This window comes from Mycobacterium sp. NGS63, from assembly GCF_059812295.1.
Genome location: NZ_JCALCJ010000004.1, coordinates 384,797 through 496,532, shown reverse-complemented (window position 1 = coordinate 496,532; position 111,736 = coordinate 384,797). Strand labels below are relative to the sequence as shown.

Annotated in this window: 106 protein-coding genes, 2 tRNA genes and 2 pseudogenes (2 of these 110 cut by a window edge); 44 read left to right on the top strand and 66 right to left on the bottom strand. The window is 71.1% G+C overall.

Annotated elements, in window-relative coordinates:
• From AC5Y4Z_RS12965 to AC5Y4Z_RS12935, 7 genes are all read right to left on the bottom strand, one after another.
• Positions 1-994, bottom strand: the 5' end (the start) of a protein-coding gene (locus tag AC5Y4Z_RS12965) for a [protein-PII] uridylyltransferase (protein ID WP_499964267.1). 1,430 nt of this gene lie to the left of the window's left edge; only the first 994 of its 2,424 coding nucleotides appear in the window; the start codon lies at positions 992-994; its stop codon lies off the left edge, out of view.
• 45 nt (positions 995-1,039) lie between these two features.
• A complete protein-coding gene (locus AC5Y4Z_RS12960; RefSeq protein WP_499964265.1) occupies positions 1,040-1,378 on the bottom strand; it encodes a P-II family nitrogen regulator in 339 nt (112 codons plus the stop codon).
• Positions 1,375-2,760, bottom strand: coding sequence for an ammonium transporter (locus tag AC5Y4Z_RS12955; protein WP_499964819.1), 1,386 nt, complete (start codon positions 2,758-2,760; stop codon positions 1,375-1,377). The genes AC5Y4Z_RS12960 and AC5Y4Z_RS12955 overlap by 4 nt, the downstream gene beginning before the upstream one ends.
• A gap of 191 nt (positions 2,761-2,951) precedes the next feature.
• The gene (ftsY, locus tag AC5Y4Z_RS12950) at positions 2,952-4,217 is read right to left on the bottom strand and encodes a signal recognition particle-docking protein FtsY (RefSeq protein WP_499964262.1); all 1,266 of its coding nucleotides are present in this window, start codon (positions 4,215-4,217) and stop codon (positions 2,952-2,954) included.
• A gap of 85 nt (positions 4,218-4,302) precedes the next feature.
• Entirely contained in the window at positions 4,303-7,896 is a 3,594-nt protein-coding gene (gene smc, locus AC5Y4Z_RS12945; protein ID WP_499964260.1) for a chromosome segregation protein SMC, read from the bottom strand.
• 123 nt (positions 7,897-8,019) lie between these two features.
• Entirely contained in the window at positions 8,020-8,298 is a 279-nt protein-coding gene (locus tag AC5Y4Z_RS12940; protein WP_499964258.1) for an acylphosphatase, read from the bottom strand.
• Positions 8,288-8,698 carry an OsmC family protein gene (locus AC5Y4Z_RS12935; RefSeq protein ID WP_499964256.1) on the bottom strand — a complete coding sequence of 137 codons (411 nt, stop codon included), beginning with the start codon at positions 8,696-8,698 and terminating at the stop codon, positions 8,288-8,290. Before AC5Y4Z_RS12935 ends, AC5Y4Z_RS12940 begins: the two co-directional genes overlap by 11 nt.
• A 53-nt stretch (positions 8,699-8,751) precedes the next feature.
• Here AC5Y4Z_RS12935 and AC5Y4Z_RS12930 point away from each other — a divergent pair, with 53 nt between their 5' ends.
• Positions 8,752-9,531, top strand: coding sequence for a PIG-L deacetylase family protein (locus AC5Y4Z_RS12930; protein WP_499964254.1), 780 nt, complete (start codon positions 8,752-8,754; stop codon positions 9,529-9,531).
• Between the two features lie 16 nt (positions 9,532-9,547).
• Here the strand turns inward: AC5Y4Z_RS12930 and mutM are convergent, their stop codons facing one another.
• The 4 genes from mutM to sepIVA are packed head-to-tail and all read right to left on the bottom strand — an operon-like array spanning position 9,548 to position 12,546.
• Positions 9,548-10,444, bottom strand: coding sequence for a DNA-formamidopyrimidine glycosylase (gene mutM / locus AC5Y4Z_RS12925; RefSeq protein WP_499964252.1), 897 nt, complete (start codon positions 10,442-10,444; stop codon positions 9,548-9,550).
• Complete coding sequence (rnc, locus tag AC5Y4Z_RS12920; RefSeq protein ID WP_499964249.1) at positions 10,445-11,158, bottom strand: ribonuclease III; 714 nt, start codon at positions 11,156-11,158, stop codon at positions 10,445-10,447.
• Complete coding sequence (locus AC5Y4Z_RS12915; RefSeq protein ID WP_499964247.1) at positions 11,155-11,748, bottom strand: YceD family protein; 594 nt, start codon at positions 11,746-11,748, stop codon at positions 11,155-11,157. Before AC5Y4Z_RS12915 ends, rnc begins: the two co-directional genes overlap by 4 nt.
• 60 nt (positions 11,749-11,808) lie before the next feature.
• Positions 11,809-12,546: a cell division protein SepIVA gene (gene sepIVA / locus AC5Y4Z_RS12910; protein ID WP_499964245.1), complete on the bottom strand. Its 738-nt coding sequence runs from the start codon at positions 12,544-12,546 to the stop codon at positions 11,809-11,811.
• A 273-nt stretch (positions 12,547-12,819) separates the two neighbouring features.
• Between sepIVA and AC5Y4Z_RS12905 the strand changes: the two genes are divergently transcribed.
• On the top strand, positions 12,820-14,001 hold the full coding sequence (locus AC5Y4Z_RS12905) for a permease (RefSeq protein ID WP_499964817.1): 1,182 nt from the start codon (positions 12,820-12,822) through the stop codon (positions 13,999-14,001).
• Here AC5Y4Z_RS12905 and coaD read toward each other — a convergent pair.
• The 5 genes from coaD to AC5Y4Z_RS12880 form a co-directional block, all read right to left on the bottom strand.
• The gene (gene coaD, locus AC5Y4Z_RS12900; RefSeq protein WP_499964243.1) at positions 13,998-14,474 is read right to left on the bottom strand and encodes a pantetheine-phosphate adenylyltransferase; all 477 of its coding nucleotides are present in this window, start codon (positions 14,472-14,474) and stop codon (positions 13,998-14,000) included. The genes AC5Y4Z_RS12905 and coaD overlap by 4 nt on opposite strands.
• Positions 14,475-14,496: 22 nt before the next feature.
• Complete coding sequence (rsmD, locus tag AC5Y4Z_RS12895; protein WP_499964241.1) at positions 14,497-15,051, bottom strand: 16S rRNA (guanine(966)-N(2))-methyltransferase RsmD; 555 nt, start codon at positions 15,049-15,051, stop codon at positions 14,497-14,499.
• Between the two features lie 4 nt (positions 15,052-15,055).
• Complete coding sequence (locus tag AC5Y4Z_RS12890; protein WP_499964239.1) at positions 15,056-15,688, bottom strand: vitamin K epoxide reductase family protein; 633 nt, start codon at positions 15,686-15,688, stop codon at positions 15,056-15,058.
• Positions 15,688-16,449, bottom strand: coding sequence for a DsbA family protein (locus AC5Y4Z_RS12885; RefSeq protein ID WP_499964237.1), 762 nt, complete (start codon positions 16,447-16,449; stop codon positions 15,688-15,690). Before AC5Y4Z_RS12885 ends, AC5Y4Z_RS12890 begins: the two co-directional genes overlap by 1 nt.
• Positions 16,450-16,519: 70 nt before the next feature.
• Positions 16,520-17,641, bottom strand: coding sequence for an alpha/beta hydrolase (locus AC5Y4Z_RS12880; RefSeq protein ID WP_499964235.1), 1,122 nt, complete (start codon positions 17,639-17,641; stop codon positions 16,520-16,522).
• A 265-nt stretch (positions 17,642-17,906) separates the two neighbouring features.
• Here AC5Y4Z_RS12880 and AC5Y4Z_RS12875 point away from each other — a divergent pair, with 265 nt between their 5' ends.
• The 3 genes from AC5Y4Z_RS12875 to AC5Y4Z_RS12865 all read left to right on the top strand — a co-directional run bounded on the left by AC5Y4Z_RS12875 (position 17,907) and on the right by AC5Y4Z_RS12865 (position 19,520).
• Positions 17,907-18,752: an aldo/keto reductase gene (locus AC5Y4Z_RS12875; protein ID WP_499964815.1), complete on the top strand. Its 846-nt coding sequence runs from the start codon at positions 17,907-17,909 to the stop codon at positions 18,750-18,752.
• 136 nt (positions 18,753-18,888) lie between these two features.
• Positions 18,889-19,146, top strand: coding sequence for a ribbon-helix-helix domain-containing protein (locus AC5Y4Z_RS12870; RefSeq protein WP_499964233.1), 258 nt, complete (start codon positions 18,889-18,891; stop codon positions 19,144-19,146).
• Entirely contained in the window at positions 19,143-19,520 is a 378-nt protein-coding gene (locus AC5Y4Z_RS12865; protein ID WP_499964231.1) for a type II toxin-antitoxin system VapC family toxin, read from the top strand. Before AC5Y4Z_RS12870 ends, AC5Y4Z_RS12865 begins: the two co-directional genes overlap by 4 nt.
• 8 nt (positions 19,521-19,528) lie before the next feature.
• Here AC5Y4Z_RS12865 and AC5Y4Z_RS12860 read toward each other — a convergent pair whose 3' ends face one another.
• Genes AC5Y4Z_RS12860 through AC5Y4Z_RS12850 form a run of 3 tightly spaced genes read right to left on the bottom strand, consistent with a single transcriptional unit; the run spans position 19,529 to position 24,083 of the window.
• Complete coding sequence (locus tag AC5Y4Z_RS12860) at positions 19,529-20,239, bottom strand: HNH endonuclease family protein (protein ID WP_499964229.1); 711 nt, start codon at positions 20,237-20,239, stop codon at positions 19,529-19,531.
• On the bottom strand, positions 20,236-22,452 hold the full coding sequence (recG, locus tag AC5Y4Z_RS12855; RefSeq protein WP_499964227.1) for an ATP-dependent DNA helicase RecG: 2,217 nt from the start codon (positions 22,450-22,452) through the stop codon (positions 20,236-20,238). Before recG ends, AC5Y4Z_RS12860 begins: the two co-directional genes overlap by 4 nt.
• A 2-nt stretch (positions 22,453-22,454) precedes the next feature.
• The gene (locus AC5Y4Z_RS12850) at positions 22,455-24,083 is read right to left on the bottom strand and encodes a DAK2 domain-containing protein (RefSeq protein ID WP_499964814.1); all 1,629 of its coding nucleotides are present in this window, start codon (positions 24,081-24,083) and stop codon (positions 22,455-22,457) included.
• Positions 24,084-24,358: 275 nt separating this feature from the next.
• Here AC5Y4Z_RS12850 and rpmB point away from each other — a divergent pair, with 275 nt between their 5' ends.
• The gene (gene rpmB, locus AC5Y4Z_RS12845) at positions 24,359-24,553 is read left to right on the top strand and encodes a 50S ribosomal protein L28 (RefSeq protein ID WP_499964225.1); all 195 of its coding nucleotides are present in this window, start codon (positions 24,359-24,361) and stop codon (positions 24,551-24,553) included.
• A 9-nt stretch (positions 24,554-24,562) separates the two neighbouring features.
• On the opposite strand, the gene AC5Y4Z_RS12840 is transcribed toward rpmB, so the two are convergent.
• Entirely contained in the window at positions 24,563-25,384 is an 822-nt protein-coding gene (locus AC5Y4Z_RS12840) for a mycofactocin-coupled SDR family oxidoreductase (RefSeq protein WP_499964223.1), read from the bottom strand.
• A 2-nt stretch (positions 25,385-25,386) separates the two neighbouring features.
• The gene (locus AC5Y4Z_RS12835) at positions 25,387-26,289 is read right to left on the bottom strand and encodes an SDR family NAD(P)-dependent oxidoreductase (RefSeq protein ID WP_499964221.1); all 903 of its coding nucleotides are present in this window, start codon (positions 26,287-26,289) and stop codon (positions 25,387-25,389) included.
• A gap of 61 nt (positions 26,290-26,350) precedes the next feature.
• Between AC5Y4Z_RS12835 and AC5Y4Z_RS12830 the strand changes: the two genes are divergently transcribed.
• The 4 genes from AC5Y4Z_RS12830 to AC5Y4Z_RS12815 are packed head-to-tail and all read left to right on the top strand — an operon-like array spanning position 26,351 to position 30,043.
• On the top strand, positions 26,351-26,794 hold the full coding sequence (locus tag AC5Y4Z_RS12830) for a nuclear transport factor 2 family protein (protein ID WP_499964218.1): 444 nt from the start codon (positions 26,351-26,353) through the stop codon (positions 26,792-26,794).
• Between the two features lie 28 nt (positions 26,795-26,822).
• Positions 26,823-27,974: a sulfotransferase family protein gene (locus tag AC5Y4Z_RS12825; RefSeq protein WP_499964812.1), complete on the top strand. Its 1,152-nt coding sequence runs from the start codon at positions 26,823-26,825 to the stop codon at positions 27,972-27,974.
• Positions 27,967-29,211, top strand: a complete 1,245-nt coding sequence (locus tag AC5Y4Z_RS12820; RefSeq protein ID WP_499964215.1) for a hypothetical protein — start codon at positions 27,967-27,969, stop codon at positions 29,209-29,211. Before AC5Y4Z_RS12825 ends, AC5Y4Z_RS12820 begins: the two co-directional genes overlap by 8 nt.
• Position 29,212: 1 nt before the next feature.
• Positions 29,213-30,043 (top strand): oxidoreductase, encoded by an 831-nt coding sequence (locus AC5Y4Z_RS12815; protein WP_499964212.1) that lies wholly within the window; start codon positions 29,213-29,215, stop codon positions 30,041-30,043.
• Positions 30,044-30,141: 98 nt separating this feature from the next.
• Here the strand turns inward: AC5Y4Z_RS12815 and AC5Y4Z_RS12810 are convergent, their stop codons facing one another.
• Genes AC5Y4Z_RS12810 through AC5Y4Z_RS12800 form a run of 3 tightly spaced genes read right to left on the bottom strand, consistent with a single transcriptional unit; the run spans position 30,142 to position 32,090 of the window.
• Positions 30,142-30,825, bottom strand: coding sequence for a uracil-DNA glycosylase (locus AC5Y4Z_RS12810; RefSeq protein WP_499964210.1), 684 nt, complete (start codon positions 30,823-30,825; stop codon positions 30,142-30,144).
• Complete coding sequence (locus tag AC5Y4Z_RS12805) at positions 30,822-31,112, bottom strand: DUF1330 domain-containing protein (protein ID WP_499964207.1); 291 nt, start codon at positions 31,110-31,112, stop codon at positions 30,822-30,824. Before AC5Y4Z_RS12805 ends, AC5Y4Z_RS12810 begins: the two co-directional genes overlap by 4 nt.
• A 9-nt stretch (positions 31,113-31,121) precedes the next feature.
• Positions 31,122-32,090, bottom strand: coding sequence for a thiamine-phosphate kinase (locus AC5Y4Z_RS12800; protein WP_499964205.1), 969 nt, complete (start codon positions 32,088-32,090; stop codon positions 31,122-31,124).
• Positions 32,091-32,162: 72 nt separating this feature from the next.
• On the opposite strand from AC5Y4Z_RS12800, the gene AC5Y4Z_RS12795 reads away from it, so the two are divergent.
• Positions 32,163-32,729, top strand: coding sequence for a DUF3515 domain-containing protein (locus AC5Y4Z_RS12795; protein ID WP_499964203.1), 567 nt, complete (start codon positions 32,163-32,165; stop codon positions 32,727-32,729).
• Here the strand turns inward: AC5Y4Z_RS12795 and AC5Y4Z_RS12790 are convergent.
• On the bottom strand, positions 32,726-33,835 hold the full coding sequence (locus tag AC5Y4Z_RS12790; protein ID WP_499964201.1) for a D-alanine--D-alanine ligase family protein: 1,110 nt from the start codon (positions 33,833-33,835) through the stop codon (positions 32,726-32,728). The genes AC5Y4Z_RS12795 and AC5Y4Z_RS12790 overlap by 4 nt on opposite strands.
• A 46-nt stretch (positions 33,836-33,881) precedes the next feature.
• Positions 33,882-34,895: an NAD(P)H-dependent glycerol-3-phosphate dehydrogenase gene (locus AC5Y4Z_RS12785; RefSeq protein ID WP_499964199.1), complete on the bottom strand. Its 1,014-nt coding sequence runs from the start codon at positions 34,893-34,895 to the stop codon at positions 33,882-33,884.
• Between the two features lie 84 nt (positions 34,896-34,979).
• Between AC5Y4Z_RS12785 and cofC the strand changes: the two genes are divergently transcribed.
• From cofC to mutT1, 3 genes are all read left to right on the top strand, one after another.
• A complete protein-coding gene (gene cofC, locus AC5Y4Z_RS12780) occupies positions 34,980-35,639 on the top strand; it encodes a 2-phospho-L-lactate guanylyltransferase (RefSeq protein WP_499964197.1) in 660 nt (219 codons plus the stop codon).
• Positions 35,640-35,806: 167 nt separating this feature from the next.
• Complete coding sequence (locus AC5Y4Z_RS12775) at positions 35,807-37,981, top strand: RNA degradosome polyphosphate kinase (RefSeq protein WP_499964195.1); 2,175 nt, start codon at positions 35,807-35,809, stop codon at positions 37,979-37,981.
• Positions 37,982-38,066: 85 nt separating this feature from the next.
• A complete protein-coding gene (gene mutT1 / locus AC5Y4Z_RS12770) occupies positions 38,067-39,008 on the top strand; it encodes an 8-oxo-(d)GTP phosphatase MutT1 (protein WP_499964194.1) in 942 nt (313 codons plus the stop codon).
• A 61-nt stretch (positions 39,009-39,069) separates the two neighbouring features.
• Here mutT1 and AC5Y4Z_RS12765 read toward each other — a convergent pair whose 3' ends face one another.
• The 3 genes from AC5Y4Z_RS12765 to leuC all read right to left on the bottom strand — a co-directional run bounded on the left by AC5Y4Z_RS12765 (position 39,070) and on the right by leuC (position 41,983).
• Positions 39,070-39,738 (bottom strand): HU family DNA-binding protein, encoded by a 669-nt coding sequence (locus AC5Y4Z_RS12765; RefSeq protein ID WP_499964192.1) that lies wholly within the window; start codon positions 39,736-39,738, stop codon positions 39,070-39,072.
• A 214-nt stretch (positions 39,739-39,952) separates the two neighbouring features.
• A complete protein-coding gene (gene leuD / locus AC5Y4Z_RS12760; RefSeq protein WP_499964190.1) occupies positions 39,953-40,549 on the bottom strand; it encodes a 3-isopropylmalate dehydratase small subunit in 597 nt (198 codons plus the stop codon).
• An 18-nt stretch (positions 40,550-40,567) separates the two neighbouring features.
• Positions 40,568-41,983: a 3-isopropylmalate dehydratase large subunit gene (gene leuC / locus AC5Y4Z_RS12755; protein WP_499964188.1), complete on the bottom strand. Its 1,416-nt coding sequence runs from the start codon at positions 41,981-41,983 to the stop codon at positions 40,568-40,570.
• Positions 41,984-42,035: 52 nt separating this feature from the next.
• On the opposite strand from leuC, the gene AC5Y4Z_RS12750 reads away from it, so the two are divergent.
• Positions 42,036-42,737, top strand: a complete 702-nt coding sequence (locus AC5Y4Z_RS12750; protein ID WP_499964186.1) for an IclR family transcriptional regulator — start codon at positions 42,036-42,038, stop codon at positions 42,735-42,737.
• Positions 42,738-42,852: 115 nt separating this feature from the next.
• Entirely contained in the window at positions 42,853-43,365 is a 513-nt protein-coding gene (locus tag AC5Y4Z_RS12745) for a pyridoxamine 5'-phosphate oxidase family protein (RefSeq protein WP_499964184.1), read from the top strand.
• 6 nt (positions 43,366-43,371) lie between these two features.
• Here AC5Y4Z_RS12745 and AC5Y4Z_RS12740 read toward each other — a convergent pair.
• The 4 genes from AC5Y4Z_RS12740 to AC5Y4Z_RS12725 form a co-directional block, all read right to left on the bottom strand.
• Positions 43,372-43,444, bottom strand: a tRNA-Glu gene (locus AC5Y4Z_RS12740).
• Between the two features lie 72 nt (positions 43,445-43,516).
• Positions 43,517-43,588: transfer RNA gene (locus AC5Y4Z_RS12735), tRNA-Gln, on the bottom strand.
• A gap of 109 nt (positions 43,589-43,697) precedes the next feature.
• Entirely contained in the window at positions 43,698-45,161 is a 1,464-nt protein-coding gene (gltX, locus tag AC5Y4Z_RS12730; RefSeq protein ID WP_499964182.1) for a glutamate--tRNA ligase, read from the bottom strand.
• Complete coding sequence (locus AC5Y4Z_RS12725; protein WP_499964180.1) at positions 45,158-45,955, bottom strand: fumarylacetoacetate hydrolase family protein; 798 nt, start codon at positions 45,953-45,955, stop codon at positions 45,158-45,160. Before AC5Y4Z_RS12725 ends, gltX begins: the two co-directional genes overlap by 4 nt.
• Here AC5Y4Z_RS12725 and AC5Y4Z_RS12720 point away from each other — a divergent pair.
• A pseudogene (locus tag AC5Y4Z_RS12720) lies at positions 45,906-47,099 on the top strand (MFS transporter); the annotation flags it as partial. The gene AC5Y4Z_RS12725 and the pseudogene AC5Y4Z_RS12720 overlap by 50 nt on opposite strands.
• Positions 47,100-47,232: 133 nt before the next feature.
• On the opposite strand, the gene AC5Y4Z_RS12715 reads toward AC5Y4Z_RS12720, so the two are convergent.
• Positions 47,233-48,243, bottom strand: coding sequence for a 3-isopropylmalate dehydrogenase (locus AC5Y4Z_RS12715; protein WP_499964178.1), 1,011 nt, complete (start codon positions 48,241-48,243; stop codon positions 47,233-47,235).
• Positions 48,240-49,826: a phosphoglycerate dehydrogenase gene (gene serA, locus AC5Y4Z_RS12710; protein WP_499964176.1), complete on the bottom strand. Its 1,587-nt coding sequence runs from the start codon at positions 49,824-49,826 to the stop codon at positions 48,240-48,242. The genes AC5Y4Z_RS12715 and serA overlap by 4 nt, the downstream gene beginning before the upstream one ends.
• A gap of 29 nt (positions 49,827-49,855) precedes the next feature.
• On the opposite strand from serA, the gene AC5Y4Z_RS12705 reads away from it, so the two are divergent.
• Together AC5Y4Z_RS12705 and wrbA are read left to right on the top strand one after the other, a co-directional pair.
• Positions 49,856-51,286, top strand: coding sequence for a phytoene desaturase family protein (locus AC5Y4Z_RS12705; RefSeq protein WP_499964174.1), 1,431 nt, complete (start codon positions 49,856-49,858; stop codon positions 51,284-51,286).
• Positions 51,283-51,882, top strand: coding sequence for an NAD(P)H:quinone oxidoreductase (gene wrbA / locus AC5Y4Z_RS12700; protein ID WP_499964172.1), 600 nt, complete (start codon positions 51,283-51,285; stop codon positions 51,880-51,882). Before AC5Y4Z_RS12705 ends, wrbA begins: the two co-directional genes overlap by 4 nt.
• 74 nt (positions 51,883-51,956) lie before the next feature.
• On the opposite strand, the gene ilvC is transcribed toward wrbA, so the two are convergent.
• Genes ilvC through AC5Y4Z_RS12685 form a run of 3 tightly spaced genes read right to left on the bottom strand, consistent with a single transcriptional unit; the run spans position 51,957 to position 55,353 of the window.
• Positions 51,957-52,958, bottom strand: coding sequence for a ketol-acid reductoisomerase (ilvC, locus tag AC5Y4Z_RS12695; RefSeq protein ID WP_499964810.1), 1,002 nt, complete (start codon positions 52,956-52,958; stop codon positions 51,957-51,959).
• Between the two features lie 29 nt (positions 52,959-52,987).
• A complete protein-coding gene (gene ilvN, locus AC5Y4Z_RS12690; protein ID WP_499964170.1) occupies positions 52,988-53,494 on the bottom strand; it encodes an acetolactate synthase small subunit in 507 nt (168 codons plus the stop codon).
• Positions 53,494-55,353 (bottom strand): acetolactate synthase large subunit, encoded by a 1,860-nt coding sequence (locus AC5Y4Z_RS12685; protein ID WP_499964167.1) that lies wholly within the window; start codon positions 55,351-55,353, stop codon positions 53,494-53,496. The genes ilvN and AC5Y4Z_RS12685 overlap by 1 nt, the downstream gene beginning before the upstream one ends.
• A 301-nt stretch (positions 55,354-55,654) precedes the next feature.
• On the opposite strand from AC5Y4Z_RS12685, the gene AC5Y4Z_RS12680 reads away from it, so the two are divergent.
• Entirely contained in the window at positions 55,655-55,993 is a 339-nt protein-coding gene (locus AC5Y4Z_RS12680; RefSeq protein ID WP_499964808.1) for a PH domain-containing protein, read from the top strand.
• Here AC5Y4Z_RS12680 and AC5Y4Z_RS12675 read toward each other — a convergent pair whose 3' ends face one another.
• Positions 55,994-56,845 carry a DoxX family protein gene (locus AC5Y4Z_RS12675; protein WP_499964165.1) on the bottom strand — a complete coding sequence of 284 codons (852 nt, stop codon included), beginning with the start codon at positions 56,843-56,845 and terminating at the stop codon, positions 55,994-55,996.
• 304 nt (positions 56,846-57,149) lie between these two features.
• Between AC5Y4Z_RS12675 and AC5Y4Z_RS12670 the strand changes: the two genes are divergently transcribed.
• Entirely contained in the window at positions 57,150-58,271 is a 1,122-nt protein-coding gene (locus tag AC5Y4Z_RS12670) for a PQQ-dependent sugar dehydrogenase (protein WP_499964163.1), read from the top strand.
• 3 nt (positions 58,272-58,274) lie between these two features.
• Here AC5Y4Z_RS12670 and AC5Y4Z_RS12665 read toward each other — a convergent pair whose 3' ends face one another.
• The 4 genes from AC5Y4Z_RS12665 to AC5Y4Z_RS12650 form a co-directional block, all read right to left on the bottom strand.
• On the bottom strand, positions 58,275-58,799 hold the full coding sequence (locus AC5Y4Z_RS12665; protein WP_499964806.1) for a flavin reductase family protein: 525 nt from the start codon (positions 58,797-58,799) through the stop codon (positions 58,275-58,277).
• A gap of 98 nt (positions 58,800-58,897) precedes the next feature.
• Positions 58,898-60,409 carry an Asp-tRNA(Asn)/Glu-tRNA(Gln) amidotransferase subunit GatB gene (gatB, locus tag AC5Y4Z_RS12660; RefSeq protein ID WP_499964161.1) on the bottom strand — a complete coding sequence of 504 codons (1,512 nt, stop codon included), beginning with the start codon at positions 60,407-60,409 and terminating at the stop codon, positions 58,898-58,900.
• Positions 60,410-60,419: 10 nt separating this feature from the next.
• A complete protein-coding gene (locus tag AC5Y4Z_RS12655; protein ID WP_499964803.1) occupies positions 60,420-61,352 on the bottom strand; it encodes a MinD/ParA family ATP-binding protein in 933 nt (310 codons plus the stop codon).
• A 290-nt stretch (positions 61,353-61,642) separates the two neighbouring features.
• Entirely contained in the window at positions 61,643-62,674 is a 1,032-nt protein-coding gene (locus AC5Y4Z_RS12650) for an ATP-dependent 6-phosphofructokinase (protein WP_499964159.1), read from the bottom strand.
• A gap of 140 nt (positions 62,675-62,814) precedes the next feature.
• Here AC5Y4Z_RS12650 and AC5Y4Z_RS12645 point away from each other — a divergent pair, with 140 nt between their 5' ends.
• Positions 62,815-66,951 carry a PE domain-containing protein gene (locus AC5Y4Z_RS12645; RefSeq protein ID WP_499964157.1) on the top strand — a complete coding sequence of 1,379 codons (4,137 nt, stop codon included), beginning with the start codon at positions 62,815-62,817 and terminating at the stop codon, positions 66,949-66,951.
• A gap of 1 nt (position 66,952) precedes the next feature.
• Here AC5Y4Z_RS12645 and gatA read toward each other — a convergent pair whose 3' ends face one another.
• On the bottom strand, positions 66,953-68,434 hold the full coding sequence (gene gatA / locus AC5Y4Z_RS12640; protein WP_499964155.1) for an Asp-tRNA(Asn)/Glu-tRNA(Gln) amidotransferase subunit GatA: 1,482 nt from the start codon (positions 68,432-68,434) through the stop codon (positions 66,953-66,955).
• Positions 68,431-68,730, bottom strand: coding sequence for an Asp-tRNA(Asn)/Glu-tRNA(Gln) amidotransferase subunit GatC (gene gatC / locus AC5Y4Z_RS12635; RefSeq protein WP_499964150.1), 300 nt, complete (start codon positions 68,728-68,730; stop codon positions 68,431-68,433). Before gatC ends, gatA begins: the two co-directional genes overlap by 4 nt.
• 186 nt (positions 68,731-68,916) lie before the next feature.
• Here gatC and AC5Y4Z_RS12630 point away from each other — a divergent pair, with 186 nt between their 5' ends.
• Positions 68,917-69,564, top strand: coding sequence for an ACT domain-containing protein (locus AC5Y4Z_RS12630; RefSeq protein WP_499964149.1), 648 nt, complete (start codon positions 68,917-68,919; stop codon positions 69,562-69,564).
• Positions 69,565-69,574: 10 nt separating this feature from the next.
• Here the strand turns inward: AC5Y4Z_RS12630 and ligA are convergent, their stop codons facing one another.
• From ligA to AC5Y4Z_RS12610, 4 genes are all read right to left on the bottom strand, one after another.
• Complete coding sequence (gene ligA / locus AC5Y4Z_RS12625) at positions 69,575-71,653, bottom strand: NAD-dependent DNA ligase LigA (RefSeq protein WP_499964148.1); 2,079 nt, start codon at positions 71,651-71,653, stop codon at positions 69,575-69,577.
• A 68-nt stretch (positions 71,654-71,721) separates the two neighbouring features.
• Positions 71,722-72,039 (bottom strand): ArsR/SmtB family transcription factor, encoded by a 318-nt coding sequence (locus AC5Y4Z_RS12620; protein WP_499964146.1) that lies wholly within the window; start codon positions 72,037-72,039, stop codon positions 71,722-71,724.
• Positions 72,036-72,527 carry an SRPBCC family protein gene (locus AC5Y4Z_RS12615; RefSeq protein WP_499964144.1) on the bottom strand — a complete coding sequence of 164 codons (492 nt, stop codon included), beginning with the start codon at positions 72,525-72,527 and terminating at the stop codon, positions 72,036-72,038. The genes AC5Y4Z_RS12620 and AC5Y4Z_RS12615 overlap by 4 nt, the downstream gene beginning before the upstream one ends.
• A 73-nt stretch (positions 72,528-72,600) precedes the next feature.
• A complete protein-coding gene (locus tag AC5Y4Z_RS12610) occupies positions 72,601-73,614 on the bottom strand; it encodes a uroporphyrinogen decarboxylase/cobalamine-independent methonine synthase family protein (RefSeq protein ID WP_499964142.1) in 1,014 nt (337 codons plus the stop codon).
• A gap of 95 nt (positions 73,615-73,709) precedes the next feature.
• Between AC5Y4Z_RS12610 and AC5Y4Z_RS12605 the strand changes: the two genes are divergently transcribed.
• Positions 73,710-74,345, top strand: coding sequence for a sensor domain-containing protein (locus AC5Y4Z_RS12605; protein WP_499964140.1), 636 nt, complete (start codon positions 73,710-73,712; stop codon positions 74,343-74,345).
• Positions 74,346-74,349: 4 nt separating this feature from the next.
• Here AC5Y4Z_RS12605 and AC5Y4Z_RS12600 read toward each other — a convergent pair whose 3' ends face one another.
• The 6 genes from AC5Y4Z_RS12600 to AC5Y4Z_RS12575 all read right to left on the bottom strand — a co-directional run bounded on the left by AC5Y4Z_RS12600 (position 74,350) and on the right by AC5Y4Z_RS12575 (position 79,745).
• Complete coding sequence (locus tag AC5Y4Z_RS12600) at positions 74,350-74,634, bottom strand: DUF4190 domain-containing protein (protein WP_499964138.1); 285 nt, start codon at positions 74,632-74,634, stop codon at positions 74,350-74,352.
• 55 nt (positions 74,635-74,689) lie between these two features.
• The gene (gene mnmA, locus AC5Y4Z_RS12595) at positions 74,690-75,766 is read right to left on the bottom strand and encodes a tRNA 2-thiouridine(34) synthase MnmA (protein WP_499964137.1); all 1,077 of its coding nucleotides are present in this window, start codon (positions 75,764-75,766) and stop codon (positions 74,690-74,692) included.
• A complete protein-coding gene (locus AC5Y4Z_RS12590) occupies positions 75,767-76,969 on the bottom strand; it encodes a cysteine desulfurase family protein (protein ID WP_499964135.1) in 1,203 nt (400 codons plus the stop codon).
• Between the two features lie 33 nt (positions 76,970-77,002).
• Positions 77,003-77,818, bottom strand: a complete 816-nt coding sequence (locus AC5Y4Z_RS12585) for a lysophospholipid acyltransferase family protein (protein ID WP_499964133.1) — start codon at positions 77,816-77,818, stop codon at positions 77,003-77,005.
• Positions 77,815-78,624, bottom strand: a complete 810-nt coding sequence (locus tag AC5Y4Z_RS12580; RefSeq protein ID WP_499964131.1) for a GNAT family N-acetyltransferase — start codon at positions 78,622-78,624, stop codon at positions 77,815-77,817. The genes AC5Y4Z_RS12585 and AC5Y4Z_RS12580 overlap by 4 nt, the downstream gene beginning before the upstream one ends.
• Positions 78,625-78,710: 86 nt before the next feature.
• Positions 78,711-79,745 carry a helix-turn-helix transcriptional regulator gene (locus AC5Y4Z_RS12575; RefSeq protein ID WP_499964129.1) on the bottom strand — a complete coding sequence of 345 codons (1,035 nt, stop codon included), beginning with the start codon at positions 79,743-79,745 and terminating at the stop codon, positions 78,711-78,713.
• 112 nt (positions 79,746-79,857) lie between these two features.
• Here AC5Y4Z_RS12575 and AC5Y4Z_RS12570 point away from each other — a divergent pair, with 112 nt between their 5' ends.
• The 3 genes from AC5Y4Z_RS12570 (at position 79,858) to AC5Y4Z_RS12560 (ending at position 83,752) form a co-directional block, all read left to right on the top strand.
• Entirely contained in the window at positions 79,858-80,115 is a 258-nt protein-coding gene (locus tag AC5Y4Z_RS12570; protein ID WP_499964127.1) for a hypothetical protein, read from the top strand.
• 80 nt (positions 80,116-80,195) lie between these two features.
• Entirely contained in the window at positions 80,196-81,368 is a 1,173-nt protein-coding gene (locus AC5Y4Z_RS12565) for a PPE family protein (protein ID WP_499964125.1), read from the top strand.
• Positions 81,369-81,553: 185 nt separating this feature from the next.
• Positions 81,554-83,752, top strand: a complete 2,199-nt coding sequence (locus AC5Y4Z_RS12560) for a PE family protein (RefSeq protein ID WP_499964123.1) — start codon at positions 81,554-81,556, stop codon at positions 83,750-83,752.
• On the opposite strand, the gene AC5Y4Z_RS12555 is transcribed toward AC5Y4Z_RS12560, so the two are convergent.
• The 3 genes from AC5Y4Z_RS12555 to AC5Y4Z_RS12545 form a co-directional block, all read right to left on the bottom strand.
• The gene (locus AC5Y4Z_RS12555; protein ID WP_499964121.1) at positions 83,749-84,783 is read right to left on the bottom strand and encodes an AraC family transcriptional regulator; all 1,035 of its coding nucleotides are present in this window, start codon (positions 84,781-84,783) and stop codon (positions 83,749-83,751) included. The two genes, AC5Y4Z_RS12560 and AC5Y4Z_RS12555, sit on opposite strands and share 4 nt — an antisense overlap.
• A 118-nt stretch (positions 84,784-84,901) precedes the next feature.
• Positions 84,902-85,858 (bottom strand): electron transfer flavoprotein subunit alpha/FixB family protein, encoded by a 957-nt coding sequence (locus tag AC5Y4Z_RS12550; RefSeq protein WP_499964119.1) that lies wholly within the window; start codon positions 85,856-85,858, stop codon positions 84,902-84,904.
• A 38-nt stretch (positions 85,859-85,896) separates the two neighbouring features.
• Positions 85,897-86,697, bottom strand: a complete 801-nt coding sequence (locus AC5Y4Z_RS12545) for an electron transfer flavoprotein subunit beta/FixA family protein (RefSeq protein WP_499964118.1) — start codon at positions 86,695-86,697, stop codon at positions 85,897-85,899.
• A 225-nt stretch (positions 86,698-86,922) separates the two neighbouring features.
• Here AC5Y4Z_RS12545 and AC5Y4Z_RS12540 point away from each other — a divergent pair, with 225 nt between their 5' ends.
• The 3 genes from AC5Y4Z_RS12540 (at position 86,923) to AC5Y4Z_RS12530 (ending at position 90,615) form a co-directional block, all read left to right on the top strand.
• A complete protein-coding gene (locus AC5Y4Z_RS12540) occupies positions 86,923-87,711 on the top strand; it encodes a class I SAM-dependent methyltransferase (protein WP_499964117.1) in 789 nt (262 codons plus the stop codon).
• A complete protein-coding gene (locus AC5Y4Z_RS12535) occupies positions 87,708-89,288 on the top strand; it encodes a 1,4-alpha-glucan branching protein domain-containing protein (protein WP_499964115.1) in 1,581 nt (526 codons plus the stop codon). The genes AC5Y4Z_RS12540 and AC5Y4Z_RS12535 overlap by 4 nt, the downstream gene beginning before the upstream one ends.
• A gap of 103 nt (positions 89,289-89,391) precedes the next feature.
• A complete protein-coding gene (locus AC5Y4Z_RS12530) occupies positions 89,392-90,615 on the top strand; it encodes a glycosyltransferase family 4 protein (protein ID WP_499964113.1) in 1,224 nt (407 codons plus the stop codon).
• A gap of 1 nt (position 90,616) precedes the next feature.
• Here AC5Y4Z_RS12530 and AC5Y4Z_RS12525 read toward each other — a convergent pair whose 3' ends face one another.
• Positions 90,617-91,882 (bottom strand): PE family protein, encoded by a 1,266-nt coding sequence (locus AC5Y4Z_RS12525; RefSeq protein ID WP_499964111.1) that lies wholly within the window; start codon positions 91,880-91,882, stop codon positions 90,617-90,619.
• A 51-nt stretch (positions 91,883-91,933) separates the two neighbouring features.
• On the opposite strand from AC5Y4Z_RS12525, the gene AC5Y4Z_RS12520 reads away from it, so the two are divergent.
• On the top strand, positions 91,934-93,289 hold the full coding sequence (locus AC5Y4Z_RS12520; protein WP_499964109.1) for a TIGR01777 family oxidoreductase: 1,356 nt from the start codon (positions 91,934-91,936) through the stop codon (positions 93,287-93,289).
• Position 93,290: 1 nt separating this feature from the next.
• On the opposite strand, the gene AC5Y4Z_RS12515 is transcribed toward AC5Y4Z_RS12520, so the two are convergent.
• The 3 genes from AC5Y4Z_RS12515 to AC5Y4Z_RS12505 form a co-directional block, all read right to left on the bottom strand.
• Positions 93,291-94,373, bottom strand: coding sequence for an NAD-dependent epimerase/dehydratase family protein (locus AC5Y4Z_RS12515; RefSeq protein ID WP_499964107.1), 1,083 nt, complete (start codon positions 94,371-94,373; stop codon positions 93,291-93,293).
• Between the two features lie 6 nt (positions 94,374-94,379).
• A complete protein-coding gene (locus AC5Y4Z_RS12510; RefSeq protein WP_499964105.1) occupies positions 94,380-95,063 on the bottom strand; it encodes a phosphodiesterase in 684 nt (227 codons plus the stop codon).
• A gap of 67 nt (positions 95,064-95,130) precedes the next feature.
• The gene (locus AC5Y4Z_RS12505) at positions 95,131-95,844 is read right to left on the bottom strand and encodes an Rv1815 family serine proteinase (protein ID WP_499964103.1); all 714 of its coding nucleotides are present in this window, start codon (positions 95,842-95,844) and stop codon (positions 95,131-95,133) included.
• Positions 95,845-96,043: 199 nt separating this feature from the next.
• Here AC5Y4Z_RS12505 and AC5Y4Z_RS12500 point away from each other — a divergent pair, with 199 nt between their 5' ends.
• From AC5Y4Z_RS12500 to AC5Y4Z_RS12450, 11 genes and pseudogenes are all read left to right on the top strand, one after another.
• A complete protein-coding gene (locus AC5Y4Z_RS12500) occupies positions 96,044-96,595 on the top strand; it encodes an STAS domain-containing protein (RefSeq protein ID WP_499964101.1) in 552 nt (183 codons plus the stop codon).
• Positions 96,596-96,799: 204 nt separating this feature from the next.
• Complete coding sequence (locus tag AC5Y4Z_RS12495) at positions 96,800-97,936, top strand: polyprenyl synthetase family protein (RefSeq protein WP_499964099.1); 1,137 nt, start codon at positions 96,800-96,802, stop codon at positions 97,934-97,936.
• A gap of 19 nt (positions 97,937-97,955) precedes the next feature.
• A complete protein-coding gene (gene crtI / locus AC5Y4Z_RS12490; protein WP_499964097.1) occupies positions 97,956-99,473 on the top strand; it encodes a phytoene desaturase family protein in 1,518 nt (505 codons plus the stop codon).
• A complete protein-coding gene (locus AC5Y4Z_RS12485; protein ID WP_499964095.1) occupies positions 99,470-100,417 on the top strand; it encodes a phytoene/squalene synthase family protein in 948 nt (315 codons plus the stop codon). The genes crtI and AC5Y4Z_RS12485 overlap by 4 nt, the downstream gene beginning before the upstream one ends.
• Positions 100,414-100,737, top strand: coding sequence for a lycopene cyclase domain-containing protein (locus tag AC5Y4Z_RS12480; protein ID WP_499964093.1), 324 nt, complete (start codon positions 100,414-100,416; stop codon positions 100,735-100,737). The genes AC5Y4Z_RS12485 and AC5Y4Z_RS12480 overlap by 4 nt, the downstream gene beginning before the upstream one ends.
• Positions 100,734-101,045, top strand: a complete 312-nt coding sequence (locus AC5Y4Z_RS12475) for a lycopene cyclase domain-containing protein (RefSeq protein WP_499964091.1) — start codon at positions 100,734-100,736, stop codon at positions 101,043-101,045. Before AC5Y4Z_RS12480 ends, AC5Y4Z_RS12475 begins: the two co-directional genes overlap by 4 nt.
• Positions 101,032-101,757: a class I SAM-dependent methyltransferase gene (locus AC5Y4Z_RS12470; protein ID WP_499964087.1), complete on the top strand. Its 726-nt coding sequence runs from the start codon at positions 101,032-101,034 to the stop codon at positions 101,755-101,757. The genes AC5Y4Z_RS12475 and AC5Y4Z_RS12470 overlap by 14 nt, the downstream gene beginning before the upstream one ends.
• A complete protein-coding gene (locus AC5Y4Z_RS12465; protein WP_499964085.1) occupies positions 101,754-103,274 on the top strand; it encodes an FAD-dependent oxidoreductase in 1,521 nt (506 codons plus the stop codon). The genes AC5Y4Z_RS12470 and AC5Y4Z_RS12465 overlap by 4 nt, the downstream gene beginning before the upstream one ends.
• Positions 103,271-104,266 (top strand): Rieske (2Fe-2S) protein, encoded by a 996-nt coding sequence (locus tag AC5Y4Z_RS12460; RefSeq protein WP_499964083.1) that lies wholly within the window; start codon positions 103,271-103,273, stop codon positions 104,264-104,266. The genes AC5Y4Z_RS12465 and AC5Y4Z_RS12460 overlap by 4 nt, the downstream gene beginning before the upstream one ends.
• A gap of 39 nt (positions 104,267-104,305) precedes the next feature.
• Positions 104,306-104,614: pseudogene (locus tag AC5Y4Z_RS12455) on the top strand (DUF2784 domain-containing protein); the annotation flags it as partial.
• 103 nt (positions 104,615-104,717) lie between these two features.
• Complete coding sequence (locus AC5Y4Z_RS12450) at positions 104,718-105,233, top strand: MarR family winged helix-turn-helix transcriptional regulator (RefSeq protein ID WP_499964080.1); 516 nt, start codon at positions 104,718-104,720, stop codon at positions 105,231-105,233.
• Between the two features lie 100 nt (positions 105,234-105,333).
• Here the strand turns inward: AC5Y4Z_RS12450 and fni are convergent, their stop codons facing one another.
• Genes fni through AC5Y4Z_RS12435 form a run of 3 tightly spaced genes read right to left on the bottom strand, consistent with a single transcriptional unit; the run spans position 105,334 to position 107,400 of the window.
• Entirely contained in the window at positions 105,334-106,377 is a 1,044-nt protein-coding gene (fni, locus tag AC5Y4Z_RS12445; protein ID WP_499964078.1) for a type 2 isopentenyl-diphosphate Delta-isomerase, read from the bottom strand.
• Complete coding sequence (locus AC5Y4Z_RS12440) at positions 106,374-106,877, bottom strand: TspO/MBR family protein (protein ID WP_499964076.1); 504 nt, start codon at positions 106,875-106,877, stop codon at positions 106,374-106,376. The genes fni and AC5Y4Z_RS12440 overlap by 4 nt, the downstream gene beginning before the upstream one ends.
• A 22-nt stretch (positions 106,878-106,899) precedes the next feature.
• The gene (locus AC5Y4Z_RS12435) at positions 106,900-107,400 is read right to left on the bottom strand and encodes a MarR family winged helix-turn-helix transcriptional regulator (RefSeq protein ID WP_499964074.1); all 501 of its coding nucleotides are present in this window, start codon (positions 107,398-107,400) and stop codon (positions 106,900-106,902) included.
• Positions 107,401-107,466: 66 nt separating this feature from the next.
• Here AC5Y4Z_RS12435 and AC5Y4Z_RS12430 point away from each other — a divergent pair, with 66 nt between their 5' ends.
• On the top strand, positions 107,467-109,620 hold the full coding sequence (locus AC5Y4Z_RS12430; RefSeq protein ID WP_499964072.1) for an MMPL family transporter: 2,154 nt from the start codon (positions 107,467-107,469) through the stop codon (positions 109,618-109,620).
• 24 nt (positions 109,621-109,644) lie between these two features.
• Positions 109,645-110,973 carry a cryptochrome/photolyase family protein gene (locus AC5Y4Z_RS12425; protein ID WP_499964070.1) on the top strand — a complete coding sequence of 443 codons (1,329 nt, stop codon included), beginning with the start codon at positions 109,645-109,647 and terminating at the stop codon, positions 110,971-110,973.
• Here AC5Y4Z_RS12425 and lipY read toward each other — a convergent pair.
• Positions 110,970-111,736, bottom strand: partial view of a triacylglycerol lipase LipY gene (gene lipY / locus AC5Y4Z_RS12420; RefSeq protein ID WP_499964068.1) — the end only. Its footprint extends 871 nt past the window's final position; only the last 767 of its 1,638 coding nucleotides appear in the window; its start codon lies beyond the right edge, outside the window; it ends in the stop codon at positions 110,970-110,972. The genes AC5Y4Z_RS12425 and lipY overlap by 4 nt on opposite strands.

Below are 111,736 nucleotides of genomic sequence, written 5' to 3'. Positions count from 1 at the left end.
TCTCCCCGGCGTACTCGACGACGCCCTCGTCGAGCGGTCGGCGCTTCGGCCGGCGCACCAGCGCCGTCACGCCCCGGCGCGGCAGCGCGTTCTCCGCGGTCCGCAGCCCCGTTTCGGCGTGGTAGGCGATGGTGCGGCCGGCGTCGGAAAGCTTGCGCGCCAAGTCGAATCGATCACCGATGTGCAGGGCTGCGCTGATCTCGTCGGCGTACTGGGCCAGCAGCTGATCACGTCCCCGCCCGGACACCCGGTGCAGCTCGGTGCGCACGTCGAGCAGCGTCAGGTAGGCGTCGTCCAGGGAGCCGCCCGGGGCCTCCGGCCGGGCCATGCCGTGGCGGTCGATGAGCTGGGCGACCCCGAGCGCGTCGAGCAGTTGCACGTCGCGCAGGCCGCCGCGGCCCGACTTCAGGTCCGGCTCGGCCCGCTGCGCGATCCGGCCGCAACGCTCCCAGCGGGCATCGGTGATGTCGACGAGCTCACCCATCCGTGAGCGAATCGCGCTGCGCCACTGGCGTCTTGCGCCCGCGATCAACTCCTCGGACAGCCCCGCGTCGCCGGCGATGTGGCGGGCATCAAGCATCCCGAGGGCCGCGATCATGTCGGTGTTGGCGACGCCGAGCGCACCGGAGACGGTGCGCACGCTGTGGTCCAGCCGGACGTTGGCGTCCCACAACGGATACCACAGCCCGTCGGCCACCCGCTGCAGCACCTCGGCGGAGGCGTTGGCGTGCAACAACATCAGGTCCAGGTCGGAATGCGGCAGCAGCTCGTGGCGGCCCAGGCCGCCGATCCCGACGATCGCGAACCCGCTGGCGTCGGTGATCCCGACCTCGTCGGCCTTGGCGCTCAGCCACGACGCGTGCAGATCCAGCCACGCGTGGCGAAGCTCGGCCGCGTGCAGCCCGGCGCCCTCCGAGAGCAGTCGACGCCGAGCGGCCGCCAAATCGCCTGCGCCGCTGGCATTTCCCGCTGCGCTCCCGGACTCCGGACTCATGCCCTCCCGGCCCGTTCGGGTTGGATCAGCAATGCGCGGCTGCTGTCACAGCGCATCGGTCCCGCGTTCACCGGTACGCACCCGCACGATGGTTTCCACGGGGGTGACCCACACCTTGCCGTCGCCGATCTTGCCGGTGCGCGCCGCGCGAACGACGCTGTCCACCACCTTGTCGACGATGGAGTCGTCGACGACGACCTCGATGCGGACCTTCGGCACGAAGTCGACGGAGTACTCGGCGCCGCGGTAGACCTCGGTGTGGCCCTTCTGGCGGCCGTAGCCCTGAACTTCGCTGACGGTCATCCCCAGGACTCCCGTCTCCTCGAGGCTGGTCTTGACGTCGTCGAGGGTGAACGGTTTGACGATCGCGGTGATCAGCTTCATGACTGCTCTGCCTCCACTCTGTGACCCACTCGCTCCTCCTCAAGGCCGTTCCGGGTGTCCTGTACGGCGACGCGGGGAGGCAGTACCGAACCGGTGACGACTGCGAAATCGTAACCGCTTTCAGCGTGCTCGGCCTCATCGATGCCCGAGGCCTCGGCCTCCGGATCCAGGCGCAGCCCGATGGTGTACTTCAGGATCAACGCCAGGATAAGCGTGACGACGCCGGAGTAGATGAGAACGCTGAACGCGCCGATCGCCTGGCGTTCCAGCTGCGCCCACCCGCCGCCGTAGAACAACCCCTTGGACACCCCGGCCACCCCGTTGATGGCCGGGCTTTCCGGGGCGGCCAGCAGCCCCACCAGCAGCGTGCCCGCCAGGCCGCCGACCAGGTGCACCCCGACCACGTCGAGCGAGTCGTCGAAGCCGAACCGGAATTTCAGGCCGACCGCCAGCGCGCACACCACGCCGGCCACCAGGCCGACCACCAGGGCGCCCAGCACGTTGACCGACGAGCACGACGGGGTGATGGCCACCAGCCCGGCGACGATGCCCGACGCCGCGCCCAGGGTGGTGGCCTTGCCGTCGCGGATGCGTTCGGTGAGCATCCAGCCGAGCATGGCGGTGGCCGTCGCGATCGTGGTGGTCATGAACGTCGTCCCGGCGGCGCCGTTGGAGCTCGTCGCCGACCCGGCGTTGAAGCCGTACCAGCCGAACCACAGCAGCCCCGCCCCCAGCATCACGAACGGCAGGTTGTGCGGGCGGAACAGCGTGGTGGGCCAGCCGCGGCGCTTGCCGAGCACGATCGCCAGCATCAGGCCCGCCACACCGGAATTGATGTGCACCGCGGTGCCGCCGGCGAAGTCGATCGCGTGCAGCTTGTTGGCGATCCAGCCGCCGTGCTCGGACGCGAACCCGTCGAACGCGAACACCCAGTGCGCGACCGGGAAGTACACGAACGTCGCCCACAGGCCGGCGAATAGCAGCCACGCGCCGAACTTCAGCCGGTCGGACACCGCGCCCGAGATCAGCGCGACGGTGATGATCGCGAACATCAGCTGGAACGCCACGAACACCGTGGCGGGCAGGGTGCCGGCCAGCGGGATGTCCGTCGCCGCGGTGCCCTTGCTCGGGTCGGCGGCCACGGCGTTGACGCCGATCAGTCCCTTCAGGCCCCAGAACGACGTCGGCTTGCCGATGACGTTGCCGGCGTCGTCGCCGAAGGCGAGCGAATAGCCGTACAGGACCCACAGCACGGACACCACGCCCATCGCGCTGATGCTCATCATCAGCATGTTCAGGACGCTTCGGGCGCGCACCATGCCGCCGTAGAAGAACGCCAGGCCCGGCGTCATCAACAGCACCAACGCGGAACTCGCCAGCATCCAGGCGGTATCGCCGGTATTGGGCTGGCCCAGTATCGGGTATGTCACTCGCGGTCTCCTCCGGTCGGACCCTGACTGGCCGTCAGACACATGCCTGATGACCTGATCCAGAACCATGCGCAATGGTTGTTTCGGCAATGGGACCGCCGTGTTTCGGCGTCATTAACGTCCCGCTCGGCGGGCGTGCGGGGTCAGCCGAGCAGCGCGTCGACGAAGGCCGCCGGTTCGAAGGGCGCCAAGTCGTCGGGGCCCTCGCCGAGCCCGACGAGCTTCACCGGTACGCCGAGTTCCTGCTGGACGCGGAAAACGATGCCGCCCTTGGCCGTTCCGTCCAGCTTGGTCAGCACCGCGCCGGTGATGTCGACGACGTCGGCGAACACCCGGGCCTGGGCCAGCCCGTTCTGCCCGATGGTGGCGTCGAGCACCAGCAGCACCTCGTCGACCGCGGCGCGGCGGGTGACCACGCGCTTGACCTTGTCGAGCTCGTCCATCAGCCCGACCTTGGTGTGCAGGCGGCCGGCGGTGTCGATGGCCACGACGTCGGCGCCGGCGGCGATGCCCTTGTCGACGGCGTCGAACGCCACCGACGCCGGGTCGGCGCCCTCGGGGCCGCGCACCACCTCCGCGCCGACGCGGGCGGCCCACGTCTCCAGCTGATCGGCGGCCGCGGCCCGGAAGGTGTCGGCCGCGCCGAGGACGACGCGCCGGCCGTCGGCCACCAGCACCCGCGCCAGCTTGCCGACGGTGGTGGTCTTGCCGGTGCCGTTCACGCCGACGATCAGCAGGACGGACGGGTGGTCGGCGTGCGGCAGCGCCCGGATCGAGCGGTCCATGTCGGGGCGCAGCTCGGTGATCAGGACGTCGCGCAGCACGGCCTTGGCGTCGGCCTCGGTGCGCACGTTGCCGCTGGCCAGCCGGCTGCGCAGCTGGGTGATCACCGACTCGGTGACGACGGGGCCCAGGTCGGCGACCAGCAGGGTGTCCTCGACGTCCTGCCAGGAGTCCTCGTCCAGGTCGCCGCCGCCGAGCAGGCCCAGCACGCTGCGACCGAGCGCGTTCTGGGAGCGGGCCAGCCGCCCGCGCAGGCGCTCCAGCCGGCGCTCGGGCGGGGCGATGGCCTCGATCTCGGCCGCCAGCGGGGACTCGGGGGCTTCCGGCTCTCCGGGCGCCTCGAGCGTCTCGGGTTCGGGCAGTTGGACGTCGGAAATGGTGCGCTTAGGCGCGTCGCGGGGAACTGTCGCGTCGTCGCCGACCGCGGGCAGCCCGGTGGTGTCGACGCCCTGGCTGAACGTGATGCCCGACGACGCGGTGTAGCCGCCGGAGCGATCGAGCGCCCCGGGCTCGGGGCGCTCCAGGCGGATCCGTCGGCGGCGGGACAGCACCAGGCCGGCGACGAGCGCCGCGATGACGACCAGAACAGCGACGACGGCGATGGCGATCCAAAGTCCTTGCGACACGCCGACATTCTTTCAGGCATTGACTCTGCGCTGACGGCGGCCCGCACTCGCACTTCGTCGCACTGGACGCAGAGTCAATACCCAGCTAAGTGGAGACCAGCTGTTCGACCTGCTGACCGCGCATCCGCTGCGAGATCACCGCGGTGATGCCGTCGCCCTGCATGGTCACGCCGTACAGCGCGTCGGCGACCTCCATCGTGGGCTTCTGGTGGGTGATGATGATCAGCTGCGAGCGCGCCCGCAACAGCTCGAACAGGCCGATCAGGCGGCGCAGGTTGGTGTCGTCGAGCGCGGCCTCGACCTCGTCCATGATGTAGAACGGCGACGGGCGGGCCCGGAAGATCGCCACCAGCATCGCCACCGCCGTCAGCGCCTTCTCGCCGCCGGACAGCAACGACAGCCGGGTGATCTTCTTGCCCGGCGGGCGGGCCTCCACCTCGATGCCCGTGGTGAGCATGTCGTTGGGGTCGGTCAGCCGCAGCCGGCCCTCCCCGCCGGGGAACAGCACCGCGAAGACTTCGGTGAATTCGCGTTCGACGTCGGTGAACGCGTCGCTGAACACCTGCAGGATGCGGGCGTCGACGTCGGCGATGACGTCCAGCAGGTCCTTGCGGGCGGCCTTGACGTCCTCGAGCTGAGTGGACAGGAAGTTGTAGCGCTCCTCCAGCGCGGCAAACTCCTCCAGCGCCAGCGGGTTGACGCGGCCCAGTTCGGCCAGCTCGCGCTCGGCGCGTTTGGCGCGGCGCTCCTGGGTGGGCCGGTCATACGGCATCGGGGCGGGCGCGACCACCTGTTCGCCGCGCTCGCGGGCCTGCTCGAACTCGGCCATCTCCAGCTCGGTCGGCGGCAGCGCGATGTCGGGGCCGTACTCGGCGACCAGGTCGGCGGGGGCCATCCCGAACTGCTCGAGCACCATCTGCTCGAGCTGCTCGATCCGCATCGCGGCCTGCGCGTTGGCCACCTCGTCGCGGTGCAGCGAATCGGTCAGCGCGGCCACCCGGGCGCCCAGCGCGTGCACCTCGTCGCGCACCGCGGCCATCGCCGCAGCCCGCTCCTGGCGCTCGGCGGCCAGCGCGTCGCGGATCTTGGCGGTCGCGTTGACGACCCGGTCCAGCCGGGACGCCAGCGCCCGCCCGGAGTCGGCCACCGCCGCGGCCACCGCCGCGGCCCGCAGCCGCGCCGCCCGCGCCTGCTGCGCCCGCAGCCGGGCCTCGCGTTCGGCGGCGGCCGCGCGGCGCAGCGAATCGGCCCGCCCGCGCACCGCGTTGGCGCGCTCCTCGGCGGTCCGCACCGCCAGCCGGGCCTCGACCTCCACGCCGCGCGCGCTCTCCGCGGCCGCCGCGATCTGCTGGCGGTTCACCGGTTCGGCCGTCTGCACCTGCTGGGTCTCCTGGGCGTTGCGCAGCCGGGTCTCCAGCTCGGTGACCTCCTCGACGGTCTGCGCGCGCCCTGCCTCCAGCTCCTCGCGCTGGCGCAGCAACCCGCTCCACTCCTCGTCGGCGGCGCGGGCCTCCTGGCCGAGCCGGCCCAGCTGCTCGTACATCGCCGAGATCGCGGTGTCGGACTCGTTGAGGGCGGCCAGCGCCTGCTCGGCGGAATCCTGGCGGGCGGTCTGCTCGGTCAGCGCGCCGGACAGCGCCGCGGTCAGCTGCTCCACCTGCGCTTCCGCCGCGGCGAGCTCGCCCTGGGCCTTGTCGATTTCCGACGTGAGCTCCAGCGTGGACAGCTTGCGGTCGGATCCGCCGCTGACCCAGCCGGCGCCCACCAGGTCGCCGTCGAGGGTGACGGCGCGCAAGTGGGGTCGCGCCGCCACCAGGTCCAGCGCGGCCCCCAGGTCGCCGACCACCGCGACGCCCGAGAGCATGGCGGTCATCGCGCCGCGCAGCCGCTCGGGCGCTTCGACGAGGTCGAGCGCCCACAGCGCGCCGCCGGGCAGCGCGGCGGCGGGCGGGGGCTGCGGGGCCGGCCAGTCGCCCAACACCAGCGCGGCGCGGCCGCCGTCGGCCTGCTTGAGCGCGGCGACCGCGGAACGCGCCGCGCCGAAGCCGTCGGCGGCCAGCGCGTCGGCGGCCGAACCGAGCACCGCGGCCAGCGCCGCCTCGTAGCCCGAGCGCACCTTGACCAGCTTGGCGATCGGACCGAAAAGCCCTGTGCCAGGGTGATTTTGGGTGAGCCAGGCCGCGCCGTCCTTGCGTTCCAGCCCCACCGACAGCGCGTCGATGCGGGCACGCAGCGAGGCCACCTCCCGTTCGGCGGCCCGCTCGGCGGCCTGCAGTTCGGCGACGCGGGCGTCGGCGCTGCGCAACGCGGCGACGGTGCGCTCGTGGTGCTCGTCGAGGCCGACCTCGCCCTGATCCAGCTCGCCGACGCGCGCCTGCACGGTTTCGAACTCCGCGCGGGTCTGCTGGGCGCGCGCGGCGGCCTGCTCGATGCGCTCGGACAGCCGCGCGACGCCGTCGTCGATCGACTCGACGCGCGCCCGCATGGTCTCCACCTGGCCGGCCAGCCGCGCCAGGCCCTCGCGGCGGTCGGCCTCGGCGCGCACCGCCGCCAGATGGGCCCGGTCGGCCTCGGCGGCCTCGCGCTCGCGCTCGGCCAACTCGGCCCGGGCCGCGTCCAGGCGGGTGCGCGCGGCGGCCAGCTCGGCCAGCAGCCGCTGCTCGGCCACCTCCACCTGCTGGGCCTCGGCCTCCAGCGCGTCGGGGTCGGTGTCGCTGGTTGTCGCGGGCTCGACGTCGAGGTGGTGCGCGCGTTCGGTGGCGATGCGCACCGTGGCGGCGACCCGTTCGGCCAGCGCGGACAGCCCGAACCAGGTGTGCTGGACCGACTCGGCGCGCACCGACAGCTCGCCGAGCGCGGTCTCGTGCGCGGTCAGCTCGTCGGAGGCCACCGCGAGGCGGGCGGCGGCCTCGTCGTGGTCGCGGCGCATGATCGCCTCGGCCTCGAAGATCGCGTCGCGCTCGGTCTGCCGGCTGACCAGGTCGTCGGCGGCCAGCCGCAGCCGGGCGTCGCGCAGGTCGGCCTGGATTCGCGCGGCCCGCTGCGCCATTTCGGCTTGACGCCCAAGCGGTTTGAGCTGGCGGCGCAGCTCGGTGGTCAGGTCGGACAGCCGGGCCAGGTTGGCCTGCATCGCGTCGAGTTTGCGCAGCGCCTTCTCCTTGCGCTTGCGATGCTTGAGCACCCCGGCGGCCTCTTCGATGAACGCGCGGCGGTCCTCCGGGCGCGACTGCAGGATCTCGTCGAGCTTGCCCTGCCCGACGATGACGTGCATCTCGCGGCCGATCCCGGAGTCGCTCAGCAGCTCCTGCACATCCATCAAACGGCAACTGGTGCCGTTGATTTCGTATTCGCTGGCCCCGTCGCGGAACATCCGCCGCGTGATCGACACCTCGGAGTACTCGATGGGCAGCGCGTTGTCGGAGTTGTCGATCGTGACGGTGACCTCGGCGCGGCCCAGCGGGGCGCGCGAGGAGGTGCCGGCGAAGATGACGTCCTCCATCTTCCCGCCGCGCAGCGTCTTTGCCCCCTGCTCCCCCATCACCCAGGCCAGGGCGTCGACGACGTTGGACTTGCCTGACCCGTTGGGCCCGACCACCGCGGTGATGCCCGGCTCGAAGCGCAGAGTCGTCGGCGAGGCGAAGGACTTGAAGCCCTTCAGCGTCAGACTCTTGAGGTACACGGCGTGCCAGACTACCGCTCAAATCGGCCCGGTCGCCGTCACCGAGGGGTGTCGCCAGGCCCGAAATATGCCCGACGGACCACTGGCCACAGTGGCCACATCAGTCACCGAAACGGGAGGTCTTCAGCGCTCGACGAAGCCGGTGAACTGTTCCTGGGGCTGCGACCAGTCGGCGACGACCTGGTCGACGCGGCCCGGGGTGTCGCCGCCGTCGAGCAGCCGCAGCAGTTTCTCGCCCGCCTCCCGCGGCCCCTGGGCGACGACCAGCACGCGGCCGTCGGCCTGGTTGGCCGCGTACCCGGTCAGGCCGAGCTCGAGCGCGCGGCAGCGGGTCCACCAGCGGAAACCGACCCCTTGGACGCGGCCGTGCACCCAGGCGGTCAGCCGGACGTCAGGACCCATCGGCGATCTCGAAGTTGACGGTGGTGCCGGAGGCGAGCGTGCGCCCGACGGTGCAGACCAGGTCGACGGCCCGGTTGGCCACCACCAGCAGGCGCTCCCGCTCCTGCTCGGACAGCCCGGACAGGTCCAGCTCGAGGGTCTCCTCGAGCAGCGGATAGCGCTCCTGGTCGCGGTCGGCGGCGCCGGAGACGCGGACCACCGCCTTGTAGTCGTCGCCGAGGCGGCGCGCCAGCGGCTCGTCGGTCGACATGCCGCTGCAGGCGGCCAGGGCGATCTTGAGCAGCTCGCCCGGCGTGAACACCCCCTCGACGTCCTCGGAGCCGAGGAGCACCTGCGCGCCGCGCGAGCTGTAGCCGGTGTAGCGGCGGGTCCCGGTGCGTTCCACCCACAGTTGCGTCATGGCCTCATTTCTACCGGGCGGGCCACCGCGGCCGGGCGGGCATACTGCATGGAATGGCCACCGTCGTGGCGTTCCACGCCCACCCGGACGACGAGGTGATCCTCACCGGCGGCACGCTCGCGCGGGCGGCGGCGGCCGGGCACCGCGTGGTTCTGGTCACGGCCACCGACGGGCGCATGCATGACCAGGACGACCACCTCCGGCTGGACGAATTGCGGTGCAGCGCAGACATTCTCGGGGTGCACCGGCTGGAGTGCCTCGGCTACGCCGACAGCGGCTACGGCCCGGTGTTCTACCAGGACCCGCCCGGCAGGGTCCGGTTCGGGCGGGCCGACGTCGACGAGGCGGCACGGCGGCTCGCCGACATACTGCGCGACGAGGGCGCCGATTTGCTGCTCGGCTACGAGGCCAACGGCGGCTACGGCCATCGCGATCACGTGCGGGTGCATCACGTCGGCAAGCGGGCCGCCGAGCTGGCGGGCACCCCGCGGGTGCTCGAGGCGACCATGCCGCGCGAATGGCTGGTGCGGATCGGCCGTCTCGCCGGCGCGTTGCGCCTGCCCGCTCCCTACGAGCCGGAGATCGTCCGCACCGCGTACGCGCCGCGTGCCACGATCACCCACCGCGTCAACGTCTTTCGCTTCGCGCGGCAAAAGCGCGACGCCGTCGCCGCGCACCGCTCGCAGGTCGGCGACTCCGGCGCGGGTGCGCGCGCCTTAGCGGTGCTGCAGCGGCTGCCGCCCCAGGTGTCCGGCCTGTTGTTCCCGTTCGAGTGGTTCGTCGATCCGGCCGCGTCGCCCGGGCCGGTGCGCCGCGACATCTTCGCTTACTAGCGCCGCGAGAGTGCGGTTAGCGAGGCGTTTGACGAGAAGACGCCTCGGTAGTTGCACTTTCGCGGAGGATTCTGGGCCGCGGCTGGCAGCGCGGGCAGTAGAACGACGAGCGGTTCATGAACTTCTCCCGCCGCATCACCGCGCCGCAGCGCCGGCAGGGTTCACCCTCGCGGCCGTAGGCGTCCAGCGACCGGTCGAAGTACCCCGATTCGCCGTTGACGTTGACGTACAGCGAATCGAAGGACGTCCCGCCCTGGGCCAGCGCCTCGCGCATCACCTCGGTCGCGGCGTCGAGGACGTCGGTCAGCTTTCGGCGGCTGAGCGTGGCGGCGATGCGGGCGCCGTTCACCCTGGCCCGCCACAAGGCCTCGTCGGCGTAGATGTTGCCGATCCCCGACACCACCTGCTGGTCGAGCAGCTGACGCTTGAGCTCGGAGTGCTTGCCGCGCAACACTTTCACCACCGCGTCGGCGTCGAACCGGGGATCCATTGGGTCGCGCGCGAGGTGGGCGACGGGTGCCGGCACCACGCTGCCGTCGACCTCGACGAGATCCGCGAGCATCCACCCGCCGAAGGTGCGCTGGTCGGCGAAGCTCAGCACGGTCCCGTCGTCGAGCAGCGCGGAGATGCGCACATGGTCGGCGCGCGGCACCTCACCCAGCAGCATCTGCCCGCTCATGCCGAGGTGAACGACCAGCGCCTCGCCGGAATCCAGCGTCAGCCACAAATACTTGCCGCGGCGGTCGGTCCCGGTGATCCGCGTGTCGAGCAGCCGGGCGGTGAGGTCGGCCGGCCCGGCCTCGTGGCGGCGCACCGCGCGGGGGTGGTGCACCCGGACCGCGGTGATCGTCTTGCCCACCACGTGGGCAGCCAAGCCGCGGCGCACCACCTCGACTTCGGGCAGCTCGGGCATCTAGACGGAAGTTTTCCCCGCGGTGTCGAGCACTTCGAGCGCTTTCCAGGTGGCGGCCGCGGCCTTCTGCTCGGCTTCCTTCTTGGAGCGGCCCACACCCGACCCGTATTCGGTGTCCATCACGACGACGACGGCGGTGAATTCCTTGTCATGGTCCGGCCCGGTCGAGGTGACCACGTAGGACGGCGCGCCCATGCCGCGCGCCGCGGTCAGCTCCTGCAGGCTGGTCTTCCAGTCCAGGCCGGCCCCGAGCGTGGGTGCGGCGTCCAGCAGCGCGCCGAACAACCGCAGGATCACCTCACGCGCCGTGTCGATGCCGTGCTGCAGGTAGATGGCGCCGAGCAGCGACTCCATCCCGTCGGCCAGGATGCTCGACTTGTCCGCCCCGCCGGTGTTGGCCTCGCCGCGGCCCAGGAACAGGTGCACGCCCAGCCCCTGGTCGGAAAGGTTGCGCGCGACATCGGCCAGCGCCTGGGTGTTGACCACGCTGGCCCGCAGCTTGGCCAGGTCGCCCTCGGACCGGTCGGGGTGGCGGTGGTAGAGCTCATCGGTGACGGTCAGGCCCAGCACGGCGTCGCCGAGGAACTCCAGGCGCTCGTTGGTGGGCAGCCCGCCGTGCTCGTAGGCGTAGCTGCGGTGCGTCAACGCCAGCGACAGCAACTCGTCGGGCAGGTCGACCCCGAGCGCGTCGAGCAGGTCTTGTCTGGACGTCACGGCTCGTCCCGCGCCGCATCGGCGTCATCGGAGTCGGGCAGCATCCCCGCCAGCTTGGCCCACCGCGGGTCGATGCGGTCGTGGTGATGGCCGGGCTCGGCCGCCAGCGCGACGCCGCATTCGGGGCACAATCCGGGGCAATCTGGGCTGCACACCGGCGAGAACGGCAGCTCCAGCACGACGGCGTCGATGACGGGCTGCTCTAGGTCGACGGTGTCGTCGACGATGCGGCCGACCTCATCCTCCTCGGTGGTCGCCTCGGTCGTGCTGTCCGGGTAGGCGAACAGCTCGGTCAACCCCACCTGCACGCTCCCGGTGACCGGGGTCAGGCAGCGGGAACATTCGCCGGCGGTGGGCGCGGTGACGGTCCCGGTCACCAACACTCCCTCGGACACCGACTCGACCCGCAGGTCCAGTTCCAGCGGGGCGCCCGCGTCGATCGCGATCATGTCCAGCCCGATGCGCGACGGGCTGGGCACCGTGTCGCGCAGGGTGACCATCGCGCCGGGACGCCGCCCCAGCCGGGTGATGTCGAGCCTCATCGGCGAGGCGGAATGGCGCTGCGCCGTGCTGCTGTGCTGCCGCGTCATAGAAGGAATCCTACGGCGCACGCCGCATAATGCCAGGGCGCTGACCGGCCGCCTTGAGAGCTAGCGCGTCGCGTAGTCGTGCGTGCCGGCGGCGGTGCGCAGCTGGTGGCGGCCGCGCCCCACCGACCGCAGCGTGCCGTTGAGGAACTCCTCGAACTCGGCGAGCTTGTTGTCGACGTAGATGTCGCACTCGCCGCGCAGCCGGTCGGCCTCGGCGTGTGCGGTGTCGATGAGCCGGGTGGCCTCGGAGTTGGCGGCCTCCACCACACTGTTCTGCGACACCAGGCGCTGCTGCTCCTTGATGCCCTCCTGCACGGCCTTCTCGTAGGACAGGTTGCCGTTCTCGATCAGCCGGTCGGCTTCGGCCTGGGCGCGGCCGACGCTGGCCTCGTACTCGCGCTTGGCCGCGGTGGCGATGCGGACGGCCTCCTCGCGGGCCTCGCCGACCATCCGCTCGCTGTGCTGGCGCGCCTCGCTGACCATCCGGTCGGCCTGCGATTTCGCGTCGGACAGCAGCCGGTCGGCCTCCGCGCGGGCGTGGTTGAGCATCGACTCCGACTCCGTGGTCGCCGAGGAGACCATGGATTCGGCGTGCGTCTTGGCGTCGGACAGCATCGAATCGCGCGCGTCGAGCACGTCCTGGGCGTCGTCGAGCTCGCCGGGGATCGCGTCCTTGATGTCGTCGATCAGTTCCAGCACGTCACCGCGGGGCACGACGCAGCCGGCGGTCATCGGGACGCCACGCGCCTCTTCGACGATGGCGCCCAATTCGTCGAGCGCTTCAAAAACTCGGTACACGGCCATACCCTCCTGGCGTCCTGCAAGAAAACCCTGTTGTTACCAGTGTGCCTGCTGTTACCTCTGTGACAGCGGTGGCGACGCCGGTGTGTCGGGCATTTGCCCGGCGAATCCGCATGTCGCGAGTGAAATTCATCGATTTGCCCGTTCACGCTTCCGGCGCGGGCCCGACCGCCGCGCGGGATCATTCCGTCCATATTTGCCGGTCCCCGCACCGCTTGTGCCGCCATTGTAGGGACCTCGGTGGCTCAGGCCGCCAATTCGGCCCGACGGATGGGCGATAATCGCCCGGTGAGCGTGCTGGCGGCGATCGGCCACGCCTTGGGACTGGCGGGGTCGATGACGTGGGAGATCCTGTGGGCGCTGATCCTGGGCTTCGCGCTGTCGGCGGTGGTACAGGCCGTGGTGCGCCGCTCGACGATCGTGTCCCTGATGGGCGACGACCGGCCGCGCACCCTGGCGGTGTCGGCCGGGCTGGGCGCGGCGTCGTCGTCGTGCTCGTACGCCGCCGTGGCGTTGGCCCGATCGCTCTTCCGCAAGGGCGCGAACTTCACCGCGGCGATGGCGTTCGAGATCGGCTCCACCAACCTCGTCGTGGAGCTGGGCATCATCCTGGCCCTGCTGATGGGCTGGCAGTTCACGGCCGCGGAGTTCGTCGGCGGCCCATTGATGATCGTGGCCCTGGCCGTGTTGTTCCGGCTGTTCGTGCGGCCCCGGCTCGTCGACGCCGCCCGCGAACAGGCCGAGCGCGGGATCGCCGGCTCGATGGAGGGCCACGCCGCGATGGACATGTCCATCAAAGGCGAGGGCTCGTTCTGGCGGCGGCTGTTTTCCCCGCAGGGCCTGACGTCGGTTTCGCACGTGTTCGTCATGGAGTGGCTGGCGATCCTGCGGGACCTGATCCTGGGGCTGCTGATCGCCGGCGCGATCGCGGCGTGGGTGCCCGAAAGGTTCTGGCAGAGCTTCTTTTTGGCCGATCACCCCGGCTGGTCGGCGCTGTGGGGCCCGATCGTGGCGCCGGTCGTGGCGATCGTGTCCTTCGTGTGCTCGATCGGCAACGTGCCGCTGGCGGCGGTGCTGTGGAACGGCGGCATCAGCTTCGGCGGTGTCATCGCGTTCATCTACGCCGACCTGGTGATCCTGCCGATCCTGAACATCTACCGCAAGTACTACGGCACCCGGATGATGCTCACGCTGCTGGGCACCTTCTACGCCGCCATGGCCGCCGCCGGCTATCTGGTCGAATTGCTGTTCGGCACAACGGGACTCATCCCGAAGCAGCGCAACGCCACGGTCATGCAGGCCGCGATCTCATGGAACTACACGACCTGGCTCAACATCGCCTTCCTGGTCCTCGCGGCGATACTGATCGCCCGGTTCGTCACCACCGGCGGAATCCCCATGGCGCGCATGATGGGCGGCTCGCCCGCCGCGACCGAAGGCCACCAGCACTAGCCGCCCAGCTTTTCGCGCAGCCGGCGGTTCACCGGTTCGGGCAGCAACTCCGACACGTCGCCGCCGAACATCGCGACCTCTTTCGCCAACGACGACGACACGAACGAATACCGCGGCGCGGTCGCCACGAAAAAGGTGTCGACGCCGGCGATGTGCTTGTTCATCTGCGCCATCTGCAGCTCGTATTCGAAGTCGGTGCCGGTGCGCAGGCCCTTGACGATGGCGGTCATCCCGCGTGACCTGACGAAGTCGACCACCAAACCCTGGCCGGTCTCCACCCGCAGGTTGGGCAGGTGCGTCGTCGACTCCTCGATCATCGCGATGCGCTCGTCGAGGTCGAACATCCCCTTCTTGGCGGGGTTGGTCAGGATCGCCACCACCACCTCATCGAACTGGGCCGAGGCGCGTTCGAAGACGTCGATGTGGCCCAACGTCACCGGGTCGAACGACCCCGGACATACCGCGCCAGCCATAAGCCACGACGGTACACGGCGTTCAGAGCCGTTCGGCGAGCTCCAAACGGGTGTCGCCGTAAACCCGCTCGGGCCATGGGGACCAGCCCGCCGGCCAGGCCAGCGGGGCGCCACCGGCCGGTCGCTCCACGGCCACCACGGTCCCCTTGTGCGCCCAGCCGTGGGCGCCCAGGGCGGCCACCACGGCGGTGACGTCGGCGGCGTCGACGCCATAGGGCGGGTCGGCCAGCACCAGGTCCACCGGCGAGGCGGTCCCGGCAGCCAGCACCGCCGCCACCGCGCCGCGGCGCAGGGTCGCGCCGGGCAGGCCCAGGGTTTCGATGTTGCGGGCGATGACGGCCGCGGCGCGCGGGTCGGACTCCACGAACAGCGCCGACGCGGCGCCGCGCGACAGCGCCTCCAGGCCGAGCGCGCCCGACCCGGCGTACAGGTCGAGCACCGCCAGGCCGGTCAGGTCCCGTCGCGCGGTCAGGATGTTGAACAGCGACTCGCGCACGCGGTCGGTGGTCGGCCTGGTGCCCTTCGGGGGGACGGCGATGCGCCGGCCCCCGGCGACGCCCCCGATGATCCGGGTCACGCGTTCACAACAGCGTCGACCAGTAGTCCCAGAACCGCACCATGATCAGCAGGAACACCGCCGTGAACCACAGCGCGGCGATCGACCACCGCCATTGGTACAGCACCCACGCCACACCGGACCCGCTTCGGGCCGCGGGACGAAACGCGATCGACGCGACCACCACCAGCAGCGAGATGGTGGCCACCCAGACCACCATGCAATAGGGGCACAGCGCCCCGATGCGGTACAGGCTCTGAAAGATCAGCCAGTGCACGAACACCGAACCGATCAGCACCCCGACCGTCAGCCCGACCCAATACCATTGGGGCAGAGCAACTTTCGCCAACGCGAGCACGCCGGTCACGATCACCACGGTGAAGGCGACCAGGCCGAGCAGCGGGTTGGGGAAGCCCAGCACCCCCGCCTGCGGGGTGACCATCACCGACCCGCACGACACGATCGGGTTGATGTTGCACGACGGCACGTACGCCGGGTTGAGCAGGATCTCGATCTTCTCCACCGTCAGCGTCATCGAGGCGACCAGCCCGACCACGCCGGCGATCAGCACCCACCACGCGCTGAGCGTGGGCACCCCCGCCGGGGGCGGCGAGTCCGGTGTCAGGTCGCCGGCCGGCGCGCTCACCGGCGTCGTCATCAGGCCGCGGGAGCGACGACGGCGTTGTCGATGCCGGGCACCTCGCCCACGATGGACTTGATCTTGTCGACGAAGGCCTGCGGGGTCGACTGGTCGTACTCCTCGCCGTTGATCCGGATCGTCGGGGTCCCGGTGATCTTGGCCGCCGCCGCCTCGCCGGTGACCTTGGACAGGTACTTGCCGCTGTTGATGCAGTCGGGCACCTTGCCCACGACGCCGGCCTGGCGGGCCAGCTCGATCAACCGCGCGTTGTCGGGAAAGCTGGTGCCGCGCTCATCGGGCTGGACGCCGTTGTCGTACAGATGATTGTGCAAACGGCGGAACGCGTCGATGGATTCGTCGGCCACGCACAACGCCGCCGCGGCCGCCCGCGACGAATAGTTCTGGGTTCGCTGGCTGTCGAGGATCGACACCATGGAGTAGTCGGCCGCGATCGCGCCGATGTCGATGAGCTTGGACACCGTCGGGCCGAAGGTGCGCTCGAAATTGCCGCACGCCGGGCACAGGAAGTCCTCGTAGAACGTCACCACGGCCTTGGGGTTGTTCGTCCCCGGCTGGGTGACCACCTTGCTCGAGGCAACCCGCACCGTGTCACCCTCGCCGGTGGCGCCGCCCTTCTTGTGATGCGACGTCACGATGTAAAAGACGAGCGCAACCGCGAAGATCACGATGAAGGCGGTGCCGCCGATCTGCACGAGTCGCCCGGATTTGCCGGTGGCGGACTTCACGTCGAATCGCGGGGGTTTGGGTTTGTCGGCCACGGGTTCGCTGATCCTTCGGGTGCTGGCTGGGCTGGGACGCCGCTGAGGGCGCCTCTAGAGTACCGGCGAATCAGGCGCGACTCAGGTGTGCGCGCAGGGCCGAGATCAATTCGCTGGTGGCGACGGCGCTGTCGCCGCCCAGCGGAAACAGGTTGATGAACCCGTGCGTCAGCGAGCCCAGGTAGCGCAGGTCCACCGCGGTCCCGGCGGCCCGCAGCGCGGCCGCGTAGGCCTCGCCCTCGTCGCGCAGCGGGTCGAAGCCGCCGACCGCGATCAGCGCGGGCGCCAGTCCCGCCAGCGACTCGGCGAGCAGCGGCGACACCCGCGGGTCCGTCGGATCGATCCCGGAACCCCTCAGGTACTGAGCGTGGAACCAGTCCATGTCGCGCTTGGTCAGCAAGAAGCCGCGAGCGAACAGGCTCAGCGACCGGGTCCGCGCGGTGAAGTCGGTCCGCGGGTAGATCAGCCACTGCAGCACCGGGGCGGGACCGCCCGCATCGCGCGCCAGCTGGGAGACGACGGCGGCGAGGTTGCCGCCCGCGCTGTCGCCGCCGACCGCGACCCGCCCGGGCGCCGCGCCCAGGTCGGCGGCGTGCTCGTGGGCCCACATGAAGGCGGCATAGGCGTCCTCGATGGCGGCCGGCGCCGGATGCTCGGGGGCCAGCCGGTAGTCGATCGACAACACGTGGATCCCGGCGTCGCGGCACGTCAACCGGCACACCGCGTCGTAGGTGTCCAGGTCGCCGATCGTCCAGCCACCGCCGTGATAGAAGACCAGCAGCGGCGCGGGCGCGCCGTCGTTGGCGGGGCGGTAGTGCCGCGCCGGGATCGCGCCGGCCGGACCCGGCAGCGAGAGCTCCTCGACGTCGACGTGGATCTGCGGGCCGGGCATGCTCACGACCGACTCGCGCATCTGGGCGCGGGAGGCGGCCGCGTCGTCGTCGACGACCAGCCCGTCGATGCCGACGGCGTGCAGGCCCGACAGCATCAGCTGCAGCGTGGGGTCGAGCGTGTTGCCGTCGATGATCACGGAACGACCGCGGAACAGCACCCGCTTCGCCGCCGTCGGGATCCACGGAATGACCTTCGCCCCCACGGCGGTGACCGCGCCCTGCACGCGACTGATCCAGCGCATCGGTGCGCGTTTCGTCACCAGGTCGAGGTCCGCTACGCCCGGCAGACTTCTGGTCATCACTGCTCCCCTGCTCCCCTGAAAAACGCGGCCACGGTGAACGACGGAAACTGGATACCCGCATTCGGGCGCGCCGACCGACCAACTCTACGTGGTCGGGCAACCGGCATCCGGTCGGCCGCCGGGGTGCGATGCGCGGCGCCACGCGCACACAGGTGTTGACTATCAGGCATATCCCGCTGGGTAATATCGTTTCCCCGAGTCGGTGCACCGGCCGGCCGGTCCGGATCCACGAACCTTCGATTTCACAGGCAGGTGAATGACGTTGACTGGCGAGTCGGGCGCCGCGATACCCTCACTAGCTCTCAATGACGAAAACACCATGCCGGTGCTCGGCCTGGGCGTCGCCGACCTGTCGGAGGACGAGGCCGAACGCGCGGTCTCGGCCGCGCTGGAACTCGGCTGCCGGCTCATCGACACCGCCGCCGCCTACGGCAACGAGGCCGCCGTCGGCCGTGCGATCGCGGCGTCGGGGATTCCCCGCGCGGAGCTGTTCGTCACCACCAAGCTGGCCACCCAGGACCACGGCTTCAGCAGGGCGCCGGCGGCCTGCAGCCAGAGCCTGGAGCGGCTCGGCCTCGACTACGTCGACCTCTACCTCATTCATTGGCCGGCCCCCGCGCAGGGCAAGTACGTCGACGCCTTCGGCGGCATGATCCAGTCCCGCGGCGAGGGCCACGCCCGCTCGATCGGGGTCTCCAACTTCACCGACGATCACCTGTCGACGGTCATCGACCTGACCTTCGTCACGCCCGCGGTCAACCAGATCGAGCTGCACCCGCTGCTCAACCAGGACGATCTGCGCAAGGTCAACGCCGAGCACAACGTCGTCACGCAGTCCTACACACCGCTGGTCCTGGGCAAGCTCATGGACAACCCGACGGTGACCTCGGTGGCCGCCGAATACGGCAAGACGCCCGCGCAGGTGCTGCTGCGGTGGAACGTGCAGCTGGGGAACTCGGTCATTTTCCGGTCGAGCAGGCCCGAGCACATCGCCGGCAACCTGGACATCTTCGATTTCGAATTGGCCGCCGAACACATGGAGGCCATCAACGGCCTCAACGACGGCACCCGGCTGCGCCCGGACCCGAACACCTACGAAGGTTCGTGACGGCCTCGGGCCCCGCCCGCCGAATGTGAATTCCACGACGCACCGCCCGCGTGTCGCGTCGCCAGATTCACACTCGGCATCCCATTTCAGCGTCTCGTCCGGCGCTCAATTACATCACTAGATGTAAGGTGATGACATGCGGACGCAGATCACGCTCGGGGACGACGAAATAGCGTTGCTGGATCGCGCCGCCAAGGAGAGCGGCGCTTCCCGATCGGAGCTGATCCGCCGGGCGATTCGGCTTGCCTATGGAAGCAGGACAAAGCAGCAGCGACTGGCGGCGCTGCGACGAAGCGCCGGTTCCTGGGGAGAACGTGACTTCACCGGCTCCGAGTATGTCGACGCGATACGAGGCGACCTCAACCTGCGCCTCGCCCGACTCGGCCTGGAATGAAGCTGATCGATACCACGGTTGCCGTCGATCACCTTCGCGGCCTGCCCGCCGCCGTCGAACTGCTGGCCGGACTGGTTGATTCTGGCGACGACATGGTGGCGAGTGAACTGGTTCGGTTCGAGTTGCTGGCGGGCGTTCGCGATAGCGAGCTGAAATCACTCGAGGATTTCTGCTCGGCCCTCACCTGGGTGGACGTGACGGAGTCGGTCGTCCGCACGGCCGGACAGCTCGCACGCCGGTTCCGGCGAAGCCACAGCGGCATCGACGACGTCGACTACCTGATCGCCGCGACGGCGATCGTTTTGGAAGCGGACCTCTTGACGACCAACGTCCGCCACTTTCCGATGTTCGGCGAACTGCGGCCCCCGTACTAACCGCCCGTTCAGCCCTTGGGACAGGTGTCCGCCGCCTGGCGCAGCACGCCCGCCGAGGCGGCGTCGACCGGTAGCTGGTAGCCGCGCAGCACGGTGATGAACTGCATGGCGTACTGGCAGGCGAACGCCGTATTCGGCGGCATCCACCGCCCCGGCGGCGAGTCCCCCTTGTCCTGGTTGGCCTGCCCCTGCACGGCCAGCAGGTTGGCCGGGTCGTTGGCGAAACGCAGCCGCTCGGGGAACGGCCAGTCGTAGGCGCCCATGTCCCACGCGTAGGCCAGCGGGACGATGTGGTCGATCTGCACCGCCTCGCCGACCTTGGCGCCGCGCTGAAACGCGATGGTTTCGTTGGTGTACGGGTCGTGCAAGGTGCCGGTGGCCACCGCGTCCGGGCACCGCTTGGTCGACACGTACGTCTTGTCGACGAGGTCGCGGTTGAGGATGTCGTCGCGGGTGTCGCACCCGTTGTGTCCCAGCGGGGCGTCGTTGTCGTCGTCCCAGGCGTCGCCGAACGCCGGGCGGCGGTAGTCGTAGCGGTGCAGGCGCTCCGGCACCACCGCGACGCCGCCGAGGACGTCGGCGCCGGGCTGCACCGTGGGCACGTCGGCGCGGGCGGCGACCTCGGCGTGCCGGGCCGCCGTCGATCCCAGCGTCTGGTAGGCGACGACCACCGCGAGCAGCGCGGCCGCCGCCAACCACAGCAGATGTTTCCGGTTCAAGCTTTGTCCAGGTATTCGATGCGGTCGGTGTCGGTGAAACGCGCTGCCAGCATCGCCAATCCGGCGTTCGACGGGTCCCGTCCGTAGGCCTCGACACAGAAGTCGCGGGCGGCCTCGATGTAGGGCCCGTGCTCGGCCAGCGACAGCAGCCGCAGGGTGACGGCCCGGCCGGATTGGTTGCGGCCCAGCACGTCTCCCTCGCGACGCTCCTTGAGGTCCAGGTCGGCGAGGGCGAAGCCGTCCATGGTCGCCGCCACGGCTTTCAGCCGCCGGCCGGCCTGCGAGTCCGGGGGGACCCAGCTGGCCAGCAGGCACAGGCTCGGATGCTCGCCGCGGCCGATGCGCCCGCGCAACTGGTGCAGCTGGCTGATCCCGAACCGGTCGGCGTCCATCACCAGCATGATGGTGGCGTTGGGGACGTCGACGCCGACCTCGATCACGGTGGTGCACACCAGCACGTCGACGGACCCCGCGCGAAAGGCGGCCATCGCCTCGTCCTTCTCGTCGGCCGACAACCTGCCGTGCATCAGCGCCAGGCGCAGGTCGGCCAGCTCCCCGGAGCGCAACCGGTCGAAGAGTCCCACCGCGGTCGTGGAAGGCCTGCGGCCCTCCTCGTTTTTCTCGGTGTCGTCGGTCTCGTCGATGCGGGGCGCCACCACATAGACCTGGCGGCCCGCGGAGACCTCCTCGATGATGCGATGCCAGGCACGATCCAGCCATGTGGGTTTGTGGCCGACGAAGATGACGTTGGTGGCGATCGGCTGGCGCCCGCGCGGAAGTTCGCGCAGCGTCGAGGTTTCCAGGTCGCCGTACACCGTGAGCGCGACGGTGCGCGGTATCGGCGTCGCGGTCATCACCAGCAGGTGCGGGGTGATGCCGGCACGGGCCTTGGCGCGCAATTGGTCTCGCTGTTCGACACCGAACCGGTGCTGCTCGTCGACCACCACCATGCCGAGGTTGTGAAAGTCCACCGCGTCCTGAAGCAGCGCGTGGGTGCCGACGACGATGCCGGCCTGCCCGGCGGCGACCTCGTCGCGGATCTGCTTTTTCTGCGCGGCGCTCATCGAGCCGGTCAGCAGCGCCACCCGGGTCGCGTTTTCCGCCCCGCCCAGCTGCCCGGCCATCGCCAACTCGCCGAGCACGTCGCGGATCGAGCGGAGATGTTGCGCCGCAAGCACTTCCGTCGGGGCGAGCAACGCGCACTGGTAACCGGCGTCGACCATCTGCAGCATCGCCAGCACCGCGAGGATCGTCTTGCCGGAGCCGACCTCGCCCTGCAGCAGGCGGTTCATCGGGCGGGTCGCCGCCAACCCGTCGGAAAGTACCTCGAGCACCTCACGCTGTCCCCCCGTCAGCTCGAAGGGCAACCGCCGCAACAATTCCGCCTGCATGCCGTCCTGCCGCGGCGGCGCCGGGGGCCCCGACTCGGACAGCTCTCCGTGGCGGCGGGCGACCAGCGCCCACTGCAGCCCGACGGCCTCGTCGAACGTCAAACGCTCTAGGGCGCTTCGCCGTTCGCGCTCGTCCTCCGAGAGATGGATCGCGCGCAGCGCCTCGTCCTCGGAGATCAGGCCGAGGCGGGTGCGCAGTTCGGCGGGCAGCGGATCGGGCACGGGGTCGAGGACGTCGAGCACCTGGCGCACGCAGCCGAAGATGTCCCAGCTCTGCAGCTTCGCGCTGGCCGGATAGATCGGGAAGAAGCGGCCTTCGAACGCGTCCGCGATCTCGTCGCCGGTGGCGTGTGAGGCGTCGGCGATGGTGCTGAGCGACTTGGTGCCGTACTTCTTTCCGCCCGGCGACTCGAGGATGAGGAACGCCGGATGGGTCAGCTGCATCGCCTTACGGAAATAACCGATCTCCCCGGAGAGCATCACCTTCGCGTTCTCGACGAGGTCCTGCTTGAGGTAGTTGGCGTTGAAGAACGTCGCGGTCACCTTCCCGCGGCCAGAGCCGACGGTGATGCGGTGACACATCCGCCTCGGGTTCTTCTTCATCGGGAACGTCTCGGTCGCGGTGATCTTGTCGACGATCGTGATGTGCTGGCCCTCTTCGGGCCGCTCGTCACCGGCACCCCAGCGGGCCGCGCCCTCGGTGTAGCTGCGCGGGTAGTGGCGCAGCAGGTCGTCGACGGTGCGGATGCCGAACACCTCGTCGAGCAGGGGCACCGCCTTGCCGCCCACGACGTAGTCCAGCCGGTCCGACAGCGTCGCCACCGCTACTCGACCCCGATCAGCAGGACGTCGCCGCGGTGGCCGGTGCGGTAGGTCATCAGCTCGGTGCCCGGATGGTGGTCGTGCACGTGGCCCTGCAGGACGTCGCCGACGGCCGCGTCCTCGATCCCGGCGCCGATCAGCACGGTCACCAGGTCGCCGCCCGACGCCAGCAGCAGGTCGAGCAGGCCGATCGCCGCGCCGGCCGCGTCGGGCGCCACGATCAGCACCTCGTCGCCCGCGATGCCCAGGCCGTCGCCCGGCCGGCAGTGGCCCGCCCAGGTCAGCGCGCTCTCGGTCGCGATGCGCACCGACCCGTGCCGCGCCGCGCCGGCGGCGCGGGCCATGGTGTAGCCGTCGTCGACGGCTTGGCGGCCGGCCTCGTGCACGGCCAGCGCGGCCAGGCCCTGCACCATCGACCCGGTCGGTATCGGCACCACGTCGATCCCCCAGCCGATGGCCGCGGTGCAGCCGGCCACCAGCTCCTCGGCGGCCAGATAGCCGTTGGGCAGCACCATCACCTGGGCGGCGCCGGTGTCGACGACGGCGCGAACCAGCCGGTGGGCGCTGATGCCCCCAGCGGTATCGCTATCGGGCCGCAGCACGAAGGCGCCCTCGCCGGCGAACAGCTCCGCGGCGCCGTCGCCGTCGACGACGGCCAGCACCGCGCGTTCCCGCGTCCAGCCGCCCGCCGGCAGCCCGGCGGCGCCCGAGCTCAGCGCCGAGATGACGATCCGGCTCAGCCGCCCCGCCGCCAGGCCCGCCTCGACGGCGGCCCCGGCGTCGTCGGTGTGCACGTGCACGGAGTAGGTGCCCCCGGCCGTCGACGGCGCGATGCCCACCGAGTCGCCCAGCTCCTGGAGCCGGTCGCGCAGCGCGTCGGCGGCGTCGGGACCGCAGCCGTCCAGCCGGTACATCACCTCGAACTGCGGCGCGGGCGGCGCGGCGGCCGCCTCGGTCTGCGCCGCGCGCGGCGACAGCTCGTACACCGTGCGGGACGGCGCCTGCCCGGTGATGGTGTGGCGCAGCGCGTCCAGCAGGACCAGCAGGCCGCGCCCGCCGGCGTCCACCGCGCCGGCGTCGGCGAGCACGTCGAGCTGCTGGGGCGTCTTTTCCAGCGCGATCACCGCCGCGTCGCCGGCGGCGGTGACCGCCGCGGCCAGCCCCTCGTCGGCGCACCCGGCGACGGCGCCGGCGGCGGCCCGCAACACCGACACGATGGTCCCCGGGACCTCCTCGCCGCCCATCGACGCGATGACCAGTTCGACGGCGCGCTGCAACGCGGCCCCGAACAGCGCGGCGTCCAGGTGCGGCAGCTCGCCGCCGGAGTCGGCCGCGGCCGCCCCGGTGACGTCGGCGATCCCGCGCAGGATCTGCGAGAGGATGACGCCGGAATTGCCGCGGGCGCCGTTCAGCGCGCCGGCCGACAGGGCCGCCGCCACCCGGGCCACGCACCCATCGGCACCGGCACCGGCGTTGGCCTCCGCCAGCGCCGACCGCATGGTGAACAGCATGTTGGCGCCGGTGTCCGAGTCGGCGACGGGGAAGACGTTGAGCCGGTTGATCTCGTCGATGTGGGTGATCAGGTCGCTGACGGAGGTATGCGCCCAGTTGCGCAGGGTCACCGCGTCCAGCAGCACATCCTGCGTCGCTCCCACCTGAGCCACCTCCTCCGAGCCTCCCTGTGCCGGCCCCCGGTGGGCGCCAGCCTAGCCCGGTGACCACGCGCGCGGCAGACGTGAACCGGCGCATCGAGCCTAGCCAGCGGAGCCGACAGCCCCGGGTCTAAGCTGCCTCGCGGGTGTTGATCGTTTTGGTGGTTGCCCACGTCAGTCGGTATCCTGGGCTGGCCCGAGTCGCCAGGTCCATCCTGTGTGCCGGACCCCCGAACATTTGAGGAGCTACAACCATGGCCGCTGTGTGCGATATCTGCGGGAAAGGCCCCGGCTTCGGCAAGTCGGTGTCGCACTCCCACCGCCGCACCAGCCGCCGGTGGGACCCCAACATTCAGACCGTGCACGTCGTGGCCCGTCCCGGCGGCAACAAGCAGCGGTTGAACGTCTGCACGTCGTGCATCAAGGCCGGCAAGGTCGTCCGAGGCTAGAACCGCCCCCTACATGACGACGTGGCCGGCGTCGACGGGTATCGACACGCCGGTCACGTAGCGCGACCGCGGGCCGGCCAGCCACAGCACCGCCTCGGTGACGTCCTGCGCCTCGACCAGCGGCACCCCGGGCAGCAGCATCTGCGAGATGGCCGGGTTGGGGTTCTCGATCATCCGGTTCACCACGAAGTCGTTGAGGATCATCGGCGTGGCCACCCCGCTGGGGTGCACCGAGTTGACCCGAATCTGATGGGGCGCATAGGCATTGGCCGCCGAGCGCATCAACCCCACCACCCCGTGCTTGGACGCGGCGTAGGCGAACATCGCGGCGCTGCCGTCCCCGCCGCGCCCGGTCAGCCCCTGCGACGAACTGACCAGGACCATCGACCCGCCGCGGCCCTTGCGGACGATGGAATCCACCGTGGCCAGCATCGTGTGCCAGACGCCCTTGAGGTTGGTGTCGACGATCGTGGTGAAGACCGGTTCGGAGGCGACCTCCGGGTCGCCGATGGCCACCACCCCGGCGTTGGCGACGACGACGTCGATGTCGCCGAGTTCGTCGATGCCGGTCCGCACCCCGGCCCGCAGCTGCGCCAGGTCGCGCACGTCGGCGACGACGGGCACCGCCTTACGGCCCGTGGCTCGGACCAGCTGCACGGTCTCGTCGAGGTCGGCCTTGGTGCCCAGCGCGTACGGGATCGCGTCGATGTCGGCGCAGATGTCGACCGCGATGACGTCGGCGCCCTGTTCGGCGAGCGCGACGGCGTGGCTGCGGCCCTGCCCGCGCGCCGCGCCGGTGATGACGGCGACCTTGTCGTCGAATTCGCCCATGGCTAGACCTCCAGCCTGGTGCCGGTCTCGCGCTCGGCGAAGGCCACGAGCGTGGACGCGGCCGCGTAGTCGCACGCGAGCGGCGTCCGGCCGATGAGCACGGGGCCGCCGCGCAGGCCGAAGCGGCCGCTGACCCCGACGTAGCTGCCCGGCGGTATCGGTTCGCTGATGCAGTACAGGGTGGGCGCGGCGCCCTCGTCGATGTCGTTGGCCAACCGTTCGGCCACCGCCAGGACCCCCTTGTGGGCCAGCGCCATCAGCCGGGACTCGCCGATCTGCGACAGGTTCGAGGCCACCCAGCCCGGGTGCGTGAGCTGGGTGACGACCGCGGATCCGGCCGCCCGCAGCCGGCGATCCAGCTCCAGGCCCCACAGCATGACCGCGAGCTTGGACTGCGCGTAGGCGCCCAGCCTGGTCCACTTGTGGTGGCGCAGGTGCAGGTCGTCGAGGTGCAGCGTGGCCGACCGGTGCGCGTCGGAGCCGACGTTGATGACCTGCGAGCGCACCCGCGGCAGCAGCAGGTTGGTCAGCGCGAACGGTCCGAGCAGGTTGGTGCCCAGCGTCGCCTCGAAGCCGTCGACGGTGTCGGTGCGGCGGTCGGTGAGGGTGCCGGCGTTGTTGATCAGGATGTCGATTTGCCCGTCACCCAAGCCGTCGATCAGGCCCGGGAACGCGCGCACCGACGACTGGTCGGCCAGGTCGAGCCTGACCACCGAGGTGCGACCCCCCATCTCGGCAGCGCGCTGCTTGCCGAGCTCGGTGTTGCGCACGGCCAGGATCACATCGGCGCCGGCCTTGGCGAGCGCCCGGGCGGTGCCCAGCCCGACGCCGTTGGTCGCGCCGGTCACGACGACTCGTTTGCCGGTCAGGTTGCCGAGCCGGTCCGGCGTCCACGGTTGTGTCACGGCGACCAAGAATAGTGGGGGGTTCTATGTAAACGGTCGCCGGTCTGCCAACATGATCGGCGTGGGCGACAGCGCAACGGAAATCACCAACCTGATCTACCGCTACGCGGAGCTGCTAGACGGCGGTGACCTGGACGCGGTGGCCCGGCTCTTCGAGCACGGCCGCATCTGCGGGGTGGAGAACGGCCCGCCCGAGACCGTGTTCGAGGGCGCCGCCCGGGTGCGGGAGATGTACGAGATGGCCACCCGCATCTACGACGACGGCACCCCCAAGACCAAGCACAACACGTCCAACGTGCAGCTGCACATCGACGAGGCCGCGGGCACCGCGCGCAGCACGTCGTACTACTGCGTCACCCAGGCCACCGACGAGCTGCCGCTGCAGGTGATCGTCACCGGGCACTACAAGGACACCTTCCACCGGCTCGACGGCGTTTGGCGCTTCGACAGCCGCACCATGTTCGTCGACCAGGTCGGCGACGTCAGCCGGCACCTGAAGTTCTAAACGCGTGGGCCCCTTCGACCCGGCCGGGATGCTGGCCGACGCGCAGCGCAAGGAGGCGCTTTCCGACTGGGGCCCTGGCGAATTCGAGGGTCCGCTGCGCGTGCTGCTGGACGACTACGCGCGCGCCGAGCTCAACGCCATCGGCACGCACGTCTTGCGGTCGGGCCTCGTGCACAGCCTGCGCATGCGGCTGCGCGCGCAGGAGTGGATCCGCCGCCACCCCGAGATCCTCGACGAGCGGGTGGCCGCGCCGATCGTCGTCGTCGGGATGATGCGCAGCGGGACCACGCTGTTGCAGCGGCTGCTGGCCGCCGATCCCCGGTTCGTCTGCGCCTACGGCTGGGAGGTCGTCGAGGTCGCGCCGCGGCTGGATCATCGGTTCGAGGGTGTCGATCCGCGCATCGCGATCAGCGAAGCGCGGGAGGCGAAGTCGCGCGAGCTGGCGCCGGAGCTGTTCGCCATCCATCCCATGTACGCGCGGGAGGCCGAGGAGGAGATCGTCTTTCTGGCCGACGCGTTCCTGTCGCATGTCCCCGAGTCGGGCGCGCACCTGCCGCACTACCGGTCCTGGCTCGACGAGCAAGACTTCACCCCCGCCTACGCGTATCTGTACCGGATGCTGCAATTCCTGCAGTGGCAAAAGCGGCGGCGGGGTCTGACCGGGCAGCGCTGGGTGCTCAAATCGCCCGCGCACCTGGGGTATTTGGATCTGCTGCGCGCCCGGTTCGCCGACCTGCACGTCGTGCACATGCATCGCGACCCGCGCACCACGATCGCCTCGGGGGCCAGCCTGAACGCGACCCTGCACGCGATGCACGCCGACGCAGTCGATACGCACCGGGTGGGCGCACAGTGGCTGGAGCGGATGGGCTGGACCAACGACCGGGCCATGGCCATCCGCGACAGCTGGTCCGACGACCGGGTCACCGACATCGGGTTCGACGACGCGGTGGCCGACCCGATCGGGCAGGTGGCCCGCGTCTACGACGCCATCGGGGTGCCGCTGACCGCCGACGCCGAGCGCGCCATGCGGGGCTGGCTGGCGCACCGTCCCCGCGAGGTGCCGCGCCCGCCCTACGGGCTGGAGAACTACGGCCTGCGCGGCGAGCAGGTCGACGAGCGATTCATGTTGTACAACAAGCGTTTTCGAGAACACATTGGAGGATCAGCGCATGCCTGACGACCCCGTCGCGACGCCGTCCCAGCACGAGCAGGAGCTGGCCGCGCTCGAATTGATCGAGCACCCGACCGTCAAGGCCGCGTACCGGACCGTGGCGGAGACCTGGGTGGGTCGCGCCAAGCCGTCCGAGGCGATGCGCGAACGCTTCGACGACGCGTTCGCCGAGGTGATGTTCTCCGCGGCGGTGTGGTCGTCCAACCAGGACAAGCTGCGGCCGAGGGTCTGCTGCATCACCCGCCTCGCGCACCCCGTGGAGGGGCGCCGGATCCCCGGATCGCGTTGGGGCATCGACAATCCCGACAGCGTGTACCGGGTGATCCCGATCTCCGGCGACGAACGCTACGAGATCCACGGCCGGGTCGGCGAGCACCGGATGACCGAGAACTACTTCACGCTGTGGGACGCGCACATGGGCACCGTCGACGTGCTCAACGGGCGCACCATGGAGGTCGACTCCGACGGCAGCTTCACCATCACCGTCGACGCCGAACCCGCGGGCGGGCGGCCCAACCACGTGCGGTCCACCCCCGAGGCGCACGAGTTCTACATCCGCGACGTGCTCTTGGACTGGGGTCGCGACGACCCCAATCACTTCGAAGTGCGACGGCTCGGCGGACCGCCGGCGACGGCGGCGCGCACGCTCGACGAGCAGGCCGAGGCCACCGCGGACATGATGGCGTACTTCGCCGACTTCTCCGGCAAGCTCGCCCATGGCGTCTACAAGATGCCGCCCAACCACTTCAACCTGGCGTGGTCGGCCGACAAGGTGGGCGCGATGCGCAACCAGGTGTATGTGATGGGCCGCTTCGACCTCGGCCCCGACGAGGCGTTCGTCGTCGACGTCAACGACGGTGGCGCCGAATACTTCACGGTGCCGCTGAGCAACCTCTGGGGCACCACGCTCGACATCGTCGACCGCACCGGCAGCCTCAACAAGGCGCAGTCGGTGCCCAACGAGGACGGCAGCTACACCTACGTGATCTCGCCGACCGATCCCGGCGTGGCCAACTGGATCGACTCCGACGGGCTGCGCGAGGGCATCCTGACGTTGCGGATGGCCGAGTTCGGCGAGGCGGGGCCGCGCGAAAACCTCGGCGCGCGTGGGCGCGTCGTCGGCCTCGACCGGCTCGACGCCGAGGTTCCCCACCTGCCGCGGGTGAGCCCGCAGCAGCGCGCCGCCCAACTCGCCGACCGCCGCGCGGCGTATCTGCGGCGCCTACCGGAGGGGACGGCCTGAGATGGGACGCTGGCTGATCACCGGATGCTCGACGGGCTTCGGCCGTGAGATCGCGCGCGCCGCTTTGGCGGCCGGGCACAGCGTGGTGGTGACCGCGCGGCGGGCCGAGTCCGTGCAGGACTTCGTCGAGGAGTTCGGCGACCGGGCCCTGGCGGTCGCGCTCGACGTGACCGACACCGGCCAGATCGCGGCGGCGCTGGCCGCGGCCGACGAGGCGTTCGGCGGGATCGACGTGCTGGTCAACAACGCCGGCCACGGCTACCTGTCCGCGGTCGAGGAGGGTGAGGACGCCGAGGTCCGAAAGCTGTTCGACGTCAACTACTTCGGCGCCGTCGACATGATCAAGGCGGTGCTGCCGGCGATGCGCGCGCGGCGCTCCGGCCACATCGTCAACATTTCCTCGATGACCGGCCTGGTGGCCAACCCGCCCAACGCCTACTACTCGTCGACCAAGTTCGCGCTGGAGGCGCTGACCGAGGCGCTGGCCACCGAGGTGCGGCCGCTGGGGATCAAGGTGACCGCCGTCGAGCCGGGCGCGTTCCGCACCGACTGGGCGACGCGGTCGATGAAGGAGTCGGCGGGCACGATCGCCGACTACGCCGATGTCGCGGCGCGCAAGGACCTGATCAAGCAGTTCGCCGATCACCTGCCGGGCGACCCGCGCAAGGTGGCCGAGGCGGTGCTGATGGTGACCGAGCTCGACGAGCCGCCGCTGCGGCTGCTGCTGGGCCGCGACGTGCTGAAGGCGATGCGGGACAAGATCGCGGCGATGTCGTCGTCGATCGACGAATGGGAGCGCGTGACGAAGGACGTCAACTTCCCGGGCTCGTAGCTCTTGCCGCACCGGCGAGTGTGAATTTCACGACGCTTCCGCCGCGTGTCGCGTCGTGAAATTCACACTTGCGGCCCCATGGCGGGCAGCGGTCACGCCTAAGGCAGCCGCCAATCGATCGGGTCGGCGCCCATGCCGGTCAGCAGCTCGTTGGCGCGGCTGAACGGGCGCGACCCGAAGAACCCGCGCGACGCCGACAGCGGGGACGGGTGCGGCGACTCGATCGCCACGCAATCACCCTCGGCCAGAATGGGTTTGAGCGTCGACGCGTCGCGGCCCCACAGGATGGCTACCAGCGGCCGCGACCGGGCGGCCAGCGCGCGAATCGCGCACTCCGTCACCGCCTCCCAGCCCTTGCCCCGGTGCGACGCCGGGTTGTTGGGCCGCACCGTGAGCACCCGGTTCAGCAGCAGCACGCCGCGCTGCGCCCAGGGAGTCAGGTCGCCGCACGTCGGCTGGGGGTGGCCCAGGTCTTTGGCGTACTCGTCGAAGATGTTGGCCAGGCTGCGGGGCAGCGGGCGCACGTCGGGCGCCACGGAGAAGCTCAGGCCGACGGCGTGCCCCGGCGTCGGGTAGGGGTCCTGCCCGACGATGAGCACCCGCACGTCGTCGAACGGATAGCTGAAGGCGCGCAACACGTTCGGCCCCGCGGGCAGGTACCTGCGTCCGGCCGCGATCTCGGCGCGCAGGAATTGCCCCATCTGGGCAACCTGGTCGGTGACCGGCCCCAGCGCGGCCGCCCAGCCCGGCTCGACGAGTTCGCTCAGCGGGCGCGCGGTCATTGCAGCCCTTGGACCAGCAACACCACCGTGTCGGCGCCCGCGTGCCGGTCCTTCGAGATCTCCTGGTACTCCGGTGATTGCGCCCAGCCGCGAAACGCGGCCTCGTCCGGAAACGACATCAGCACCACCTTGTCGCGGTCCCACTCCCCCTCGACGACCTCCGGCGACTCGTCGGCGGCCAGCAGCGTCCCGGGGTGGCGGCGAAAGACCTCCAGGAACCGGGCCTGGTACCGGTCGTAGGCCGCTCGGTCGGTGAACTTCAGCTGGGCTATCGCGTAGACGCTCACCGCGTCACCCTAGTACGACGTCCAGCCCGCGTAACCGCTCCACTCCGCGCCGTCGACCAGCACGCGGGGCGGCCCGTCGAGCACCGTGCCGATGACGCGCCACCCGGGCGGCGCCGCGCCGGCGAAGCACGCCACCAGGGCGTGGTCCTCACCGCCGGCCAGCACCCAGGCCCAGGGATCCTCGCCGGCGGCGCCGGCCGCGGCCGCCAGCGCGTCGCGCTCGGCGTCCAATGCGGAAGTGGACAGGTCGATCCCGACGCCCGATGCCTCGGCGACGTGCCGCAGGTCGGCGACCAGGCCGTCGGAGACGTCGATCATCGCCTGCGCACCGCCGGCCGCGGCGGCGCGTCCCTGGCCGTAGGGTGGCGCCGGCACCAGGTGCCGGCGCCGCAGCTCGTCGAAGCCGTCAATGCCGTTGCGCCACAACGCATACCCGGCGGCCGAGCGGCCCAATTCGCCGGCGACGGCAACGACGGAGCCGGCCTTCGCCCCGGACCGCAACACCGGTGCGCGGCCGCCGAGGTCGCCCAGCACCGTCACCGACACCACCCACTGCGGGCAGCTGACCAGATCGCCGCCGGCGATGCCGGCGCCGATGCGCGCCGCCTCGTCCCACATCCCGTCGACCAGCGCGTCGGCCTGTGCCGCCGGCGTGTCACCGGGCGCGCCGAACCCGACGACGAACGCGGTGGGCCGCGCGCCCATCGCCTCGACGTCGGCGGCGTTCTGCGCGATCGCCTTGCGGCCGACGTCGTGCGGCGACGACCAGTCCAGCCGAAAGTGCCGGTCCTGCACCAGCACATCGGTGGAGACCACGGTGCGGCCGTCGCCGGCGGACACCACCGCCGCGTCGTCGCCGGGGCCGAGCAGGACGGCGTCGGGCTGCGAGCGGCCCCGCACCAGCCGATCGATGACCGCGAACTCGCCCAGCCCCTGCAGCGTGGGGGGCTCCCCCGCCCCGAAATCCTCGTCGCGCACGCCACCTCCTCCGGCTCCGACCTGCGGTAAGTTCGGACCGCGCCAGTCTAGGAGAGAGGAGGTGCCCGGGCGGTGACGACCAGCCCCGACACCGAGACCGACACCGGGCCGCCGCGCGCCGTGCTGATCGCCGCGGTCGCGCTGGCCGTCGCCGCCATCGGCGTGATCCTGGCCTTCGCGGCCACCCGCCAGGCGCCGGCCCCGCCCGTCGCCCTGCCCGCCGCACCCGCCCCGCACGCCGGCGACCCCGCATGCCGGGCGCTGGCCGACGCGCTGCCGCAGCGCCTCGGCGACTATCAACGCGCGCCGCTGGTCCAGCCGGCGCCCGAGGGGGCGGCGGCCTGGCGCGCCGGCTCCGACGGCGAGCCGGTGGTGTTGCGCTGCGGCCTCGACCGCCCCGGCGAATTCGTGGTGGGCTCCCCGCTGCAGGTCGTCGACCGCGTGCAGTGGTTCCAGGTGACGGCCGACCGGCAATCCGCAGGTGATGCCGGCCGGTCCACGTGGTACGCGGTGGACCGGCCCGTGTACGTGGCGCTCACGCTGCCCGCGGGCTCGGGCCCGACGCCGATCCAGCAGCTCTCCGAGGTGATCGACCGCACCGTCGCCGCCGCGCCGATCAGCCCGGCACCCGCGCGTTAGCGCAGGCCCACGCCGCGGGCCAGGGCCGTCTCGACCATGGTCGCCAGCAGGGTGGGATAGTCGACCCCGCTGGCCGCCCACATCCTCGGGTACATCGAGATCGTGGTGAATCCCGGCATCGTGTTGATCTCGTTGATGATCGGGCCGTCGTCGGTGAGGAAGAAGTCGACCCGGGCCAGCCCCTGGCAGTCGATGGCCCGAAACGCCCGCACCGCCAACTGGCGCACCGCGTCGGCGATTTCGTCGTCCACCTTCGCGGGCACGTCCAATTCCGCGGCGTCGTCGAGGTATTTCGTCGCGAAGTCGTAGAACGAGTCCTCACGGCCGCGCACCCCGGCCACCCGGATCTCGCCCAGCGTGCTGGCTTGCACTGTGCCGTCGGGCATTTCGAGCACCCCGCACTCGAGCTCGCGCCCGCCGATCGCCGCCTCGACGATCACCTTCGGATCGTGCCGGCGGGCTTCGGCGACCGCGGCGGGCAGCTCGTCCCAGCTCGACACCCGGCTGACGCCGATCGAGGAGCCGCCGCGCGCCGGTTTGACGAACACCGGCAGCCCCAGCCGCTCGCACTCGTCGAGACCCAGCGCCGCGCGCGACGGGCGCAGCACCGCGTGCGGCCCGACCGGAAGCCCGTCGGCGACAAGGAGTTTCTTGGTGAACTCCTTGTCCATGCCCGCGGCGCTGGCCAGCAGGCCTGCGCCGACGTAGGGCACACCGGCGAGCTCGAGCAGCCCCTGGATCGTGCCGTCCTCGCCGTAGGGGCCGTGCAGCACCGGGAACACCACGTCGACCGACGCCAGAACGTCGCTCGCACCGTGCTGCAGCGACACCAACTCGCCGCCGCGGCGCGGATCGGCCGGCAGGGCCAGCGCGGTGCCCGATTCGGCGGTCACCTCGGGCAACCGCCGGTCGGTGATCGCCAGCGCGTCCGGGTTGGCGTCGGTGAGCACCCACGACCCCTCCGGCGTGATGCCGATCGCGACCACCTCGAAGCGTTGCGGGTCGAGGTTGCGCAGAATGCTGCCCGCCGACACGCACGAGATGGCGTGCTCGTTGCTGCGCCCGCCGAAGACGACGGCGACGCGCACGCGCTTGCTGGCACTCACAACCTTCAGAGGCTACCGGGTGCGAAGGCCTTCTCGGCCCGACGGCTCATTCGGGCTTGGTGCTGCGGCCCAGCAGCAGCGCCACCGCCTCGTCCACCGACAGACCCTTGTGGCAAACCCGGTGCACGGCGTCGGTCAGGGGCATTTCCACGTCGTAGCTGGACGCCAGCGCGAGCACCGCCTCGCACGACGTCACGCCCTCGACGACGTGCCCGCCGCTCGCCTGCATCGCCGACTCCAGGGTCCCGCCGCGGCCCAGCCGCTCGCCGAACGACCGGTTGCGCGAGTCCGGCGAGGTGCACGTCGCCACCAGGTCGCCCACTCCGGCCAGCCCGGCCAGCGTCGCGCCCTTGGCGCCCAGGGCTATCCCGAGCCGCATGATCTCCGCGAGCCCGCGGGTGATGATCGCCGCCGCCGTGTTCTCGCCCAGCCCGACGCCGGCCGCCATGCCGCACGCGAGCGCGATGACGTTCTTGCAGGCCCCGCCGATTTCGGTGCCCACCACGTCGCTGTTGGTGTAGGGCCGGAAGTAGCCGGTGTTGAGCATGCGCTGCACGGCGACTGCGCGGCCCGAGTCGTTGCAGGCGACGACCGTGGCCGCGGGCTGGCATTCGGCGATCTCGCTGGCCAGGTTCGGCCCGGAGATCACCGCGACCTGCGTCGGGTCCACGCCGGCCACCGCCACGATGACCTGACTCATCCGCATCAGGGTGCCCAGCTCGATGCCCTTGGCCAGGCTGACCAGGGTCGCGCCGTCGGCCACCAGCGGCGCCCACTTCTCGAGGTTGCCGCGCATCGTCTGCGCCGGCACCGCCAGCAGCACCGTCGTCACGCCGGCCAGGGCGTCACCGGCGTCGGTGGTGGCGCGGATGCCCGGCGGCAGCAACGTGCCCGGCAGATAGCCGGGGTTGTAGCGGGTGGCGTTGATCTCGTCGGCGACGTCGGATCGCCGCGCCCACAGCCGCACCTCGGTGTCGGGTCCCCCGGCCTCGGCGAGCACCTTGGCCAGCGCCGTGCCCCAGGCACCGGCGCCCATCACCGCAACGGCGTCCTCGGCCATTCACCACCCCCGTCCATGGCACTCGTGTCGTCGGCGCGCAATCCGCGGCGGCTACACAGTAGCGCCGCTGGCAGGATGGCAGCCATGAGCGGCACTCGGGGCGACGGCGGCGGCGACCCCGGGGACATAGCGTTGGTCATCGCCGTCAAGCGACTGGCCGCCGCCAAGACCAGGCTGGCCCCGGTGTTCTCGGCGCGCACCCGGGAGAAGGTGGTGCTGGCCATGCTGGTCGACACCCTGACCGCGGCCTCGGGTGTCGCCGCGCTGGGCTCGATCACCGTCGTCACGCCCGACGACGCCGCGGCCGCCGCCGCGTCCGAGCTGGGGGCCGGAGTGCTGGCCGATCCCACACCCGAGGGCAACAGCGACCCGCTCAACAACGCGATCCTCACCGCCGAACGCGCGGTGGCGGGGACCTTCTCCAATATCGTTGTGCTGCAAGGGGATCTGCCGGCGTTGCAGACTCAGGAGCTGGCCGAGGCGATCGCCGCCGCGCGCCCGCACCGGCGCAGCTTCGTCGCCGACCGGATGGCGACGGGCACCGCCGCGCTCTGCGCGTTCGGCGCCGCGCTCGACCCGCAGTTCGGGCCGGATTCGTGCGCGCGGCACCGTCGTTCGGGCGCGATCGAGCTGACGGGTGCCTGGCCCGGGCTGCGCTGCGACGTCGACACGCCCGCCGACCTGACCGCCGCCCGCCGGCTCGGGGTCGGCGCGGCGACCGCCCGGGCCGTCGCGCAGCACTAGCCGTTTCGGTGTGAGCCCAGGGCTTTGCCAGTGAACCCACGGCGGCCCTGACGCCGGATTTCCGCCCAGAATTCACACTCAGCGCCCAGGACTCACACTCGACGATGTGGATGCGGCCGCCGATTCCGCGGTGGCAGCACCGGCCGTTCATGAGCAATGATCGTTGAGTGACCGAAACCGAAGCCGAGGCCCGGCCCGACGAGACTGTGTGGAAGTCGGGTGGGTCCGGCGTGGCGGCACCACCGGCGGCCACCCCCGCCGCGATCGCCGACGAGCTGCCCGAGGACCGTTACCTCAACCGGGAACTGAGCTGGCTGGACTTCAACGCCCGCGTGCTGGCGCTGGCCGCCGACAACTCGCTGCCCCTGCTGGAGCGCGCCAAGTTCCTGGCCATCTTCGCCTCCAACCTCGACGAGTTCTACATGGTGCGGGTTGCCGGCCTCAAGCGCCGCGACGAGATGGGGCTGTCGGTGCGCTCCGCCGACGGCCTGACACCGCGCGAGCAACTCGCGCGCATCGGCGAGCAGACGCAGCTGATCGCCACCAGGCACGCGCGGGTGTTCCTCGATTCGGTGCGGCCCGCACTCGCCGAGGAGGGCATTCACATCGTCACGTGGGCCGATCTGGATCAGGCTGAGCGCGACCAACTGTCGACCTATTTCAACGAACAGGTCTTCCCGGTCCTCACACCGCTGGCGGTGGACCCCGCCCACCCGTTCCCGTTCGTCAGCAGCCTGAGCCTGAACCTGGCGGTCACCGTGCGCCAACCCGAGGACGGCGGGCAGCACTTCGCCCGCGTCAAGGTGCCCAACAACGTCGACCGCTTCGTCGAACTGGCCGAACGCGGCGGCGCCGAACCGGGCGAGGGCCAGAGCGTCATCCGCTACCTGCCGATGGAGGAACTGATCGCGGCGTTTTTGCCGGTGTTGTTCCCGGGAATGGAGATCGTCGAGCATCACGCGTTCCGGATCACCCGCAACGCCGACATGGAGGTCGAAGAAGACCGCGACGAGGACCTGCTGCAGGCGCTGGAAAGGGAATTGGCGCGCAGGAGGTTCGGGCCGCCGGTGCGCCTCGAGATCGCCGACGACATGACCGAGGGCATGCTGGAGTTGCTGCTGCGCGAGCTCGACGTGGATCCCGGTGACGTCATCGAGGTGCCGGGGCTGCTCGATCTCGCGTCGCTGTGGCAGATCTACGGGCTGGACCGCCCGGCGCTCAAAGACCCGGCGTTCGTTCCCGACACCCATCCCGCGTTCGCCGACCGCGAGACACCCAAGAGCATCTTCGCGACGCTGCGCGAAGGCGATGTGCTGGTGCACCATCCGTACGACTCGTTCTCCACCAGCGTGCAGCGATTCATCCAGCAGGCCGCCGCCGATCCCAACGTGCTGGCGATCAAACAGACGCTGTACCGCACCTCCGGTGACTCGCCGATCGTGCGCGCGCTGATCGAAGCCGCCGAGGCGGGAAAGCAAGCGGTGGCGCTCGTCGAGATCAAGGCCCGCTTCGACGAACAGGCCAACATCCAGTGGGCGCGCGCACTCGAGCAGGCGGGCGTGCACGTGGTGTACGGGCTCGTCGGGCTCAAGACACACTGCAAGACCTGCTTGGTGGTGCGCCGCGAAGGTTCGACGATCCGGCGGTACTGCCACATCGGGACCGGCAACTACAACAGCAAGACGGCGCGGCTATATGAGGACGTCGGGCTGCTCACCGCGGCCCCCGACATCGGCGCCGACCTGACCGATTTGTTCAATTCGCTTACCGGATACTCGCGCAAGGTCTCCTACCGCAACCTGTTGGTCGCCCCGCAGGGCATTCGCACCGGGATCATCGAACGCGTCGAGCGCGAGGTCGCCGCGCACCGCGAACGCGGGAACGGGCGCATCCGGCTCAAGATGAACGCTCTGGTCGACGAGCAGGTGATCGATGCGCTCTACGGAGCGTCGCAGGCCGGGGTACGAGTCGAGGTGGTGGTGCGCGGCATCTGCGCGCTGCGCCCCGGCGCGGAGGGCTTCTCCGAAAACATCTCGGTCCGCTCGATTCTGGGCCGGTTCCTGGAGCACTCGCGCATCATGCACTTCCGGTCCATCAACGAGTTCTGGATCGGCAGCGCGGACATGATGCACCGCAACCTCGACCGCCGCGTCGAGGTGCTGGTTCAGGTCAAGGACCCCAAGCTGACCGCGCAGCTCGACGAGTTGTTCGAGTCCGCGCTGGACCCGTCGACGCGGTGCTGGGAACTGGGTCCCGACGGGCAGTGGACGGCGTCGCCCCAGGAGGGTCACACCGTGCGTGACCATCAGGTGTCCCTGATGGAACGGCACCGAAGCCCGTAACCACCGTGTGGTAGCTTTCCAGGTCGCAACCGGGCCGGCAGCGACCCGGCGCGACCAAGCCCCGAATTGACCTGCAGGAGTTTAGGTGTCGAACGAGACGTCGTCGGCGGGTCAGGGCAGCCGGGTCGTGTACGCGGCCGGCGCGGTGCTGTGGCGGCCGGCCGGCGCGGATCCGGCGGCGACGGCGCTCGAGGTCGCGGTGATCCACCGCCCCCGCTACGACGACTGGTCGCTGCCGAAGGGCAAAGTGGATCCCGGCGAGACGGCGCCCGTGGCGGCCGTGCGGGAAATCTTCGAGGAGACCGGTCACCGCGCCGTCTTGGGCCGGCGGCTGAACGCGGTGAGCTACCCGATCGAGCAGGGCGTCAAGAAGGTCCAGTACTGGGCGGCGCGCAGCGACGGCGGTGAGTTCACGCCCAACGGCGAGGTCGACGAGCTCGTCTGGCTGCCGATTGCCGACGCGATGAAGAGGCTGAATTACACGCAGGACCGAAAGACGTTGCGCCGCTTCGGAAAGCGTCCGGCGGACACGCACACCGTGCTGGTGGTGCGGCACGCCACGGCGGGCCGCAAGTCGCGGTTCAAAGGCGACGACACCAAACGGCCGCTGGACAAGCGGGGCCGCGCGCAGGCGCAGGCGCTCGTCCCGCAGCTGATGGCCTTCGGCGCCTCCGAGGTGTACGCGGCGGACCGGGTCCGCTGTCACCAGACGGTCGAACCGCTGGCCTACGCGCTCGGTGTGGGCGTTCGCAACGAGCCCACCCTGACCGAGGAGTCCTACGCGAAGAACCCCAAACGCGCCCGCCACCGGATGCTGCGCATCGCCGAGGGCGATGGCACCCCGGTGATTTGCACGCAGGGCAAGGTGATTCCGGACCTCATCACCTGGTGGTGCGAACGCGACGGCGTGCGGCCCGACAAATCGCGCAACCACAAAGGGAGCACGTGGGTGCTGTCGTTGTCAGCCGGCCGGCTCGTGGGGGCCGACCACATCGGCGGCGCGCTCGCCGCCAACGTGAGAGCCTAACGGCGAATGCCCCCCGGGTGGCATCGCTGCCACCCCGAAGGGCATTCGCGCGTAGAACCTCTTACCGACGGCCGCGCCGCGAGGTGGCCTTCTTGGCAGGAGCCTTGCGGGCCGGGCTCTTTGATGCGGCCTTCTTGGCCGGCGCCCTCTTGGTCGCGGCCTTCTTGGCCGGCGACTTCTTGGCGGCGGTCTTCTTGGCCGGCGTCCGCTTGGTCGCGGCCTTCTTGGCCGGCGACTTCTTGGCCGCGGTCTTCTTGGCCGCTGTCCTCTTGGTCGCGGTCTTCTTGGCGGCGGTCTTCTTGGCCGGAGCCTTCTTCGCCGCCTTCTTGGCCGCTGAAGACGTCGTCTTCTTAGCCGCAGCCTTCTTGGCCGGTGCCTTCTTGGCCGCCTTCTTGGCCGCACCACCCGATACAACACCACGTTTCACTGCAGGTCCTTCCGACGGGAGGCGCTGTGCGCCAGACACAACCGCTTTGAATTGGGCACCGGGCCGGAACGCGGGGACCGATGTCGGCTTCACCTTCACCGTTTCGCCGGTACGCGGATTGCGGGCAACCCGCGCCGCGCGCCGGCGCTGTTCGAACACACCGAACCCGGTAATGGTGACACTGTCGCCCTTGTGCACCGCGCGCACAATGGTGTCGACGACATTCTCGACGGCAGCAGTCGCCTGCCGACGGTCCGAGCCCAATTTCTGTGTGAGCACGTCAATGAGCTCTGCTTTGTTCATCCAAACCCTCCGAAGCTAGTGGTCCTCGTTTTGGGAACCGACTAGTGGACACGGTAAACCCTCACCCGACAAATTTCCAAGAGCCACGCGCAATTTCAGGACCGAACGAACGAGGTTTTTCGCAATCCGGTTGCCGCCCTTGACCGGTGGCGGGAGTGGGAAATCGGCCGGGTTTACTTAGCTCAGCGAGAAGAATATCCGCCCGATCGGCCCGTCACGAGGTCGGCAGCGTGCGCGGCTTCCAGTCGGGACGCGTCGCTTCGAACGCCTCGAGCTTGTCGAGTTTCTGCAGCGTAAGGGCTATATCGTCGAGGCCCTCGAGCAGTCTGTAGGCGGTGTGGTCGTCAATCTTGAACGGCAGCACCGCCGTTCCGGCGGTGATATTTCGATCTTGAAGATTGGCAGTGATTTCCAAGCCCGGGCTGCCCTCGATCAGCTTCCAAAGAAGTTCGACGCCGTCTTGCGAAACTTCGGCCGCCAACAGGCCCGCCTTCCCGGCGTTGCCCCGGAAAATGTCACCGAATCGAGACGAGATGACCACCCGGAACCCGTAGTCCATGAGCGCCCACACGGCGTGCTCGCGCGACGACCCGGTGCCGAAATCGGGCCCTGCGACCAGAACCGAGCCGCGGTCAAAGGGGCTGAGATTGAGCACGAATGAGGGATCCGAGCGCCACGTGGCGAACAAGCCGTCCTCGAAACCGGTTCGGGTGACGCGCTTCAAAAACGACGCGGGAATGATCTGGTCGGTGTCGACATTGGATCGCCGCAGCGGCACACCGATGCCCGTGTGGATGCGAAAGGCTTGCATTTTCGTCCTCGATTCAACTCAGTTGGAGTTCAAGTCGGCCGGCGCGGACAGCGTGCCCCGCACCGCGGTGGCGGCGGCGACGGCCGGCGACACCAGATGGGTCCGGCCGCCTTTGCCCTGCCGCCCTTCGAAGTTCCGGTTGGACGTCGCGGCGCACCGCTCCCCCGGCGACAGCTGATCGGGGTTCATGCCCAAGCACATCGAGCATCCGGCCTGGCGCCATTCGGCGCCCGCGGCGGTGAAAACCTCGCCCAGTCCTTCGGCTTCGGCCTGCGCGCGTACCCGCATGGAGCCCGGCACGACGAGCATGCGCACCCCCTCGGCGACCTTGCGGCCGCGCAACACGTCGGCCACCGCCCGCAGGTCTTCGATGCGCCCGTTGGTGCAGGAGCCGACGAACACCGCGTCGACGCTGATGTCGCGCATCGGTGTGCCAGGCCGAAGGTCCATGTACGCCAAGGCTTTCTCGGCGGCCTGCCGCTCCCCGTCGTCTCCGATCAGCTCGGGGTCGGGAACGGCCGCGTCCAGCGGCACCCCCTGGCCGGGATTGGTCCCCCACGTGACGAACGGGCTCAACGACGCCGCATCGAGATACACCTCGGTGTCGAAGACGGCGCCCGCGTCGGTGCGCAGCCGCTGCCAGTAAGACACCGCGGCGTCCCAGTGCTCGCCCGTCGGCGCGTGCGGGCGGCCGCGCAGAAACTCGTACGTCGTCTCGTCGGGCGCCACCATGCCCGCCCGCGCGCCGGCCTCGATGCTCATGTTGCAGACCGTCATCCGGCCTTCCATCGACAGCGATTCGATGGCGCTGCCGCGGTATTCGATGACGTGGCCCTGCCCGCCGCCGGTGCCGATCTTCGCGATCAGCGCGAGGATGATGTCCTTGGCGGTCACGCCGGAAGGCAACGGCCCGTCCACGTTGACGGCCATCGTCTTGAACGGCCGCAGCGGCAACGTCTGGGTGGCCAGCACGTGTTCGACCTCCGACGTGCCGATCCCCATGGCCAGCGCGCCGAACGCGCCGTGCGTGGACGTGTGACTGTCACCACAGACGATCGTCATTCCCGGTTGGGTGAGGCCCAATTGGGGGCCGACGACGTGCACGATGCCCTGGTCGATGTTGCCCATCGGATAGAGCCGGACGCCGAATTCCTCGCAGTTGCGCCGCAACGTTTCGACCTGCGTGCGCGACACCGGGTCGGCGATCGGCTTGTCGATGTCGATGGTGGGCACGTTGTGGTCCTCGGTGGCCAGCGTCAGGTCGGGCCGCCGCACCGGCCGGCCGGCCAGGCGCAGCCCGTCGAACGCCTGCGGGCTGGTGACCTCGTGCACCAGGTGCAGATCGATGTAGATCAGGTCCGGTGCGTCACCGTCCCCGGATGCCACAACGTGGTCGTCCCAGACCTTTTCGGCCAGCGTGCGCGGGTTCGACATGGGCTTCTCTCGTTCGGGTTGATCTCACGATGTGAGACGTTAGTATCTTGATATGAGACAGCATAGCGGCATCGGGGTCCTCGACAAAGCGATGGTGGTGTTGCACACGATCGCGGAATCCCCGTGCGGGCTGGCCGAACTGTGCGAGCGGACCGCGTTGCCCAGGGCCACCGCGTACCGGCTGGCGGCCGCCCTGGAAGTCCATCGGCTGCTCGCCCGGGACGACGAGGGGCGCTGGCGGCTGGGGCCGGCGGTCACCGAACTGGCCGCGCGCGTCAACGATCCGCTGCTGACCGCGAGCGCGGCGGTGCTGCCCGCGTTGCGCGAGACCACCGGCGAGAGCGTGCAGTTGTATCGCCGCGAGGGCACGTCGCGGGTCTGCGTGGCCGCCCTGGAACCGGCTGCGGGTCTTCGCGATACGGTCCCGGTCGGCGCGCGGTTGCCGATGACGGCGGGCTCGGGCGCCAAGGTGCTCCTCGCGTATGCCGACGCCGCCATTCAAAAGGCCGTGCTGCCGACGGCGAAGTTCACCGACCGGGCGCTGGCCGACGTGCGCCGGCGCGGCTGGGCGCAGAGCGTGGCCGAGCGCGAGCCCGGGGTGGCCAGCGTCTCGGCCCCGGTGCGCGACGGCCGCGGCGCCGTCGTCGCGGCGATCTCGGTGTCCGGGCCCGTCGACCGGATCGGCCGGCGACCGGGCGTCCGCTGGGCCGCCGATCTGCTGTCGGCCGCCGACGCGCTCGCGCGCCGGCTCTAGATTCGCATCGAAACTGCGCTCAGCGCGCGACAGCCCGCGATTCTTACGCACTGGGCGCAGGTTCGAACACCACCGGTGCACACTCAACGAACGGGCGCCTGACACACTGACCGCCATGGGAACCAATCAACGCGCCGACATCGTCATGTCGGAAGCCGAAATCGCCGACTTCGTCACCACCAGCCGCACCGGCACGCTGGCAACCGTCGGGTCCGACGGCCAGCCGCACCTGACGGCGATGTGGTACGCCGTCGTCGACGGCGAGATCTGGCTGGAGACCAAGGCGAAGTCGCAGAAGGCGGTCAACCTCAAACGGGATCCGCGGGTGACCTTCCTGATCGAGGGCGGCCACACCTACGACACGCTGCGCGGGGTGTCCTTCGAGGGCGTCGCGGAGATCGTCGACGATCCCGACGTCAACCATCGCGTCGGGGTCAGCGTGTGGGAGCGCTACACCGGCCCCTACAGCGACGACATGAAGCCCTTCGTCGAGCAGATGATGAACAAGCGAGTCTGCGTGCGCATCGTGGCCCGGCGCACGCGTTCGTGGGATCACCGCAAGCTGGGGATGCCGCCCATGCCGGTCGGCGGATCGACCGCGCCGGCCGTGCTGGGGACCGGCCAATAAATTTTGTAGCCCCGATGGGATTCGAACCCACGCTACCGCCGTGAGAGGGCGGCGTCCTAGGCCGCTAGACGACGGGGCCAGAACCGATCCGAGCTGCCAGCATAGCTCACCGGCGATGACGCTCCTAATCGCAAGCGGTGCTGCGACTTTGCTGGGGTACCAGGACTCGAACCTAGAATGGCTGAACCAGAATCAGCTGTGTTGCCAATTACACCATACCCCATTGGCTGCCTGAAACCGCTGGTCAGCGCGTTCCGAGAAGGACGCCGCCGACGGTCGTGGGCCGTTGTGAAAACCGCAGTGCAGACTACCAAAGATTCTGCCGGCGCCGGTCAGGTGCCGTCGCGCGCGGCCCGCAACCGCCGCAGGCTGCGGTCGCGGCCCAGCAGCTCCAGCGACTCGAACAGCGGCGGGCTGACGGTCGTTCCGGTCGCGGCGACCCGGATCGGGCCGAACGCCTTACGCGGTTTGAGCGCGAGGCCTTCGATCAGCGCGGACTTGAGCGCGGCCTCGATGGGCTCGGCGGTCCAGTCCGCCACGGGGTCCAGCGCGGCCAGCGCGGCGTCCACGACGGCGATGCCGTCGGGTCCGAGCTCCTTGGCGGCGGCCTTGGGGTCGATCGCGTACTCGTCGTCGTTGAGGAACTTCAGCAGCTCCCACGCGTCGCCGAGCACGACGATGCGCGTCTGCACCAGCTCGGCGGCGACCGCGAAGGCCGCGTCGTCCAGTCCCACGTGATGCCCGTGCGCGCGGAAGTACTCACCCAGCCGCGCGGTGAAGTCGCCGGCGTCCAGCATCCGGATGTGCTCGGCGTTGAGCGCGTCGGCCTTCTTCTGGTCGAACCGGGCCGGGTTGGAATTGACGTCGACGACGTCGAACGCGGCCACCATCTCGTCGAGGCTGAACACGTCGCGGTCGTCGGCGATCGCCCAGCCCAGCAGCGCAAGGTAATTCAGCAGCCCCTCGGGGATGAAACCCCGGTCGCGGTGGGCGAACAGGTTCGACTGGGGATCGCGCTTGGACAGCTTCTTGGTCCCCTCGCCCAACACGGTTGGCAGGTGGGCGAATTGCGGGGTGCGGTCGGCGACGCCGATCCGGATCAGCGCCCCATACAGCGCGAGCTGGCGTGGCGTCGACGGCAGCAGGTCCTCGCCGCGCAGCACGTGGGTGATCTTCATCAGCGCGTCGTCGACCGGGTTGACCAAGGTGTACAACGGTTCTCCGCCGGCGCGGGTGAGCGCGAAGTCGGGCACGCTGCCCGCCGCGAACGTGGTCGTCCCGCGCACCAGATCGTCCCAGCCGAGGTCCTCGTCGGGCATGCGCAGCCGCACCACCGGCGTGCGGCCCTCGGCCACAAACGCCGCGCGCTGCGCATCGGTCAGCTGACGGTCGAAGTTGTCGTAGCCGAGCTTGGGATTGCGGCCGGCGGCGACGTGGCGCGCCTCGACCTCCTCGGGCGTCGAGAACGCGTAGTAGGCCTCGCCGGCGTCGAGCAGCTTGGCCACCACGTCGGCATAGACCTCCCGGCGCTGCGACTGCCGGTACGGCCCGTAGGGCCCGCCGACCTCGGGCCCCTCGTCCCAGTCGAGGCCGAGCCAGCGCAGCGCGTCGAGCAGCGCCAGGTAGCTTTCCTCGGTGTCGCGCGCGGCGTCGGTGTCCTCGATGCGAAACACGAAGGTGCCGCCGGTGTGTCGGGCGTAGGCCCAGTTGAACAGCGCCGTGCGGACCATCCCGACGTGCGGGGTGCCGGTGGGCGACGGGCAGAACCGGACCCGCACGGGAGCTGCTCCAGTCACGACTTTCCTTTGCGCACAACGGGATTGGTGAGGCTGCCGATGCCCTCGACGGTGACGGTGACGGTGTCCCCGTCCTCGATCGGGCCGACGCCGGCCGGCGTTCCGGTGAGAATGAGATCGCCGGGCAGCAGGGTCATCACCGCCGAGATCCACTCCACGATGGCGCCGACGTCGTGGATCATCTGCGAGGTGCGGCTGTGCTGCTTGACGTCGCCGTTGACGTCGGTGCGCAGTTCGAGATCCGCCGGGTCGATATCGGTGACGATCCAGGGGCCCACCGGGCAGAAGCTGTCGTGGCCTTTGGCGCGGGTCCACTGGCCGTCGGCCTGTTGCTGGTCGCGCGCCGAGACGTCGTTGCCGATGGTGTAGCCGAGGACGTTCTCGGCGGCGCGGGCGGCCGGAACGTCCTTGCAGGCGCGGCCGATGACGACCGCCAACTCGCCCTCGAAGTGCACCGGTGATGCGTTGGCCGGCAACCGGATCGGCACGTTCGGTCCGATGATCGCGGTGTTGGGCTTGAGGAAGATCACCGGGTCGGCGGGCGCGGGGCCCGTCGTGCCGCCCATCTCGGCGATGTGGTCGGCGTAGTTCTTGCCGACGCAGACCACCTTGCCGGCCAGCATCGGCGCCAGCAGCCGGACATCGGCCAGCGGCCACGAGCGGCCCGTGAAGCTCGGGGTGCCGAACGGGTGCTCGGCGATCTCCCGGGCCGTCAGTGTGGCCGGATCGTCGAGTTCGCCCTCGATGCTGACGAAGGCGACACCGTCCGGGCTGGCGATTCGACCGAGGCGCATTTGCTCGAGCCTAATAGCCCAGCCCGCGGTCCCCGCGACGGGCGGCGGCCTGTGGAAACATGGGTTGATGGCGCCGACGTCCGCGGACCGTACCGCCGAGCTCAGCACGGGCGCGCGCTGGGCGGTCATGGTCGTCTCGCTGTTCGTGACGGCGAGTTCATTCCTCTTCATCAACGGCATCGCCTTCCTGATCCCGTCGCTGGAGAATCAGCGCGGCGTGCGCCTGACCGAGGCCAGCCTGTTGTCGTCGATGCCCAGCTGGGGCATGGTGGCCACGCTGGTCCTGTGGGGCTACGTGCTCGACCGCGTCGGCGAGCGGATCGTGCTGACCGTGGGCTCGGCGCTCACCGCGGCCGCGGCCTACGCCGCGGCGTCCGCGCACGCGCTCCTGCTGATCGGGTTCTTCCTGTTCCTCGGGGGCATGGCCGCCGCGAGTTGCAACGCCGCCGGCGGACGGCTGGTGTCCGGCTGGTTCCCGCCGCAGCAGCGCGGCCTGGCGATGGGCATCCGCCAGACCGCCCAGCCGCTGGGGATCGCGGTGGGCGCGTTGGTGATACCCGAGCTGGCCGAGCACGGGCCGCACCGCGGGCTGATGTTTCTCGCGGTGGTGTGCACGGTGGCGACGGTGGCCAGCGTGATCGGTGTCGTCGACCCGGTGCGCAAATCCCGCAAGACGGCCACCATGGAGGAACTGGCCAGCCCGTATCACGGGTCGTCGGTGCTGTGGCGCATCCACGCGGTGGCGGGGCTACTCATGATGCCGCAGACGGTGACCGTGACGTTCATGCTGGTGTGGCTGATCAACCACCATCACTGGTCGATCGCCGCGGCGGGCGGCCTGGTCACCCTGTCGCAGTTGCTCGGCGCGGTGGGCCGCGTCGCGGTCGGCCGTTGGTCCGACCGGATCGGTTCGCGGATGCAGCCCGTCGCCGTCATCGCCGTCGCCGCCGCGCTGACCCTGTTCCTGCTCGCCGTCTCGGACAGCATCGACGGCTCGCCGTACGACGTGCCCCTCATGGTCGCCATCGCGGTGATCGCGGTGCTGGACAACGGATTGGAGGCGACCGCCATCACCGAATTCGCCGGACCGTTCTGGAGCGGGCGCGCCCTGGGCATCCAGAACACCACCCAGCGGTTGATGGCCGCCGGCGGCCCGCCGCTGTTCGGTGCGCTGATCTCGGCCGCCAGATACCCGACGGCGTGGGCGCTGTGCGGGCTGTTTCCGCTGCTGGCGATACCGTTCGTGCCGGTGCGGTTACTGCCGCCCGGCCTGGAGACTAGAGCGCGGCGGCAATCCGTGCGCCGACTTCGGTGGTGGCGAGCCGTTCGTTCGCACGGGTCGCCAGATGGCTCTCGACGGCCCGGTCCACCCGGGCCGCGGCGTCGTCCTCGCCGAGGTGGGCAAGCAGCAACGCCACCGACATGATCGCCGCGGTCGGATCCGCGATGCCCTGCCCGGCGATGTCGGGCGCGCTGCCGTGCACCGGTTCGAACATCGACGGATTCGATCCGGTCGCGTCGATGTTTCCACTGGCCGCCAAGCCGATTCCGCCGCACACGGCCGCGGCCAGGTCGGTGATGATGTCGCCGAACAGGTTGTCGGTGACGATCACGTCGAAGCGGCCCGGGTCGGTGACCATGTGGATGGTGGCCGCGTCGACGTGTTGGTAGGCGACCTCGACGTCGGGATAGTCGCGCGCGATCTCCTGCACGGTCCGCGACCACAACGACCCGGCGAACGCGAGCACGTTGTTCTTGTGCACCAGCGTCAGGTGCTTGCGGCGCAGCATGGCCCGCTCGAACGCGTACTGCACCACCCGGCGCACGCCGAACGCGGTGTTGACGCTGACCTCGGTGGCCACCTCGTGGGGCGTCCCCACCCGGATGGCGCCGCCGTTGCCGGTATACGGGCCCTCGGTGCCCTCGCGCACCACCACGAAGTCGATGCCCGGGTTGCCCGCCAGGGGGCTTTGCACCCCGGCGTACAGCCGGCCCGGGCGCAGGTTGACGTGGTGGTCCAGCTCGAATCGCAGCCGTAGCAACAGCCCTCGCTCCAGCACGCCGCTGGGCACCGACGGGTCACCGATCGCGCCGAGCAGGATCGCGTCGTGCTCGCGCAGCTCGGGCACCACGGAGTCGGGCAGCACCTCGCCGGTCGCGTGAAAGCGCCGGGCGCCGAGGTCGTAGTCGGTTTTGTCTACGCCCGGCAGCACCGCGTCGAGGACCTTGACCGCCTCGGCCACCACCTCCGGGCCGATCCCGTCGCCGGCAATCACCGCCAGTTTCACGAAAGATCAACCACCTCAAGCATATTGGCGCCGACGGCGGCCGCGATCGCCGAACGCACATCGTCGGGCACGTCCTGGTCCAGCCGCAGCAGGATCGTCGCGCTCGGGCCCTCGGCGTCCTCGGACAGCTGCGCGGCCTGGATGTTCACCCCGGCCCCACCCAACAGCGTGCCGATCTTGCCCAGCGCGCCCGGCTGGTCGGCGTAGTTGATCACCAGGTTCGTGCCGGTGGCGCGCAGGTCGAAGTTGCGGCCGTTGATCTGCACGATCTTTTCCACCAGTTGCGGCCCGGACAGCGTGCCCGCGACGTTGACGACCGAGCCGTCCGCGGCGACCGCGCGCACGTCGACCACGCTGCGGTGGTTGGGGCTTTCGGTGGCCTTGGTGATCTCGGCGGTGACGCCCCGCTCGGCGGCCAGCGCCGGCGCGTTGACGAACGTGACGGCGTCCTCGATGACAGCCGAGAACAGCCCGCGCAGCGCCGAAAGCTTCAGCACCTCAACCTCTTCGGCGGCCAGCTCGCCGCGCACCTGCACCGACAGCGACACCGGCAGCTCGCCCGACAACGCGGCGGCCAGCACCCCGAGCTTGCGCACCAGGTCGAGCCAGGGCGCCACCTCCTCGCTGACCACTCCCCCGCCGACGTTGACGGCGTCGGGCACGAATTCCCCGGCCAGCGCCAGCCGCACGCTCTCGGCGACGTCGGTGCCGGCCCGGTCCTGCGCCTCGCCGGTGGATGCGCCCAGGTGCGGCGTCACCACCACCTGCGGCAGCTCGAAAAGCGGGCTGTCGGTGCAGGGTTCGGTGGAGAACACGTCGAGGCCGGCGGCGCGAACCTGGCCGCTGTTCACCGCGTCGGCCAGCGCGGCCTCGTCGACCAGGCCGCCGCGCGCGGCGTTGACGATGATGACGCCGGGCTTGGTCTTGGCCAGCGCCTCCTTGTCGATCAGGCCCGCCGTCTCCGACGTCTTCGGCAGGTGCACCGAGATGAAGTCGGCGCGGGCCAGCAGGTCGTCCAGCGACAGCAGCTCGATGCCGAGCTGCGCGGCGCGGGCCGGCGACACGTACGGGTCGTAGGCGACGACGTGGGTGCCGAAGGCCGCGATCCGTTGCGCGAACAGCTGGCCGATCCGGCCCAGCCCGACGACACCGACGGTCTTGCCGAAGATTTCGGTGCCCGAGAACGACGACCGTTTCCAGGTGTGCTCGCGCAGGGTGGCGTCGGCCGCGGGGACCTGGCGCGCCGCGGCCAGCAGCAGCGCCAGCGCGTGTTCGGCGGCGCTGTGGATGTTCGACGTGGGGGCGTTGACCACCAGCACCCCGCGCGCGGTCGCGGCGTCCACGTCGACGTTGTCCAGGCCGACACCGGCGCGCGCGACGATCTTGAGCTTGGGGGCGGCCGCGAGCACCTCGGCGTCGACGGTGGTGGCCGAGCGCACCAGCAGCGCGTCGGCGTCCCCGACGGCGGCCAGCAGCTTCTCCCGGTCGGGCCCGTCCACCCAGCGCACCTCGACCTGGTCTCCCAGGGCGGCGACGGTCGATTCGGCGAGTTTGTCGGCGATAAGTACAACAGGCAGATTCACCCGGCCAGACTATCGGCTGTAATAAGGGCGTGGACGTCACCATCGTCGGCAGCGGGCCCAACGGGCTGACCGCGGCCGTCATCTGCGCCCGTGCCGGCCTGAAGGTGCAGGTCATCGAGGCCCAGCCGACCTTCGGCGGCGGCGCCCGCACCGCGCCCGACCCCGACTCCGCCGGCGTCTTCCACGACGTGTGTTCGGCGGTTCACCCGCTGGCGCTGGCGTCGCCGTTCTTCGCGGCGTTCGACCTGCCCGCGCGCGGCGTGCGCCTGGCGGTCCCCGAGATTTCCTACGCCAACCCGCTGCCGGGCCGCCCGGCGGTGATCGCCTATCGCGATCTCGAACGCACCTGCGCGGAATTGGAGCACGGCGCGTCGTGGCGGCGCCTGCTCGGCCCGTTGGTGCGGCGTTCCGATGAGGTGGTGGGGCTGCTGCTGGGCGACAAGCGCTCGGTGCCCGGGTCGTTGCCGTCCGCGCTGCAGCTGGGGCTGCGGATGCTGGCGCAGGGCACGCCCGCGTGGGGGTCGCTGGCCGGGGACGACGCCCGCGCGCTGTTCACCGGTGTTGCGGCGCACGTGATTTCGCGGATGCCGTCGCTGACGGCGGCCGGCGCCGGGCTGATGCTGGCCACGCTCGCGCATTCGGTGGGCTGGCCGATCCCGGTGGGCGGCAGCCAGGCGATCACCGACGCGCTGATCGCCGACCTGCGCGCGCAAGGCGGCGAGCTCACGGCCGGCGTCGAGGTCACTTCGCCGCCGACCGGCCTCGTCGCATACGACACCGCGCCGACTGCGCTGCTGCGCATCTACGGCGACGCCCTGCCTGATCGCTACGCGAAGGCGCTGCGCCGCTACACCTTTGGGCCCGGCGTCGCCAAGGTCGACTTCGTGCTCAGCGAGGACATCCCCTGGTCGGACCCGCGGCTGGCGCAGGCGCCCACGCTGCATCTGGGCGGCACCCGCGAGCAGATGGCGCGCGCCGAGGCCGACATCGCCGCCGGGCGCCACGCCCAGTGGCCGATGGTGCTGGCGGCCTCCCCGCACATCGCGGACCCCGGCCGCATCGACATCGTGGGGCGGCGCCCGTTCTGGACGTACGCCCACGTGCCGGCCGGTTCCACCGCCGACGCGACCGAGGCGATCACCGCGGTCGTCGAGCGGTTCGCCCCTGGCTTCCGCGACATCGTGGTGGCCGCCCGCGCCGTGCCCGCCGCCCGGCTGGCCGACCACAACGCCAACTACGTCGGCGGCGACATCGGGATGGGCGGCAACAACGCCTGGCGCGCCATCGCCGGGCCCATACCGCGCCTGAACCCTTGGAGCACACCGATTCCCGGGGCGTATCTGTGCTCGGCGGCCACCCCGCCCGGCGGCGGCGTGCACGGCATGTCCGGCTACTACGCCGCGCGCACTCTGTTGCGCCGCGAATTCGGCATCACCGACATGCCTAAGCTGGCTCCGTGACCAAACTCGCGATCATCTACTACTCGGCCACCGGCCACGGCACCGCGATGGCACAGCGCGTCGCCGCGGCCGCCGAGTCCGCCGGCGCCGAGGTGCGGCTGCGCCACGTCGCCGAAACCCACGACCCGGCATCCTTCGCCCACAACCCGGCGTGGACCGCGAACTACGAAGCCACCAAGGACCTGCCCGCGGCCACCGGCGACGACATCGTGTGGGCCGACGCGGTGATCTTCGGCTCGCCGACCCGCTTCGGTTCGCCCGCAGCGCAATTGCGGGAATTCCTCGACTCGCTGGGCGGGCTGTGGGCCGCGGGCAAGCTCGCCGACAAGGCGTATGCCGCCTTCACGTCGTCCAACACCCTGCACGGCGGCCAGGAGACCACGCTGCTGTCGCTGTACATCACGCTGATGCACTTCGGCGGCATCATCGTGCCGCCGGGCTATACCGATCCGGTCAAGTTCGTCGACGGCAACCCGTACGGCGTGAGCCTGGTGTCCACCCACGACAACATCCGCGAGTTCGACGAGCCCACCGCCAACGCGTTGGACCACCTGGCCCGCCGGGTGGTCGAGGTCGCCGGGCGCCTCACCTCTTAGCGCGAGCAGACGCAAAAGCCCCCGACACCAACGCCGAGGAAAACGGGACATTTGCGTCTGCTCGGCGAAAGAGGCTATGCCGTCTCGGTGATCGGGCGGTCCACCCAGCTCATCAGGTCGCGCAGCTTCTTGCCGGTGACCTCGATGGGGTGCTCGGCGTTCTCCTTGCGCAACGCCTCGAGCTGCTTGTTGCCGCCCTCGACGTTGGCCACCAGCTTCTTGGTGAAGCTGCCGTCCTGGATGTCGCGCAGGATGTCGCGCATCCGCTGCTTGGTGTCGGCGTCGATGACCCGCGGGCCCGACAGGTACCCGCCGAACTCCGCGGTGTCGGACACCGAGTAGTTCATCCGGGCGATGCCGCCCTCGTACATCAGATCGACGATCAGCTTGAGCTCGTGCAGCACCTCGAAGTACGCCATCTCCGGCGGGTAGCCCGCCTCGACCATCACGTCGAAGCCGGTCTTCACCAATTCCTCTGTGCCGCCGCACAACACGGCCTGCTCACCGAACAGGTCGGTTTCGGTCTCGTCCTTGAAGGTCGTCTTGATGACGCCGGCCCGGGTGCCGCCGATGGCCTTGGCGTACGACAGCGCCAGCGCCTCGCCCTGGCCGGTGGGGTCCTGGTCGACGGCGATCAGACACGGCACGCCCTTGCCGTCGACGAACTGGCGGCGCACCAGGTGGCCGGGCCCCTTCGGGGCGACCATCGCGACGGTGACGTCGGCGGGCGGCTTGATCAGGTCGAAGTGGATGTTGAGCCCGTGACCGAAAAACAATGCGTCACCGGCCTTCAGGTTGGGCTCGATGTCATTTTTGAAGATGTCGGCCTGGGCGGTGTCGGGCGCGAGCAGCATGATGACGTCGGCCCACTTGGCCACCTCGGCGGGCGTGTCGACGTCCAGGCCCTGCTCTTCGACCTTGGGCCGGGACTTCGAGCCCTCCTTCAGGCCGACGCGCACCTGCACTCCGGAGTCGCGCAGGCTCAGCGAGTGCGCGTGCCCCTGGCTCCCGTATCCGATCACACCGACCTTGCGGCCCTGAATGATCGTCAAGTCCGCGTCGTCGTCGTAGAACATTTCCAATGCCACTTCTGCGTTTCTCCTTGTTATTTGACGGCGCCGATAGCGCGCGGACCGCGCGACAGCGACACCATTCCGGATTGGGCGATTTCGCGGATGCCGAACGGCTCCAGCACGCGCAGCAGCGCCTCGATCTTGCCGCGGTCACCGGTCGCCTCGATGGTCAGCGATTCCGGAGACACGTCAATCACCTTGGCGCGGAACAGGTTTATCGCCTCGATCACCTGGCTGCGGCTGCCGGCGTCGGCCCGCACCTTGATCAGCGACAGCTCGCGCGACACCGACTCGTCGTCGTCCTGCTCAATGATCTTGATGACGTTGATCAGTTTGTTCAGCTGCTTGGTGATCTGCTCGAGCGGCGTCTCCTCGGCGGAGACCACGATCGTCATCCGCGACATGTCCTTCTGTTCGGTCGCTCCCACGGCCAGCGACTCGATGTTGAAGCCGCGCCGGGAGAACAGCGCCGCGACCCGGGCGAGCACGCCGGGCTTGTCCTCCACCAGCACCGAGAGCGTGTGCGTCTTGGTATGCATCAGGCGTGCCCCTCGGTTTCGTCGTCGAACAGCGGGCGGATGCCGCGCGCGGCCTGGATCTCGTCGTTGCTGGTGCCGGCGGCGACCATCGGCCACACCTGCGCGTCGGCGCCGACGATGAAGTCGATGACCACCGGGCGGTCGTTGATCGCGCGCGCCTGGTTGATGACGTCGACGACGTCTTCCGCACGCTCGCAACGTAATCCGACGCAGCCCAGCGCCTCGGCGAGCTTGACGAAGTCGGGGATGCGGTGCGAGTGCGTGGCCAGGTCGGTCTGCGAGTAGCGCTCCTCGTAGAACAGCGTCTGCCACTGGCGGACCATGCCCAGGTTGCCGTTGTTGATCAGCGCCACCTTGATCGGCGCGCCCTCGATCGCGCAGGTGGCCAGCTCCTGGTTGGTCATCTGGAAACAGCCGTCGCCGTCGATCGCCCACACCTCGGCGTCCGGGCGGGCCATCTTGGCCCCCATGGCCGCCGGAATCGCGAACCCCATCGTCCCCAGCCCACCGGAATTGAGCCAGGTGCGCGGGTTTTCGTATTTGATGAACTGCGCCGCCCACATCTGGTGCTGCCCGACGCCCGCGACGTATACCGCGTCCGGGCCGGCGATCTCGCCCAGCTTCTCGATCACGTACTCCGGGCTCAGGCTGCCGTCGCTCTGCGGGCCGTAGCTCAGCGGGTAGGTGGACTGGACACCGCGCAGATAGTCCCACCAGTCGCTCAGCTCGAGGCGGCCCGGAATGTCGTGGTGTTGCAGCATCGCGACGAGATCGGTGATGACGGCCTTGACGTCGCCGACGATCGGCACGTCGGCGTGGCGGTTCTTGCCGATCTCGGCCGGGTCGATGTCGGCGTGGATGACCTTGGCCTCGGGGGCGAAGGAGTCGAGCTTTCCGGTCACCCGGTCGTCGAAGCGAGTGCCCAGCGCGATCAGCAGGTCGCTGCGCTGCAGCCCGGCCACCGCGGCGACCGTGCCGTGCATGCCGGGCATGCCGAGGTTCTGCGGGTGGCTGTCCGGGAAGGCGCCACGCGCCATCAGCGTGGTGACCACCGGGATCCCGGTCGCGTCGGCCAGCTCGCGCAGCTGCTCGGTCGCCCCGCCGCGGATGACCCCGCCGCCCACGTAGAGCACCGGCTTGCGCGCGGCCTCGATCAGCTTGGCGGCCTCGCGGATCTGGCGGTTGTGCGGCTTGGTGTTCGGCTTGTAGCCGGGCAGGTGCATCCGCGGCGGCCAGCTGAACGTGCACTGGCCCTGCAGCACGTCCTTGGGGATGTCGACGAGCACCGCGCCCGGGCGTCCGGAGGCGGCGATGTGGAACGCCTCGGCCATCACCCGGGGGATGTCGTCGCCGGAGCGGACCAGGAAGTTGTGCTTGGTGATCGGCATCGTGATGCCCGAGATGTCGGCCTCCTGGAAGGCGTCGGTGCCGATCAGCCCCCGCCCGACCTGCCCGGTGATGGCGACGACGGGGATCGAGTCCATCTGCGCGTCGGCCAGCGGCGTGACCAGGTTGGTGGCGCCGGGACCCGACGTCGCCATGCAGACGCCGACCTTGCCGGTGGCATGCGCGTACCCGCTGGCGGCGTGGCCGGCGCCCTGCTCGTGGCGAACAAGCACGTGGCGCAGCTTTTTCGAGTCGAACAGCGGGTCGTAGACCGGCAGCACCGCGCCGCCGGGGATGCCGAAGATGACCTCGACGTCGAGCTCCTCCAGCGACCGGATCACCGATTGGGCGCCGGTGAGCTGCTCGGGACCGACTCGCTTCGGTTGGGCCGCAGGGGTTTTCGCGGCGGGCTTCACCGCGTCGGTGGCGACGGCGGCCGCGTCGGGCGGCTGTGGCTTTGTGGGTGCACTCACTGTCCTCGCCTCTTCATCCTCATTCGTCTGTGTAAGTCTCGTTGCCGCGCAAGAAAAAACCCCCGTCAGCTCAGCTGCTGAACGAGGGTTGCGCGTTGGTGCTGGATCGCTTCAAATGCCGAAGGACTAGTCAGCCACCAACGCGCTGACTAAGTACTACGAGCATTCCGGGCTTTCCGGTATCCATAGCGTCCGACGGTAGCCTTCGCACAGCTCAGGAGTCAAATCCGGGGCCCGCGCGCGGCGGTGAAATGATGCATGGGTGGTGACCGATTCCCCGGTGGTGATCAAGGTGTCGCCGATGGCGCATTTCGCCGTCGGATTCCTGGCGCTGGGCCTGCTGATCCCGGTGCTGGCCTGGTCGCCGTCCGTGCCGCTGCTGGTGATCCCGGTGGTGTTGTCGGCGATGATCGTCCGGCTGCGCACGGTCGCCGACGCCCAAGGCGTGACCGTCCGCAACCTCTTCGGGAGCCGGACGGTGCGTTGGGACGAGATCGACGGGCTGCGCTTTCACCGCGGTTCGTGGGCACGTGCCCGCCTCAAGAGCGGCGCCGAGCTGCGGTTGCCCGCGGTGACCTTCGCGACGCTGCCGCAGCTGACCGAGGCCAGCGCCGGGCGGGTGCCCAACCCCTATGGGTGATCAGGCGATCGGGTTGACCCCGTTGAGGAGCACCCACACCGCGACGCCGGCGGCGATGCCGGCCAGCAGGGCCACAAACGACCCGATGAAGGGGCGGTGGGCCCAGCCCCGGCCCGCGTCGAGGCCGTAGCGGCCTGGCCCGCACAGGATCACGGCGACCGCCAGGGCGATCAGGGTGATCTGGTATTCGTGCCCGTCGGGCAGGAAATAGGAGAACGTGTGCGTGTGCGGGCGCGCCGAGACGGTGGCCAGCAGGCCGTTGATCAGGAAGGCCAGGGCCCCCGCGGCGGCGATCGGGGTGAACAGCCCCAGCACCAGCAGCACGGCGGACACGATCTCGCCGCCGGCGCTGACGTAGGCCAGGATGTCGGCGTGCTGGTAGCCGACGTCGGACAGTGAATTCCGGAAACCGGTCACCCCCGAGCCGCCCCACCAGCCGAACAGTTTCTGCAGGCCATGGGCGCCGAGCACCACGCCCAACCCGATCCGCATCACCAGCAGACCCAGGTGCTGGGTGCCGCGCCGACCCACGGCGTGCTGCCGCTCGTGGTCGGGGTCCGCGTCGATCTGGGCCGGCTCCGTGGCGGAGATCGGCGCCGCCGCCACCGACTGCGGCTGCACGTAGGGCAGGGGTTCCTGCTGGTCGAGCAGGTGATATCCGCCCGACCCGGGGCTACCCGCGCCGGGGTCGCTGTAGGGGATGACGGTGGTGGTGCCGAAGTCGCCCGGGTACCCGACCGGGGTCAGGTCATCTTCGGGGTCGACCAGGCGCGCCGAGGCAGGGCGTCCCGGGGTTGGTTCCGCGGATTCGCCGGGCCGGCTCCAATGTGCGTCATTCGATTGACTGGTCACGGGTGTCAGGGTAAGGGCAAATCGGCCCGAATCGGGGATTTGAGCGGCGCTTTTGGCGGTTAGTCGGTCAAAACGGCCCGGATCGGGGCAAAATCACCCGTTTCGCCCGTCCGGGGGGCTTCCTCGCCGCCGTTGCGGCTGCACGCCGGCGTTTAGTGTGAAACCTGGGATTTGATAGTGAAACGTGGGCGGAATTGCGGCCCCGGAGGCCGCCCTGTGTTCACACCCGAAGCCATGAGCTCACACCCGATGTGGCAAACGCGGCCCAGCCGGGCCACCGGTACCTACAGGTAGCCTGTCGAGCATGCGGATACGGCGCTCGGTGCGGTGCGGGCTGGCCGCGTTGTCCGCGCTGGTGCTGGTCGCGAGCGGGTGCGCGCGGTTCAATGACGCCCAATCGCAGCCGTTCACCACCAACCCCGAGCTCAAGCCGCAACCCAGCTCGACGCCTCCCCCGCCGCCACCGCTGCCGCCCACGCCCTTCCCGAAGGCCTGCCCGGCGCCCGGGGTCATGCAGGGCTGCCTGGAGAGCACCAGCGGTCTGATCATGGGTCCCGACAGCAAAACCGCGCTGGTCGCCGAGCGCACCACCGGCGCCGTCAAGGACATCTCGGTCAGCGCCGAGCCCAAGGTCAAGATGGTCATCCCGGTCGACCCGTCCGGCGACGGCGGGTTGATGGACATCGTGCTGTCGCCCACCTATCAACAGGACCGCCTGATGTACGCCTACATCAGCACGCCCACCGACAACCGGGTCATCCGGGTGGCCGACGGCGACATCCCGAAGGACATCCTGACCGGGATCCCCAAGGGCGCCACCGGAAACACCGGGGCGCTGATCTTCACCAGCCCCACCACGCTGGTCGTGATGACCGGCGACGCGGGCAACCCGGCCATGGCCGCCGACCCTAAATCCCTGGCGGGCAAGGTGCTGCGCATCGAGCAGCCGACCACCATCGGCCAGGCGCCGCCGACGACCGCGCTGTCCGGCGTCGGCGCCGGCGGCGGCATGTGCATCGACCCGGTCGACGGCTCGCTCTATGTCGCCGACCGCACCCCTACGGCCGACCGCTTGCAGCGCATCACAAAGACCTCCGAGGTCTCCACGGTGTGGACGTGGCCGGACAAGCCCGGCGTGGCCGGGTGCGCGGCGATGGACGGGACCGTGCTGGTCAACCTGATCAACACGAAGCTGACGGTGGCGGTGCGGCTCGCGCCGGCGACGGGCGCGGTCACCGGCGAGCCCGACGTCGTCCGCAAGGACACCCACGCCCACGCGTGGGCGCTGCGCATGTCACCCGACGGAAACGTCTGGGGCGCAACGGTCAACAAGACGGCCGGGGACGCCGAGAAGCTCGACGACGTGGTGTTCCCGCTCTTCCCGCAGGGCGGCGGATTCCCGCGCAACAACGACGACAAGACGTAAGCGTCAGAACCCGTCGAGGGTGAACCGCAAGCCGTATCGGCGCGCGGCGTCTTTCGGCGCGCGCTCGAACAGCCGGTGCGGCGCCTCGTGGCCGGGCTCCACCTCGTCCAGATCGGACAGGTAGAGCAATTCTTCGTCGCTCTCGGGAGACCAGGTCGCGACGGGCTCGAGCACGAAGGCGACGTGATCGCCGATCTGGATCCAGTGCGCGATCCGGCCGACGAACCACGCGATCGCCTCGTCGAGGATCGGCATGCCCTGCGGGCCGGCGCGCCACGAGCAGCGGTCGAATTTGTCGGCGTCGCCATCGAAGAGCTCGGCGAGACCGACCTGGCGTTGCGCCAGGACATGCACGGCCAGGTGCCCGGATTGGCCCGCCGCCTCGTGGGTGTCGCCGTCGCGCGGCACGACAACCAGGAAACTCGGCGGCCGCACACTGGTCTGGGTGGCGAAGCTGACCAGGCAACCCGACGGTCGGCCGTCGGACTGGGTTGTCACCACGAAGACCGGGCCGTCGAGCATCGCCATGAAATCTTCGAACGACTCGTCGACCACCTGATCATCATGACCGGGCGGACCGCTCGGTGGAATCCTTGGCAGCGGTCAGTCAGCTGTGAATATGCTTCTCAGCCCTGACCGCAGGCGGCCAGCACCAGCTCACGCACCCGCGCCGCGTCGGCCTGCCCCCGCGTGGCCTTCATCACCGCACCGACGATCGCGCCGGCCGCGGCGACCTTGCCGCCGCGGATCTTTTCGGCGACATCGGGATTGGCGGCCAGGGCCTCGTCGACGGCGGCCTGCGTCACCGAGTCGTCGCGCACCAGCGCCAGGCCGCGGGCGGTCATCACCTGTTCGGGCTCGCCCTCCCCGGCCAGCACGCCCTCGACCACCTGGCGGGCCAGCTTGTTGGACAGCTTGCCCTCGTCGACCAGGGCGATCACCGCCGCGACCTGGGCCGGGGTGATGGCCAGCCGGTCCAGTTCGACGTTGGCCTCGTTGGCCTTTTGCACCAGGAAGTTTCCCCACCAGGCGCGGGCCTGCTCGCTCGGCGCGCCGTGCTTGACGGTCTCGAGGACCAGCTCGACGGCCCCGGCGTTGACCAGATCGCGCATCACCTCGTCGGAGACACCCCATTCGTCCTGAATTCGCTTGCGGCTCAACCACGGCAGCTCGGGGATGGTCTGCCGCAGTTGCTCCACCCAGCCGCGGTCGGGCGCGACGGGCTCGAGGTCGGGCTCGGGGAAATAGCGGTAGTCCTCGGCGGTCTCCTTGGTGCGGCCGGGGCTGGTGTACCCCGACTCGTGGAAGTGCCTGGTCTCCTGGGTGATCCGGCCGCCGGAGGTCAGGACGGCGGCCTGGCGCTGCATCTCGTAGCGCACGGCGACCTCGACGCTGCGCAGCGAGTTGACGTTCTTGGTCTCGGTCCGCGTGCCGAACTCGGCCGCCCCCGCGGGCTTCAACGACACGTTGGCGTCGCAGCGCATCGAACCCTGATCCATCCGGACGTCGGATACGCCCAAGGCGCGCAACAGGTCTCGCAGCGCGGTGACGTAGGCGCGGGCAATCTGCGGGGCCCGGGGGCCGGCCCCCACGATCGGTTTGGTGACGATCTCGATCAGGGGGACACCGGCCCGGTTGTAGTCGATCAGCGACGTCGTCGCGCCGTGGATGCGGCCGGTCTCGCTGCCCAGGTGGGTGAGCTTGCCGGTGTCCTCTTCCATGTGCGCCCGCTCGATCTCCACCCGCCAGGTCGAGCCGTCCTCCAGCGGCGCATCCAGGTAGCCGTTGACGGCGATGGGCTCGTCGTACTGCGAGATCTGGTAGTTCTTCGGCATGTCCGGGTAGAAGTAGTTCTTCCGGGCGAAGCGGCACCACGGCACGATCTCGCAATTCAGCGCCAGCCCGATCCGGATCGCCGACTCCACGGCGGCCTGGTTGAGCACCGGCAGCGAGCCGGGCAGGCCCAGGCACACCGGGCAGACCTGGGTGTTGGGCTCGGCGCCGAACGTGGTCGCGCAGCCGCAGAACATCTTGGTCACCGTGGACAGCTCGACGTGCACCTCGAGGCCCAGCACAGGATCGAACCGCTCGATGACCTCGTCGTAGTCCAGCAGCTCGGCCCCGGCAGCAACACTCATGGCCTCGATCCTAACGAGGCGCCGAACGCTCCCCGGCCCTGCCTCCGAACATCCCGGCCAGCACGGCGGCCATCTCCAGATAGCTGCGCCTGCTTTCCCGGCTCAGGTGATCCAGCCCAATCTCTTTGCCGTCATGCACATGACGGTCGAACGGCAGCACCACCGTGGCGGCGACGCGGGCCGACAACTGGTCGAGTTCCTTGGCGGCCACCACGCCCACCTTGCCCGGTTCGACGTGGTTGATGGCCAGCACCGTCGACTTCAACAACCGCTGATAACCATTGTGGCGCAACAACTCCAGCGTGGTGCGGGTTTTTCGGATGGCGTCGATCGAGGTGCTGGTAACCACCACCAGGGCCCGCGCCTCCGGCAGAACGGCGTCCATCACCGCCGAATTGACCGCCTTGACGCAGTCCACCAACACCACCGAATAGTGCTTGCGCAGAACCGAAAACGCCCTGACGATGTCGTGCCGCTCCAGCCTCCAGTCGGTGCGCGCGTAGTCGGGCAGCCCGAGCACCTCCAGCCCGAAGCTGTTCATGTGGGTGTGCGCCCGGACCTCCGAGTACTGGGTGACCGCGTTGTTGAGCAGCAGGTCGGCCATGTTCAGCGGGTTGCGGCGGCCGTGGCGTTCGGCCAGGTCGCCGGCGTCGATGTCGACGGCGATCACCCGGTCGTCGCGCGCGGCAGCGAAGGTCGAACCGAGCGCCTCGACCACCACGGTCTTGCCGACGCCGCCCTTGAGGTTGAGGACGGCGATGGGAAACGCGCCGCCCACCGGCGTGCGGATGCGTTCCCGCAATTCCTGCTCGTACGCCGAGCCCTTGCCGGGGCCGATGTCGATGCCGGTGAGGCGGCGGACCAGCCTGCGCCAGCTGAATGCGCCGGAGGCGGGTGTTTGCTCTTTCTCGTCGAGACCGTCCAGCGCCGTCCCGCCCAGCATCAGCTCGCGGTGGCCCGGCGGCGGGACCTGCCGCGCCGGCGCCGGCACCGTGGGCGAACGGTGCGGCTGCGGCACCGTGGCGGATTCCCAGTCGGCGTGCCGGTACGGCGGCTGCCGTCGCCCCGGCGGGCCCGGTGGGGCCGCCGATCCGGCGGGCTGGTGAACGATTCCGCGAGGCGAACCGCGGTGGCTCATACCTCCCTATATAACCGCTCCGAGCTGGCAGAAAACCACGAAAATGGCGCTGTTCAGCCAATCGTCAAGCCGGCGCCACCGGCCGTTCAGCCAATTCAGCCGAAGAACGCCGCGGCGTCGTCGTAGCGGCTTTCGGGCACCAGCTTGAGCTGGCGCGTCGCGTCCGCCAACGGCACCCGGCCGATGTCCTGGCCGCGCAGCGAGACCATCTGGCCGTACTCCCCCGCGTGCGCGGCGTCGGCCGCATTGACCCCGAACCGGGTGGCCAGCACCCGGTCGTAGGCCGTCGGGGTGCCGCCCCGCTGGACATGGCCCAGCACCGTCACCCGGACCTCCTTGTTGATCCGCTTCTCGACCTCGACGCCCAGCTGCGCGGCGACGCCGGTGAAGCGCTCGTGCCCGAACTCGTCAATGCCGCCCTCGCGCAACGTGATTGAGCCGGCGACCGGCTTGGCGCCCTCGGCGACCACGCAGATGAAGTGCGAATCCCCGCGCTGGAAGCGCCTTTTGACCAACCGGCACACCTCCTCGACGTCGAAGGGCTGCTCGGGGATCAGCGTCATGTGCGCGCCGGAGGCCAGCCCGGCGTTCAGCGCGATCCACCCGGCGTGGCGCCCCATCACCTCCACCAGCATCACCCGCTGGTGGGATTCGGCCGTGCTGTGCAACCGGTCGATGGCGTCGGTGGCGACAGTCAGCGCCGTGTCATGGCCGAAAGTGACGTCGGTGCAATCGATGTCGTTGTCGATGGTCTTCGGCACGCCGACCACGGGGACGTTCTCCTCCGACAGCCAGTGCGCGGCCGTCAGCGTGCCCTCGCCGCCGATCGGGATCAGCACGTCGATGCCGTTGTCGTCGAGCGTCTGCATGATCTGGCTCAGCCCGGCCCGCAGCTTGTCGGGGTGCACGCGCGCGGTGCCAAGCATCGTTCCGCCCTTGGCCAACAAGCGGTCGTTGCGGTCGTCGTTGTGCAACTGGATGCGCCGGTTCTCCAGCAGCCCGCGCCACCCGTCCTGGAACCCGACCACCGACGAGCCGTACCGCGCGTCGCAGGTGCGCACGACCGCGCGGATGACGGCGTTGAGCCCGGGGCAGTCGCCGCCCCCCGTGAGAACTCCGATCCGCATCTTTTTATCTTGCCCGTACGGCCGTCCGATGGCGCGACCCGACGCAAAAATTCCACGCTACGAGAGCAGTCCCCGTTCGGCGTCTTGTGAAATATGATTAGCGGTCCCGCGCGAACCTGCCCCGTTGATGGGAGCCGCAGATGTCGACTTTGCTAATCGCACCCCAGGCTCTGGCCGCGGCGTCGGCGGATTTGAGCGGAATCGGCGAGGCGGTCAGGGCGGCGACGGCGACGGCGGCCCCGGCGACCACCGGGATCGCGGCGGCCGCCGCCGACGAGGTGTCCGAGGCGATCGCGCGGTTGTTCGGCAGCCACGCGCAAGGTTTTCAGGTGCTGAGCACCCAGGCGGCGGCGTTTCAGCAAGAGTTCGTGCAGGCGTTGAGCGGGGGCGCGGGCACCTACGCGGCCGCCGAGGCCGCAAACGGATCGTTGCTGGTGAGCCTGCTGCAGACCCCGCAGTTGCAGACCCTGGAGCAGGGTCTGCTGGCCGCGGCGAACATGGAATCACTGGGTCTGACCGGGCGGCCGCTGGTCGGCAACGGCGCCAACGGGGCCCCCGGGACGGGGGCGCCCGGTGGGGCCGGGGGGTGGCTGGTCGGTGACGGCGGGTCAGGCGGGTCCGGCGCGGCGGGCGCGCCCGGCGGGCCGGGCGGCCCCGCGGGCCTGATCGGCACCGGGGGGGCCGGCGGGGCCGGCGGATCCGGTGCGGGCGGCGGCATGGGTGGCCACGGCGGATGGCTGCTGGGCACCGGCGGGGCCGGCGGCGCTGGCGGCGGCGTGACCTCCGGTACCGGAGGCACCGGCGGGACCGGCGGGGCCGGTGGGTTGTTCGGGGCCGGCGGACTCGGCGGGGCCGGCGGGGTTTCGACCACCGGCACCGGCGGCGCAGGCGGCGCCGGGGGGTCGGGCGGCGTGTTCAGCGGGCTGGTCGGCGCGGGCGGCGGCGCCGGCGGGGCCGGCGGCGCCGGAGACACCGGCGGCGCGGGCGGAACCGGCGGGGCGGGCGGCCCGCTGGCCGGTGCCGGCGGGCCCGGCGGAACCGGCGGGGCGGGCTACACCGGCGGCGGCGGTCACGGCGGGGTCGGCGGCGCCGCCGGCGCGCTGCTCGGCAACGGCGGCCCCGGCGGCACCGGCGGCAGCAGCTTTTCCGGGACCGGCGGGTCCGGCGGGGCGGGCGGCCACGCGGGCGTGCTGGGCTCCGGCGGCTCCGGCGGAGCCGGCGGCGACACCTTCGGCACCAACGCCGGCGGCCAGGGCGGCGCCGGCGGCGACGCGTTCCTGGTCGGTTTCGGCGGCATCGGCGGAGCCGGCGGGTTCGCGGCGGCCGGGGCCGGCGGGGCCGGCGCCGCCGGCGGCACCGGCGGCCTGCTGCTGGGTGACGGCGGGGCCGGCGGGGCGGGCGCGCAGGGGGCTCCCGGCGCGGCCGGTGGCGCCGGCGGCCCCGGCGGCCGGGCCGTGTCGTTCGGCATCGGCGGCAACGGCGGGGTCGGCGGCCTCGGCACGACGGCGGGCAGCACCGGCGCCAACGGCGTCAACGGCGGATTGTTGCCGTCGCCGCTGCTCAACGCCCTCAACGCGCCCAGCCTCGCGCTGACCGGCCGCCCCCTGATCGGCAATGGCGTCGCCGGCGCCGCGGGCAGCGGGGCCGGCGGGACGGCCGGCGGGTGGTTGCTCGGCGACGGCGGCGCCGGCGGGTCCGGCGCCAACGGTGTGCCCGGCGGGGCCGGGGGCGCCGCCGGGTTGCTGGGGGCCGGCGGCCCCGGCGGGGCCGGCGGGTTCGGGGCGACGGGTCCGGGCAGGTCCGGCGGCATGGGCGGTGGCGGCGGATGGGTGTTCGGCAACGGCGGCCCCGGCGGCGCCGGCGGGGTCGGCTTCGCCGGTCCCGACGGCGGCGGGGGTAGCGGCGGGGCAGGCGGCTCCGGCGGGCTGTTGGGCTCCGGCGGGGTCGGCGGGCCCGGCGGGTTGCCCGGTCAGTCGGTCACCGGCTTACGGCCCGGTGCCGGCGGGGCCGGCGGGGCCGCCGGGCCGCTCAGCGGGCTGGTCGGCGCCGGCGGCGGCACGGGCGGGGTCGGCGGGGCCGCATTCACCGGCGGAACCGGCGGTGCCGGCGGAGCCGGCGGCAGCGGTGGCCCGCTGTTCGGTGCGGCCGGGGCCGGCGGCGACGGCGGCACCGGCTACGCCGGGACCGGCGGCGCGGGCGGCCCCGGCGGGGTCGGCGGCGCGGTGGCGGGCACCGGCGGCGACGGCGGGGCCGGTGGAGCGGTGCTGGGCGCCTCCGGTAGCGCCGGCGGGGCCGGCGGCCCCGGCGGCGCCGCCGGGTGGCTGGGCTCCGGCGGGGCCGGCGGGCCCGGCGGAGCCGCGGCGACCACCGCCGGGACGGTCCTCGGCGGCCAGGGCGGGGCCGGCGGCAACGCGACCTTGTTCGGCTCGGGCGGCGCGGGCGGGCCCGGCGGATTCACCGCGACGGGTACCGGCGGGGCGGGCGGCCCCGGCGGGGGCGGCGGGGCGCTGTTGGGTGACGGCGGTCCCGGCGGGGCCGGCGCGGACGCCGCCGCCACCTTCACCGGCGGCGGCGGCGGCAGCGGCGGCAACGCCGGCATCCTGGTCGGCATCGGCGGAAACGGCGGCAACGGCGGAAACGGCGGAACCCTCGCGCTGATGGGCGGCCCCGGCACCGTCGGGGCGGGCGCGCTGCTGCTGGGCCGAAACGGCATCCCCGGGTTGCCGATGAGCCCGAACCTGTTGGTCAACGGCGACTTCGAAATCGCCGACCCGTCCGGGTCCGGCTACAGCGGCGTGACCATTCCGGGCTGGACGCTGTCCGGGACCCCGACCGTGATCGCCTACGGCACCCCACGCGGCTATCCCTCGCCCATCGCGACGCCGTCCCCGCGGTTCGGGGGACTCTTCGGCTTCCCGGGCACCGCGGGCGGCGGCAGCAACTTCGCCGGCGGCGGACCCGTGGGCACGTCCACCATCAGCCAGACCGTCAACCTGGCCACCGCGGCCGGCAGGATCGACACGGGCACGGTGCCGTACACCCTCAGCGGGATGCTCGGCGGCTACCTCGGGGACCCGTCCTCGACCTCGGTGACGGTCACGTTCCTCAACGCCAACGGGGTCGCGCTGGGAACCGGCTCGATCGGGCCGGTCTCGGCGGTGGATCGCTTGGGGCTCACCGGATTCCAGGCGCGAGACTTCTCCGGGACGATCCCGGTGGGCGCCACCAAAGCCGTGGTGACCGCGACCTTCGCCGACCACAACCCGATCCTGGGCAACTACAACGACGCCTTCGCCGACAACTTGTCGTTCACCGTCGGCGATCCCACCCTCCAAGCGGCGCCACTCACCATACCGACGTCCAAGGTCGGCCAACTGGATCACCTGTTCGTCATCTACATGGAGAACAAGGGTGTCGGCGACATCATCGGCAGCGTCAACGCGCCGTACATCAACTCGCTGATCAACACCTACGGATACGCGAGCAACTACTACGCGCTGGGCCACCCCAGCGACCCCAACTACTTCCGGGTGCTGGGCGGAACGGACTTCGGCATCGACTGGAACCCCGTCGCGAACTCGATCCCCACCAACGCACCCAACCTGATGTTCGAAATGGACAACAAACCGACTCCGGTGACGTGGGCCGGCTACGCGCAGGGCATGCCCAACGCGGGCGCCATCGTGTCGTCGGGCGACTACGCCGTCGATGCATTGCCGTTCGCCCAATTCGGCTACGTCTACAACAACCAAACGCCCGGCTACCTGGCGAACCACCTGCTCCCGTTGACGCAGATGAGCACCGACCTGCAGAACCCGAGCAAGTTCCCGAACTTCACCTGGATCGCCGCCGACGGCTCCTACAACATGGAAGGCCCGGTCAACTTCCCCACGGGCGCGGCCAACTGGCTGGGCAGTCAGCTCACGACGCACCAGTACAACGTCGCGGCCGGTGACCAGTTCGTCCAGCAGCAGGTGTCCACCATTCAAAGCTCGCCCACGTGGACCGCCCCGGGCCAGCGCGACGCGATCATCATCACCTTCGACGAGGACTACAACAACCTGTCACTGGGCATCGGCAACCAGGGCAACAACGTTCCGATGATCGTCATCCCGAACCAGGGCGCCGTGAACGCCGGGATGCAGTCCGGCCACTTCGTCACCAACACCTACTACAACCAGTACAGCCTGTCGGCCACCATCGAAGACGCCCTGGGCCTGGCCCCGCTCACCGCCAACGACATGTACGCCGAACCCATGAACGATTTCTGGACGTGACTCAGACGGCGCTCGGCAGCGGCCCGCGCGCGGCCTCATAGGCCGCGCCCACCCGGTAGAGCCGGTCGTCGGCCAGCGCCGGCGCCATGATCTGCAGGCCCACCGGCAGACCGTCGTCCGGGGACAGGCCCGACGGCACCGACATGCCGCAGTGGCCGGCCAGGTTCAGCGGCAGCGTGCACAGGTCGAACAGGTACATCGCGAGCGGGTCGTCGACCTTCTCGCCTAACCGGAACGCGGTCGTCGGGGTCGCCGGCGACACCAGCACGTCCACGGACTCATACGCCCGGTCCAGGTCGCGGGCGATCAGCGTGCGCACCTTCTGCGCCTGGTTGTAGTAGGCGTCGTAGTAGCCGGCCGACAGCGCGTAGGTGCCGATCATGATGCGCCGCTTGACTTCTGGCCCGAAGCCCGCAGCGCGGGTCAGCGCCATGACCTCCTCGGCGCTGTGGGTGCCGTCGTCGCCGACGCGCAGCCCGTAGCGCATCGCGTCGAAGCGGGCCAGGTTGCTCGACACCTCCGACGGCAGGATCAGGTAGTAGGCGGCCAGCGCGTGATCGAAGTGCGGGCAGTCGACTTCGCTGACCTCGGCGCCCAACGCCTTCAGTTGCTCGACGGCGGCCTCGAAGGACGCGAGCACCCCCGGCTGGTAGCCGTCGCCACGAAGTTGGCGCACCACCCCGACCCGCACGCCGCGCAAATCACCGGCCGCACCGGCGCGCGCGGCGCCGACGACGTCGGGCACCTCGGCGTCCACCGAGGTCGAGTCGCGGCCGTCGTGCCCGGCGATCACCTGATGCAGCAGGGCGGTGTCCAGCACCGTGCGCGCGCACGGGCCGCCCTGGTCCAGCGACGACGCGCAGGCCACCAGCCCGTAGCGGGACACCGTGCCGTAGGTGGGTTTGACGCCGACGGTCGCGGTCAGCGCGGCCGGCTGGCGGATGGAGCCACCGGTGTCGGTGCCGATGGCCAGCGGCGCCTGGAACGCGGCCAGCGCCGCCGCGCTGCCGCCGCCGGACCCGCCGGGCACCCGCTCGACGTCCCACGGGTTGCGCGTCGGGCCGTAGGCGGAGTTCTCCGTCGAGCTGCCCATCGCGAACTCGTCCATGTTGGTCTTGCCCAGGATCGGGATGCCGGCCGCGCGCAACCGCATCGTGACGGTCGCGTCGTACGGCGAACGCCAGCCCTGCAGGATCTTGGAACCGCACGTGGTGGGCATGTCGACGGTGGTGAACACGTCCTTGAGCGCCAGCGGCACCCCGGCCAGCGCGGACGGCAGCCGCTCGCCGGCGGCCACCGCGTTGTCGACGGCCGCCGCCGCGGCCAGGGCCTCGTCGGCCGCGACGTGCAAAAACGCGTGGTAGCGGTCGTCGGTCGCCTCGATCTGGTCCAGGCAGGCGCGGGTGATCTCCGTGGACGACAGCTCCCCCGCGGCAACCCGGGCGGCCAGCGTCGCGGCGTCGGATCGGACGATCTCGTTCACTCGCTGTCCCCCAGGATCTGGGGCACCGCGAAGCGGCCGTCGAGGGCTTCGGGGGCCTGCGCCAGCGCCTCGGCCTGCGTCAGGCAGGGCGTCATCTCGTCCGCGCGCGTGACGTTGACGTCCTTCAGCGGGTTGTCGGTGGGTTCGACGCCGGTGACGTCGACCGCCTGGATCTGGCCGACGTGGGTCAGGATGGCGTCGAGCTGCCCGGCGTAGCTGTCCAGCTCGGCGTCGGACAACGCCAGCCGGGCCAGCCGGGCGAGGTGCGCCACGTCGTCGCGGGAGATCTGAGACACGACTGGAAAGCCTAGACGGGGCATCGCCGCCGCCCCGAACGCAGGCTCGGCGAACCGCTAGTGTGCGGCTGGCCGCACGCTCGCCGCCGACTGTGAAGCTGGCCGCACACTCGGCCGCGGGTCGGTCTGGTCCGCGGGCTCGCAGCCGAAATGCCACGGATACCTGGTTGTGCAACAGTGTTGGCCGTGCCGTCCTATCTGTTGCGCATCGAGCTGGCTGACCGCCCGGGCAGCCTGGGCTCGCTGGCGGTGGCGCTCGGGTCGGTGGGCGCCGACATCCTGTCGCTCGACGTGGTGGAGCGCAGCGCGGGTTACGCGATCGACGACCTGGTCATCGAGCTGCCGCCGGGGGCGATGCCCGACCGGCTGATCACCGCCGCCGAGTCGCTGCCCAACGTGCGGGTGGACAGCGTCCGCCCGCACACCGGGCTGCTGGAGGCCCACCGCGAGCTGGAGCTGCTCGACCACGTCGCCGCGGCGGGCGACAAGTTGCAGGTGCTGGCCAACGAGGCGCCCAAGGTGCTGCGGGTCAGCTGGTGTGTGGTGGTGCGCGGCGGGCGCGGCGAGCTCGAGCGCCTGGCCGCCAGCCGCGGCGCTCCCGAGACCAAGGCGGACTCGGCCCCGTGGCTGCCGATCGAGCGGGCGGCGACGCTGGACAGCAGCGCCGAGTGGGTGCCGCGGGCGTGGCGCGAGATGGACACCACGATGGTCGCGGCGCCGCTGGGCGACGCGCACACGGCCGTCGTGCTGGGCCGCCCGGGTCCGGAATTCCGCCCGTCGGAGGTGGCCCGGCTGGGCTACCTGGCCGGCATCGTGGCCACCATGCTGCGCTGACCGCGCGCCGCTACTCCGCAGTTTCAGAAGGCCCGTCGGCCAACAACTTTCGGAACCCGTCCTCGTCGAGGATCGGCACCCCCAGCTCGACCGCCTTGTCGTATTTGGAGCCCGGTGCGTCGCCGGCGACGACGTAGTCGGTCTTCTTCGACACCGAGCCCGCGGCCTTGCCGCCGCGCGCCACGATGGCCTCCTTGGCGTCGTCGCGGGAAAAGCCGGTCAGCGAGCCGGTGACCACGATGGTCAGGCCCTCCAGCGTGCGCGGCACGCTGGCGTCGCGTTCGTCGGCCATGCGCACCCCGGCCGCGCGCCACTTGTCGACGATCGCGCGGTGCCAGTCCACGGTGAACCATTCGGTGACCGCGGCGGCGATGGTCGGCCCGACGCCCTCGACCGCGGCCAGCTGCTCGGTGGACGCCTCCTCGATAGCCTGCAGGTCGCCGAATTCGGTGGCCAGCGCGCGGGCGGCTGTCGGGCCGACGTGCCGGATCGACAGCGCCACCAGCACCCGCCACAGCGGCTTCGCCTTGGCCGCACCGAGGTTGGCCAGCAGCCGCTTGCCGTTGGCCGACACCGCCCCACTCTTGGTGGTGAACAGCTCGGTGCGCAACAGGTCGTCCTCGGTGAGGGAAAACAGGTCCCCCTCGTCGGCGATCACCCCGGCCGTCAGCAGCGCGGTGGCGGCCTCGTAACCCAGCGCCTCGATGTCCAGCGCGCCGCGTCCCGCGACGTGAAACACCCGCTCCCGCAACTGCGCCGGGCACGAGCGGGCGTTGGGGCAGCGGATGTCGGCGTCGCCCTCCTTGGCGGGGGCTAGTTTGGTGCCACATTCGGGACACGTTGTGGGCATGACGAATTCGCGTTCCGAGCCGTCGCGCAGGTCGACGATGGGGCCCAGCACCTCGGGAATCACGTCGCCGGCCTTGCGGATCACCACGGTGTCGCCGATCAGCACGCCCTTGCGCTTGACCTCGGCGGCGTTGTGCAGGGTGGCCAACCCCACCGTCGACCCGGCGACCTTGACCGGGGTCATGAACGCGAACGGTGTGACCCGCCCGGTGCGCCCGACGTTGACCCGGATATCGAGGAGCTTGGTCTGCACCTCCTGGGGCGGGTACTTGTAGGCGATCGCCCAGCGCGGCGCCCGCGAGGTGGACCCCAGCCGGCGCTGCAGCGCGACGTCGTCGACTTTGACCACCACGCCGTCGATTTCGTGGTCCACGTCGTGGCGGTGCTCGCCCCAGTAGGCGATGCGCTCGAGCGCGCCGGCCACGTTGTCCACCCGGGTGGTGTGTTCGGAGACGGGCAGGCCCCACGCGCCCAGCGCCAGGTACGCGTCGTGCAGGGCGGCCGGCCGAAAGCCTTCGGTGTGTCCGACCCCGTGGCAGATCATCCGCAGCTTGCGCCGCGCGGTGACGGCCGGATCCTTCTGCCGCAGCGATCCCGCGGCGCTGTTGCGCGGGTTGGCGAAGGGCGTCTTGCCGTCTTCGACCAGGGCGGCGTTGAGTGCTTCGAAGTCGGCGAGCCGGAAGAACACCTCGCCGCGGACCTCGAGGACGTCCGGGACGGGGTAATCGCCGCCGGCGGTCAGCCGCTCGGGGACGTCGTCGATGGTGCGGGCGTTGAGCGTGACGTCCTCGCCGGTGCGGCCGTCGCCCCGGGTCGCCGCGCGGACCAGCCGGCCGTTGCGATACACCAGCGACAGCGCGACGCCGTCGATCTTGAGCTCACACAGGTAGGGCACCTCGTCCCCGACCTCGGCGCGCACCCGCGCGGCCCACAGCTCGAATTCCTCGGCGCTGAACACGTTGTCGAGGGACAGCATCCGCTCCAGGTGCTCGGCCTCGGTGAAGTCGGTGGCAAAGCCGGCGCCCCCGACGAGTTGGGTGGGCGAATCGGGGGTGCGCAGCTCGGGATGCTCCGCCTCGAGCGCCTCGAGCCGGCGCAGCAGCTGGTCGAACTCGGCGTCGGAGATGATCGGCGCGTCGCGCACGTAGTAGCGGAACTGGTGTTCGCGGACCTCGTCGGCCAGCTCCCGCCACTGCCGGCGCACCTCGGGCGCAACTGGATCGGCTTCCGATGACGTCACCTTCGCAGGCTATCGAAGGGCGCCGACGGGCCGGGGCGTGGACGCGTGGCAGCTGTGGCCGCGGCCCCTCACTCCTCTTCCACGAAGGCCCGCAACCGCTCCAGCGCGGCGTCCCAGCGGCGCGACAACCCGGTGAGGTAGTCGCTCGCCTCGGCCAGCGGTTCGGTCCGCACGGTCCAGACCCGTTCGCGGCCGCGACGGCTGCTGGTCACCAGCCCGGCATTCTCCAGCAGGGCCAAGTGCTTGCTGGCGGCCTGCCGCGTCACCGGAATGGCGCTGGTGACTTGCGATGTCGAGCTCGGACCGACGTCGCACAGCCGGACGATGATGCGCAGCCGATTGGCATCGCCGAGCGCGTCGAAGATCGGCGCGCCGACACCGCTCATACCCGCGCATCTTCCAGGTACCGGCGCACGATTCCCGTCTGGATCGCCCAGCCCTCGGAGTTCGCCTCGAAGGATGCGTCCCGGCGCGCCTCGGGAAGCGCGTCGAAGCCCGATTCGACGACGGTCAACAGCACGCCTTCGTCGGTTTCGGCGAGGGTGAACTCGACCAGCGTGGTGGGTTCCCGGTCGTAGTCGACACCGGGGTCGATCGCGCCGGGATGCCAGCGGTACGCGAAGCGCCGCCGCGGTTCGATCGCGACGATGTGCCACGTCCGGCTCAGCCCGGCATGCGCCCGCTGCCGCTCGGCGACCGCCTCGTCGACGACGGTCGGGGTGATCGCCCCGGTGAGGGACGCCCCTTCGACGAACGGCCCGTCGAAGCGCACCCCGAACCAGCGGCCGAACTCCTCGGCGTCGCTGATGGCCCGCCACACCCGGTCCAGTGGCGCGCGCAGCACCACGCTCTTTTCGATCCGATCCGTACTCATATGCAACCTCCTGGTTGCCTATCAGTTCAGCACAGACCGTCACAAAGCGCAACCTTTTGGTTGCCTATCGGCGCTAGATCGCGTCCGGGTCCTCCGCGAACGCCTCGGCGGCCTTGCGGGCGAGCCCGATCGCGACGCGGGCCCACTCGGGCGTCGCCGCGGCCAGGCCGCACCTCGGGGTCACGCCGATGCGGTCGCGCAACGCCGAGCGCGAAAAGCCGAGCCGGTCGGTCACCGCCACCACCGCGGCGGCCACCTCCTCGGCCGCGGGCCGCCGCGGCGGGGCACCCGCATCGACCACGCCGAGCATGACGGCGCGACCCGATTCGACGAACGCGGCGATGCCGTCCAGGTCCGACGCCCGCAGCGTGCCCGCGTCCACCGAAACCGCACCAATCTCACTGCGCTGCAACAGCTCCCACGGAAGCCCAGCAGCGCAGCAATGCAACGCCACATCGGCGCCCACGGCCGCGACGCACGTGTCGAGCAGCGCGCCGGCCACCGCCTCGTCGAGCGCGGCCACCGGGGTCAGCGCCGTCACCCCCGTCAGCCGCCCGTCCAGCGCGGCCGGCAGCGACGGCTCGTCGAACTGCACGACGACCGGGGTGTCGAGCCGGCGCGCCAGCGCCGCGCGGTGGGCGGCGACGCCCTCGGCCAGCGACGCCGCCAGGTCGCGCACGGCCCCGGCATCGGTGATGGCCCGGTGCCCGCCGGCCAGCTCGAGCCCGGCGGCCAGCGTGATCGGCCCGGGGGCCTGCACCTTGACCACGCGCCCGCCGCCGCGCAGCCCCGCCGTCTCCCAGGCCTCCTCCAGCGCGTCCATGTCCTCGTCGAGGAGGCTGGCGGCCCGGCGGGTCACCGCGCCGGGCCGGGCGGCGATGCGGTAGCCGCGTGGCACCGTGTCGATGGCCACGTCGATCAGCAACGCGCCGGCCCGCCCGAGCAGGTCGGCGCCCACCCCCCGGGCGGGCAGCTCGACGAGGTGGGCCAGCGCGCTGCCCAGCTCGCCGACGACGACCTCGGCGGCTGTCCGCGCCGTCGTGCCGGGCCAGGATCCGACGCCGCTCGCGGCGGCGAAAACACTCACCCGGCAACCGTATTCGACGCCGCATCGTGGGCCGGTCGCCAGGGGTGTGCGGCGCGAGTAGGTTCGACCACAAAGGGTGCGAAACGGTGGGGCACATGGCGCGATGGACCCGGGCGCTACTGGTGGGTGGCGCGGTACTGCTGACGGGGGCGTGCACCCGCGTGGTGGGCGGGGAGGCCGTCGGGGGACTCGGGCCCGGCGCCCGGGGCATCCAGGGCGTGAACGTCGACGCCATCCTGCTGGACCAGCCACGGATGGGCGCGATCACCGGCGCCGGCGAGCACCTCACGATCATCCCGTCGATGGACGGCAACCGCCCGGTGGACATCGACGCCCTCGCCGACACGACGCCGGCCGAATGCCGGTTCCTCTACGCCGAGACCGCGACTTTCGGGCCCGACGTCGCGGAATTTCACAAGACCACGTTCCAGGACCCGCCCGACGGCGCCCTGATCTCCGAGGGCGCCGCGGCCTATCCCGACACCGGCGCCGCGCGGCGCGCGTTCGGCACGCTGGTGAACACCGTCGGCACCTGCGCGGGCGGGTCGGAGGGCCAGTTGCTGGTCGGCGGCTGGACCGCCAAGCCCGACGCGCTGCACCTGGGACCCGGCGGGTGCGGCCGCGATTACCGGGTGCTGTCGGTGGCCCTGCTGGAGGTCACGTTCTGCGGTTTTCCGCAGTCGGTGTCCGACATCGTGATGACGAACATCGCCGCGAACATCCCGCGCTAGCCGCTCACCAGTGGGCGGTGGTCAGCAGCTCGAAGTTCGGCCGGCCGCAGTGGATCCACATCGCGACGTGCAGCGCCGTGACGGCCAGCGAGACCGCCAGGGCGGCGATCGCCAGGCCGAAGCCCCGCTGCTCGTGCCGCGCGGCCTGGCGCAACCCGATCAGGGCGAGGGCGGCGCTCAGCACCGGGCTGCCGTACATGCCCATCAGGCTCAGCACGAACGCCGCGATGGCGAAGGCGTTGGTCTGGGCGGCCGGTTCCGCCCGCGTGTTGACGTGGTTGCAGATCATGACCGAGAGGGTCGTCGAGCGGGCTTGACGGATCCTCAAGGAATCCTTGGAACGCTCAGCGCGACGTGCCGGCGATGGTCGCGCTGCCGAGCACCTCGTCGCCGTCCGGGTCGGGGCGGTACAGCACCAGCGTCTGGCCGCGCGCCACCCCGCGCAGCGAGGCCCGCAACCGCACGACGAGCTCATCGCCGACCAGCTCGGCCACCGCGCCGACCGTCTCGCCGTGCGCGCGCACCTGCACCGCGCACTCGACGGGGCCCGCCGGCGCGGCGCCCGCGGTGAACACCGGGGACCGCCCGGTCAGCCCGCGTACGTCCAGCTCGGCCGCCTCGCCCACCCGGACCGTGCCGGTTTCGGCGTCGATGGCCGTCACGTAGCGCGGGCGGCCGTCGGGTCCCGGCCCGGCGATGCCCAAGCCCTTGCGCTGCCCGACGGTGAAGCCGTGCACCCCATCGTGGGTGGCCAGCACGGCGCCGTCGGTGGTGACGACGTTGCCGCGCCGCACCCCGATCCGCTCGCCCAGGAATGCCCGCGTGTTGCCGGACGGGATGAAGCAGATGTCGTGGCTGTCCGGCTTGTCGGCGACGGCCAGGCCGCGACGGGCGGCCTCGGCGCGGATGTGGGGCTTGGGGGTGTCGCCGATCGGGAACACCGCGTGCCGCAGCTGCTCGGCGGTCAACACGGCCAGCACGTAGGACTGGTCCTTGTCGGTGTCGACGGCGCGGCGCAGCCGCCCCTCCGACAGCCGGGCGTAGTGGCCGGTGGCCACCGTGTCGAAGCCCAGCGCAACGGCTTTGTTGGCCAGCGCCGAGAACTTGATCCGCTGGTTGCAGCGCACACAGGGGTTCGGCGTCTCCCCCCGCTCATACGACGACACGAAATCGTCGATGACGTCGGCTTCGAATCGCTCCGCGAAATCCCAGACGTAGAACGGAATTCCGAGGACATCGGCGACACGGCGGGCGTCGGAGGCGTCTTCCTTCGAGCAGCAGCCGCGCGAGCCGGTGCGCAACGTGCCCGGCGCCGTCGACAGCGCCAGGTGCACGCCGACCACGTCGTGCCCGGCGTCGACCATGCGGGCGGCGGCGACCGACGAGTCGACGCCACCGCTCATCGCGGCGAGGACCTTCACTTACGGCGCCCCCGCGGCGGCCAGGGCGGCCCGTCGGGCGCGGTCCACGGCCCCGGGCAGCACCCGCAACACCGCGTCGACGTCGGCGTCGACGCTGGTGTGCCCCAACGACAGTCGCAGCGAGCCGCGGGCGCTGGCCGGGTCGACGCCCATCGCGATCAGCACGTGCGACGGCTGCGCGACACCGGCGGTGCAGGCCGATCCCGTCGAACACTCGATCCCGTTGGCGTCCAACAACATCAGCAGCGCGTCGCCCTCGCAGCCGCGGAAGGTGAAGTGCGCGTTGCCGGGCAGCCGCTGGGGGTACCTCCCGCTTGCGGGGGATGGGTCGCGGGCGCCGTTGAGGCTGACGTCGGCGATACCGGCCAGCACCCGGTCGACCAGGCGGTCGCGCAGCGCCCGCAGCCGAGCGGCGTTGGGCTCGAGCCCGTCCACCGCGATGCGGACCGCGGCCGCCATCCCGACGGCGCCGGCGACATCGGGTGTGCCCGAACGGATGTCACGCTCCTGCCCGCCGCCGTGGGAGAGCGGGACGCAGGCGGCGTCGCGGCGCAGCAGCAGCGCGCCCACCGCGGGCGGGCCGCCGAACTTGTGCGCGGCCACGCTCATCGCCGACAGGCCGCTGGCCGCGAAGTCGGCCGGCAGCTGACCCACCGCCTGGACGGCGTCGCTGTGCATCGGGACCCCGAATTCGGCGGCGACGGCGGCGAGTTCGGCGACCGGCATGACGGTGCCGACCTCGTTGTTGGCCCACATCACCGAGACCAGCGCGACGTCGTCATGGGTCTGCAGCGCCTCGCGCAGCGCGGCCGCCGACACCGAGCCGTCGGCGGCGGTGGGCAGCCAGGTCACCTGGGCGCCTTCGTGTTCGACGAGCCAGTTCACCGAGTCCAGCACGGCGTGGTGTTCGACGGCGCTGGTGATGATGCGGCGGTGGCGCGGCTCGGCGTCGTGGCGGGCCCAGTAGATCCCCTTGACGGCCAGGTTGTCGCTCTCGGTGCCGCCCGCGGTGAAGATCACCTCCGACGGGCGCGCGCCGAGCTTGTCGGCGATCAGCTCGCGGGACTCCTCGACCCGCCGCCGCGCCGCCCGCCCGCTGGTGTGCAGCGACGACGCGTTGCCCACGGTGCCGAGCGCGGCCGTCATCGCCTCGATGGCGGCGGGGTGCATCGGGGTGGTGGCGGCGTGATCCAGGTAGACCATGACCCGCCCCACGATACCGGCCCTTGGCGCCGGTCAGGCCACCAGCACGTGGCCCCCGACGCCCGCGAGCACCGCGGACTGGCAGCGCCGGGCCAGGTCCCGCCGGTCGGCGCCGGGCAGCTGCAGCGATTCGACGCGCACGCACGCCAGCGTGCGGCGCATGGTGAGCAGCCGGGCGATCGACCGCGGCAGGGTGTCGTCACCGACGAACGCCGGCGCGGTCGACACGGCGCCGTCGACGTGGTGGTAGCTCAGCCGCAGCGGCTGCACCGGGCGCCCGGCGTCGATCGCGGCCTGGAACATCGCCGGGTAGAACGCCCCGCAGTCCAGGCCGCACCACGTGGTGCCCTCGGGAAAGGCCACCACGGTCTGCCCGGCGCGCAGCCGGCGCGCGACGGCGTCCACCACCCCGGGCAGCCGGCGCAGGCTGGCCCGCTCGATCGGGATGATCTTCAGCAGACGGGCGACGACGCCGGTGGCCGGTCCGGCGAACATGTCGGCCCGCGCGACGAACGAACCGGGCAGCACCGCCCCGATCGCGAATGCGTCCAGCCACGACACGTGGCCGCTGACCACCAGGACCCCGCGCAGGTTGCGAATCGGATTGCCCGACACCGTGATTCGTACGCCAAAGCACCGCAGCACCAGCCGGCAATAGGCCCGCTGTACCCGCGTGCGTCCCGGCAGCGGAGCTGCAAGCAGCGGCAGGCCGGGCGCCAACAGCAGCGCCAACGTGACGCGCAGCGCCACCCGCAGCACCACCACCGGGCGCCGCGACGTGGCGCCGGTGACCACACAGCCCGCGCCGCACGCGGTGCGGGGCAGCCAGGAGTGGCCGCGCGGGCTCATCGCGCCCCGGCCGCCATCTCGGTCGCGGCCGACACGGACCGCAGCCGCCTCAGGTAGCGGGTGTCGGCGCGGGCCTTGTCCAGCAGCACGCAGAAGTCGCCGACACCGAAGTCGGGGTCATGCGCCGGCTCGCCGCAGACCCGCGCGCCCAGCCGCAGATACCCGCGCATCAGCGGCGGCACCGACGGCCGCGGCGGCGCGGGGATGTCGTCGAGGACCCGCCCGGCCACCCGCACGGGCCGGTGCGGGTGCACCCGGTAGTCCGCTGGGGCGGCGTGGCGGCTCAGGACGAAGTCGCGCACGCCGCGCAGCTCGCTGCCGCGCTCCCCGATCGGCACCGACACGCAGCCGGTCACGTGGTCGTAGCCGTAACGGTCCAGGTAGGCCAGGATGCCCGCCCACATCAGCAGCACGACGCCGCCGTTGCGGTGCCCCTCGCTCACCGCGGCGCGGCCCATCTCCACCAGCGACGGACGCAGCGGGTCGAAGGCGCGAAGGTCGAATTCCGTGGCGGTGTAGAGCCCCCCGGCGGCGATGGCGCCCGCCGGCGCCAGCATCCGGTAGCAGCCCACCAGCTCGCCGGTGTCGTCGTCGCGGACCAGCAGGTGGTCGCAGTATTCGTCGAAGCGGTCGGCGTCCCGCCGCTGCCCGTCCGGGGGCATCGTGAATCCCGGTGTGCCGGCGAACACGTCGTAGCGCAGCCGCTGCGCGGCCTCAATCATGTCAATGTCGGTGGACAGCAACAGGGAGTAGCGCGGCGCCCCGCGCACCTGGTCGCCGGGTATCAGGACGGAAGCGGTGCTCATGGCACACAACGTGGCGCAAGCGACCTGCCATTCGGCATCGGCGCCGTGACATTTCGGTGCACGTCAAGTGACGAAACGTCGCCGGCTCAGAGCCGCCGCGCGTATCCGCTCGGCGCCACCCCGTGCCAGCGCTTGAAGGCGTTGGAAAACGTCGAGACCTCGGTATAGCCCAGCCGCTTGGACACCTCCTCCACGGTCAGCCCGACGTTGCGCAGCAAGTCGACCGCCACCGTGGAGCGCGCGTCGTTCAACAGCTCCCGAAAGGAGGTGCCCTCCTCGGCCAGCCGGCGCCGCAGCGTTCGCGGATGGACGCAGAGGTCGGCGGCGATGTCGGGAAGGGTTGGGAAGAACCCTGATTCGCGGAACAGCTTGCTGCGCACCTGCGCGGTGAGGCCCCGGCGCTGCTCGTGACGCTGCATCAGCGCGTCACACTGCGCGAGGCACATCTGCAGGGTGTGGTGGTCGGCCTGGGGCAGCGGCTCGTCGAACATCGCGAGCGGCATGTGCAGCTTGGTCAGCGGTTGACCGAATGAAATGTCCTTGACCTGAACGTACTCCAGCAGCGGGCGTAGCAGGTCTTCGTCCACCGCGACCTCGGCCGACAGCTGGTCGGCGTACTTCGTGGCGACGGGGAGGGTGAAAACCGTTGTGGTCGACATGATCCCGGCGATGTCGCGCTCGAGGAAGAACCTGCGTACGTCGGCGGGCAGATGTTCCGCGTGCAGTTCGATCACGCATTCGTAGGCGGTCTCGGACAACCGGATTTCGATGTGCATCATGGTCAATGCGAAGTAGCGCATGGTGATCGCGGAAAACTCGCGAAGGGTGGCGCACGACATCGCGGCGAACCCCAGCAGGCCGAAGTGGGTGAAGGAGAACCTGCTGCCCACGTCGACGCCGACGCCGACGTCATCCGGCAGCCGTTCCAGCAGCCCGCGCACCGCGGTCAGCTCGTCGAGCGGGGTGACCACGGCGTCCGGGTCGTCGAGATCCGCGGGATCGATCGCGGTGCCCGCCAAGACATCCCGGGTGGGCACCCCGCGGGCGTTGGCCACCTCGCACAGCACCCGGGTCGCATACACCGGATGCCATACCTCGGCCGGTAACGAAGGTTGCGCCACGGGCTGTCCTCAATGCTCAAACTTGCGTCCCATTCTCTCATTACCGAGGGCCTAGGTCACTTCCTACCGTGAGTCCCGTCCGAAAAAACCGATCACTCAAGGAATGATCACCATGAGCACAACCCTTCTCCGCCTCGCCCGTTTCGCAGCGTTGCCGGCGGCCGGCGCGGCCATCGTCGGCGCCGTGGTCGTCGGAATGGACGACACCGCATACGGAAACCACCAGGGCCACCAGATGATTCAGGCCGACCCGACGGCAACGCCCCGGCCGTGGTACCCCAACCCCCGTGGCGGCAGGACGAATCCGTGGGGACCGACTCGCCCCGGCTATCCGACCGACGTCGTCCGCCCGGCGCCGCCCCGGCCGTGAGCCGTTGGTGACCACGCCCCCGAACGGCGGCTTCGGCCGGCGCTTCGGGGGCGCGCCACCGCAGGACAGGAGTTCGAACCATGGATTTCGGTGCGCTTCCGCCGGAGATCAACTCGGCGCGGATATATGCCGGCCCCGGCGCGGGGCCGCTGTTGACCGCCGCCACGGCGTGGGCCGAGCTGGGCGGCGAATTGTATTCGGCGGCAGCGGCTTACCGGTCGTTGATCACCGGCCTCACCGCCGGGCCGTGGCTCGGCCCGGCGGCGGTGGCCGCCGCCGGCGCGGCCGCGGCCTTCGCGGCCTGGACGGAAGGGGCGGCCCTGCAGGCCGAGCAGGCGGCCGCCCAGGCGACGGCGGCGGCCGCCGCCTACGAAGCGGCCTATCTGGCCGCCGTCCCGCCGGCGCTCATCGCGGTCAACCGCGCGCAGTTGGCGGTGCTGACCGCGACCAACTTCTTCGGCCAGAACTCGGCGGCGATCGCGGCGACCGAGGCGTGCTACGGCGAGATGTGGGCGCAGGACGCCGCGGCGATGTACGCCTACGCGGCCCGGTCGGCGTCGGCATCGACGCTGGCACCGTTCACGTCGCCGCCGCAGGTCACCAGGCCCGCCGGGGCGCTCGCGCAGGCCGCCGCGGTCGTCGCTGCCACCGGCCAGTCCGCGGCGAGTCACCTGGCGCTGACCGGCTTGGTGACGTCGGTTCCCGCGGCGCTGGACGGGCTCGCCACGCCGGGCGGCGTCTCGGGGGCGCTGAGTTCGGCCCTGTCCGCGGTGTCGAACTTCCTCGACGACTTGCCTTTCTTGCTTCCCAGCTACCTGATGACGGCGCTCACCCCGATCTACGCGCTGTCCAGCGTGTTGGGGATGGCCCAGACGCTGCAGGGCATGGCGGTCACCGCGGCCCAGCAGGCCGCCGTGGTGGCGGAGGACGCCGCGGCCGAGGCCGCGGGCGCGGCCGGCGCCAACAGTCTCGGCCTGGGCGGCGCCGTGGCCAGCATGGGTCAGGCCGCCAGCCTGGGGCCGCTGTCGGTGCCGCCGAGCTGGACCAGCGCGATCCCGACGGTCCCGCTCAGCGCCGGCGGTTCCGCGTCGGCGTCCGCCGGGCTCGGCGGCGCGGAAATCGTGCCGCCGACCCTGCTGGGTGGGCTGCCGCGCGGGGCGGGGTCCGCGCGGTCGGCCGCCCTCCCCCGCTACGGGCTGGTTCCCACCGTGATGGCGCAGCCGCCGTCCGCCGGGTACGGCGCCGCCATCTGACCCGCCGGTGCCGACCACGGATTGTCGTAAATCCGCAAGTTTGTGTCCGAATCTCTCCTTATCGGCGGGCGGGGACGTCCCTACAGTCGGCTCATGGAGTACCTGGCCGCTGCGGGCCGGGCGATGGCGCTCGCCAGAATAGGTTGCGCCAGTTGGTGTTTCAGCGCACTGACGGGAGGCGCGACATGTCGTTTGTGATCGCGTTGCCGGACACGGTGACGGCGGCGGCGGCGGATGTGGCGAGCATCGGCTCGGCGATCAGCGCGGCCAACCGGGCCGCGGCGCTGCCGACGACGGCGGTGCTGGCGGCGGGTGCCGACGAGGTGTCGGCGGCGGTGACGGCCCTGTTCGGGGGGCACGCCCAGGGCTATCAGGCGCTGGCCGCGCAGGCCGAGGCGTTTCACGAGCAGTTCGTGCAGGCCCTGAGCGGGGGCGCCGGCTCGTATGCGACCGCCGAGGCCGCGAGCGCCGCGGTCATGGCCAATCCGCTGCAGACCCTGCAGCAAGACGTACTCAACGCGATCAACCCGCCCCTCCAGGCGCTGACGGGGCGCCCGCTGGTCGGCAACGGCGCCAACGGCGCCCCGGGCACCGGGGCGGACGGCGGCAACGGCGGGTGGCTGATCGGCAACGGCGGGACCGGCGGCTCCGGCGCGGGCTCGGGGACCGGCGTCGGCCAGAACGGCGGAAACGGCGGAGCCGCCGGATTACTCGGCAACGGCGGCGCCGGCGGCGCCGGCGGGGTCGGCATCGCCAACGGCGGCAACGGCGGCGCCGGCGGGCCCGGCGGGCTGTTCGGCCTCGCCGGCGCGGGCGGCGCCGGCGGATCCGCCCTGACCGTCGGCGGCAATGGTGGCGCCGGCGGCACCGGACTGTTCAACCTCGGCGGCGCCGGCGGAGCCGGCGGGAGCGGCATCACCGCCGGGAACGGCGGCGCGGGCGGCACCGGGCTGTTCGCCGCCGGCGGCGCCGGCGGGCCCGGGGGGTTCACCCCCGCCGCCAACGGAACCGGCGGAACCGGTGGGGCCGGCGGCGCCGGGATCTTCGCGCCGGGCGGGGCCGGCGGGAACGGCGGGGACGGTGGCGCCGGCGGCACGGGCGGGGCCGGCGGTGCCGCACTGTTCGCGACCGGCGGGGCCGGCGGCACCGGGGGAAACGCAACCGGGTCCTTCGGCGTCGGCGGCAACGGCGGCAATGGCGGGGCCGCCATGTACGTCGGCGACGGCGGGGCCGGCGGCGCGGGCGGACTAGGGCCCGGCCCCGGCGGCAACGGCGGCAACGGCGGCGCGGGCGGCCTGCTCGGCGGGGCCGGCGGCGATGGCGGGGCCGGCGGCACCGGGCTCAGCATCGCCGGTGGCAACGGCGGACTCGGCGGGAACGCCGGCCTGATCTCGGGCGCCGGCGGTACCGGCGGCGCCGGGGGGACCAGCTTAAACGTCGGCGGGAACGGCGGGATCGGCGGCAACGGCGCGCTGATCTCGGGGTCCGGCGGCCACGGGGGCGTGGGCGGCACCAGCACGGGCACGATGGGCGGCGAGCGCGGCGGCAATGGCGGCAACGGCGGCCACAGCGGCCTGATGGGCGGCGGCGGCGCGGCCGGCGCCGGCGGGGACTCGTTCTTGACCGGTGGGGTCGGCGGTATCGGCGGCGCGGCGGTGTTCGGTGTCGCCGGCGCCGGCGGGACCGGCGGCGTCGGGTTCGACGGCATAAGCGGGAACGGCGGGGCTGGCGGCACCTCGCTGTTCGGCGTCGGCGGGGCCGGTGGCGCCGGCGGGAGCAGCTCGTCCGGAACCGGAGCCGGGGCCGGCGGGGCCGGTGGGGCGGCCACCTACTTCGGTACCGGCGGCGACGGCGGCGCCGGCGGGAATGGCGGGAGGTTTACCGGTCCCGGCGGCAACGGCGGCGCGGGCGGCGCCGGCGGCCTGTTCTTCGGCAACGGCGGCGACGGCGGAGTCGGCGGGCCGTCCAATGGCGCCGCCGGGAACGGCGGCGCGGGCGGCAACGCCACGTACTTCGGCTCCGGCGGCTCCGGCGGCGCCGGCGGCCACGGCGGCGCCGCCGGGAATGGCGGGAACGGCGGGTCCGGCGGCAACGCCGGCCTGGTCTTCGGCAACGGGGGCGGCGGCGGGGCCGGCGGGCTGGCCGACGCCACTACCGGCGGCAACGGCGGCAACGGCGGCGCGGCGGGGATGGTCGGCGACGGCGGCGACGGCGGGGGCGGCGGGTTCGGCCTCACGACCGGCGGCAACGGCGGCAACGGCGGCAACGCGCAGGAGGGCGTCGGCGGCAACGGCGGCAACGCCGGTATCGGGACGACGACCAACGGCACCCCCGGCGCCGGTGGGGCCGGGCTGGTCCCCGGCAATCCGGGGGCGCCCGCTTAGGCCCGCCGCGAATACGCTCGGGGCGCGACGCCGTACCAGCGCTTGAAGGCGCTGGAAAACGTCGAGACGTCGGTGTAGCCGAGCCGCTTGGACACCTCCTCGACGGTCAGCCCCACGTTGCGCAGCAGGTCGGCGGCCACCGCGGACCGGGTTTCGTTCAGCAGCGCGCGAAAGGACGTGCCTTCGTCGCTGAGCTGACGCCCCAGGGTGCGCGGATGGACGTTGAGCTCGGCGGCAACGCCGGAAAGCGTTGGCACAAGCCCGGATTCGCCGAACAGCTTGGCGCGCACCCGCGCCGCGACGCCCCGGCGCGGCTCGTGGCGCTGCATCAGCGCGTCGCACTGTGCGAGGCACATTTCCAGGGTGTGCCGGTCGGCCTGCGGCAGCGGCTCCTCACACATCGCGCGCGGCATGCGCACCCGGGTGAGCGCCCGGCCGAAGGTGATGTCCTTGACCTGCTGGAATTCCAGCACCGAGCCCAGCAGCTCTTCCTCGACCGCCAGCTCCGACGACATCTGGTCGGCGTAACGCGATGTCAGCGGAAGCGTGAAAACCGTTGTGGTCGCCATGATCCCGGCGACGTCGCGTTCGACGAAGAACGTTCGCACGTCGTCGGGCAGGTGGTCGGCGTGCATCTCGACGATGCATTCGTCGGCGGTCTTGGCCACCGTGATCTCGATGTGCAGCATGGTCAGCGCGAAATAGCGCGCGGTGATCGTGTACAGCTCACACAGGTTGGCGCACGACATCGCGGCGAACCCCCACAAGCCGAAGTGGGTGAACGAGAACCGGCTGCCCACGTCGACGCCGACGCCCGCGCCGTCGGGCAGCCGGGCCAGCACGTTGCGCACGGCGGTGGTCTCGTCGAGCGCGCTGACCGCGGTGTCCGCGTCATCGAGGTCGCGCGGTTCGATCGCGGTGCCAGCCAGCGCCTCGACGGTCGACACCCCGCGCTCGTTGGCCACCTCGCACAGCACCCGGGTCGCATACACCGGGTGCCAGACCTCGGCCGGTGACGGCAGCTGTTCCACTCCTCGCCCACATCCTCGATGAGGAGTGCATTGTCTCACCGCCGGGGTTCGCCAGCAGACGCAAAAGCCCCTATCTCGTGGGGGAGATAGGGGCTTTTGCGTCTGCTCGCGGAGTAGCTCAGCCCTTGCGGGCCTTGATCGCGTCGGTCAGCTGCGGGGCGACCTTGAACAGGTCGCCCACCACGCCGTAGTCGGCGATCTCGAAGATCGGCGCCTCTTCGTCCTTGTTGACCGCCACGATCGTCTTGGAGGTCTGCATGCCGGCGCGGTGCTGGATCGCCCCGGAGATGCCCAGCGCGATGTACAGCTGCGGCGACACGGTCTTACCCGTCTGGCCGACCTGGAACTGGCCCGGGTAGTAGCCGGAGTCGACCGCGGCACGCGACGCGCCGACGGCGGCGCCTAGCGAGTCGGCCAGCGCCTCGACCACGGAGAAGTTCTCCGCGCTGCCCACGCCGCGGCCACCGGAGACCACGATGCTGGCCTCGGTCAGCTCCGGGCGGTCACCGGCCACCGCGGGCTCGCGGGCGGTGACCTTGGTGGCGTTCTCGGCGGGGGCGGGCACCTCGACCGTGACCTGCTCGCCGGCGCCGGCCTGCGGCTCGGCGTCGACGGCACCGGCGCGCACCGTGATCACCGGGGTGTCGCCGTTGGCCTGCGCCTCGACGGTGAATGCGCCACCGAAGATGGAGTGGACGGCTTTGTTGCCCTCTTTGACCTCGACCACGTCGACCAGCAGGCCGGACCCGATCCGGGCCGCAAGGCGGCCCGCGATCTCCTTGCCGTCGGCGCTGGCGGCCAGCAAAACCGCTGCCGGAGAAGCGGATTCGGCCAGCGAGGCCAGGACGTCGACCACCGGGGTGATGAGGTACTTGTCGACGTCGTCGGACTCGGCGACGTAGACCTTGGCGGCGCCGGCCTCCTTCAGGCCGTCGGCCAGCGGCGCGGCCGTGCCGGGCGCGCCGACGACGACGGCGGCCGGCTCGCCCAGGGCGCGGGCGGCGGTGATCAGTTCGGCGGTGACCTTCTTCAACGCGCCTTCGGCGTGCTCGACGAGCACCAAAACTTCAGCCATGGGTTATTTCGCTCTTCTCGTGTCTCAAGGGTCGGGGGCTAGATGATTTTCTGGGCGACCAGGTACTGGGCGACCTGGTTGCCGCCCTCGCCTTCGTCGGTGACCTTCTCACCCGCGGTCTTGGGCGGCTTGGGCGTCGACGACAGCACCGACGACCCGGCGTTGCCCAGCCCGACCTCGTCGGCCTCGACCCCGATCTCGGCCAGGCTCAGCACCGTGACCTCTTTCTTCTTGGCGGCCATGATGCCCTTGAACGACGGGAAGCGCGGCTCGTTGATCTTCTCGGTCACGCTCACCACGGCGGGCAGGCTGGCCTCGAGGGTGAAGACGCCGTCGTCCGTCTCGCGCTCGCCGGTGATCTTGTCGCCCTCGACCGACAGCTTGCGCAGGTGCGTCAGCTGCGGCAGGCCCAGGTACTCGGCGATGATCGCCGGCACCGCACCGCCGACACCGTCGGTGGCCTCGTTGCCGGCGATGACCAGTTCGGTGCCCTCGATGGTGCCCAGCGCGCGCGCCAGCGCCCACCCGGTCTGGATGACGTCGGATCCGTGCATGCCTTCGTCCTTGAGGTGGACGGCCTTGTCGGCGCCCATGGACAGGGCCTTGCGGATCGCCTCGGTGGCCCGCTCCGGGCCGGCGGTCAGCACGGTCACCGACCCGTCGACGCCGTCGGCGGCTTCCTTCTCCCGAATTTGCAGCGCCTCTTCCACGGCGCGCTCGTTGATCTCGTCCAGCACCGCGTCGGCGGCCTCGCGGTCCAGCGTGTAATCGCCGTCGGTGAGCTTGCGCTCCGACCAGGTGTCTGGGACCTGCTTGATCAGGACCACGATGTTCGTCATGAGTGTGGTTCGTCCTCCTCGAAGGGGTCGCGCAGCGGTCGACTGCGGACCTCGGTCACGCACTTCTTAACTGCACAGCGTGTTACTGGCGGGTAACTTTGTGCGGTCTGCTCTCACACCATAGCTGGTAGTAGGGCAGGTTCTTTCGCCCCGTCTGCCCCTCCCGGCAGGGGTGCCCAGTTCCCGGTTCGCGAATCGGACACTTCGCGTTAGCCTGCCTATGCCATGAGCGCACACCCGTCCGACGTCCCCCCGCACGCCTCCCCCGAGGAGGCAGCCGTGCTGACGCTGACGGGCGAGCGCACCATCCCCGACCTGGACATCGAGAACTACTGGTTTCGCCGCCATCAGGTCGTCTACCAGCGCCTTGCCCCGCGCTGCGCGGGCGCCGACGTGCTCGAGGCCGGCTGCGGCGAGGGCTACGGCGCCGACCTGATCGCCGCCGTCGCGCGCCGCGTGGTCGCCGTGGACTACGACGCCACCGCCGTGGCCCACGTCCAACGCCGCTACCCGCGCGTCGAGGTCATGCAGGCCAACCTCGCCGAGCTTCCGCTGCCCGACGCGTCGGTCGACGTTGTGGTGAATTTCCAGGTCATCGAGCATCTGTGGGATCAGCCACAATTCGTCGCCGAGTGTGCCCGGGTGCTGCGCCCGTCGGGCCTGCTGCTGGTGTCCACCCCCAACCGGATCACCTTCTCCCCCGGCCGCGACACCCCCGTCAACCCGTTTCACACTCGCGAGCTCAACGCCGCCGAGCTGACCGAGCTGCTGGTCGGGGCGGGCTTCGCCGGCGTGGAAATGTACGGGTTGTTTCACGGCCCGCGACTGCGCGAGCTGGATGCCCGCCACGGCGGGTCGATCATCGACGCCCAGATCGCCCACGCGGTGGGCGGCACGCCGTGGCCACCCGAACTGGTGGCCGACGTCGCCTCGGTCGGCTGCGACGACTTCGACATCCTCGACACCGACATCGACGCCAGCCTGGACCTCATCGCGGTCGCGGTGCGGCCGTGAGCAATTCCCAGGGCCGGGTGCCCGGTCTGTTCACCCTGGTGCTGCACACCCACCTGCCGTGGCTTGCCCACCACGGCCGCTGGCCGGTCGGCGAGGAATGGCTGTATCAGTCCTGGGCGGCGGCCTACCTGCCGCTGCTGCGGGTGCTGCGCACCCTGGCCGACGAGGACCGGCACAGCCTGCTCACCCTCGGGGTCACCCCGGTGGTCAACGCCCAGCTCGACGACCCGTACTGCCTCGACGGCATGCACCGCTGGCTGGCCAACTGGCGGCTGCGCGCGGCCGAGGCCGCCAGCGTGCGCTCGGCGCCGAGATCGAAGTCGGCCGACTACCAGTCGTGCACGCCGGAAGCGTTGCGCGCCTTCGGTATTCGCGAATCCGCCGAGGCCGACCGGGCGCTCGAGGACTTCGCCACCCTGTGGCGCCACGGCGGCAGCCCGCTGCTGCGCGGCCTGATCGACGCGGGGACCGTGGAGCTGCTCGGCGGCCCCCTGGCCCACCCGTTCCAGCCGCTGCTGAATCCGCGGCTGCGCGAGTTCGCCCTGCGCGAGGGCCTGGCCGACGCTCAAGCGCGCCTGGCCCACCGCCCGACCGGGATCTGGGCGCCCGAGTGCGCGTATGCCCCGGGCCTGGAACGCGACTACGCGGCCGCCGGGGTCGGCCACTTCATGGTCGACGGCCCGTCGCTGCACGGCGACACCGCGCTGGGCCGTCCCGTCGGCGACACCGGCGTGGTCGCGTTCGGGCGCGACCTGCAGGTCAGCTACCGGGTGTGGTCGCCGAAATCGGGCTACCCCGGCCACGCCGCCTACCGCGACTTCCACACCTACGACCACCTCACCGGCCTCAAGCCGGCGCGCGTCACCGGCCGCAACGTGCCCTCGGAGGCCAAGGCGCCCTACGATCCCGAGCGCGCCGACGGCGCGGTCGACGCCCACGTCGCCGACTTCGTCGACGTCGTCCGCGACCGGTTGACCAGCGAGTCCGAGCGCATCGGGCGGCCCGCCCACGTCGTCGCGGCCTTCGACACCGAGCTGTTCGGCCACTGGTGGTACGAGGGCCCGACATGGCTGGCGCGGGTGCTGCGCGCCCTGCCCGCCGCCGGGGTGCGGGTGGGCACGCTGCGCGACGCGATCGACGCCGGGTTCGTCGGCGACGCGGTCGCGCTGCCGGCCAGCTCGTGGGGTTCGGGCAAGGACTGGCAGGTGTGGGCCGGAGAGCAGGTGGCCGACCTGGTCCAGCTCAACACCGAGGTGGTCGACACCGCGCTGAGCACGGTCGACAAGGCGCTGTCGCAGAACGCGTCGCTGGACGGGCCGCTGCCCCGCGACCACGTCGCCGACCAGATCCTGCGCGAGACCCTGCTCACCGTCTCCAGCGACTGGCCGTTCATGGTGAGCAAGGACTCCGCCGCCGACTACGCCCGCTACCGCGCCCACCTGCACGCGCACGCCACCCGCGAGATCGCCGGGGCCCTGGCCTCGGGTCGTCGCGACGCCGCGCAACGGCTGGCAGACGGGTGGAATCGGGCGGACGGCCTGTTCGGCGCCCTGGATGCGCGTAGGCTGCCCCGGTGAGTTCCCGCCTCCCCTTCTGCCGCGAGCGCCCGTGTCTGCACACGACACGCCGGTCACCGTTGGCATTTTGGGGACGGTCGCGACGAACTGGGCGGGCGCGCGCGTGAAAATTTTGATGGTGTCGTGGGAGTACCCGCCGGTGGTGATCGGCGGGCTGGGCCGACACGTGCATCACCTCTCGACCGCGCTGGCCGCCGCCGGCCACGAGGTCGTGGTCCTGTCGCGCCGCCCGACGGGCACCGATCCCAGCACGCACCCGTCGTCCGACGAGTTCAGCGAGGGCGTCCGGGTGATCGCGGCCGCGCAGGACCCGCACGAGTTCACCTTCAGCAACGACATGATGGCCTGGACCCTGGCGATGGGGCACGCGATGATTCGCGCCGGGCTGTCGCTGGACTTCACCCCCGACGTGGTGCACGCCCACGACTGGCTGGTGGCCCATCCCGCCATCGCGCTGGCCCAATTCTTCGACGTGCCAATGGTTTCCACGATCCACGCGACCGAGGCCGGCCGGCACTCCGGCTGGGTCAGCGGGGCGGTCAGCCGTCAGGTGCACGCCGTCGAGTCGTGGCTGGTGCGCGAATCCGACTCGCTGATCACATGTTCGGCGTCGATGGCCGACGAGATCACCGAGCTGTTCGGCCCCGGCCTGGCCGAGACCATCGTGATCCGCAACGGCATCGACGCGGCGCGCTGGCCGTTCGCGGCCCGCCGGCCGCGCACCGGACCCGCCGAGCTGCTCTACCTCGGGCGCCTCGAATACGAAAAGGGTGTGCACGACGTCATCGCGGCGCTGCCCCGGATCCGGCGCACCCACCCCGGCACCACCCTGACCATTGCCGGCGAGGGCACCCAGCTCGACTGGCTCACCCAGCAGGCCCGTAAACACCGGGTGCTCAAGGCAATTCGGTTCGTCGGGCACCTCGACCACGACGGGCTGCTCGCGGTGCTGCATCGCGCCGACGCCGCGGTGCTGCCCAGCCACTACGAGCCGTTCGGGCTCGCGGCCCTCGAGGCCGCCGCGGCCGGCACCCCGCTGGTGACCTCCAACATCGGCGGGCTGGGCGAGGCGGTGATCGACGGGCAGACCGGCGTCTCGTGCCCGCCCCGCGACGTGGCGGCGCTGGCCTCGGCGGTGCGCGGCGTGCTCGACGACCCGGGCGCCGCGCAGCGGCGCGCCCACGCCGCCCGCGAACGGCTCACCTCCGATTTCGATTGGCACACCGTGGCCGCCGAAACCGCGCAGGTCTATCTGGCCGCCAAGCGCGGCGAGCGACAGCCACACCCCCGCATGCCCATCGTCGAGCACGCGCTGCCGGACCGGTAATTCACACCGGCAGCACGATCCCGGTGGCCGGGCCCAGGATGATCTGCTGCCCGCCCGGCGGCACGTAACCGCCGGTGGGCCCGTAGATGCCGTACATCGGATCGGTCGGGCCGTGCCCGGTGAAGATGTCGTTGATCCAGCCCGTGGACAGCGTGTACACGGCCGCGGTGTTGCCCGGCGGGGAGAACCCGGTCACCAGTTGCAGGACGAAGTCGGTGACGGGGTTGGCGCCCAGCATCGAGTCGACGTGCGAGCCACCCGCGAGCTCGACCCCGACGAATTGCCCGGGGTACAGGCTGACCAGTTGATTCGTGGTGGCGCCCAACGCATTCCACGCCTGCGGCGGCGCGGCCACCACGTAGTCGGGGATGTCCAACGTCTTCAGCTCGGCGATCGACGCCGCGAAGGCCGCCGAGTTGTTTGCCACCCCGTCGAACATCACCACGCCTTCGAGGTGGTTGGCGGCGGTGTTCGCCCCGAGGTCCGCGACGTAGTCACCGGCGGCGATCGTGGCGAGGCCGCCGCCGGCGGAATGTCCGGCCAAAAAGAAACTCTGCGGCAGCGTGCCCTGGTAGCCGGCGCACTGCGCGCTGAGATTGAGCGCCGCCTCGTTGCCGAGGAACAACGAGGCCACGCCCTGCTGCATGCTCGCGCCGCCCAGCCAAAGCCCCAGCGGCAGCGGGATGAACGGCAGGGTGGGAGTGACCACGATGCTGTCGGTCTGCGCCGCCAGCTGCGCGGCCAGCGGGCCGTAGAACCAACCGGTCACCCCGAAGCCGTGCTGCAGATAGATGACGTCGTTGGCGTGCACGGAACCGTCCGCCTGGGTCGGGAAGTACCACCGCGCGGGAGCGGGGAAGTTGAACGGACCGAACTGGTAACCGAAGAACGAAAACGGGCCGACGGGAATGTTCAGGATCGAGAACCCCTGCCGGACCCCGGTCACGCCGTAATTGGGCGCGCTGGTACCCGCGAGCGCGGTCGCGTTCGTCGCGTCAGCCGCCGTATACGCCGCCGAGGACGCGCCCAACGCCCGCACGAACTGGGCATGGAACGCCGCGGCCTGCGCGCTCAGCACCTGGAATTCCCGGGCGCAGCCGCCGAACACGCCCGCGACGGCCGCCGACACCTGATCGCCGGCCGCCACGACGATTCCCGTCGTCGAGGGCGCCGCCGCGGCGAGCGCACCCTGGACGCCCTGGCCGATCCCGGCCAGGTCCTCCGACGCGACGGCAATGGCCTCGGACGCGGCGATCACGTACGCCATCGGCGAATGGTAGCCAGGCGGAGTTCGGTGGCGCCGGATAACGTCGAGAACATGGGGCTGGAATATTCGAGCGTCGTCGACGCGCCGCGCACCGAGGTCTTCGCCTGGCATGCCAGACCGGGCGCCTTCAACCGGCTGTCGCCGCCGTGGCAACCGCTGCGCGTGCTCACCGAGGCCGCCTCGCTCGAGGACGGACGCGCCGTCCTCGCGCTGCCGGGCGGCCTGCGCTGGGTGGCCGAACACCAAGCGGATTCCTACGATCCCCCACGGCGTTTCGTGGACGCCATTGGCGGCGACGGCCCGGCCGCCCTGCCGGCGCGCATCGCGGTGCGGTGGCGGCACACCCACGAGTTCGACGACGTCGACGGCGACCGGACCCGGGTCACCGACCGCGTCGACACCCCGGTGCCCGCGTCGCTGCTGCGGCCCATGTTCGCCTACCGCCACCGACAGCTGGCCGACGACCTCGCCGCGCATCGGCTGGCCGCCGAGCACGGCCTGGGCCCGATGACCGTCGCGGTGACGGGATCGTCGGGGCTGATCGGTTCGGCGTTGACCGCGTTCCTGCGCACCGGCGGCCATCGCGTCATCCAGCTGGTGCGCCGCTCCGTCGGCGGCGACGACGAACGACGGTGGGATCCCGACGACCCCGACCCAAGGCTGCTCGCGGGGGTCGACGCGGTGATCCATCTGGCCGGCGCCTCGATCGCCGGCCGCTTCACCGACGCGCACCGAAATGCCATCCGCGACAGCCGGATTGGGCCCACCCGCCGGCTGGCCGAGCTGGCGGGCCGCACCGATCCACCGCCCTCAGTGTTCGTCTCCGCATCGGCGATCGGCTACTACGGGCACGACCGCGGCGACGAGCCGCTCACCGAGGACACCGCCCGCGGCGACGGCTTTTTGGCCGACGTGGTCGCCGAGTGGGAGGGCGCGACCACGACCGCCGAGGCGGCCGGAGTCCGGGTGGTGCGCGTGCGCACCGGCGTTGTGCAATCGCCCCGCGGCGGCACGCTGAGGCTGATGCGCCCGCTGTTCGGCGCGGGGCTGGGCGGCCGGCTCGGCGACGGCCGGCAATGGCTATCGTGGATCGGGATCGACGACCTGGTCGATGTCTACCACCGCGCGCTGTGGGACACCACCCTGTCGGGGCCCGTGAATGCCGTTGCGCCGCAACCGGTCCGCAACGGCGAGTACACCCGCACGCTCGCCCACGTGCTGCGCCGGCCCGCGGTATTACCCATACCGTCGGTGGGCCCGCGGCTGCTGCTCGGACGGCAGGGCGCCCGCGAACTCGCCTGCGCCAGCCAACGGGTGGTTCCGGGCGCGCTCACCGCCGCCGGGCATCGGTTCCGCCGGCCCGATCTCGAACCGGCCCTGCGTCACCTGCTCGGGCGCCCGCGCTGAGTCACGGCACGCGCCGCGTGGTGAGTGGCCCCTTCGACACGTCGCGGGCGAGCGCGTCGAACAAGGACCGCGGACGAAGGACGGGGCTGGCGGTTCCCGCTCCGTGCACCATCCCGTCGACGGCGTGCGCGAGGGCCTGCACGGAACCCCAGCGGGGGGACCACCCGAGCTCCGCGCGCGCCCGGTCCGTCGCCAGCAACGGCAGCGCGAAGGCCATGTCGAGCCAACCGCGGTCGATGGGCTGCAGGCGCACCCGCCACGAGGCGTCCACCACGAGCTTCAGCACGGCGGCCGGCACATGAACCGGCCGCGCCCCCAACACCCCCGCGATGTCATCGCGGGACACCGGAGGCTCGGCGGCAAGGTTGAACGGGCCGAGCGCGCGACGCTCGATCGCCCTGGCGCAGGCATCGGCCACGTCGTCCGCGTGCACCATGGACACCCGCAGCGCGCGGTCCATCGGCAGCACCGGCAGCCAGCGGACCCACCGGGGATCGACGTAGGCGGGCAGGGTGTAGCGGCGCAATCCGGCCGCGGCGTCGCGTTGCATGATCAAGCCCGGCCGCATCCGGGTGACGCCGACCCCGGCGGGATGGCGCGCCTCGTAGTCGTCGAGGAGTTTTTCCGCCGCCGACTTCGCGCGGCTGTAGGCCGACGAGGGCACGCCGGCGGTCGACCACGACTCGTCGACCTTGCGCCCGTAGCGCCCGGCGGCATAGGTGCCCACCGACGACATGTGCAGCAGGTGGGGCACGTCGGCGGCATGCGCGGCGCTCAGCGCCGCGGCGGTTCCGTCGATGCCGACGGCGTCCAGATAACCGGTGTTGCGGGTGGGCTGAAATCCCCATGCCAAATGCACCACGCAGTCGGCGCCGCGAAAGATGTTGCGCAACTGGGCTTCCGCGCCGGCGGCGGCCAGGTCCAGCTGATGCCAGGCGGCCGAGCGGTAGATGCCGTCGGGCGGCGGTTCTCGCCGTGCGATGCCGACGATGTCGTAGTCGATGTCGTCGGCGGCGAGGCGGCGTAGCAGCGCGGTGCCCACGTTGCCGCTGGCTCCGGTGATCACCAGGCGTTTCGGGGGCATCGGCGGCTACTCCGCGTTCCGCCCGTCGCGGCTGCGCCGGTAGGCGCGGGTGCGCAGGTCGGCGAGCCACTGCGGGTAGAGGCTCAGCCCGGGCGCGATGTTGGCGACCGGATCGAACGACACGTCCGGGTCGGGGTCGCGAACGCCGGTCAGCGTCAGCCGGGCCAGCGGCGTGAAATCGGACCTGCCGTGGGCCTGGTCGATCGCGAATTCGATGCCGCCGCCGTCGATCGCGCCGCGGACGCTGTCCAGCGAGAGGCCAAATCCGTTGATGTGGCCGTCACTTCGGGCCCGCAGCCACCAAATGCCCCCGTGATAGCGGAAGGGCATGAGGCTGGTGAGCGTCTGGCCGCTCCACGACAGCGCCGGCCGCAGCGCCGCGGCCCTCGCCAGCACGCCCGATCCCGCGGAGACGAGCAGGATGTCCCACGGCGTCGCGGCCACCTGCTGGGGTGCGACCCGGATGGCGAGCCCGATGAAGTCGGGCAGCGCGCCCGGTGTCCCGGTGGCCTTGGAGACCCGGGCGACGACCCCGGACGACGGGAGGGGCAGCCCGTCGGCCGCGGGGGCGACGCGTTCGACGAAGCCCTCGGCCAACACGCCCACCGGATGGAAAACCCGGTGACCGCGCAGGGCCGCCCCCCATTGAAACGGCTTGGCCGCGACGTCGAGTAGACCGGAAACGTTCACCGGCCACGGGTTCCCGTTCTTCGCCGGGGGAAACCCCGAGCGCGAATCCGTTTGCGCCCCCGGACGTTTACGTATGCCCGACCCAGCCGGCGAGCCGCACCTGGGTCGGATGCGGTTGCTCCCCCCGCGCGCGGCTGTCGGCGTAGAGCTGCCGCATGACCGCCTGCCACGACTCCATCGACGGCGCCGTTCCCCACATGCCCTCGAACAACCCGGCCGTCTCGGCGCCGCGGTCGGTCAAGGCGTACACCGGGCCGCCCCAGTCGCGGTTGTCGACGGTCATGTCGGCGATGGCGAATCGGCCATTGCTGACCGCGCCCACCGTGCCACACCGTTGGCCGGCGGATATGCGGAATTGGCACACCGGGAGGCCCTGTTCCACACGCAGGGTGGACGCCTCGTGCAAATGGCGTCCGGTCGGCAATTGGTCCGTGGCGGCCACGCCCGGTGCGAGCGCGATGACCTCGTATTCGACCGGCAGCACCGCGGCATCCATCGCGTCATCGGCCGTTTGACGGCGGGCGAGCACCACCGCGCCCACGAGGCGCTTGTCCCGGTCGGTCACCAGCGATCCGCCATCACACTGACCGCTGGAAAGCGCGACCCGCAGGCGCGTTTCGACGAACCCCACCATGCACAACGTGTCGCCCTGGCGAATCTGCATGCCGGGGAAAACCGTCACCCCGGCATCGGCATGTGCCCGCGGGGAGGCGCCGAACCAGATCACCGCGAGCGCGCACGCGATCACCAATCGACAGCAGCGGTCACGCATCGCTTCCATTGGGCCACACCGCCCCTCGCATTCGTACGGGTCAGGGTGGCGGCGACGTACCCGCTGGCGGCACCCTGAAACGGCCGCCGGCCCCGCTGGCCGCCAAGCGAATCGCCGGTCCCCCAGCGGGGCCAGAAAACGAAGACTTCGTGCCCCTCGTGGCCGCGGACCCGGCAGCGACCGGCGCCCGCACTAGTCTCGTAACAGGTTGAGCTCACAGCTGAACGTCCTGGAGCCCGGCGCGCAGCGCACCCGGCACTCCCCTCACCACGGCCGATCGGCGCACCACATGACTACTCAACGCCCCACCGATTCACCGGACCGCTGCCGGTACATGACCGACTTCCACGGCGCGCGACTGTACGTGTATGCGCGCAGCCTGGGCACCGTCCTGCGCGTCGACGGCGAGATCGACGCATCGAACGCACACCAGTTCGCCCAGGCGATCCGCCGCTTCGCCCGCCTGAAGACCCCGTTGATCATCGACCTGAGTCACCTGGAATTCCTGAGCATCGACGGCTTTCGGGCGTTGCTCGTCCTCAACCGCGAGCATCAGCAGGCCCGGGTGCACTGCAGCGTGGTCACCGGCGCCGCGATCCGTCCGCTGCTGCACATCGTCAACGACCATGGCCTGCCCGTCGTCGGATCGGTGGCCGAGGCCCTGCAACTCATCGAGGACATCGTCAGGGCGCGGCGCCGATTCCTGTCCGACATGGTCCGCAACCGCCAGCAGCGCCACGTTCACGCCATCTCCTCTTGAGGCGCGCCGGCCGTCCGCGGTTTTACGGCGTCCCACTGGCGGATCCGCAGATAATTCAGTAAGTTAATGTTTCAATAACTTAACCGCATGCCGGCGGGCCGGGCGGGCCGCCGACCGGTGTTTGTTTACTCGCCAAAGGGGTATCAGCGCGTGAACCTGAGCCGTTCGAGTCGGCGGCGGACCGACCTCGCGAGGGAGGGTTCGGTGGAAGCTGTGCGCCCGCTTGCCAGGGTGCGCCTCTCCGAGACCGCGCCGACGGGCCCGGCGTACCTGCTCGCCGGGGACCAATGGGAAACCTGGCGAACGGGATTCCGCAGGGCCGTGCTGGCGTCGGTCGGCGCGTTCGTCGACGCCCGCTGCGCCGAGGAGCTGGGCCCTTGCGGCGTCGACGTCGCCCGCGACATCCTGATGGAGTTCGTCAGCGACGGCAAGTGTCTGCGCTCGACCTTCATGTACCTGGGCTGGCTGTGCGGCGCTCCGCCCAGCTACGCCGCGCTGTCGGCGGCCGCCAGCCTCGAGCTGCTGCACGCTTTCGCGCTGCTGCAGGACGACGTGATGGACGATTCGGATGCGCGGCGGGGCCGCCCCGCCGCGCATCTGCAATTCGCCGCCTGGCATCGCCGCCGCGGGCTGTCCGGCTCGTCGCGGCGGTTCGGCGAATCGGCCGCCATCCTGCTCGGCGACCTCTGCCTGATCTGGGCCGAGCAGATGCTGCGCGACAGCGGCCTGCCCCGCGTCCACCTCACCCGGGTCTGGCCGCGCTACGATGCCATGCGCACCGAACTCGCCGTCGGCCAATTCGCCGATCTCGCAATCGATGTGCGCGACCTTCCAACGCTGCAGGGCGTCCTCCAAGTGGCCCGGCTGAAGTCGGGCAACTACACGGTGCGCCGGCCCCTGGAGATCGGCGCCGCGATGGCGGGGTGCGACGGGCACACGCTGGCCGCGCTCGGCGACTACGGCTGCGCCGTCGGCGAGGCGTTTCAAATGCGCGACGACATCCTCGGCATCTTCGGATCGCCCGCCACCACCGGCAAACCCAACAGCACCGACCTGATCGAGCGCAAGGCCACGAGCGTGGTGGTGGCCGCCCACGAATTGGCCGACCCGTCCACGCGGCGGCAATTCCGCGAACTGATGAGCAGCGATCGGCTCGACGATTGCGCGCTGGATCACTGGCGCACCCTGATTATCGCGACCGGCGCCGTGGGCTGGATCGAGGAGATGATCGCCGACCGCATCGGGACGGCTCGACAAGCGCTGGACCGCAGCGCAATTGATCACCGGTTGATGACCGCGCTGGCCGACATGGCCGGCCTGTGCACGCGGTGGGCGGCATGAGCGCGATGGGGTGCCACGGATGAAGACGGTGCGGGGGCGCACCGACCACGTCGTGGTGGTCGGCGCGGGATTCGCCGGGCTCGCCGCCGCGCTGCACCTGGCCGGCCGCGGCCGGGAGGTGACGGTCCTCGACCGGCACCCCTGGCCCGGCGGGCGGGCGGGCCGCCGCGATATCGACGGCTACCGCATCGACACCGGTCCGACGGTGCTCACGATGCCCGACCTCATCGACGAGGCGTTCGCCGCCGTCGGCGAAACCGCCTCGCAACGCCTCGAACTGCTGCCGGTCGATCCCGCCTACCGGGCGATGTTCGCCGACGGCAGCACGATCGACGTCCACACCGACGCCGACCGAATGGCCGCCGCGGTGCGCGAATTCGCCGGCCCGCGACAGGCCGACGGGTACCTGCGGCTGCGTGAATGGCTGAACCGCTTGTACCGCACCGAGTTCGACGGGTTCATCGCCGCCAACTTCGACTCCCCGCTGTCGCTGCTGAACGCGCAGCTGGCGCGGCTGGTGCTGCTCGGCGGGTTCCGGCGTTGGGACACGATGGTCAAGCGCCACCTCAGCGACCCCCGGCTGCGCCGGGTGTTCACCTTCCAGTCGCTGTACGCCGGGGTGGCGCCGCAGCACGCCCTGGCGGTCTATGCGGTGATCGCCTACATGGACACGGTCGCGGGCGTGTTCTTTCCGCGTGGTGGGGCGCGGGCACTGCCCGACGCGCTCGCGGCCGCGGCCGCCGACGCCGGGGTGCGGTTCCGCTACGGGTCGACGGTCACCGCGCTGGAACGCAGCGGCGAGCGAATCACCGCCGTGCGCACCGACGACGACCGCATTGCCTGCGACGCCGTGGTGTTGACGACCGAGCTGCCGCAGGCCTATCGGCTGTTGGGCCGGCAACCGCGCCGTCTCGTCCCGCTGCGCGCGGCGCCTTCGGCGGTGGTCCTGCACGTCGGGTGCAGCGCCGCGCCGCCCCAAAGCGCCCACCACACCATCCTTTTCGGCTCGGCCTGGGAGCAGACGTTCACCGACATCGTCCGCTCAGGCCGGCTGATGGCCGACCCCTCGCTGCTGGTCACCCGGCCGACGGCCGGCGACCCGCGCCTGGCGCCCGCCGGGCGCGACCTGCTCTACGTGCTGGCGCCCGCCCCGAACCTGTCGCGCCGCGCCATCGACTGGTCGCGCATCGGCGGCGCCTACGCCGACTCCCTGCTCGACGTCGTGCAGGACCGGCTGCTGCCCGGGCTGCGTGACGACGCCCGGCTGCTGCACGTCGACACCCCCGCCGACTGGGCCCGCCAGGGCATGGCGGCCGGCACGCCGTTCGCGCTGGCCCACACGTTCGCCCAGACCGGGCCGTTCCGGCCGGCCAACACGGTGCGCGGCATCGACAACGCGGTGCTGGCCGGGTCGTCGACCCTGCCCGGGGTCGGGGTACCGACCACGTTGATCTCCGGGCGGCTGGCCGCCGACCGCATCACCGGGATGGCCGGGGCGACAACGACAACCCTCGTCCTGAAGGCCCGATCGCGATGATCCGCACGGAGCTGGACGCCGCCGGGATCGAGGATGCGCGCCTGCGCGCGGCCTATCGGCGCTGCCGTCAGATCGCGGCCGAACACGGCCGCACCTATTTCCTGGCCACCCGGCTGCTGGCCCCCGACCAGCGCCCGGCGGTCCACGCGCTGTACGGCTTCGCCCGCCACGCCGACGACATCCTCGACGAGCTCGACCCGGCGCTGGACGGCTCCGTGCGGGCCGAGCGGCTGCGGTGGCTTTCGGAGCGGTTCTTCGCGGGCGGCGAGCATCACGACGAGCCCGTCCTCGCCGCGGTCGACGACACCGCGCGCCGCTACGGGATCAGCGCGGACCTGTTCGAGGACTTTCTCGCCGCCATGCGCATGGACCTCACCGTCACCGACTATCCGGACCGGCCAGCGCTCAACCGCTACATGCACGGCTCCGCGGAAGTCATTGGGCTGCAGATGCTTCCGATATTGGGCACCGTGTGCGACGCCGACGAGGCCGCGCCGTACGCCGCGGCGCTGGGCCGGGCGTTTCAGCTCACCAACTTCCTGCGTGACGTCGACGAGGACTTGATGCGCAACAGGATCTATCTGCCGGCCGACGAACTCGCCGCCTTCGGCGTGGACCGCGCGCTGATGCGGTGGTGCCAGGACCACCGGCGCACCGACGTAAGGGTGCGGGCCGCGCTCGCGGCCCAGCACCACCTCACCCGCGAGGTCTACCGTTTCGCCGAGCGCGGCATCGCCCTGCTGGCGCCGCGGTCGCGCCCCTGCGTGGCGACGGCGTTGACGCTCTACTCCGAAATCCTCGATTGCATTGAGGACAGCGACTTCTCGGTGTTCACCCGGCGCGCCACCGTCGGCACGGCGCGACGGCTGCGGGTCGCCGGCGGCGCGCTCGTGCGGTCGTGGCGGGTGCGGATCGCCGAGCAGCGAAGGCCCGGTGCGGCGTGATCGACCGATGGCAATACCTCATCCTGCTGGGCCTGTGCCTGGCGGTCACGGCGCCGCTGGAGCTCTTCGGCGCCGGGGTCTACCGCCACCCGCGGCGGATCGCGCGCGCGGTGTTCGGGGTCGCGGCGCTGTTCCTCCTCTGGGACGCGGTGGCGATCGCCGCCCGGGTGTGGACCTACAACGGCGACTACATCACCGGAATCCGCATCCCGTTCGGGATCCCCATCGAGGAAGTGTTGTTCTTCGTGGTGATCCCGCTGTGCGCCCTACTGACCTACAACGCGGTCACGGCGATCCTCGATCGGGCCCGGCGACGGTGACCGGCCTCGGCTACACCGCGCCGGCGATCGCCTCGGTTTTGGCGGTGTGCGCGCTTGAGCTCGCGGTGTTGCACACCGGGCTGTTCCGCCGGCCCGCCTACTGGTTGTCGATGCTGATCGTGCTCGGCTTTCAGGTCCCCGTCGACGGCTGGCTGACGAAACGCAGCGCCCCGATCGTGATCTACGACGAGAGGCAGACCAGCGGCGTGCGGTTTCCGTTCGACATCCCCGTCGAGGACTTCCTATTCGGCTTCGCACTGGTGACCGCCGTGCTGTTGTTGTGGGAGCGCCAGCGTGCGCATCGGTAAAACGGGTCTGCCCCGCGCCGAGGTGCCCGACGCCTTCGACGGCGGCGCGGCGGCCTACGACGGGCTGGTCGGCGCGAACCCCAATTACCATGCGGGGCTGGGCCTGTCGGCTCGCCGCATGCGGCTGCCGGGACGGGGCCGGGGTTTGCGCCTGCTCGACGCGGGCTGCGGCACCGGCGCGTCGACGGCCGCGCTGCTGGCCGCGGCGCCCGAGGCCGAGATCGTCGCCGTCGACGCGTCGCACGGAATGCTCGATGCGGCAACGGCAAAGACGTGGCCGTCGTCGGTGCGGTTCGTGCACGCGCGCGTCGAAGAACTGGCCGAACACGGCATCCGCGGGCCGTTCGACGCCGTCCTGGCCGCCTACCTGTTGCGCAACCTGGCCGACCCGGATCGGCAACTGCGGGCCTTCCGCGAGTTGCTGCGGCCGGGGGGCGTGCTGGCGGTGCACGAGTACTCGGTGCGCGATTCCCGCGCCGCGACTTTGGTCTGGCACGCCGTGTGCTGGGGCATCATCATCCCGGCCGGGTGGTGGCGCACCCGCGACACCACGCTGTACCGGCACCTGTGGCGCAGCGTTCTGGCCTTCGACGGGGCGACGCGGTTCGAGAGGCGGTTGCGTGATGCCGGCTTCGCCGCCGTGCGCACCCAGACCATGCCGGGCTGGGAACGTGGCGTCGTGCACACCTTTCGCGGCGAGGCGACCGAATGATGGACCGCCGCCGCCAGATTCACCCGGCGCCGCCGGGCTCACCTAACGCGGGCGCGCTGTCGTCGCGGCCGCACACCGTCGTCGTCGGTGCGGGAATCGCCGGCCTGGCCGCCGCGACCGGGCTCGCCGAACGGGGGATCGCCGTGGACGTCCTGGAGCGCCAGGACTACCTCGGCGGCCGGGTCGGCGGCTGGACCGAAGACCACGGTGGCACCCGGCTGGCGATGAACCGCGGCTTCCACGCCTTCTTCCGCCAGTACTACAACCTGCGGGCCCTGCTGCGCCGGGTCGATCCCGAGCTGCGCATGCTCGCCCCCGTCCGCGACTATCCGCTGATCGACGGTGCCGGGCGCCGCGACAGCTTTCGCGGATTGCCCCGCACCCCGCCGTACAGCGCGCTCGCATTCGCGTTGCGCAGCCCGACTTTTCGGCTCGCTGACCTCGCGCGCATCAACGCCCGCGCCGCCGCCCCGCTGGCCGCGGTCTCGGTTCCCGACATCTACCGACGGCTCGACCACATCGACGCCGAAACGTTCCTGAAGGCCATCAACTTTCCCGACTCCGCGCGTCACCTCGCGTTCGAAGTGTTCTCGCGCAGCTTCTTCGCCGAGCCGGCGCAATTGTCGGCCGCCGAGTTGGCGACCATGTTCCACATCTATTTCCTCGGCTCCAGCGAGGGCCTGATCTTCGACGTCGCCACCGCCAACTTCGATGCGAGCCTGTGGAATCCGCTGCGGGACTACCTGAGCGGCCGGGGTGTTCGGGTACACCTCGGTACGGCGGTGTCCCGGATAACCCGGGACGGCAGCAAAACCCTTCGGGTGCACACCGATTCCGGCGACCGCCTGGACGCGGACGCGGTGGTGCTGGCGCTCGACCTCGGCGGACTGCAGCGGGTGGTGACGGCCTCGCCCGGGCTCGGCGACGACGCGTGGCGTGACCGGATACGCCGGCTGCGCATCGCGCCGCCGTTCGTGGTTCATCGGCTGTGGCTCGACCGGCCCGTCGACGCGAACCGGGCCGCCTTCCTCGGCACCGCCGGTCATCCGCCCGTCGACAACGTCAGCGTGCTCGAGCGCTACGAACGCGAGGCCGCCGACTGGGCCCACCGAAACCGGGGCTCCGTCGTCGAATTGCACTCGTATGCGGCCGGTTCCGAATCGCCCGCCGCGGCGGCGGTCGCGCGGCTGCACGCGCTGTATCCCGAAACCGCCGCGGCGCGGGTCGTTTGCGAGCGCGAACTGCGCCGCGCCGATTGCCCGTTGTTTGCGCCGGGGACCTACGCGCACCGGCCGACGGTGGGCACGCCGCAGCCCGGGCTGGTGCTAGCCGGGGACGGGATCCGCGTGGACCTGCCGGTGGCGTTGATGGAACGCGCGGCGACCACCGGCTGGTCGGCCGCCAACCGCCTGCTGGGCTCGTGGGGCCTGGCCGGCCACCAACTGTGCACGGTTCCCACCCGCGGGCGGTCGGCGCTGCTGCGGGCCCTGGCCGAGCGGCAGGGGCGCCCCCGATGAGCGTCGGCGACCGACTGCGCCGCCGCTGGCCGAAAGACTGGCCCGTCGGCGTGATCCCGCGCGTCGCATGGGCACAGCAGCGTCCCACCTACCGCGACGCGAAGCCCGGGATCATCAACGCCGCACTGGAACGGGCGGAGCGCCGCCCGACCGGAAACTGGTTTGTGTTCGCGGCCAGCCGCGACGTGCGCACCGGCCGCCCGTTCGGCGCGCGCGTCGGCGGCGTCGAACTGGTCGCGTGGCGGGACACGCACCGGCGCTTGCGCGTCGGCCCCGCAACCTGCCCGCACCTGGGCGCCGACCTCGCAACCGGACTCGTGCGCGGCGGCGTGCTGTTCTGTCGTTGGCACGGGCTGGCTATCGACGGGCAGACCTGTGAACTCGGCTGGAAACCGTTGCCCGGCCACGACGACGGCGCGCTGGCCTGGGTGCGCCTCGATACCGTGGGCGGAGAAGAGCCGCTGGACCAGCCGGTGGTCGGACCGCGGCCCGCCGGCGACACCCTGACGGCCGTCACCCGCGTGGACGGCCACTGCGAACCGTGCGACATCGTCGCCAACCGGCTCGACCCGTGGCACGGCGCCTGGTTTCACCCCTACTCGTTCACCCGCCTGGAGGTGCTCACCAACCCGACCGAGGAAGACGACCGCTTCCTCGTCTCGGTCACCTTCCGGATGGGTCGCTTCGGTGTGCCCGTGATCGCCGAATTCACCGCCCCCGAGGCGCGCACCGTGGTGATGCGCATCGTCGAGGGCGAGGGGGCGGGCAGCGTCGTCGAAACCCATGCCACGCCAACCGGTCTCGGGTCGGACGGGCGCCCGGGCGTCGCCGTGATCGAGGCGACCATCGCCGCTTCGCCGCGCCCGGGCTTCCGGGCCGCGCGGCACGCGGGTGCGTTGATCACGCCGCTGATGCGCTACGCCGCGTCCCGGTTGTGGCGCGACGATCTGGCCTACGCCGAACGCCGCTATCGGGTCCGAACGGGCGGCTGACATGCCGGCCGTCGTGCTCACCGCGGGGCGCACGTCGCCTACCTGCTCTACGTGCCCTGCGGCGGGTTTCTGGCGCTGCGCTGGCCGCACACCGCGTGGCTGCACGTGGCGGCCGTGTGCTGGGGCGTGGCCGTCGTGACGCTACGGCGGCCGTGCCCGCTGACCTCGCTGGAGAATTGGGCGCGCGCCCGCTCCGGAATGAACCCGCTGCCCGCAACCGGTTTCGTCGGCCGCTACGTCGCCGGCGTCTGTTATCCGCGCGGACGCACCCGCGCCGCCCAGGCCTTAGCCTTCACCGCCGCCGCCGTCTCCTGGGTCGCCCTGGCCCGAGGGGGCCGGCGCACCTGACGCCGGCGCTGCGGGTGCTCGGGTATGGTTCGCCCAGACGCGGTGATCGTGTCGGGTTTTCGACGCGCGCGCGGATAGGTGTCGGAGTGAAGGATGCGGGTAGGTGACCAAGCGCCGCACACAAGATCCACCGCCCGACCGGGCCGAGCTGGAGCGACAGTTGTCCGCGGACATGCGGGCGATCACGGCCCAATCCGACCGCATCGGCCGCCACTTCGCGCGGACGAACGACGTGAGCAGCAACGACTTCCACGCCCTGTTGCACATCATGGTCGGCGAGACCGCGGGCAAGCCGCTGACCCTGGCGCAGCTGCGGCAGCGCATGGACGTGTCACCCGCCGCGATCACCTACCTCGTCGACCGGATGATCGAGGCCGGCCACATCCGGCGCGAGCCCGACCCCGAGGACCGGCGAAAATGGCTGCTGCGCTACGAGGAAAGCGGCATGACGCTGGCGCAGGGCTTCTTCAGGCCGCTTCGTGATCATCTCAGCGCGGCCATGGCCGACCTGAACGACAAGGACCTCGCCGCCGCGCACCGGGTTTTCATGGCGATGATCGCGGCGCTGTCAACCTTCGAAGACGACCTCACCGCCCCGCCCGCCAAAACCCCGCGGTAGCACCGGCAAGCGCCGCTCGACCAGGTCCGCACCGCGGCCCACGCCGCCGGTCGCGGCGAACCCCGCTGCCCCAGCCAAAGTCACGGCCATGCGTTCGCCCTCACGTCGGTATGACGCCGGCGTCGCGCAGCGCGCGCAAATCGGCCGCGCCGCACCCGTGCAGACAGATCCGCAGCTCGTCGACGAATCGCCGCAGCCACGCCGTCACCGCGTCCGCGGACTCGGTCGCCGCGCGCAGCAGCGGCCGGGCCACGGCCACCACGTCGGCGCCCAGGGCGAGCGCTTTGGCCGCGTCCATGCCGGTGCGGATCCCGCCGGAGGCGACCAACGGAATGCCGGGCAGCCCGGCGCGCACCTCGCCTATCGCCTGCGCGGTCGGTATGCCCCACTCGGCCAGATCGGGGTAGCGGATTTCGCCGTAGCGCACCAGTTGCTCGACGCGCGACCACGACGTGCCGCCGGCGCCCGCCACGTCGATCGCCGCCACCGGCGGCTCACCGGTCAACCGCAGCAACTCGGCGACCGCCGCCGCACCGATTCCGTGGCCGACCTCCTTCAGCAGCACCGGGTAGCCCAGCGCGTCGGTCAGGTCGTGCAGCCGGTCCAGCGAGCCGGCGAAGTCCGTGTCGCCGTGGTCCTGGATGGCCTCTTGCAGCGGATTGGTATGCACCGCAAGCGCATTCGCCCCCACCCGGTCGAGCGCACGGACGATGTCGGGCAGCCCATCCTTGGTCAACTGGGACAAGCCGATGTTGCCGAACAAGAGCACGTCGGGCGCCACGTCGCGGACGGCGAAGCTTCCGGCGGCCCGCTCCCCCAGCACGCTGTCGAGCATGACGCGCTGCGAACCCAGCATCATGCCCACGCCCAGTCGTTGCGCGGCGGCGGCCAGATTGCGGTTGATCGTGCCCGACAACTGCGCGCCGCCGGTCATGGCGCCCACGAGAACCGGCGCCCGCAACCGCGCGCCGAGGAACTCGGTGGACAGGTCGACGTCGTCCAGGCTGGTCTGGGTCAAGGCGTTGTAGGGCAGGCGGAGTCGCTCCAAGCCCGTTGTGACGCGCGCGTAGCCCACGTCGCCGTCGAGGCACACGTCGATGTGGCGGCGTTTGCGCGCCGTCATGCCGCCGGGGCCATCCGTCATGACACCTCGATCCGGCGGCCGCGGTTCAGCAGCCAGATATGGGTGGACAGCACGAACGCGAATGCGCACCACGCGGGATAGAGGATCAGCGGCGCGGCGCGCCTTCCACGGACGGCGATGGCGCGACGGGCCAAGTCGGCGCTGCTGAGCGTCAGCGCCGCGTTCAGGCCGGCCGCCGCCGCCAGCCGGCGTCGGTTGAAGAACAACCACGACCAGCCGGCGTTCAGCACGAGATTGACCGCGAGCCACAACCCATAGGTGCGCAGCGCAGGCCCGTTCCGCGTGTCGCGCAGCCGGTCGACCGCGGTCGCCGACACGACCGCGATGTCGGCGTACAACGCCGGCCACACGATCGGGAACACCATCCGCGGGGGCTGATACGCGGGCTTGCGCAGCCGTTCGTACCAGATCGATTGAACCGCCGGGCGAGTGGCCAGCCCGCCGACGGTGGAGGCCGCCGCGACGCCTAAGGAGGTGGCGATCAGAGTGGAAATGCGCATCGAGGATCCTTTACGTTCACCGTTATGTGGTACCCACGTCCGCGCCGAAGACGCGAACTTCGTTGCCGAAGCCGCGCATGCCGTCGATGACCGCGGTCAGCACCTGGTGGGCCGCGGTCAGGTCGGCGTCGGGCAACTGCGCCATCGCGGCGTGGGTATGAGCGGCCAGCGGGACGAAGAAGTCGCCGGCCATGTCGAGATCCCGTTTCGCATAGCGCAAGATGACCTTGCGGCGGTCCGACGGATCGGTTTCGCGCCGGAGATGACCGGAGTTGATCATGCGCTCGACGAGGTAGGTGATCGCCGCCGCGGACAGGCCCATCTTGTGGCGCAGCTCCCCCGAGGTCATCGGCGTGCCCGAAGTCTCGGCCACCAGGACGTGCAGCAGGGCGCGAAAATCACTGGGGCGCAATCGATACACCGCGGCGAAGGCGCGACCCAGCTGGTCGGATTCGGCGGTGAGGGCACGCGCGTCGGCCGCGATCAGCGCTTCGAGCCGCGCACGTTCGGTGCCACCCGTCATCAACTCCGAGCGTACCAGCCGATCGTTAATTTGATTAATGGTTAAGTGACTGAAAGGATTGTGGGCGTGGCATGGGACGCTCTGGCCGCCGCCGTGACGGGCCGGCGTTCCTGGCTGCCCGGATTGGCGGCGGTCCTGCTGGGTATTGGCCTCATGGTGCTCATCGGCGGCAACACGGCGGCGGGCCAGGCACCGCAGTCGGTGCCTTCGTCCTCCGATTCGGCGAAGGTCGACGCCCTGGCCCGCGAATTTCCCGGGGGTGACCGGGCTGCGCTGATCGTCGTGGTCAACCGCGCCGACGGCGCGGCGCTGGACCCCGCGGACGTCGGCGCCGCGCAGGCGGCCCTCGAGCGGACGGCGGCACAGTCCGGACAGCCCGGCGCGGCACCGGTGCGGGTCTCGGCCGACGGCAAGGCCGCCATCGGCATCGCGTCGGTGAGCGCCGAGTTGTCCGGCCTGGCCCTCGACGACGCGGTCGCCGCCATGCGCACCGCCGCCGCCGACCGGCTGCCCGCAGACCTGCGGGCCCACATCACGGGCGGGCCGGCGTTCGGGGCCGACATCGCCAACGCGTTCACCAACGCCAACGTCACGCTGCTGGCGGTGACGGCGTCGGTGGTGGCGCTGCTGCTCATCGCCACCTACCGCTCGCCGGTGCTGTGGCTGGCCCCGCTGCTGGTGATCGGGTTCGCCGACCGGGTCGCGACTTCGGTGGGCACCGCGGTGGCGGGTCTGACCGGGCTCAGCTTCGACGGATCCACCTCGGGAATCACCAGCGTGCTGGTGTTCGGGGCGGGCACCAACTACGCGCTGCTGCTGATTTCCCGCTACCGGCAAGAACTTTCGCGGCATGGGCAAAGTTCATTGCCGCCGAGAGCCCCCAAAATGCCAACAATCACCGGCGCGTCGCGTACAAACACGGGCGCTCGCGGGAACGGCGCGCCCGAGTCGCACCATCGTGACGCGCTGCGCCGGGCCGTGCGCATGGCCGCGCCGGCCATCGTCGCCAGCAACGCCACCGTGGTGCTGGCGCTGCTGACGCTGCTGTTCGCGTCGACGCCGAGCACCCGCAGCCTGGGCGCGCTGGCCGCGTGCGGGCTGGTGGTCGCCGCGGTGTCGGTTCTGGTGGTGCTGCCGCCGGTCCTCGCGCTGTGCGGCCGGCGCCTGTTCTGGCCCTTCATCCCCCGCGCCGACGGCGGCGCCCGCCCGGATTCCGGGCCGTGGCACCGCATCGCCGAATGGGTGAATCGCCGACCCGCGGTGGTCGCGGTGGTCGCGATCGCGGTGCTGGGTGCGCTGGCCACCGGCCTGCTGGGCACCCGAATCGGCTTGTCGCAGACCGAACAGTTTCGCGTCCGCGCGGATTCGGTGTCCGGCTACGACGTGGTGGCCGCGCATTTCCCCGGCGGCACGGCCAGCCCCACGCTCGTCGTCGCCCCCACCGACCGGACCACCCAGGTGCAGCGGGCGATCGGCTCCACCCCGGGCGTGGTGTCGGCGGGCGAGACCGGCCGGTCGCCTGACGGGTTGACCAAGTGGGCCGTCGTGATCGACGCGCCGCCGTCGTCCGAGCGGGCGTTCAAAACTGTGGCGGCCCTGCGGGATTCGACCCGGGCCGTCGCCCCGGACGCGCTGGTGGGCGGGGCCGACGCGCAGGCGCTGGACGTCCGGGACGCCGCCACGCACGACCGGCGGCTGCTCATCCCGGCCATCCTGGGCGTGATCCTGGCCGTCCTGTATGTGCTGTTGCGCTCGGCGCTGGCGCCGCCGGTGCTGCTCGCCGCGACGATCCTCGGCGCGCTGGCCGCGCTGGGCCTCGGCGGCTGGGCCAGCGTGCACGCCTTCGGTTTTCCCGCGCTGGACAACGGCACCCCGCTGTTCGCCTTCCTGTTTCTGGCCGCCCTCGGCGTCGATTACACCATCTTCTTGGTCACCCGCGCGCGCGAGGAGGCGACCGCCCACGGCGGCTCGCACGGCATGGTCCGCGCGGTGTCGGCCACCGGCGGCGTCATCACCAGCGCGGGAGTCGTTTTGGCGTCCGTCTTCTGCGTGCTGGGGGTGTTGCCGCTGATCGTGCTGACGCAGCTGGGCATCATCGTCGGCCTCGGGATCCTGCTCGACACCTTCGTCGTGCGCACCCTGGTCATACCCGCGCTGTTCGCCCTCATCGGCGAGCGCATCTGGTGGCCGGCCCGCCAAACGTCAACGGAGACACCGTGACCAAGCTCCTCAACGGCTGAGCCCGTGCCCGCGCTGCTGTGGTTTCGCCGCGACCTGCGGCTGACGGATCACCCCGCCCTGGCCGCCGCGGCCCAAGACGGGGACGTGCTGGCCTGCTTCGTCCTCGACCTGACGCTGGAGGCCTCGTCGGGCCGGCGCCGGCTGCAGTTCCTGGGCGACGCGCTGCGGCGCCTCGACGACGACCTCGGCGGCCGGCTGCTGGTGACCCGCGGGCGGCCCGAGGAGCAGATCCCGCGGATCGCCGGCGAGATCGGCGCGTCGTCGGTGCACATCTCCGCCGACTTCGCGCCGTACGGGACGCGCCGCGACGAAAAGGTCCGTGCCGCACTGGGTTCCATGCCGCTGGTCACGACGGGGTCGCCGTACCTGGTGTCACCCGGGCGCGTCACGAAGCCCGACGGCTCGCCCTACCAGGTGTTCACCCCGTTTCTGCGGCGGTGGCACCAGACCGGGTGGCGGGCGCCGGCGCGATCGGGCGCCGACTCGGCGCGATGGATCGACCCGGCGCGGCTGCCGGTCGATCGGTGCGAGATCCCCGACCCGGGCGTGACGCTCGACATGGCCGCCGGCGAGTCGGCGGCACGCAAGCTCTGGAAGTCGTTCGTGGCCAACGGGTTGGAGCGCTACGCTGAGGACCGCAACCGGCCCGACCTGGCGGGAACCAGCCGGATGTCGGCGCACCTGAAGTTCGGTACCATCCATCCCCGCACCCTGGCCGCCGACCTCGACCTGCGTGGCACCGGTGCGCGAGCCTATTTGCGGGAGCTGGCATTTCGCGACTTCTACGCCGACGTGCTGCACCACCACCCGGCCAGCGCCTGGCGGAACTGGAACCGCCAGTTCGACGGCATCCGCACCGACACCGGTCCCGAGGCCACACGCCGCTTCGAGGCCTGGAAGGCCGGCGAGACCGGCTTCCCGTTCGTCGACGCGGGGATGCGTCAGCTGCGCGAGACCGGCTTCCTGCACAACCGGGTGCGGATGGCCGTCGCGTCGTTTCTGGTCAAGGACCTGCACCTGCCGTGGCAGTGGGGCGCCGCCTGGTTTCTGGATCAGCTGGTGGACGGCGACCTGGCCAACAACCAGCACGGCTGGCAGTGGTGCGCGGGGTGCGGCACCGACGCCGCGCCGTACTTCCGGGTGTTCAACCCGGTCACCCAGGGCGCGAAGTTCGACCCGGCCGGCGACTACGTCCGCCGCTGGGTCCCCGATCTGCGCTCGGCCGGCGACCCGCACCTGCGCAAAGGCGAACGGCCACAAGGGTATCCGGCGCCGATCGTCGACCACGCGCGCGAGCGCGCCGAGGCGCTGCGTCGCTACCAGAGCCTCTAGAGGCCGAGCTCCTGGTCGATCTGCGCCCAGTACTGGGGACCGTCGGGCGTGAGGATGACCCAGTCGTGGATCTCGCCGTTGCCCAGCACGAAGTTGAACGGCGCCCCCGCCAAAGCGGCGTCGTGCTGAAGCACCAGCACGTCGGGCGAAAGCGAATCCAGGTTGCCCGAGTACACGTAGGTCTTCGGGAGCCCGTTCAGCGACCCGTATAGCGGGCTCACCATCGGGTTGGTCACACCGCCCGGGAGGTTGCCCGCCCACGCCTTGCCGATCAACTGCCCGGCCCCCACGGGCAGCAGGGGATCCTGGACCAGCCCGATGTTGGGGTTGGTCATCCCCACGTCCAGCCACGGCGACAGCAACACCATTGACGACGGCTCGGTATCGCCGTGGCCCTGGATGTATTCGGTGGCCGCCAGCGCGAGGTTGCCGCCGGCGGAGTCGCCGATCACGCTGACGTGCGGCGCCCCGTGCGCGGAGACTTGCGAGCTGATGAAGCCGGCCATGTTGGGCACCACCGTGCCGGCGGTGCCGCCCTGCTGCAGCAGCGGGTAGATCGGCACCTCGATGGTCGCGCCGGTCTGATACGCCATCACCGTGTACTGCAGCCAGTGGAAGATCGAGGGCGGGAAGATGAACGCGCCGCCATGGATGGCGACCACATAGTTGCCGTCGGGATGGGCCGGCGCGATCTGCACGACCTGCATCCCGTTGTACGTGGTGGTCTGGACCGTTTCCCCCATCAGCAACGTCAACAGCTGTG

Coding starts and splice junctions, on each gene's coding strand:
- AC5Y4Z_RS12960 (WP_499964265.1), bottom strand. CDS start 1,378: ATGAAGCTGATCACCGCGATCGTCAAACCGTTCACCCTCGACGACGTC.
- AC5Y4Z_RS12955 (WP_499964819.1), bottom strand. CDS start 2,760: ATGCTGGCGAGTTCCGCGTTGGTGCTGTTGATGACGCCGGGCCTGGCG.
- AC5Y4Z_RS12940 (WP_499964258.1), bottom strand. CDS start 8,298: ATGGGTCCTGACGTCCGGCTGACCGCCTGGGTGCACGGCCGCGTCCAA.
- AC5Y4Z_RS12935 (WP_499964256.1), bottom strand. CDS start 8,698: ATGACGCAACTGTGGGTGGAACGCACCGGGACCCGCCGCTACACCGGC.
- AC5Y4Z_RS12930 (WP_499964254.1), top strand. CDS start 8,752: ATGGCCACCGTCGTGGCGTTCCACGCCCACCCGGACGACGAGGTGATC.
- mutM (WP_499964252.1), bottom strand. CDS start 10,444: ATGCCCGAGCTGCCCGAAGTCGAGGTGGTGCGCCGCGGCTTGGCTGCC.
- AC5Y4Z_RS12915 (WP_499964247.1), bottom strand. CDS start 11,748: ATGACGCGGCAGCACAGCAGCACGGCGCAGCGCCATTCCGCCTCGCCG.
- AC5Y4Z_RS12905 (WP_499964817.1), top strand. CDS start 12,820: ATGGGCGATAATCGCCCGGTGAGCGTGCTGGCGGCGATCGGCCACGCC.
- coaD (WP_499964243.1), bottom strand. CDS start 14,474: ATGGCTGGCGCGGTATGTCCGGGGTCGTTCGACCCGGTGACGTTGGGC.
- AC5Y4Z_RS12890 (WP_499964239.1), bottom strand. CDS start 15,688: ATGACGACGCCGGTGAGCGCGCCGGCCGGCGACCTGACACCGGACTCG.
- AC5Y4Z_RS12880 (WP_499964235.1), bottom strand. CDS start 17,641: ATGACCAGAAGTCTGCCGGGCGTAGCGGACCTCGACCTGGTGACGAAA.
- AC5Y4Z_RS12870 (WP_499964233.1), top strand. CDS start 18,889: ATGCGGACGCAGATCACGCTCGGGGACGACGAAATAGCGTTGCTGGAT.
- AC5Y4Z_RS12865 (WP_499964231.1), top strand. CDS start 19,143: ATGAAGCTGATCGATACCACGGTTGCCGTCGATCACCTTCGCGGCCTG.
- rpmB (WP_499964225.1), top strand. CDS start 24,359: ATGGCCGCTGTGTGCGATATCTGCGGGAAAGGCCCCGGCTTCGGCAAG.
- AC5Y4Z_RS12840 (WP_499964223.1), bottom strand. CDS start 25,384: ATGGGCGAATTCGACGACAAGGTCGCCGTCATCACCGGCGCGGCGCGC.
- AC5Y4Z_RS12825 (WP_499964812.1), top strand. CDS start 26,823: ATGCTGGCCGACGCGCAGCGCAAGGAGGCGCTTTCCGACTGGGGCCCT.
- AC5Y4Z_RS12820 (WP_499964215.1), top strand. CDS start 27,967: ATGCCTGACGACCCCGTCGCGACGCCGTCCCAGCACGAGCAGGAGCTG.
- AC5Y4Z_RS12815 (WP_499964212.1), top strand. CDS start 29,213: ATGGGACGCTGGCTGATCACCGGATGCTCGACGGGCTTCGGCCGTGAG.
- AC5Y4Z_RS12810 (WP_499964210.1), bottom strand. CDS start 30,825: ATGACCGCGCGCCCGCTGAGCGAACTCGTCGAGCCGGGCTGGGCGGCC.
- AC5Y4Z_RS12785 (WP_499964199.1), bottom strand. CDS start 34,895: ATGGCCGAGGACGCCGTTGCGGTGATGGGCGCCGGTGCCTGGGGCACG.
- cofC (WP_499964197.1), top strand. CDS start 34,980: ATGAGCGGCACTCGGGGCGACGGCGGCGGCGACCCCGGGGACATAGCG.
- AC5Y4Z_RS12765 (WP_499964192.1), bottom strand. CDS start 39,738: ATGAACAAAGCAGAGCTCATTGACGTGCTCACACAGAAATTGGGCTCG.
- leuD (WP_499964190.1), bottom strand. CDS start 40,549: ATGCAAGCCTTTCGCATCCACACGGGCATCGGTGTGCCGCTGCGGCGA.
- leuC (WP_499964188.1), bottom strand. CDS start 41,983: ATGTCGAACCCGCGCACGCTGGCCGAAAAGGTCTGGGACGACCACGTT.
- AC5Y4Z_RS12750 (WP_499964186.1), top strand. CDS start 42,036: ATGAGACAGCATAGCGGCATCGGGGTCCTCGACAAAGCGATGGTGGTG.
- AC5Y4Z_RS12745 (WP_499964184.1), top strand. CDS start 42,853: ATGGGAACCAATCAACGCGCCGACATCGTCATGTCGGAAGCCGAAATC.
- AC5Y4Z_RS12725 (WP_499964180.1), bottom strand. CDS start 45,955: ATGCGCCTCGGTCGAATCGCCAGCCCGGACGGTGTCGCCTTCGTCAGC.
- ilvC (WP_499964810.1), bottom strand. CDS start 52,958: ATGTTCTACGACGACGACGCGGACTTGACGATCATTCAGGGCCGCAAG.
- ilvN (WP_499964170.1), bottom strand. CDS start 53,494: ATGCATACCAAGACGCACACGCTCTCGGTGCTGGTGGAGGACAAGCCC.
- AC5Y4Z_RS12680 (WP_499964808.1), top strand. CDS start 55,655: ATGGCGCATTTCGCCGTCGGATTCCTGGCGCTGGGCCTGCTGATCCCG.
- AC5Y4Z_RS12670 (WP_499964163.1), top strand. CDS start 57,150: ATGCGGATACGGCGCTCGGTGCGGTGCGGGCTGGCCGCGTTGTCCGCG.
- AC5Y4Z_RS12665 (WP_499964806.1), bottom strand. CDS start 58,799: ATGGCGATGCTCGACGGCCCGGTCTTCGTGGTGACAACCCAGTCCGAC.
- gatB (WP_499964161.1), bottom strand. CDS start 60,409: ATGAGTGTTGCTGCCGGGGCCGAGCTGCTGGACTACGACGAGGTCATC.
- AC5Y4Z_RS12655 (WP_499964803.1), bottom strand. CDS start 61,352: ATGCTGGGCGGGACGGCGCTGGACGGTCTCGACGAGAAAGAGCAAACA.
- AC5Y4Z_RS12650 (WP_499964159.1), bottom strand. CDS start 62,674: ATGCGGATCGGAGTTCTCACGGGGGGCGGCGACTGCCCCGGGCTCAAC.
- AC5Y4Z_RS12645 (WP_499964157.1), top strand. CDS start 62,815: ATGTCGACTTTGCTAATCGCACCCCAGGCTCTGGCCGCGGCGTCGGCG.
- AC5Y4Z_RS12620 (WP_499964146.1), bottom strand. CDS start 72,039: ATGAGCGGTGTCGGCGCGCCGATCTTCGACGCGCTCGGCGATGCCAAT.
- AC5Y4Z_RS12615 (WP_499964144.1), bottom strand. CDS start 72,527: ATGAGTACGGATCGGATCGAAAAGAGCGTGGTGCTGCGCGCGCCACTG.
- AC5Y4Z_RS12605 (WP_499964140.1), top strand. CDS start 73,710: ATGGCGCGATGGACCCGGGCGCTACTGGTGGGTGGCGCGGTACTGCTG.
- AC5Y4Z_RS12600 (WP_499964138.1), bottom strand. CDS start 74,634: ATGATCTGCAACCACGTCAACACGCGGGCGGAACCGGCCGCCCAGACC.
- AC5Y4Z_RS12590 (WP_499964135.1), bottom strand. CDS start 76,969: ATGGTCTACCTGGATCACGCCGCCACCACCCCGATGCACCCCGCCGCC.
- AC5Y4Z_RS12585 (WP_499964133.1), bottom strand. CDS start 77,818: ATGAGCCCGCGCGGCCACTCCTGGCTGCCCCGCACCGCGTGCGGCGCG.
- AC5Y4Z_RS12580 (WP_499964131.1), bottom strand. CDS start 78,624: ATGAGCACCGCTTCCGTCCTGATACCCGGCGACCAGGTGCGCGGGGCG.
- AC5Y4Z_RS12570 (WP_499964127.1), top strand. CDS start 79,858: ATGAGCACAACCCTTCTCCGCCTCGCCCGTTTCGCAGCGTTGCCGGCG.
- AC5Y4Z_RS12565 (WP_499964125.1), top strand. CDS start 80,196: ATGGATTTCGGTGCGCTTCCGCCGGAGATCAACTCGGCGCGGATATAT.
- AC5Y4Z_RS12560 (WP_499964123.1), top strand. CDS start 81,554: ATGTCGTTTGTGATCGCGTTGCCGGACACGGTGACGGCGGCGGCGGCG.
- AC5Y4Z_RS12550 (WP_499964119.1), bottom strand. CDS start 85,858: ATGGCTGAAGTTTTGGTGCTCGTCGAGCACGCCGAAGGCGCGTTGAAG.
- AC5Y4Z_RS12545 (WP_499964118.1), bottom strand. CDS start 86,697: ATGACGAACATCGTGGTCCTGATCAAGCAGGTCCCAGACACCTGGTCG.
- AC5Y4Z_RS12540 (WP_499964117.1), top strand. CDS start 86,923: ATGAGCGCACACCCGTCCGACGTCCCCCCGCACGCCTCCCCCGAGGAG.
- AC5Y4Z_RS12525 (WP_499964111.1), bottom strand. CDS start 91,882: ATGGCGTACGTGATCGCCGCGTCCGAGGCCATTGCCGTCGCGTCGGAG.
- AC5Y4Z_RS12520 (WP_499964109.1), top strand. CDS start 91,934: ATGGGGCTGGAATATTCGAGCGTCGTCGACGCGCCGCGCACCGAGGTC.
- AC5Y4Z_RS12515 (WP_499964107.1), bottom strand. CDS start 94,373: ATGCCCCCGAAACGCCTGGTGATCACCGGAGCCAGCGGCAACGTGGGC.
- AC5Y4Z_RS12505 (WP_499964103.1), bottom strand. CDS start 95,844: ATGGAAGCGATGCGTGACCGCTGCTGTCGATTGGTGATCGCGTGCGCG.
- crtI (WP_499964097.1), top strand. CDS start 97,956: ATGAAGACGGTGCGGGGGCGCACCGACCACGTCGTGGTGGTCGGCGCG.
- AC5Y4Z_RS12485 (WP_499964095.1), top strand. CDS start 99,470: ATGATCCGCACGGAGCTGGACGCCGCCGGGATCGAGGATGCGCGCCTG.
- AC5Y4Z_RS12465 (WP_499964085.1), top strand. CDS start 101,754: ATGATGGACCGCCGCCGCCAGATTCACCCGGCGCCGCCGGGCTCACCT.
- AC5Y4Z_RS12460 (WP_499964083.1), top strand. CDS start 103,271: ATGAGCGTCGGCGACCGACTGCGCCGCCGCTGGCCGAAAGACTGGCCC.
- fni (WP_499964078.1), bottom strand. CDS start 106,377: ATGACGGATGGCCCCGGCGGCATGACGGCGCGCAAACGCCGCCACATC.
- AC5Y4Z_RS12440 (WP_499964076.1), bottom strand. CDS start 106,877: ATGCGCATTTCCACTCTGATCGCCACCTCCTTAGGCGTCGCGGCGGCC.
- AC5Y4Z_RS12435 (WP_499964074.1), bottom strand. CDS start 107,400: ATGACGGGTGGCACCGAACGTGCGCGGCTCGAAGCGCTGATCGCGGCC.